General features: G+C 62.5%; 78 protein-coding genes, 1 tRNA gene and 2 pseudogenes (1 of these 81 cut by a window edge). 77 read left to right on the top strand and 4 right to left on the bottom strand.

Annotated features, from left to right (window positions below):
- The 26 genes and pseudogenes from ACIP21_RS19640 to bfr form a co-directional block, all read left to right on the top strand.
- Window positions 1-233: pseudogene (locus ACIP21_RS19640) on the top strand (50S ribosomal protein L2); the annotation flags it as partial.
- Window positions 234-249: 16 nt separating this feature from the next.
- Window positions 250-525, top strand: a complete 276-nt coding sequence (gene rpsS, locus ACIP21_RS19635; protein ID WP_003255482.1) for a 30S ribosomal protein S19 — start codon at window positions 250-252, stop codon at window positions 523-525.
- 11 nt (window positions 526-536) lie between these two features.
- Window positions 537-869 carry a 50S ribosomal protein L22 gene (rplV, locus tag ACIP21_RS19630; protein WP_003103908.1) on the top strand — a complete coding sequence of 111 codons (333 nt, stop codon included), beginning with the start codon at window positions 537-539 and terminating at the stop codon, window positions 867-869.
- 13 nt (window positions 870-882) lie between these two features.
- On the top strand, window positions 883-1,569 hold the full coding sequence (gene rpsC / locus ACIP21_RS19625; protein WP_003255481.1) for a 30S ribosomal protein S3: 687 nt from the start codon (window positions 883-885) through the stop codon (window positions 1,567-1,569).
- Between the two features lie 12 nt (window positions 1,570-1,581).
- Window positions 1,582-1,995, top strand: a complete 414-nt coding sequence (gene rplP, locus ACIP21_RS19620; RefSeq protein ID WP_003255479.1) for a 50S ribosomal protein L16 — start codon at window positions 1,582-1,584, stop codon at window positions 1,993-1,995.
- Window positions 1,995-2,186 (top strand): 50S ribosomal protein L29, encoded by a 192-nt coding sequence (gene rpmC, locus ACIP21_RS19615; protein WP_002555481.1) that lies wholly within the window; start codon window positions 1,995-1,997, stop codon window positions 2,184-2,186. Before rplP ends, rpmC begins: the two co-directional genes overlap by 1 nt.
- A 2-nt stretch (window positions 2,187-2,188) precedes the next feature.
- A complete protein-coding gene (gene rpsQ / locus ACIP21_RS19610; protein WP_008089812.1) occupies window positions 2,189-2,455 on the top strand; it encodes a 30S ribosomal protein S17 in 267 nt (88 codons plus the stop codon).
- Between the two features lie 23 nt (window positions 2,456-2,478).
- Window positions 2,479-2,847: a 50S ribosomal protein L14 gene (gene rplN, locus ACIP21_RS19605; protein WP_008089810.1), complete on the top strand. Its 369-nt coding sequence runs from the start codon at window positions 2,479-2,481 to the stop codon at window positions 2,845-2,847.
- An 11-nt stretch (window positions 2,848-2,858) separates the two neighbouring features.
- Entirely contained in the window at window positions 2,859-3,173 is a 315-nt protein-coding gene (gene rplX / locus ACIP21_RS19600) for a 50S ribosomal protein L24 (protein ID WP_003255476.1), read from the top strand.
- A gap of 20 nt (window positions 3,174-3,193) precedes the next feature.
- Window positions 3,194-3,733: a 50S ribosomal protein L5 gene (gene rplE / locus ACIP21_RS19595; protein WP_003255474.1), complete on the top strand. Its 540-nt coding sequence runs from the start codon at window positions 3,194-3,196 to the stop codon at window positions 3,731-3,733.
- A 13-nt stretch (window positions 3,734-3,746) separates the two neighbouring features.
- Entirely contained in the window at window positions 3,747-4,052 is a 306-nt protein-coding gene (gene rpsN, locus ACIP21_RS19590) for a 30S ribosomal protein S14 (RefSeq protein ID WP_012316516.1), read from the top strand.
- A gap of 209 nt (window positions 4,053-4,261) precedes the next feature.
- A complete protein-coding gene (rpsH, locus tag ACIP21_RS19585; protein ID WP_003255471.1) occupies window positions 4,262-4,654 on the top strand; it encodes a 30S ribosomal protein S8 in 393 nt (130 codons plus the stop codon).
- Between the two features lie 12 nt (window positions 4,655-4,666).
- Complete coding sequence (rplF, locus tag ACIP21_RS19580; RefSeq protein ID WP_400690882.1) at window positions 4,667-5,200, top strand: 50S ribosomal protein L6; 534 nt, start codon at window positions 4,667-4,669, stop codon at window positions 5,198-5,200.
- A gap of 10 nt (window positions 5,201-5,210) precedes the next feature.
- Window positions 5,211-5,561, top strand: a complete 351-nt coding sequence (gene rplR, locus ACIP21_RS19575) for a 50S ribosomal protein L18 (protein ID WP_003255467.1) — start codon at window positions 5,211-5,213, stop codon at window positions 5,559-5,561.
- Between the two features lie 3 nt (window positions 5,562-5,564).
- Window positions 5,565-6,065, top strand: coding sequence for a 30S ribosomal protein S5 (gene rpsE, locus ACIP21_RS19570; protein ID WP_003255465.1), 501 nt, complete (start codon window positions 5,565-5,567; stop codon window positions 6,063-6,065).
- A gap of 2 nt (window positions 6,066-6,067) precedes the next feature.
- Window positions 6,068-6,244, top strand: coding sequence for a 50S ribosomal protein L30 (gene rpmD / locus ACIP21_RS19565; RefSeq protein ID WP_003255463.1), 177 nt, complete (start codon window positions 6,068-6,070; stop codon window positions 6,242-6,244).
- 3 nt (window positions 6,245-6,247) lie between these two features.
- Window positions 6,248-6,682 carry a 50S ribosomal protein L15 gene (gene rplO, locus ACIP21_RS19560; protein ID WP_003255461.1) on the top strand — a complete coding sequence of 145 codons (435 nt, stop codon included), beginning with the start codon at window positions 6,248-6,250 and terminating at the stop codon, window positions 6,680-6,682.
- Window positions 6,683-8,014 (top strand): preprotein translocase subunit SecY, encoded by a 1,332-nt coding sequence (gene secY, locus ACIP21_RS19555; protein ID WP_003257108.1) that lies wholly within the window; start codon window positions 6,683-6,685, stop codon window positions 8,012-8,014.
- Window positions 8,015-8,042: 28 nt separating this feature from the next.
- On the top strand, window positions 8,043-8,159 hold the full coding sequence (rpmJ, locus tag ACIP21_RS19550) for a 50S ribosomal protein L36 (protein WP_002555468.1): 117 nt from the start codon (window positions 8,043-8,045) through the stop codon (window positions 8,157-8,159).
- A gap of 131 nt (window positions 8,160-8,290) precedes the next feature.
- Window positions 8,291-8,647 carry a 30S ribosomal protein S13 gene (gene rpsM / locus ACIP21_RS19545; RefSeq protein WP_003255457.1) on the top strand — a complete coding sequence of 119 codons (357 nt, stop codon included), beginning with the start codon at window positions 8,291-8,293 and terminating at the stop codon, window positions 8,645-8,647.
- An 18-nt stretch (window positions 8,648-8,665) separates the two neighbouring features.
- Window positions 8,666-9,055 carry a 30S ribosomal protein S11 gene (gene rpsK / locus ACIP21_RS19540; RefSeq protein ID WP_003255454.1) on the top strand — a complete coding sequence of 130 codons (390 nt, stop codon included), beginning with the start codon at window positions 8,666-8,668 and terminating at the stop codon, window positions 9,053-9,055.
- A 15-nt stretch (window positions 9,056-9,070) separates the two neighbouring features.
- The gene (gene rpsD, locus ACIP21_RS19535; RefSeq protein ID WP_027917844.1) at window positions 9,071-9,691 is read left to right on the top strand and encodes a 30S ribosomal protein S4; all 621 of its coding nucleotides are present in this window, start codon (window positions 9,071-9,073) and stop codon (window positions 9,689-9,691) included.
- A gap of 22 nt (window positions 9,692-9,713) precedes the next feature.
- Window positions 9,714-10,715 carry a DNA-directed RNA polymerase subunit alpha gene (locus ACIP21_RS19530; protein WP_003255452.1) on the top strand — a complete coding sequence of 334 codons (1,002 nt, stop codon included), beginning with the start codon at window positions 9,714-9,716 and terminating at the stop codon, window positions 10,713-10,715.
- 42 nt (window positions 10,716-10,757) lie between these two features.
- Entirely contained in the window at window positions 10,758-11,144 is a 387-nt protein-coding gene (gene rplQ / locus ACIP21_RS19525; protein WP_003255451.1) for a 50S ribosomal protein L17, read from the top strand.
- Window positions 11,145-11,316: 172 nt separating this feature from the next.
- On the top strand, window positions 11,317-12,756 hold the full coding sequence (locus ACIP21_RS19520; protein WP_400690879.1) for a catalase: 1,440 nt from the start codon (window positions 11,317-11,319) through the stop codon (window positions 12,754-12,756).
- 165 nt (window positions 12,757-12,921) lie between these two features.
- Window positions 12,922-13,386, top strand: a complete 465-nt coding sequence (gene bfr, locus ACIP21_RS19515) for a bacterioferritin (protein ID WP_003257116.1) — start codon at window positions 12,922-12,924, stop codon at window positions 13,384-13,386.
- A 133-nt stretch (window positions 13,387-13,519) separates the two neighbouring features.
- Here bfr and uvrA read toward each other — a convergent pair whose 3' ends face one another.
- Entirely contained in the window at window positions 13,520-16,354 is a 2,835-nt protein-coding gene (gene uvrA, locus ACIP21_RS19510) for an excinuclease ABC subunit UvrA (RefSeq protein ID WP_400690876.1), read from the bottom strand.
- 129 nt (window positions 16,355-16,483) lie between these two features.
- Between uvrA and ACIP21_RS19505 the strand changes: the two genes are divergently transcribed.
- From ACIP21_RS19505 to ACIP21_RS19395, 23 genes are all read left to right on the top strand, one after another.
- A complete protein-coding gene (locus tag ACIP21_RS19505; protein ID WP_400690873.1) occupies window positions 16,484-17,878 on the top strand; it encodes an MFS transporter in 1,395 nt (464 codons plus the stop codon).
- A gap of 9 nt (window positions 17,879-17,887) precedes the next feature.
- Window positions 17,888-18,436 (top strand): single-stranded DNA-binding protein, encoded by a 549-nt coding sequence (locus ACIP21_RS19500; protein WP_400690870.1) that lies wholly within the window; start codon window positions 17,888-17,890, stop codon window positions 18,434-18,436.
- Between the two features lie 221 nt (window positions 18,437-18,657).
- Window positions 18,658-19,116, top strand: a complete 459-nt coding sequence (locus ACIP21_RS19495; protein ID WP_400690867.1) for a hypothetical protein — start codon at window positions 18,658-18,660, stop codon at window positions 19,114-19,116.
- On the top strand, window positions 19,113-19,568 hold the full coding sequence (locus ACIP21_RS19490) for a hypothetical protein (protein ID WP_400690864.1): 456 nt from the start codon (window positions 19,113-19,115) through the stop codon (window positions 19,566-19,568). Before ACIP21_RS19495 ends, ACIP21_RS19490 begins: the two co-directional genes overlap by 4 nt.
- Before the next feature lie 303 nt (window positions 19,569-19,871).
- Window positions 19,872-22,199 carry a hypothetical protein gene (locus ACIP21_RS19485; RefSeq protein ID WP_400690862.1) on the top strand — a complete coding sequence of 776 codons (2,328 nt, stop codon included), beginning with the start codon at window positions 19,872-19,874 and terminating at the stop codon, window positions 22,197-22,199.
- The gene (locus tag ACIP21_RS19480; protein ID WP_400690859.1) at window positions 22,190-23,407 is read left to right on the top strand and encodes a hypothetical protein; all 1,218 of its coding nucleotides are present in this window, start codon (window positions 22,190-22,192) and stop codon (window positions 23,405-23,407) included. Before ACIP21_RS19485 ends, ACIP21_RS19480 begins: the two co-directional genes overlap by 10 nt.
- Window positions 23,404-24,063, top strand: a complete 660-nt coding sequence (locus tag ACIP21_RS19475; RefSeq protein WP_400690856.1) for a DUF1266 domain-containing protein — start codon at window positions 23,404-23,406, stop codon at window positions 24,061-24,063. The genes ACIP21_RS19480 and ACIP21_RS19475 overlap by 4 nt, the downstream gene beginning before the upstream one ends.
- 353 nt (window positions 24,064-24,416) lie before the next feature.
- Window positions 24,417-25,973 carry a type VI secretion system protein TssA gene (gene tssA / locus ACIP21_RS19470; protein ID WP_400690854.1) on the top strand — a complete coding sequence of 519 codons (1,557 nt, stop codon included), beginning with the start codon at window positions 24,417-24,419 and terminating at the stop codon, window positions 25,971-25,973.
- Window positions 25,974-26,006: 33 nt separating this feature from the next.
- The gene (gene tssB, locus ACIP21_RS19465; protein ID WP_400690851.1) at window positions 26,007-26,507 is read left to right on the top strand and encodes a type VI secretion system contractile sheath small subunit; all 501 of its coding nucleotides are present in this window, start codon (window positions 26,007-26,009) and stop codon (window positions 26,505-26,507) included.
- A gap of 27 nt (window positions 26,508-26,534) precedes the next feature.
- Window positions 26,535-28,007 (top strand): type VI secretion system contractile sheath large subunit, encoded by a 1,473-nt coding sequence (gene tssC, locus ACIP21_RS19460; RefSeq protein ID WP_400690848.1) that lies wholly within the window; start codon window positions 26,535-26,537, stop codon window positions 28,005-28,007.
- 8 nt (window positions 28,008-28,015) lie between these two features.
- Window positions 28,016-28,435, top strand: coding sequence for a type VI secretion system baseplate subunit TssE (gene tssE, locus ACIP21_RS19455; RefSeq protein ID WP_400690845.1), 420 nt, complete (start codon window positions 28,016-28,018; stop codon window positions 28,433-28,435).
- Between the two features lie 101 nt (window positions 28,436-28,536).
- Window positions 28,537-30,324, top strand: a complete 1,788-nt coding sequence (tssF, locus tag ACIP21_RS19450) for a type VI secretion system baseplate subunit TssF (RefSeq protein WP_400690843.1) — start codon at window positions 28,537-28,539, stop codon at window positions 30,322-30,324.
- Entirely contained in the window at window positions 30,288-31,295 is a 1,008-nt protein-coding gene (tssG, locus tag ACIP21_RS19445; protein ID WP_400690840.1) for a type VI secretion system baseplate subunit TssG, read from the top strand. Before tssF ends, tssG begins: the two co-directional genes overlap by 37 nt.
- Before the next feature lie 6 nt (window positions 31,296-31,301).
- The gene (gene tssH / locus ACIP21_RS19440; protein WP_400690837.1) at window positions 31,302-33,923 is read left to right on the top strand and encodes a type VI secretion system ATPase TssH; all 2,622 of its coding nucleotides are present in this window, start codon (window positions 31,302-31,304) and stop codon (window positions 33,921-33,923) included.
- 10 nt (window positions 33,924-33,933) lie between these two features.
- Window positions 33,934-35,463 carry a sigma 54-interacting transcriptional regulator gene (locus ACIP21_RS19435; protein ID WP_400690834.1) on the top strand — a complete coding sequence of 510 codons (1,530 nt, stop codon included), beginning with the start codon at window positions 33,934-33,936 and terminating at the stop codon, window positions 35,461-35,463.
- 68 nt (window positions 35,464-35,531) lie between these two features.
- Window positions 35,532-35,672 carry a type VI secretion protein gene (locus ACIP21_RS19430; RefSeq protein WP_400690832.1) on the top strand — a complete coding sequence of 47 codons (141 nt, stop codon included), beginning with the start codon at window positions 35,532-35,534 and terminating at the stop codon, window positions 35,670-35,672.
- An 18-nt stretch (window positions 35,673-35,690) separates the two neighbouring features.
- Window positions 35,691-36,872 carry a type VI secretion system-associated FHA domain protein TagH gene (gene tagH, locus ACIP21_RS19425; RefSeq protein WP_400690829.1) on the top strand — a complete coding sequence of 394 codons (1,182 nt, stop codon included), beginning with the start codon at window positions 35,691-35,693 and terminating at the stop codon, window positions 36,870-36,872.
- 5 nt (window positions 36,873-36,877) lie between these two features.
- A complete protein-coding gene (gene tssJ, locus ACIP21_RS19420; protein WP_400690826.1) occupies window positions 36,878-37,384 on the top strand; it encodes a type VI secretion system lipoprotein TssJ in 507 nt (168 codons plus the stop codon).
- Window positions 37,381-38,712 carry a type VI secretion system baseplate subunit TssK gene (gene tssK / locus ACIP21_RS19415; RefSeq protein WP_400690823.1) on the top strand — a complete coding sequence of 444 codons (1,332 nt, stop codon included), beginning with the start codon at window positions 37,381-37,383 and terminating at the stop codon, window positions 38,710-38,712. Before tssJ ends, tssK begins: the two co-directional genes overlap by 4 nt.
- Window positions 38,713-38,717: 5 nt before the next feature.
- Window positions 38,718-39,584: a type IVB secretion system protein IcmH/DotU gene (gene icmH / locus ACIP21_RS19410; RefSeq protein ID WP_400690820.1), complete on the top strand. Its 867-nt coding sequence runs from the start codon at window positions 38,718-38,720 to the stop codon at window positions 39,582-39,584.
- 14 nt (window positions 39,585-39,598) lie between these two features.
- Window positions 39,599-43,126, top strand: coding sequence for a type VI secretion system membrane subunit TssM (gene tssM / locus ACIP21_RS19405; protein WP_400690817.1), 3,528 nt, complete (start codon window positions 39,599-39,601; stop codon window positions 43,124-43,126).
- Window positions 43,126-43,854, top strand: coding sequence for a PP2C family protein-serine/threonine phosphatase (locus tag ACIP21_RS19400; protein WP_400690814.1), 729 nt, complete (start codon window positions 43,126-43,128; stop codon window positions 43,852-43,854). The genes tssM and ACIP21_RS19400 overlap by 1 nt, the downstream gene beginning before the upstream one ends.
- Window positions 43,851-44,927 (top strand): serine/threonine-protein kinase, encoded by a 1,077-nt coding sequence (locus ACIP21_RS19395; RefSeq protein WP_400690811.1) that lies wholly within the window; start codon window positions 43,851-43,853, stop codon window positions 44,925-44,927. The genes ACIP21_RS19400 and ACIP21_RS19395 overlap by 4 nt, the downstream gene beginning before the upstream one ends.
- Here the strand turns inward: ACIP21_RS19395 and ACIP21_RS19390 are convergent.
- Window positions 44,915-46,543 (bottom strand): hypothetical protein, encoded by a 1,629-nt coding sequence (locus tag ACIP21_RS19390; protein WP_400690809.1) that lies wholly within the window; start codon window positions 46,541-46,543, stop codon window positions 44,915-44,917. The genes ACIP21_RS19395 and ACIP21_RS19390 overlap by 13 nt on opposite strands.
- A gap of 855 nt (window positions 46,544-47,398) precedes the next feature.
- Between ACIP21_RS19390 and ACIP21_RS19385 the strand changes: the two genes are divergently transcribed.
- The 28 genes and pseudogenes from ACIP21_RS19385 to ACIP21_RS19250 all read left to right on the top strand — a co-directional run bounded on the left by ACIP21_RS19385 (window position 47,399) and on the right by ACIP21_RS19250 (window position 84,749).
- Window positions 47,399-47,641 (top strand): hypothetical protein, encoded by a 243-nt coding sequence (locus ACIP21_RS19385; protein WP_400690806.1) that lies wholly within the window; start codon window positions 47,399-47,401, stop codon window positions 47,639-47,641.
- A 173-nt stretch (window positions 47,642-47,814) separates the two neighbouring features.
- Complete coding sequence (locus ACIP21_RS19380) at window positions 47,815-48,093, top strand: DUF3077 domain-containing protein (protein ID WP_400690803.1); 279 nt, start codon at window positions 47,815-47,817, stop codon at window positions 48,091-48,093.
- Window positions 48,094-48,762: 669 nt separating this feature from the next.
- Entirely contained in the window at window positions 48,763-49,281 is a 519-nt protein-coding gene (locus tag ACIP21_RS19375; protein WP_400690800.1) for an Hcp family type VI secretion system effector, read from the top strand.
- Between the two features lie 81 nt (window positions 49,282-49,362).
- A complete protein-coding gene (locus tag ACIP21_RS19370) occupies window positions 49,363-52,386 on the top strand; it encodes a type VI secretion system tip protein VgrG (protein WP_400690797.1) in 3,024 nt (1,007 codons plus the stop codon).
- Window positions 52,383-57,146 carry an RHS repeat-associated core domain-containing protein gene (locus ACIP21_RS19365; RefSeq protein ID WP_400690794.1) on the top strand — a complete coding sequence of 1,588 codons (4,764 nt, stop codon included), beginning with the start codon at window positions 52,383-52,385 and terminating at the stop codon, window positions 57,144-57,146. The genes ACIP21_RS19370 and ACIP21_RS19365 overlap by 4 nt, the downstream gene beginning before the upstream one ends.
- Window positions 57,147-57,156: 10 nt before the next feature.
- Window positions 57,157-57,585 carry an NTF2 fold immunity protein gene (locus tag ACIP21_RS19360; protein WP_400690793.1) on the top strand — a complete coding sequence of 143 codons (429 nt, stop codon included), beginning with the start codon at window positions 57,157-57,159 and terminating at the stop codon, window positions 57,583-57,585.
- Window positions 57,586-57,691: 106 nt separating this feature from the next.
- Complete coding sequence (locus tag ACIP21_RS19355; RefSeq protein ID WP_400690791.1) at window positions 57,692-58,795, top strand: DUF2345 domain-containing protein; 1,104 nt, start codon at window positions 57,692-57,694, stop codon at window positions 58,793-58,795.
- Window positions 58,792-63,522 (top strand): RHS repeat-associated core domain-containing protein, encoded by a 4,731-nt coding sequence (locus ACIP21_RS19350; RefSeq protein ID WP_400690788.1) that lies wholly within the window; start codon window positions 58,792-58,794, stop codon window positions 63,520-63,522. The genes ACIP21_RS19355 and ACIP21_RS19350 overlap by 4 nt, the downstream gene beginning before the upstream one ends.
- Window positions 63,519-63,971, top strand: a complete 453-nt coding sequence (locus ACIP21_RS19345) for a hypothetical protein (RefSeq protein ID WP_400690786.1) — start codon at window positions 63,519-63,521, stop codon at window positions 63,969-63,971. Before ACIP21_RS19350 ends, ACIP21_RS19345 begins: the two co-directional genes overlap by 4 nt.
- Before the next feature lie 64 nt (window positions 63,972-64,035).
- Window positions 64,036-64,893, top strand: coding sequence for a hypothetical protein (locus ACIP21_RS19340; RefSeq protein WP_400690783.1), 858 nt, complete (start codon window positions 64,036-64,038; stop codon window positions 64,891-64,893).
- A complete protein-coding gene (locus ACIP21_RS19335; protein WP_400690780.1) occupies window positions 64,890-69,560 on the top strand; it encodes an RHS repeat-associated core domain-containing protein in 4,671 nt (1,556 codons plus the stop codon). The genes ACIP21_RS19340 and ACIP21_RS19335 overlap by 4 nt, the downstream gene beginning before the upstream one ends.
- A gap of 9 nt (window positions 69,561-69,569) precedes the next feature.
- Window positions 69,570-69,980, top strand: coding sequence for a hypothetical protein (locus ACIP21_RS19330; protein ID WP_400690777.1), 411 nt, complete (start codon window positions 69,570-69,572; stop codon window positions 69,978-69,980).
- A 146-nt stretch (window positions 69,981-70,126) separates the two neighbouring features.
- Window positions 70,127-70,285: pseudogene (locus tag ACIP21_RS19325) on the top strand (RHS repeat-associated core domain-containing protein); the annotation flags it as partial.
- A gap of 29 nt (window positions 70,286-70,314) precedes the next feature.
- Window positions 70,315-70,713 (top strand): hypothetical protein, encoded by a 399-nt coding sequence (locus ACIP21_RS19320; protein ID WP_400690774.1) that lies wholly within the window; start codon window positions 70,315-70,317, stop codon window positions 70,711-70,713.
- A gap of 299 nt (window positions 70,714-71,012) precedes the next feature.
- The gene (locus tag ACIP21_RS19315) at window positions 71,013-71,444 is read left to right on the top strand and encodes a DUF4265 domain-containing protein (RefSeq protein ID WP_400690924.1); all 432 of its coding nucleotides are present in this window, start codon (window positions 71,013-71,015) and stop codon (window positions 71,442-71,444) included.
- 199 nt (window positions 71,445-71,643) lie between these two features.
- Window positions 71,644-72,288, top strand: coding sequence for an SMI1/KNR4 family protein (locus ACIP21_RS19310; RefSeq protein WP_400690771.1), 645 nt, complete (start codon window positions 71,644-71,646; stop codon window positions 72,286-72,288).
- 129 nt (window positions 72,289-72,417) lie between these two features.
- Window positions 72,418-72,654, top strand: coding sequence for a hypothetical protein (locus tag ACIP21_RS19305; protein ID WP_400690769.1), 237 nt, complete (start codon window positions 72,418-72,420; stop codon window positions 72,652-72,654).
- 424 nt (window positions 72,655-73,078) lie between these two features.
- Window positions 73,079-73,501: a DUF2750 domain-containing protein gene (locus tag ACIP21_RS19300; RefSeq protein ID WP_400690766.1), complete on the top strand. Its 423-nt coding sequence runs from the start codon at window positions 73,079-73,081 to the stop codon at window positions 73,499-73,501.
- Between the two features lie 89 nt (window positions 73,502-73,590).
- Entirely contained in the window at window positions 73,591-74,325 is a 735-nt protein-coding gene (locus ACIP21_RS19295) for a hypothetical protein (RefSeq protein WP_400690764.1), read from the top strand.
- Between the two features lie 102 nt (window positions 74,326-74,427).
- A complete protein-coding gene (locus ACIP21_RS19290) occupies window positions 74,428-74,805 on the top strand; it encodes an Imm10 family immunity protein (protein WP_400690762.1) in 378 nt (125 codons plus the stop codon).
- Between the two features lie 353 nt (window positions 74,806-75,158).
- Window positions 75,159-75,422 (top strand): PAAR domain-containing protein, encoded by a 264-nt coding sequence (locus ACIP21_RS19285; RefSeq protein ID WP_400690759.1) that lies wholly within the window; start codon window positions 75,159-75,161, stop codon window positions 75,420-75,422.
- 131 nt (window positions 75,423-75,553) lie between these two features.
- Window positions 75,554-78,622: a formate dehydrogenase-N subunit alpha gene (gene fdnG, locus ACIP21_RS19280; RefSeq protein WP_400690756.1), complete on the top strand. Its 3,069-nt coding sequence runs from the start codon at window positions 75,554-75,556 to the stop codon at window positions 78,620-78,622.
- Window positions 78,622-79,572, top strand: a complete 951-nt coding sequence (gene fdxH, locus ACIP21_RS19275; RefSeq protein ID WP_400690753.1) for a formate dehydrogenase subunit beta — start codon at window positions 78,622-78,624, stop codon at window positions 79,570-79,572. Before fdnG ends, fdxH begins: the two co-directional genes overlap by 1 nt.
- Window positions 79,569-80,225 (top strand): formate dehydrogenase subunit gamma, encoded by a 657-nt coding sequence (locus tag ACIP21_RS19270; RefSeq protein ID WP_400690750.1) that lies wholly within the window; start codon window positions 79,569-79,571, stop codon window positions 80,223-80,225. Before fdxH ends, ACIP21_RS19270 begins: the two co-directional genes overlap by 4 nt.
- 4 nt (window positions 80,226-80,229) lie before the next feature.
- On the top strand, window positions 80,230-81,150 hold the full coding sequence (fdhE, locus tag ACIP21_RS19265; protein WP_400690747.1) for a formate dehydrogenase accessory protein FdhE: 921 nt from the start codon (window positions 80,230-80,232) through the stop codon (window positions 81,148-81,150).
- 150 nt (window positions 81,151-81,300) lie between these two features.
- A complete protein-coding gene (selA, locus tag ACIP21_RS19260; protein WP_400690745.1) occupies window positions 81,301-82,728 on the top strand; it encodes an L-seryl-tRNA(Sec) selenium transferase in 1,428 nt (475 codons plus the stop codon).
- Complete coding sequence (gene selB, locus ACIP21_RS19255) at window positions 82,725-84,647, top strand: selenocysteine-specific translation elongation factor (RefSeq protein ID WP_400690921.1); 1,923 nt, start codon at window positions 82,725-82,727, stop codon at window positions 84,645-84,647. Before selA ends, selB begins: the two co-directional genes overlap by 4 nt.
- Window positions 84,648-84,653: 6 nt before the next feature.
- Window positions 84,654-84,749: transfer RNA gene (locus ACIP21_RS19250), tRNA-Sec, on the top strand.
- 141 nt (window positions 84,750-84,890) lie between these two features.
- Here ACIP21_RS19250 and ACIP21_RS19245 read toward each other — a convergent pair.
- Entirely contained in the window at window positions 84,891-85,877 is a 987-nt protein-coding gene (locus ACIP21_RS19245) for an asparaginase (RefSeq protein WP_400690742.1), read from the bottom strand.
- Window positions 85,878-85,949: 72 nt separating this feature from the next.
- Window positions 85,950-86,285 carry the 3' portion of an alanine/glycine:cation symporter family protein gene (locus ACIP21_RS19240; RefSeq protein WP_400690740.1) on the bottom strand. It continues 1,107 nt past the right edge of the window, so 336 of the gene's 1,443 nt are visible here — the last part of the coding sequence; its start codon lies beyond the right edge, outside the window — the gene reads right to left on this strand; its stop codon occupies window positions 85,950-85,952.

Genomic DNA, 86,285 nt, shown 5'->3' with positions numbered 1-86,285 from the left:
ACAGAGCTCAGATCCTGCGATCGCTTCGCACAGAATGTCGCTATCGCTGGCGCGGCGTTCGCCCAACCGTTCGTGGCGTTGCCATGAACCCGGTTGACCACCCACATGGTGGTGGTGAAGGTCGTACCTCCGGTGGTCGTCATCCGGTATCGCCATGGGGCTTCCCAACCAAGGGTGCGAAGACCCGCGGTAATAAGCGTACCGACAACATGATCGTCCGTCGTCGCAAGTAACTAGAGGGATACGACAGTGCCACGTTCTCTGAAAAAAGGTCCTTTTATCGATCTTCACCTGTTGAAGAAGGTCGAAGTGGCGGTGGAGAAGAACGATCGCAAGCCAGTTAAAACCTGGTCGCGCCGTTCGATGATCCTGCCACAAATGGTCGGTCTGACCATCGCGGTTCACAACGGTCGCCAACACGTCCCAGTTCTCGTGAACGAAGACATGGTCGGCCACAAACTGGGCGAGTTCGCCGGTACCCGCACCTATCGCGGGCACGTGGCTGACAAGAAAGCCAAGCGTTAAGGGGTAAGGAAATGGAAGTAGCCGCTAAGTTGTCGGGCGCTCGCATCTCCGCCCAGAAAGCCCGCTTGGTCGCCGACCAGATCCGCGGGAAGAAGGTGGGCGAAGCGCTCAACCTGTTGGCCTTCAGCAGCAAAAAAGCCGCTGAAATCATGAAGAAAGTCCTCGAGTCGGCCGTAGCCAACGCCGAACACAACGAAGGCGCAGACGTTGATGACCTGAAGGTCTCCACCGTCTTCGTCAACGAAGGGCGTTCGCTGAAGCGCATCATGCCACGTGCCAAAGGCCGTGCTGATCGCATCGTCAAGCGGTCTTGCCATATCACTGTCAAGGTTGCGGACAAGTAACGGAGTCGATCAGATGGGTCAGAAAGTACATCCCACTGGCATTCGCCTGGGAATCGTCAAGGAGCACACCTCTGTCTGGTACGCAGACGGTGCTACTTACGCAGATTACCTGTTGAAGGATCTGAAAACGCGTGAGTACCTCCAAGACAAACTAAAAAGCGCGTCCGTAAGCCGTATCGATATTCATCGTCCGGCTCAAACTGCACGCATCACCATCCACACCGCTCGTCCAGGTATCGTTATCGGGAAGAAAGGTGAAGATGTCGAGAAGCTGCGTCAGGACCTGACCAAGCAGATGGGTGTGCCTGTGCACATCAACATCGAAGAGATCCGCAAGCCGGAACTCGACGCCATGCTGGTTGCGCAGAGCGTAGCTCAGCAGCTGGAACGCCGCGTAATGTTCCGTCGCGCCATGAAGCGCGCCGTACAGAACGCCATGCGTATTGGTGCCAAGGGCATCAAGATCCAGGTGAGCGGTCGTCTCGGCGGTGCTGAGATTGCTCGTACCGAGTGGTATCGCGAAGGTCGTGTGCCGCTGCACACCCTGCGTGCCGATATCGACTACAACACCTACGAAGCTCACACCACTTATGGTGTGATCGGTGTGAAGGTTTGGATCTTCAAAGGCGAAGTTATTGGTGGTCGCCAAGAAGAACTGAAACCACAAGCACCAGCGCCTCGTAAAAAAGCTGCTAAGTAAGGGGTACGCCAAATGTTGCAACCAAAGCGTACAAAATTCCGCAAGCAGATGACTGGCCACAACCGTGGTCTGGCACTGCGCGGTAGCAAAGTCAGCTTCGGCGAATTCGCCCTGAAAGCTGTTGCTCGCGGTCGCCTCACCGCCCGCCAGATCGAGTCCGCACGTCGTGCGCTGACCCGTCACGTTAAACGTGGCGGCAAGATCTGGATCCGTGTGTTCCCGGACAAGCCGATCTCCAAGAAACCTCTCGAGGTTCGTATGGGTAAAGGTAAGGGCTCCGTGGAATACTGGGTTGCCCAGATCCAGCCAGGCAAAGTCCTGTACGAGATCGAGGGTGTTTCTGAAGAGCTGGCGCGCGAAGCATTCGCCCTGGCTGCTGCAAAGCTGCCTCTCGCCACCTCCTTTGTTAAGCGGACGGTGATGTGATGAAAGCGAATGAACTTCGTGAAAAATCTGCACAGCAACTGAATGAGCAACTGCTCGGCTTGCTGCGCGACCAGTTCAATCTGCGTATGCAGAAAGCAACTGGCCAGTTGGGGCAGTCGCACCTGCTCTCGCAAGTTAAGCGTGACATCGCTCGCGTGAAAACTGTGCTTAACCAGCAGGCAGGTAAGTGATCATGGCTGAAGCTGAAAAAACCGTCCGTACGCTGACTGGCCGTGTCGTCAGCGACAAAATGGACAAGACCATCACCGTTCTGATCGAGCGTCGCGTAAAGCACCCGATCTACGGTAAATACGTTAAGCGTTCGACTAAGCTGCACGCGCACGACGAATCCAACCAGTGCAAGATCGGCGACAAGGTTTCCATCCGTGAAACCCGTCCGCTGGCCAAGACCAAGTCCTGGGCACTGGTTGAAGTCCTCGAACGCGCTGTTGAAGTCTAAGGGCTAGGGGTCGGAGAAATTTTATGATTCAGACTCAATCCATGCTCGATGTGGCCGATAACAGCGGCGCTCGTCGCGTCATGTGCATCAAGGTGCTCGGCGGTTCCCACCGCCGTTACGCCGGCATCGGTGACATCATCAAAGTAACCGTCAAGGAAGCAATTCCGCGCGGTAAGGTCAAAAAAGGCCAGGTGATGACTGCTGTTGTCGTCCGTACCCGTCACGGTGTACGTCGCGCTGACGGTTCCATCATTCGTTTCGACGGCAACGCTGCTGTTCTGCTGAACACCAAGCAAGAGCCGATCGGCACTCGCATCTTCGGGCCAGTGACCCGTGAACTTCGTACTGAGAAGTTCATGAAGATCGTCTCGCTCGCCCCTGAAGTGCTGTAAGGAGATCCGACATGCAAAAGATTCGTCGTGACGACGAGATCATCGTGATCGCCGGCAAAGACAAAGGTAAGCGCGGTAAGGTGCTGAAGGTTCTGGCTGATGACCGTCTGGTCATCGGTGGCGTGAACCTGGTCAAGCGTCATACCAAGCCTAACCCGATGGCGGGCGTACAGGGCGGTATCGTCGAAAAAGAAGCGCCTCTGCACGCTTCCAACGTTGCCATCTTCAACGGCGAAACCAACAAGGCTGACCGCGTTGGTTTCAAAGTAGAAGACGGTAAGAAAATTCGTGTCTTCAAGTCGACCCAAAAAGCGGTTGATGCTTGAACACTGCTAGGTAGAAGACCATGGCACGACTGAAAGAGATTTACCGGAACGAAATCGCTCCTAAGCTTAAGGAAGAACTTAAGCTGTCGAACGTGATGGAAGTTCCGCGCGTTACCAAGATCACCCTGAACATGGGTCTGGGCGAAGCGATCGGCGACAAGAAAGTCATCGAGCACGCTGTTGCCGACCTGGAAAAGATCACCGGTCAAAAGCCGGTCGTGACTTTCGCTCGCAAGTCCATCGCAGGCTTCAAAGTCCGCGAAGGCTGGCCGATCGGCGTCAAGGTGACCCTGCGTAGCGACAAGATGTACGAGTTCCTGGACCGCCTGCTGGCGATCTCCCTGCCACGAGTTCGCGACTTCCGCGGCCTCAATGCCAAGTCCTTCGATGGCCGCGGCAACTACAGCATGGGCGTGAAAGAGCAGATCATCTTCCCGGAAATCGATTACGACAAGATCGATGCTCTGCGCGGTTTGGACATCACCCTGACCACCACTGCTCGTTCGGATGACGAAGGCCGCGCTCTGCTGCGTGCATTCAAATTCCCGTTCCGCAACTGATTGGAGTAGGAAAATGGCCAAGAAGAGCATGAAAAACCGCGAGCTGAAGCGTCAGCTCACGGTAGCCAAGTTCGCCAAAAAGCGTGCTGAGCTGAAAGCGACCATCGTCAACCTGAACGCCTCTCCAGAAGAGCGTTTCGCTGCCGTTGTCGCTCTGCAGAAGCAGCCACGTGATGCCAGCGCTGCGCGTCTGCGCAACCGTTGCCGCCTGACCGGTCGTCCTCACGGTGTATACCGTAAGTTCGGCCTGGGCCGTAACATGCTGCGTCAAGCGGCAATGCGCGGTGACGTACCAGGTCTGGTCAAGGCCTCCTGGTAATCGCTGCCGGCAGGAACCCGACGGAAGGGGAGCAATCTTCCGACCGTCGGTGACCTCGCCAACGAACAAGCCCCTTCATGGGGCTTGTTTCGTTTCTGCCTTGTGTCTAGAATGACCGGCTCACCCGAGCCTGGGTTTTTTACCCTGCCCGCTTGGGTGGTTGTGATAGCCGCAAGGCTAATATTTCTTGTATCAGGAGCATCTAGCCCATGAGTATGCAGGACCCGTTAGCGGACATGCTAACTCGCATCCGTAATGCCCAGATGGCTGAAAAGTCCGTCGTAAGCATGCCTTCCTCCACCCTGAAGGTCGCGGTTGCCAAAGTTCTGAAAGACGAAGGTTACATCGCCGGCTACCAGGTAACTGGTGAGGCCAAGCCTTCCCTGTCGATCGAACTCAAGTACTTCGAAGGCCGTCCGGTCATCGAGGAACTGAAGCGTTCCAGCCGTCCTGGCCTGCGCCAGTACAAGGCCGTCACCGACCTGCCGAAAGTACGTGGCGGTCTGGGCGTGTCTATCGTCTCCACCAACAAAGGTGTGATGACTGACCGCGCTGCGCGCGCTGCCGGTGTCGGCGGCGAAGTTCTGTGCACAGTGTTCTAAGGGGAGATAGGCATGTCTCGCGTCGCTAAGAACCCCGTTAAGCTGCCATCCGGTGTCGAAGTCAAATTCGCCGGCCAGCAGCTTTCGGTGAAGGGTGCCAAGGGCACTCTCGAACTGAACGTTCACTCGTCTGTTGAAGTTACCGAAGAGTCTGGCGAGCTGCGTTTCGTCGCTCGCAACGGTGACCAGCAAGCTCGCGCCATGGCCGGTACCACCCGCGCTCTGGTGAACAACATGGTCCAGGGCGTAAGCCAAGGCTTCGAGCGCAAGCTCCAGCTGGTCGGTGTTGGTTACAAGGCACAGGCCAAAGGCGAAATCCTGAACCTGGCCCTGGGCTTCTCTCACCCAGTGGACTACGCACTGCCAGCCGGTATCACCGCTGAAACGCCTAGCCAGACCGACATCCTGATCAAGGGTATCGACAAGCAACTGGTAGGTCAGGTGGCCGCTGAAATCCGCGGGTTCCGTCCGCCAGAGCCTTACAAAGGCAAGGGTGTGCGTTACGCGGACGAAGTAGTCCGTCGTAAAGAAGCCAAGAAGAAGTAGGGCCTAGCAAATGACCGACAAAAAAGTTATTCGACTGCGTCGCGCTCGCAAAGCACGTCTCAAGATGCACGAACTCGAAGTCGTGCGCCTGTGCGTGTTCCGCTCCTCGCAGCACATCTACGCCCAGGTCATTTCGGCCGACGGCAGCAAGGTTCTGGCAAGCGCCTCGACCTTGGACAAAGACCTGCGTGATGGCGCCACTGGCAACATCGACGCGGCCACTAAGGTTGGCAAGCTGGTAGCTGAGCGCGCGAAAGCCGCCGGTGTATCTCAAGTTGCCTTTGACCGTTCCGGCTTCAAGTACCATGGCCGCGTCAAAGCGCTGGCTGATGCTGCTCGTGAAGGCGGGCTGGAGTTCTAAGTTATGGCAAATAACGATCAAAAGCGCGACGAAGGCTACATCGAGAAGCTGGTTCAAGTTAACCGCGTTGCCAAAACCGTAAAAGGCGGCCGTATCTTCACCTTCACCGCGCTGACCGTGGTAGGTGATGGTAAGGGTCGTGTCGGCTTCGGCCGTGGCAAATCGCGCGAAGTACCTGCCGCGATCCAGAAAGCCATGGAAGCTGCTCGTCGCAACATGATCCAGGTTGACCTGAAGGGCACCACCCTGCAGTACGCCACCAAGGCTGCCCACGGCGCCTCGAAGGTTTACATGCAGCCTGCCTCGGAAGGTACCGGTATCATCGCCGGCGGCGCCATGCGTGCTGTCCTGGAAGTTGCTGGTGTTCAGAACGTCCTGGCCAAGTGCTACGGTTCGACCAACCCAGTGAACGTGGTTTACGCCACCTTCAAGGGTCTGAAAGCCATGCAATCTCCTGAGTCCATTGCTGCCAAGCGCGGCAAGAGCGTTGAGGAGATCTTCTGATCATGGCAACCGTAAAAGTAACGCTGATCAAGAGCGTCTCGGGCCGCCTGCCTAACCACAAACTGTGCGTTAAAGGTCTGGGTCTGCGTCGCATCGGTCACACTGTAGAAGTCCAGGATACTCCCGAGAACCGCGGGATGATCAACAAGGCTTACTACATGCTGAAGGTCGAGGGTTAATCGATGAAACTCAATGATCTGAGTCCAGCGCCGGGTTCCCGTCGCGAGAAGCATCGTCCAGGTCGTGGTATCGGTAGCGGTCTGGGTAAGACCGGCGGCCGTGGCCACAAAGGTCAGACTTCCCGTTCGGGTGGTTCGATCGCTCCTGGCTTCGAAGGCGGTCAACAGCCGCTGCACCGTCGTCTGCCGAAGTTCGGCTTCGTTTCCCTGAAAGCCATGGACCGCGCCGAAGTGCGTCTGTCCGAGCTGGCCAAAGTGGAAGGCGACGTGATCTCCGTGCAGTCCCTGAAGGATGCCAACGTGATCAACCAGCACATTCAGCGTGTGAAAATCATGCTGTCTGGCGAAGTTACTCGCGCAGTCACCATCAAGGGCATCGCAGCCACCAAGGGTGCGCGTGCGGCTATCGAAGCAGCTGGCGGCAAATTCGAGGAATAAATGGCTAAGCAAGGTGCTCTCTCTTCGCTCGGTAAGGGCGGGATGTCGGAACTCTGGGCTCGTCTGCGCTTTCTGTTCATGGCGATCATCGTCTATCGGATAGGTGCGCATATCCCGGTTCCCGGCATCAATCCGGACCGTCTGGCGGATCTGTTTCGGCAGAATGAGGGGACCATTCTTAGCTTGTTCAACATGTTTTCCGGTGGCGCGCTCGAGCGTATGAGCATCTTTGCACTGGGGATCATGCCGTACATTTCGGCATCGATCATCATGCAGCTGATGACCGCGGTCAGCCCGCAACTGGAGCAGTTGAAGAAGGAAGGTGAAGCTGGCCGTCGCAAGATCAGCCAGTACACCCGCTACGGCACCGTTATCCTGGCACTGGTTCAAGCCATTGGCATGTCCATTGGCCTGGCCAACCAGGGCGTGGCGTTTTCTGTGGGCCTGGGCTTCCATGTCGTCGCCGTCTCCACCTTCGTGGCGGGCGCGATGTTCATGATGTGGCTGGGCGAGCAGATCACCGAGCGCGGTGTGGGCAACGGTATCTCGATGTTGATCTTCGCAGGTATCGTTGCCGGTCTTCCGAGAGCAATCGGGCAGTCTTTCGAGTCTGCGCGCACAGGCGATATCAACATCTTCGCCCTGGTCGCTATCGGTTTGCTGGCAGTAGCGATTATCGGTTTCGTGGTGTTCATTGAGCGTGGTCAGCGTCGTATCGCCGTTCACTACGCCAAGCGTCAGCAGGGCCGCAAGGTCTTCGCTGCGCAGACCAGCCACCTGCCGTTGAAAGTGAACATGGCGGGCGTAATCCCGGCCATTTTCGCGAGCAGCATTCTGCTGTTCCCGGCTTCGCTGGGTGCCTGGTTCGGTCAGTCCGAAGGTATGGGCTGGCTGCAGGACATCTCGCAGTCGATCGCTCCTGGTCAGCCGTTGAACATTCTGCTGTTTAGTGCAGGGATCATTTTCTTCTGCTTCTTCTACACAGCGTTGATGTTCAACCCGAAAGACGTAGCGGAAAACCTGAAGAAGTCCGGTGCCTTTATTCCGGGTATCCGTCCTGGTGAGCAGTCGGCGCGCTACATTGATGGCGTTCTGACCCGTTTGACCATGTTCGGTGCTCTTTACATGATGGCCGTCTGCCTTCTGCCCCAGTTCCTGGTGGTGGCAGCAAATGTGCCGTTCTACCTTGGCGGGACCTCGTTGCTGATTGTGGTAGTGGTTGTGATGGACTTCATGTCCCAAGTACAATCGCACCTCGTTTCGCACCAGTACGAATCCCTGATGAAGAAAGCCAACCTGAAAGGCTACGGCGGCAGCGGTCTGCTGCGCTGATACGCCCCTAAGGTTCGAGGAGTCGGTAATGAAAGTTCGTGCATCGGTGAAAAAGCTGTGCCGTAACTGCAAGATCATCCGTCGCGAAGGCGTCGTACGAGTGATCTGCAGCGCGGAACCGCGTCACAAACAGCGCCAAGGCTGAGTGTGATCTGCGCTTCAAACCCAGCAGCTAGTGTGCTGCTGGGTTGATTATTCGTTTCTACAGCGATATTATCTCGCGCCCTATTTCTTGGCTTCCGGGGCGTAGGTAGCTGTCAATTGGAGTCCCACTGAATGGCCCGTATTGCAGGCGTCAACATTCCAGATAACAAGCATACTGTTATCTCGCTGACCTACATCTATGGTGTCGGTCGCACAACTGCACAGAAGATCTGTGCAGACGCTGGTGTCAACCCAGCCGCAAAGATCAAGGATCTGAGCGACGAGCAAATCGAAACCCTGCGTGGCGAAGTCGCGAAGTTCACCACCGAAGGTGACCTGCGCCGTGACATCAACATGAAGATCAAACGCTTGATGGACCTGGGTTGCTACCGCGGCCTGCGTCATCGTAAAGGTCTGCCGGTTCGCGGTCAGCGCACCAAGACCAACGCACGCACCCGTAAGGGCCCGCGTAAGCCGATCCGCAAGTAATCGCCCAGGAATATAGACATGGCAAAACCTGCTGCTCGTCCTCGTAAGAAAGTCAAAAAGACAGTGGTTGATGGCATCGCCCACATCCATGCGTCTTTCAACAACACCATCGTGACCATCACCGACCGTCAGGGCAATGCTTTGTCCTGGGCTACTTCCGGTGGTTCGGGTTTCCGTGGTTCGCGCAAATCCACCCCGTTCGCAGCCCAGATCGCTGCTGAGCGTGCTGGTCAAGCTGCGCTGGAATATGGTCTGAAGAACCTCGACGTCAACGTCAAGGGTCCAGGTCCAGGTCGTGAATCCGCCGTTCGTGCACTGAACAGCTGCGGCTACAAGATCGCCAGCATCACCGACGTGACGCCAATCCCGCATAACGGGTGCCGTCCGCCGAAGAAGCGTCGCGTGTAATCAGGAGACAGAAGAATGGCACGTTACATTGGTCCAAAATGCAAACTGTCTCGTCGTGAAGGCACCGACCTGTTCCTGAAGAGCGGCGTTCGCGCTCTGGAATCGAAGTGCAACATCGAAGCAGCCCCAGGTATCCACGGCCAGCGCCGTGGCCGTCAGTCCGACTACGGTACCCAGCTGCGCGAGAAACAAAAAGTCCGTCGTATCTACGGTGTTCTGGAGCGTCAGTTCCGCGGTTACTACCAAGCTGCTGCCTCGAAAAAAGGCGCAACCGGTGAGAACCTGCTGCAACTGCTCGAGTGCCGTCTGGATAACGTCGTTTACCGTATGGGCTTCGGCTCGACTCGTTCCGAGTCGCGTCAGCTGGTTTCGCACAAAGCGATCAGCGTCAACGGTAAGACTGTAAACATTCCATCCTACCAAGTTCGTCCGGGTGACGTGGTCGCGGTTCGCGAGAAGTCGCTGAACCAGCTGCGCATTGTTCAAGCCCTTGAACTGTGCGCCCAGCGTGGCCGCGTTGAGTGGGTAGACGTAGATTCCGCTAAGAAGTCGGGCGTTTTCAAGAACGTTCCTGCTCGCGGCGACCTGTCTGCCGACATCAACGAAAACCTGATTGTCGAGCTCTACTCCAAGTAAGGGCTAGAAAATAGGTGCATCCATGCAGATTTCGGTAAATGAGTTCCTGACTCCCCGCCACATTGATGTGCAGGTAGTCAGTCCGACCCGCGCCAAGATCACGCTCGAGCCTCTCGAGCGTGGTTTCGGCCATACCCTGGGCAACGCGCTGCGCCGCATCCTGTTGTCCTCCATGCCTGGCTGTGCAGTAGTCGAGGCCGAGATCGATGGCGTACTCCATGAGTACTCCGCGATCGAAGGTGTTCAGGAAGACGTCATTGAAATCCTGTTGAACCTGAAAGGCCTGGCTATCAAACTGCACGGTCGTGACGAAGTTACGCTGACCTTGTCGAAAAAGGGTTCGGGGGTGGTTACCGCTGCCGATATTCAGCTGGATCACGATGTCGAGATCGTCAACCCCGATCACGTAATCGCGAACCTGGCGTCCAACGGCGCCCTGAACATGAAGCTCACCGTAGCTCGTGGTCGCGGTTACGAGCCGGCCGACTCCCGTCAGACCGACGAAGACGAAAGCCGTAGCATTGGCCGTCTGCAGCTGGACGCCTCGTTCAGCCCGGTGCGTCGTATCGCCTATGTGGTCGAGAACGCCCGTGTTGAACAGCGTACCAACCTGGACAAGCTGGTCATCGATCTGGAAACCAACGGCACCCTGGATCCTGAAGAGGCTATCCGTCGCGCTGCGACCATCCTGCAACAGCAGCTGGCCGCGTTCGTCGACCTCAAAGGTGACAGCGAGCCTGTCGTAGTCGAGCAGGAAGACGAGATCGATCCGATCCTGCTGCGCCCGGTTGACGACCTGGAACTGACTGTACGTTCGGCCAACTGCCTCAAGGCGGAGAACATCTACTACATCGGCGACCTGATTCAGCGTACCGAAGTAGAGCTGTTGAAGACTCCTAACCTGGGCAAGAAGTCCCTGACTGAAATCAAGGACGTCCTGGCCTCTCGTGGTCTGTCTCTCGGCATGCGCCTCGACAACTGGCCGCCTGCAAGTCTTAAGAAAGACGACAAGGCGACCGCCTGATCGTCGTAATCACCGAACGTAGTGTTTGGTAAGGAATGAATCATGCGTCATCGTAAAAGTGGACGTCACCTGAGCCGTACCAGCTCTCACCGCAAGGCTATGTTCCAGAACATGGCAGTGTCGCTGATCGAGCACGAGCTGATCAAAACCACCCTGCCGAAAGCCAAGGAACTGCGCCGCGTTGCCGAGCCGCTGATCACCCTGGCCAAGGAAGACAGCGTTGCTAACCGTCGTCTGGCCTTCGACCGTACCCGTTCGAAGTCCGCTGTTGGCAAACTGTTCAACGACCTGGGCAAGCGTTACGCCACCCGTCAGGGCGGCTACCTGCGCATCCTGAAGTGCGGTTTCCGCGCTGGCGACAACGCGCCTATGGCGTACGTCGAGCTGGTTGATCGTCCGGTCGGCGGTGCTGTAGAAGCTGCCGAGTAAGACATTCTGTCTGCTACAAAGAACCGGGCCTAGTGCCCGGTTTTTTGTGTCTGCAACTATTGTTAATTTCTATTGATGTAAGTCATGTAATGAATTTGTTCTGAAACAACCGCTCGTCGATACTCCTTCTCAAGCCGATTAGCCGGCACTCAGAGACCGATAAGGAGAGCCCATGAGCAAGATTCTCACCACCGCCAGCGGTGCACCTGTAGCTGACAACCAGAATTCCCGTTCCGCCGGCCCACGCGGCCCGCTGCTGCTCGACGACTTCCACCTGATCGAGAAACTCGCCCACTTCAATCGCGAGAACATCCCTGAGCGCCGCGTGCACGCCAAGGGCTCGGGTGCTTACGGCACCTTCACCGTGACCCGCGACATCACCCGGTACACCAGCGCCAAGCTGTTCGAGCAGATCGGCAAGCAGACCGAAACCTTCCTGCGCTTTTCCACCGTCGGCGGCGAGCGCGGCTCGGCGGACACCGAACGCGACCCGCGTGGTTTCGCCGTGAAGTTCTACACCGAGGAAGGCAACTGGGACATCGTCGGCAACAACACCCCGGTGTTCTTCATCCGCGACCCGCTCAAGTTCCCGGACTTTATCCACACCCAGAAGCGCCACCCGCAAAGCAACCTGAAGAACGCCCAGATGATGTGGGACTTCTGGTCTCATTCGCCCGAGGCGCTGCACCAGGTCACCATCCTGTTCTCCGATCGTGGCATCCCGGACGGCTACCGTCACATGCACGGTTTTGGCAGCCACACCTACAGCCTGATCAATGCCGATGGCCAGCGCACCTGGGTGAAATGGCACTTCAAGACCCAGCAAGGCATCAAGAACCTGGCCCCGGCCGACGCCGCCCGCCTGGCCGGCAGCGACCCGGACTATGCCCAGCGCGACCTGTTCGAGGCCATCGAGCGTGGCGACTTCCCACGCTGGACCGTGTGCATTCAGGTGATGAGCGAAAGCGAGGCGGCCAACCGTGACGAGAACCCGTTCGATGTGACCAAGACCTGGTCTCAGAAAGACTACCCGCTGATCGAAGTCGGCGTACTGGAACTGAACCGCAACCCGCTCAACTATTTCGCCGAAGTCGAGCAGGCCGCGTTCGGGCCGAGCAACATGGTCCCGGGTGTCGGCCTGTCGCCTGACCGCATGCTGCAGGGCCGGGTCTTTGCCTACGCCGATGCACACCGCTACCGCGTGGGCACCAACCACCAGCACCTGCCGGTGAATGCCTCGCGAAGCCCGGTGAACAGCTACCAGCGTGACGGTTCGATGGCCATGGGCAGCTACGGCAGTGCACCGAACTACGAGCCCAACAGCTACGCCGACGCGCCGAAGCAGTCGCCACGCCACGCGGAACCGGCGCTGCCCCTCAGTGGCGCGGCGGATCGTCATGATCACCGCGAGGACAACGACTACTACAGTCACGCCGGCGCACTGTTCCGGCTGATGAGCGACGAGCAGAAGGCCCTGCTGATCAGCAACATCGCCGGGACCATGGCCGGTGTCAGCGAGGACGTGATCCAGCGCCAGTTGCAGTATTTCTTCAAGGCCGACCCGGCCTACGGGGAAGGCATCGCCAAGGCCTTGGGGGTTAATTTCGCCTAAGTCGAAGTGATAAGGAGAACCGCCCTCATTTGGGCGGTTTTTCAATGAATATCACTACTGTTTAACCGATTTTTTGCATCTAATTGCGCGTTTTTCAGTGACCGCGAGCAAAAGCTGGTTCACACTATGTGCATCTAGCCGTTTTTCACAGGGAGAAGCAGGGCGATGCAAGGTCACCCGGACGTAATCAACTACCTCGTCACGTTGCTGAAGGGCGAACTGGCCGCACGCGACCAGTACTTCATCCACTCGCGCATGTACGAAGACTGGGGCCTCTCCAAGCTCTATGAGCGCATCAACCACGAGATGGAAGAAGAGACCCAGCACGCCGACGCCCTGATGCGCCGCATCCTGATGCTCGAAGGCACGCCGGACATGCGTGCCGACGACCTGGAAGTGGGTAGCACCGTGCCTGAAATGATCGAGGCCGACCTCAAGCTCGAGTACAAGGTGCGTGGCGCCCTGTGCAAGGGCATCGAGCTGTGCGAACTTCACAAGGACTACATCAGCCGCGACATCCTGCGCGCGCAACTGGCCGACACCGAAGAAGATCACACCTACTGGCTTGAGAAGCAGCAGGGCCTGATCAAGGCCATCGGCCTGGAAAACTACCTGCAGTCGCAGATGTAAACAGTTGGGGGCTGCTTTGCAGCCCTTTCGCGACACAAGGCCGCTCCTACAGGACAGCGCGAACCGAAAGAACGGCGCTGTCCTGTAGGAGCGGCCTTTTGTCGCGAAAGGGGCGCAGAGCGCCCCCATTGCTTCATGCCCGATCCCGCTCCAGCAGCGGCTTGAGGTAATGCCCGGTATACGACTGCTTCATCTTGCTCAGTTCTTCCGGGGTACCGCAGGCAATGATCTGCCCACCCTTGGAACCGCCCTCCGGCCCCAGGTCCACCAGCCAGTCGGCGGTCTTGATCACGTCCAGGTTGTGCTCGATCACCACCACCGTGTTGCCGTGATCGCGCAGTCGGTGCAGCACGTCCAGCAGTTGCTGGATATCGGCGAAGTGCAGGCCGGTAGTCGGCTCGTCGAGGATGTACAGGGTCTTGCCGGTGTCGCGCTTGGACAGTTCCCGCGACAGCTTCACCCGCTGCGCCTCGCCACCCGACAGGGTGGTCGCCGATTGCCCCAGCTTGATGTACGACAGGCCCACGTCCATCAGCGTCTGCAGCTTGCGCGCCAGCGCCGGTACCGCATCGAAGAACGCGCGGGCATCCTCGATGGTCATTTCCAGCACCTCGTGGATGTTCTTGCCCTTGTACTTGATCTCCAGGGTTTCGCGGTTGTAGCGCTTGCTCTTGCACACGTCGCACGGCACGTAGATGTCCGGCAGGAAGTGCATCTCCACCTTGATCAGGCCATCGCCCTGGCAGGCCTCGCAGCGCCCACCCTTGACGTTGAACGAGAAGCGCCCCGGGCCGTAGCCGCGCGAGCGCGATTCCGGCACGCCGGAGAACAGCTCGCGGATCGGCGTGAAGATGCCGGTGTAGGTCGCCGGGTTGGAGCGTGGCGTGCGGCCGATCGGGCTCTGGTCGATGTCGACCACCTTGTCCAGGTGCTGCAGGCCGTCCATGCTGCTGTGCGGCGCCGCCTCCAGGGTGCTCGCGCCGTTGAGGGCGGTGGCGGCCAGCGGGAACAGGGTGTTGTTGATCAGCGTCGACTTGCCCGAGCCGGACACGCCGGTCACGCAGGTCAGCAGGCCGATCGGGATTTCCAGGTCGACGTTCAGCAGGTTGTTGCCGCGCGCGCCCTTGAGCTTGAGCTGCAGCTTCTTGTTGCGCGGGGTGCGCTGGGCCGGCACGACGATCTTCTTGCGCCCGGACAGGTACTTGCCGGTCAGCGAGTCAGGGTGGTCCATGACCTCCTGCGGCGTGCCCTCGGCGACGATCTGGCCGCCATGCACACCGGCGCCCGGGCCGATGTCGACCACGTAGTCGGCCAGGCGGATGGCGTCCTCGTCGTGCTCCACCACGATCACCGTGTTGCCCAGGTCGCGCAGGTGATTGAGGGTGGCCAGCAGGCGGTCGTTGTCCCGTTGATGAAGACCGATGGACGGTTCGTCGAGGATGTACATCACCCCGACCAGGCCGGCGCCGATCTGGCTGGCCAGGCGGATACGCTGGGCCTCGCCGCCAGACAGCGTGTCGGCGCTGCGGTCCAGGGTCAGGTAGTCGAGGCCGACGTTGACCAGAAACTGCAGGCGCTCGCAGATTTCCTTGAGGATCTTCGCCGCGATCTCGCCACGGCGGCCGGTCAGGGTCAGATCGCCGAAGTAGTTGCTGGCCTCGCCGATCGGCAGGTTGGTCACCGCCGGCAGGGTCTTCTCGCCCACCCACACATGGCGCGCTTCGCGGCGCAGGCGGGTGCCGCGGCAGTCCGGGCAGGGCTGGGTACCGAGGAACTTGGCCAGCTCTTCACGCACGGTGGCCGATTCGGTCTCGCGGTAGCGGCGCTCCAGGTTCGGCACGATGCCTTCGAACGGGTGCGAACGCTTGACGATGTCGCCACGATCGTTGAGGTACTTGAAGTCGACGCTCTGCTTGCCGCTGCCCTGCAGGATCACCTTCTGGTGCTCGGCCGACAGCTCGCCGAACGGTTCCTCCAGGCTGAAGCCATAGTGCGCGGCCAGTGAACCGAGCATCTGGAAGTAGTACACGTTGCGCCGGTCCCAGCCGCGGATCGCGCCCTCGGCCAGGGTCAGCTCGCTGTTGACCAGGCGCTTGGTGTCGAAGAACTGCTTCACGCCCAGGCCGTCGCAGGTCGGGCAGGCGCCGGCCGGGTTGTTGAAGGAGAACAGCTTCGGCTCCAGCTCGCTGATCGCGTGGCCGCACACCGGGCAGGCGAAGCGCGCGGAGAAGATCATTTCTTCGCCGGGTTCGTCGTCCATCGGCGCCACCAGGGCGATGCCGTCGGCCAGTTTCAGCGCGGTTTCGAACGACTCGGCCAGGCGCTGCTGCAGGTCGGCGCGGACCTTGAAGCGGTCCACCACCACGTCGATGCTGTGCTTCTTCTGCTTGTCCAGCTTGGGCAGTTCGTCCAGCTCGTAGAGCTTGCCGTTGACCCGTGCGCGAACGAAGCCCTGGGCGCGCAGTTCGTCGAACACCGCCAGGTGCTCGCCCTTGCGCTCGCGGATCACCGGCGCCAGCAGCATCAGCTTGCTGCCCTCCGGGCGCTCCAGCACCAGGTCGACCATCTGGCTGATGGTTTGTGCCTCCAGCGGGATGTCGTGGTCCGGGCAGCGCGGCGTGCCGACGCGGGCATACAGCAGGCGCAGGTAGTCGTAGATCTCGGTGATGGTGCCGACCGTCGAGCGCGGGTTGTGCGAGGTCGACTTCTGTTCGATGGAAATCGCCGGTGACAGGCCTTCGATGGTGTCGACGTCAGGCTTTTCCATCATCGACAGGAACTGCCGGGCATAGGCCGACAGCGATTCCACGTAGCGGCGCTGGCCTTCGGCATAGAGCGTGTCGAACGCCAGGGACGACTTGCCGGAACCGGACAGGCCGGTGATCACGATCAGCTTGTCCCGCGGCAGGGTCAGGTCGATGTTCTTCAGGTTGTGGGTACGTGCCCCACGAATCAGGATCTTGTCCACTGCGGCCTCGCTCGGCGGGCATAAACAAGGAAGTATACGGCGCGCCAGCATGACGCGGCAAAGCGTCGCGTAGATGCCGTCAAGCTGTCGGACTGATAGAATCGCCGCCGGTTCACACGAGGTTAATCCATGCACGACACCCACAACGAGCGCATGAGCAGCGGCGAAACCCGCGCTGCTGGCGGCCTGGCCCTGGTCTTTGCCTTTCGTATGCTGGGCATGTTCATGGTCCTGCCGGTGCTGGCCACCTACGGCATGGACCTGGCCGGTGCCACCCCTGCGCTGATCGGCCTGGCCATTGGCGCCTATGGCCTGACCCAGGCGGTATTGCAGATCCCGTTCGGGATGATTTCCGACCGCATCGGCCGCCGGCCGGTGATTTACCTGGGGTTGGTGGTCTTCGCCCTGGGCAGCGTCCTGGCGGCCCAGGCCGACTCCATCTGGGGCGTGATCGCCGGGCGTATCCTGCAGGGCGCCGGGGCGATTTCCGCGGCGGTCATGGCGCTGTTGTCCGACCTGACCCGCGAGCAGCACCGGACCAAGGCGATGGCCATGATCGGCATGAGCATCGGCCTGTCGTTCGCCGTGGCCATGGTCGTCGGCCCATTGCTCACCAGTCACTTCGGTTTGTCAGGATTGTTCCTGGCCACGGCAGGACTTGCCCTGGTCGGTATTCTGCTGATCGCCTTCGTGGTACCCAACACCCACAGCACCTTGCAGCACCGCGAGTCGGGTGTGGCGCGCCAGGCCATCGGCCCGACCCTGCGCCACCCGGACCTCCTGCGCCTGGACGTGGGCATCTTCATCCTCCACGCCATCCTCATGGCCAGCTTCGTCGCGCTGCCCCTGGCGTTCGTCGAGCGCGGCGGCCTGCCCAAGGAGCAGCACTGGTGGGTGTACCTGACCGCGCTGTTCATCTCATTTTTTGCAATGGTCCCGTTCATCATCTACGGCGAAAAAAAGCGCAAGATGAAACGTGTGTTGGCCGGCGCGGTCAGTGTCCTGCTGCTGACGGAGATATACTTCTGGGAGTGGGCTGACGGTTTGCGCGGACTGGTGATTGGCACCGTGGTATTCTTTACCGCATTCAACCTGTTGGAGGCCTCGTTGCCTTCGCTGGTGAGCAAGGTGTCGCCTGCCGGTGGCAAGGGGACGGCGATGGGGGTGTATTCCACCAGCCAGTTCCTCGGTGCGGCACTGGGCGGGATCCTCGGCGGCTGGTTGTTCCAGCACGGTGGCCTGGACACGGTGTTCCTCGGTTGCGCGGTGCTGTGTGCCATCTGGCTGATCGTCGCCTTGCGCATGAACGAGCCGCCGTATGTGACCAGCCTGCGCATGCCGCTGTCGCCCGAAGCAGTCCGTGAAGCCGGCCTGACCGAGCGCCTGTTGGCCGTGCCGGGTGTGACCGACGCTGTGGTGGTGGCAGAAGAAGCCGCCATCTATATCAAACTGGATACGAAAATTTTGGACCGTGCGACCCTCGAGCGACTGGTGAATCCAGCCTCTTCGGCGTGCGAAGCCTAGGAGAACGTTATGGCCCGTGGGGTTAACAAAGTCATTCTGGTCGGCACCTGTGGCCAGGATCCCGAAGTCCGCTACCTGCCCAACGGTAACGCCGTGACCAACCTGAGCCTGGCCACCAGCGAGCAGTGGACCGACAAGCAGTCGGGCCAGAAGGTCGAGCGTACCGAGTGGCACCGTGTGTCGCTGTTCGGCAAGGTTGCCGAAATTGCCGGCGAGTACCTGCGCAAAGGCTCGCAGTGCTACATCGAAGGCAAGCTGCAGACCCGTGAGTGGGAAAAGGACGGCATCAAGCGCTACACCACCGAGATCATCGTCGACATCAACGGCACCATGCAGCTGCTCGGCGGTCGTCCGCAGGGTCAGCAGCAGGGCGGCGACCCGTACAACCAGGGTGGCGGCAACTACAACCAGGGTGGTGGCCAGCAGCAACAGTACAACCAGGCGCCACGCCAGCAGGCCCAGCGCCCGCAGCAGCAGCCACAGCGCCCGGCGCCACAGCAGCCAGCCCCGCAGCCGGCGGCTGACTTCGACAGCTTTGATGACGACATCCCGTTCTGATAAGCAGTAGAAACTTAGTATAAGTTTCTTCAAAGAGCCCCCGCATAGCGGGGGCTCTTTCGTTATGCCGTTGTAGAGTTGAGTTCTTTGCATTCTTGAAGAGCAGGTTCTGAAGGGCGAGGAAATTTTTCCCTTGTTTGTAGGCGGCTTCTGAATTTTATCTGGTGTGGGGTTTTTTAATCCTCGATTGCGTAGTCTCCATATTTTCAAAGGAGATGAATATGCAAGCGTCGGATAAAGAACTCGTTGAGGAGGTAAGGCTCCTACCGGAGAAACAGGATTATAGGGTCACTGGCTTTTTCAAGGCTTATGAGACCTATTCGGAGGCGTGCGCTGACAAACGTCATGGTGCCGGTGTGCTTACTGTAATAGGCATTGCGATTGCTGCACTGGGCCTTGGTGTCTGGATATTCGGCCCCTCGACCATCTACTACGACCGCCTTTCTGGTCCAAGCTTTGTTCAGCACATGCAGATTGCTCCTCACCTTGTCGTGTCGGTTGGTGTCTTGTTCCTGGCGCTGGCGAAAAAGGTGCGCGGAGAGGCGGCGCTGACTCCCGAGTTGTTTCTGCTTTGCCGTTACAAGGTAATTGGCATTGATGGCAGTGAAGCCAAAGAGCAGGTCGATATACGCTATCTAGGAGAAGACGACTTCACTATTTCATTGAGGCAGTCCTCATGACTTCAGGTATTGAGAACGCTACTCAGGAAATAGACGAACTTGAATTTAATATTTGCGTCTGGCAAATCTCTGGTTTCGGCGAAAAATATGCTGCCCACCGGGCGCGGTGCATCAAGGGCGCAGCGTACTCCGGTGGACTGATACTGTTCATAGGACTCGCGGCAGCACTGTATGGTGCAGCGATGCTGATTTTCGGACCCGATGAGATTATCTACCCTGTCTTGGCAGGCCCCACCCGATACCAGTACACCCAGATCTATGCACAGCACATCGCGCTTATTGGCGGAATCATGTTCATCCTGGGTTGCTTGCTCTATTCGAGAAGGCCAATGAGCGAGGTGGAGTTCTTGCTGAGCAAGTACAGTTTAATTGCGCTAGGTGGGCAGAATATCAACGCTGTGGCCGAGATTCGTTATCTGGGCGGTGACATTTTTGATGTAGCAACCGATTGACGATTGCCATGCTCCGCTCTTCTAGGCGGTGCGGTGTCTTGTAGGAGCGGCCTTGTGTCGCGAAAGGGCTGCGTAGCGGCCCATCGATCTCAGCGTCAATCAAGGATCGCCGGGGCTGCTACGCAGCCCTTTCGCGACACAAGGCCGCTCCTACAGGCCGGTGCAATGTCTCAGGATGTGTAATCCCGTGATAGTACTGATGGCATATTGACGCCAAAAAATCTTGGTTTTCCATCCACTTGCTGGTAGCGTGCGCGCCACGACGCACTGGGATGTGCGCAGTCGAATATCAAGGAGCAGTACATGACAGCGGCCAACTCCGTCACCACCGGCATTGCACTGGAGCAATTGCTGGACCGTCTCGACGGTGTCCTGCAGGACCACGGCGCCGAGGCGCTGCTGGCGCAACTGCAGGCCGAACCCCTGCTCGCCGACTCCATCGATGCCATCTCGCGCCTGCACGTGCTGTGGGTCAACGCCGGTGACCCACAGGCCGCCGCCCAGGTGCTCGAACTCGACGGCCAGCGCCTGCTCGAACACTGCAACCCCGAGCACCGCGCCGAACTGGCCATGAGCCTGGCGCTCAAGCGCCTGCGCCTGGCGGATTACTGCGACGACGAAGTGGTCATCGACCGGGTGCTCGACCAGGTCCAGGCGATGGCCGACGTGGCGCCGGACTACGATGTCGAACACTACCGCCGCAACGACATCTTCGGGATGCTCGAGCGACGCCCGCTGGCGCTGGCACTCAAGGCCATCGATGTCAGCCATGCCCTGACCCTGCTCAACGACGACCGCGCCGCCTACCGCGCCTGGGACCTGTCCGACCGCGCCCGCCGCCGTGCCTGGGCCCTGCATGCCAATGGCGAGCAGGCCCAGGCCCGCGATGTCGCCCTCGAAGCGGTCGCCGCACTGCGCCAGGCCGGGCCTGACCAGGATGTCGATGCAAACGATTGGCTACGCCTGGGCTACAGCGTGATCGAGATCATCCCGCTGCGCCTGGCGATGTTCGAGCAGCCGGTGATGGCGCTGGTCGCCGACGAGTCGCTGCCCCAGCGCCGCGAGTGGGAAGTGCGCCTGGCGCGCCTCGCCGCGCGCGCGCTGCATGCCCAGGGCGACCTGCCGGGCGCGTTGCGCATCCTGCCATCGGCGGCGATTACCCTGGAAAGCTACGGCGAAGACACCTTCATCGAGTACGAACTGCCTTGGCTGGTTGCCGGCGGCGAGATCGAGCAGGCAGGGCGCAGGGCGCTGTACGACATCTACGAGATGCGCCAGAGCATGGAGCCGGTTACCGTCCGGGTGGTGGTCGAGCGCCTGCTCGCCCAGGACCCCAGCGTCTGGTGGCCGCTGTGCATCATGCGCGCCTGCGATGACGGGGAAGTGCTGGCGCGTTTCCTGGCGTGCCTGCCGGCCCTCGAACAAGCGCCGCAAGGCAAGGGCGCACTGATCGAGGCGCTGTATGCCGACGACGAAGAGCCCGGGCGCCACGAGCGCTTGTATGCCCTGGCGCTGGCCGAAGCCGAGCTGCGCTCGCCGCGCCACCCCTGGATCCTGCGCCTGCAGGCCATACGCGAGCACAATGCCGGGCGCATTGATTCGCCCACCAAGCTGGCCATGCTGCAGGAAGCCATTGCCTCCGGGCTGATGGACGATCACCGCAGCAGCTTCAGCCTGGTGGAAGCCTGGGCCGAAGTCCACGGCCTGCTCGATATGCTGCGCCAGCCCACGATGCGCCTGGCCAGTGGCTACGACTACTACAACCACAGCGGCAAGCTCGAAGGCCTGGTCGAGCGTATGCTCGAAGCATTGGCCCCCGAGCAGCAGGCCGAGGCCCGGCAATTGCTGCAACTGGCCCAGCGCCAGTCCTACGAATTTGGCCAGGCGGCCCTGGAGCGCTTTTTCGCCACCGGCCACGGCCACCGTGGTGACGGCTGCGCGCACCTGTATTCGATGCTGTGCAACAACCTGGCAATCAACTACCGCTACCTGAAAGGGCACGAGCGCCTCGACCTTGCGCTTGAGTTGCACCATCGCGGTATCGACGCCAGCAGTTTTGCCGAGCACTTCCAAGGCCTGCTGCGCGTCCATACCCTGCTCGACGACCATGGGGCGATCTGCCAGGCAGCGGAAAAGCTGTGGAACTACGCCGGAACCTATGGCTACGGCCGTCACGATCCTGACGGCTACTTCGGTACCGTTGCCCGCTCGCTGTACATGCTCGACCGCGAACCGGAAATCGTCATCTGGCTTCAGCGCCTGCTCGATTGGCAAACAGGGCAGGGCATCAGCGACCAGGACGTGGACTACGACGGCCTGCGCTGCCGGATGAAAATCGCCCTCCACCTGGCCAATACCCAGCCGGAAGCCGCGCTGGCGCTGTGGCAACGCTACGAGCCGATCATCATCGCGCGCAAGGATACCTTGCTGACCTGGGACGCCGGCGACGTCTTCAACACCCTGGGCCGCAAAGACGAAGCCGTCGGCTACTTCCAGAAGGCCCTGGCCCTCTGCGCTGGCAGCGACCAACCCCATGACGTCAGCAACGCCGCGACCCTGCGCGGCATCATCGCTGAAATGCAGCAGGCGGATGCCCCCGCCACCAAACGCTGGTGGCAAGTGTGGAAGTGACCACCACCCCGCGCACCGGCGCCTACGCCCCGCGCAACCTGCTCAACGCCGATGCGCTCAAGCGCCAGCTGGAACAACGCAGCCTGGCCCGCGGCGACGCACCTGCCGTGCGTGCCTGGCTGCTCAACCACTTCTATCGTCACCTGGTCGGCAACTTCGAACCCGCGCGCAAGGTACACACCCTCGACCAGGCCGCAACCTTGCTGGCCGGCCAGGCCTTGCCAGCCTGGGTCGCCCGCCACCTGGAACAGGCGGCCAAGGCAGGCGAGGGCGCAGCCGCACCACTGGCCTGGGTCGACCCCGAGCACCCCGCCGTGCTGGAACAGGAAGCGCTGCTGGTGGAGTTCCTCGGCTCGCGCCAAGGCACGGCCCTGGAAGGCAAGCTTGAGCGCATCAATTGCCCACAAGCCCTGGCCCTGTGGCACCAGGAGCATGCGCGCATGGCGGCGCGCCAGGCCGAGGGCTGGCGGCAAAGCCGGCCGGAGGCGCTGCGCCGCGTGGTCGAATGCGATGACCATGTGCTGGTCGAATTGCTTCCAGGCAGCCCGCACCTGCGTGAGGAAATGGCCTTCGAAAGCTACGTCATGCGTCATTGCCTGGGCCAGTTCGCCGACCGTCGCGCCCTGCGCGGCGGCTACGGCGAAAGCTATGCCGAAGCCCTCGAGCAAGGTCGCATGCGCATCTTCAGCCTGCGTGACAAGCAAGGCCAGCCGCACATCACCCTCAGCCTGTACGTACAGCCCGATGGCAGCCTGCGCGTCGACCAGCTCAAGGGCAAACAGAACCGCCCACCCGTGGCCCGCTACCTGGAAGACGTGCTGGCCTGCCTCGATGCGCTGGGCACCGACCGCCAGACGCCGGCCGACTGCCTGGCCATCGGCGTCGTGCGCAGCGCCTCGGGCTGGTGCCGGCTCGAAGCGGTGAACGACCCGGCGACCCAGGCCCAGCTGATCGTCCAGCATCCGCAGTTGTTCGATCGCTTCGATGCCCCCTCGGCGCTGGTGGAGTGGCTGGTCGCCGCCCGTCAGCCAGAGTGCTTGCGCCGTGCCGAGCCACGTACCGCGACCGTGCGCTATGCCTTGCGTCACCTGTTCGGCGCGCCTGATGTGCACGGCCCGGTGTACGCCACCGAGGGCATCACCTGGCCGGGCATGACCGCCGCCCTGGCCGCGACCATCGGCACCTGGCTGCGTAGGGCTGCGTCATGATGATCTTCCTGCTCATGCTGTTCGCCACCTGGCTGCTGTGGCGCTGCATGCAACCGCGCAAGGCCTCGTTCGAACCCTTCAGCGGGCGCCGCTTCCATGCCCTGTCGCTGGGCCGGCCCATGGCCCAGGTGATGGGCGTGGACGGCTTCTTCAACGGCCATTGCTCGCAGATCACGGTGGAGGGCCAGGCCTTGCTGCGCGTGCCGTTGCTGCACATCGCCGGGCTGCAGGGCGATGCCGGCGACGAAGCCGTCCGGCAGTATTTCGCCAATGGTTTCGAGCGCCAGTGGTTGCGTATCGACCTGCACAGCCTGCAGGCCACCGACGACCCTCGCGCAGCCCTCGCATTCGCCTGTGTACGCTGTGCCTTCCTGATGCGCTGCGCCGTGCTGTTCGGCTGGCTGGCGCCGGACGTCGGCTGGCGTGTGCTGCTGCTCAACGCCCAGCGAGCGCAGGACTGCTTCGACAGCTGGGCCGATTTCGGCCATGCCTATCTGACCGGTCGTCGGCAATGGGTGCGCGCATTTCGCGCCGACGCGCTGGGTGAGCCATTCGACGAACAGCGCCTGGAGCAACTGCTGGCGCCGGGAGGGCACTGGGACGGCCTGCCATGGCGCGATTGCCCGCCCTTGAGCCCCGAGTTGCAGACTTCATGAGTTAGCCAGGCATGCAGTACGGCGGAGTTTTTTTACGCCGAATTAATTCAAGATTTATATATTTGTAAGAATATTTTCTGGTTCTCGTAGGAGTTTTCATTAATGTTTTTAAATTTTCTTTAATTTCCTAGGGGTATATATTAGGTCGCATCAGGGAAACCCCTAGACGAGGGTTTCGCGAACTATTATCTATCTATTTGGGTGGTTGCAATGCGCCATTACTGGCATTAGGCTACGCAACTGATTACCCACGGCTCACCGGAGTGTGAGCTTGAACCGCAGAACTTTGTCATTTCCCCATAATGACTACGCCCATATATCGGGCCTATGCAAGTTCGCATTGTGAGAAATGGATGTCCTACTCTTCCAAACTGGCGACGCGTTTCGCCGAACTCGCCACTAACGCCATCGCACCGGGTGCCTTTGCCGGTGAAGACGTGCGTTTCTCCACCGAGTTCGAAGCCCTCGAAGCCGAGCTGGGCAAAGCCCAGTCGATGCACGCCAGTGGCCAGGTCGACTGGCTGAAGATCCTCGAAGACAGTGAAGCGCTGCTGCGTGAGCAGTCCAAGGACCTGCGCGTCGGCGCCTGGCTGACCTGGGCGCTGTACCAGCGTGAATCCTATGCCGGGTTGCTGGCCGGGCTGGGCATGCTGCGTCAGCTGTGCGAGCAGCATTGGGACAGCGTTCACCCGCTCAAGGCGCGTACCCGTTCGGCGGCGATCGGCTGGCTGGTGCCACGCCTGGAGCAGGCGCTGAACACCGACATCCCGATCAAGGAGCAGCTGCCGCTGTTCCAGCAGATGGTCGAGCACCTCGCCGGCCTCGAAGCCGCGCTCTCGGAAAAACTCGGTGACGGCGCACCGATGCTGCTGCCGATCAGCCGTGCCCTGAAGAACCAGGTACAGCGCTCGGCCAGCAACGAGCCGCCGGCCGGCAGCGTCGGCGCCATCGTCAACCAGGTCAAGCAGGCCGCCACCCAGCTGTTCACCCCCGGCGAGCCGGTGGAAAGCGAGAAGGACGCCAACAAGGCCCTGCGTGCCCAGCAGGAGCAGGGCCGCCAGCTGTGCGTGTGGTGGCAGCGGCAGAAGGCCACCGACCTGCGCGCCCTGCGCCTGAACCGCACCTTGCTGTGGCTGCCGATCGAGGCCATGCCCGAGCGCAACGCCGAGAACGTCACCGCCCTGCGCGGCCTGCCCGCCGACAAGCTCAAGAGCTACCGCGAGCGCTTCGAGCAGGGCGCCTACGCGGACCTGCTGGTGGAACTGGAAAACAGCGTGGCCAAGGCGCCGTTCTGGTTCGACGGCCAGCGCATGGTCTGGGAATGCTGCCAGGCGCTGAACGTCGAGGCCGGCATGCGCGAGGTGGAGATGAACTTCGCCTCGCTGCTGCAGCGCCTGCCCAGCGTCATCGAGCTCAAGTTCCACGACGGCACGCCGTTCGCCGACCCCGAGACCCGCGCCTGGATCGCCGCCCAGGTCACCCCGCACCTGCAGGCCGTGGTCGAGCAGCCGGTCAGCGAACCCGGCGAGCGTCAGGCGCCCTGGGAACAAGCCCTGGAAGCGGTGCTGCCGGTGTTGCGCAAGGACGGCCTGAAAAAGGCCGTGCAGCAGCTCAAGCAGCAGATGCAGGGCGCCCACGGCGGGCGCGAACGTTTCTTCTGGCAACTGAGCCAGGCCCGGCTGTGCTTCACCGCCAAGAAATACGAGCTGGCCAAGACCCAACTGGAAGCCCTCGATCTGCAGCTGGCCCAATCCGGCCTGGATGCCTGGGAGCCAGACCTGTCGCTGCAGGTGCTGCATCTGTTGCACACCTGCTGTGAATTGCTGCCGCAGAACCACGTGGTTCGCGAGCGCAAGGACGAGATCTATCGCCGTCTGTGCCATCTCGATCTCGAAGTCGTACTCGAATAGGCCCAAGGGCCATAACCCTCAAGGAGAACACCAATGGCCAAAGAAGGCTCGGTAGCCCCCAAGGAACGCATCAACGTCACGTTCAAACCCGCCACCGGCGGCGCTCAGGAAGAGATCGAACTGCCGTTGAAACTGTTGGCGATCGGTGACTACACCCTGCGCGCCGACGATCGCAAGATTGAAGACCGCAAGCCGATCAGCATCGACAAGATGAACTTCGACGAAGTGCTGGCCAAGCAGGAACTGAGCATGACCCTGGCCGTGCCGAACCGCCTGCAGGAAGGCGCCGAAGGTGATGAGCTGGCGGTGAGCCTGCGCATCAACTCGATGAAGGACTTCAACCCGGCCAGCCTGGTCGAGCAGGTACCGGAGCTGCAGAAGCTGATGGAACTGCGCGAAGCCCTGGTCGCCCTGAAAGGCCCGCTGGGCAACGCCCCGGCCTTCCGCAAGGCCATCGAAGGCGTGCTGGCCGACAACGAGTCGCGCGAGCGCGTGCTCGGCGAGCTGGGCATGAACGCCCAGCCGGACGCCTGATCCCCCTAGCCAAGGAAGCTATTTGCCATGAGCACCGCCGCACAGCAACAGAGCGCCGAGAACAGCGAACTGAGCATTCTCGACAGCATCATCGCCGAAACCCGCCTGACCCCGGACGACGAAGCCTACGACATCGCCAAGCGCGGCGTGTCGGCCTTCATCGAAGAACTGCTCAAGCCGCAGAACGACGGTGAGCCGGTCAAGAAGGCCCTGGTCGACCGCATGATCGCCGAGATCGATGCCAAGCTCAGCCGCCAGATGGACGAGATCCTCCACCACACCGACTTCCAGGCCATGGAATCGGCCTGGCGCGGCCTGCAGCTGCTGGTCGACCGGACCAACTTCCGCGAAAACATCAAGATCGAGATCCTCAACGTTTCCAAGCAGGACCTGCTGGACGACTTCGAAGACTCGCCGGAAGTGATGCAGGCTGGCCTGTACAAGCACATCTACACCGCCGAATACGGCCAGTTCGGTGGCCAGCCGGTTGGCGCGGTGATCGCCAACTACTTCATGTCGCCGAGCTCGCCCGACGTCAAGCTGATGCAGTACGTGTCCAGCGTGTCGTGCATGTCCCACGCGCCGTTCATCGCTGCCGCCGGCCCGAAATTCTTCGGCCTGGAAAGCTTCACCGGCCTGCCGGACCTGAAGGACCTGAAAGATCACTTCGAAGGCCCGCAGTTCACCAAATGGCAGAGCTTCCGCGAGTCCGAGGACGCGCGCTACATCGGCCTGACCGTACCGCGCTTCCTGCTGCGCAACCCGTACGACCCGGAAGAGAACCCGGTCAAGTCGTTCGTCTACCGCGAAACCGTGGCCAACAGCCACGAGCACTACCTGTGGGGCAACACCTCGTTCGCCTTCGGCACCAAGCTGACCGACAGCTTCGCCAAGTTCCGCTGGTGCCCGAACATCATCGGCCCGCAGAGCGGTGGCGCGGTGGAAGACCTGCCGCTGCACCACTTCGAGAGCATGGGCGAGATCGAGACCAAGATCCCGACCGAAGTGCTGGTCTCCGACCGTCGTGAATACGAGCTGGCCGAAGAGGGCTTCATCGCCCTGACCATGCGCAAGGGCAGCGACAACGCCGCGTTCTTCTCGGCCAACTCGGCGCAGAAGCCGAAGTTCTTCGGCATCAGCGCCGAAGGCAAGACCGCCGAGTTGAACTACAAGCTCGGCACCCAGCTGCCGTACATGATGATCGTCAACCGCCTGGCCCACTACATCAAGGTCCTGCAGCGCGAGCAGCTGGGCTCCTGGAAGGAGCGCACCGACCTCGAGCTGGAACTGAACAAGTGGATCCGCCAGTACGTGGCCGACCAGGAAAACCCGAGCGCCGAAGTGCGTGGCCGTCGTCCGCTGCGTGCGGCGCAGGTCATCGTCAGCGACGTGGAAGGTGAGCCGGGCTGGTACCGCGTGAGCCTGAACGTGCGCCCGCACTTCAAGTACATGGGTGCCGACTTCACCCTGTCGCTGGTCGGCAAGCTGGACAAGGAGTAAGCACGCCGATGACGAGTGGATACGGAAGCCTGTTCGAACGCTTGAGCGGCGAAGCCGACAAGCGCGCCAACTGGCGGCGTGAAGATGCCGCCATGGCTTCCGTGGCCGCTCATCTGGCGAAGATGCTCAGCACCCGGGCCGGCAGCGTGCAGACGCTCGCCGACTACGGGTTGCCCGACCTCAATGACATGCGCCTGAGCCTGCACGACGCGCTCAGCCAGGCCCGCCGGGCCATCGAGCATTTCATCGAGGCCTACGAGCCGCGCCTGTCCGACGTGAAAGTGATTTCCCGACCGCGTGATCACGATCAGCTCAAGCTGGCTTTCAGTATCGAAGGCCAGCTTGAAGTGAACGGCATCAAGCGTCAGGTCAGTTTTGCCGCGCGCCTGGATGGCAGCGGGCAAGTCAGCGTAGGTCAAGGAGACTGATGATGGAGCCCCCCGCATAGCCCGGTCAGCCCCGCGTCACCCGCGACCACGCGCAACCCCGCCACTTGTGGCACCACGAGCGAACCCAGGCGAGACCAAGGATGTCCTTCAACCATTACTACCAGAGCGAGCTGACGGCACTGCGCCAGCTGGGCCGCCGCTTCGCCGAGCGCAGCCCGGCGCTGGCGCCGTACCTCGGCCAGGCCGGGCGCGACCCGGATGTCGAGCGCCTGCTCGAAGGCTTCGCCTTCCTCACCGGCCGCCTGCGGCAGAAGCTCGACGACGAGCTGCCCGAGCTCACCCACTCGCTGATGCTGCTGCTGTGGCCCAACTACATGCGCCCGCTGCCAGCCTTCAGCATCTTGCAGTTCGACCCCCTGCGCCAGGCCGGCCCGGCCCTGCGGGTGGAGCGCGACACGCCGGTGGAAGGCCGGCCGATCGACGGCGTCAGCTGCCGCTTCCGCACCTGCTACCCGACCGACGTGCTGCCGCTCAAGCTCAGCGCGCTGAACTACTCGCTCAACGGCCAGGGCGCGCTGCTCAGCCTGCGCCTGGAGATGAACTGCGACGGCAACGTCGGCGACGTCAAGCTCAGCCGCCTGCGCCTGCACCTGGCCGGTGAGCGCTACATCAGCCAGATGCTCTACCTCAGCCTGCTGCGCGGCCTGGCCGGCATCGAGCTGCTGCCGCTGGGCGCCAACGGCAAGCCGATGCTCAACGCCGCCGGCGAGCCGCTGCTGCTCAAGGCGAAGAATGCCACGGTCAACCCGGTGGGCTTTGCCGAGGAAGAGGCGCTGATCCCGTACCCGCTGAACACCTTCCGCGGCTACCGCTTCCTGCAGGAGTACTTCGCCTTCCAGGACAAGTTCCTGTTCGTCGACGTCAATGGCCTCGACGTGCTGCAGAGCCTGCCCGAAGAAACCCTCAAGCAGGTGCACGGCGTCGAAGTGCGCTTCGACATCCGCAAGGCCGAGGCCCAGCGCCTGCGCCCGACCCTGGACAACGTGAAGCTGTACTGCACGCCGATCGTCAACCTGTTCAAGCACGACGCCCTGCCGATCCGCCTGGATGGCAAGCAGGACGAATACCTGCTGCTGCCCGCCGAGCTCGACCCGGAGCACTGCGGGGTGTTCTCGGTCGACAGCGTCACCGGCTGGAGCCCGGGCGGCCTGGGCTACCAGGAATACGTGCCGTTCGAATCGTTCGAGCACGACCCCAGCTTCGACGTGCCGGTCAGCCGCTCGCACTACAGCCTGCGCCAGCGCTCCTCGCTGCTGCACGACGGCCTCGACACCTACCTGAGCTTCGGCGTGCACAGTGGCGAGTCCCACGAGACCCTGTCGATCGAGCTCACCTGCACCAACCAGAACCTGCCGCGCCAGCTGAAGCTCGGCGACATCTGCATGCTCAGCGAGCAGACCCCCGAGTTCCTCACCTTCCGCAACATCACCGCGGTCACCGCCAGCTATGCGCCGCCGCTGAACCGCGACTTCCTGTGGAAGCTGATCAGCAACATGTCGCTGAACTACCTGTCGCTGGCCGATGTGGATGCGCTGAAGGTGATCCTCGAAACCTACGACCTGCCGCGCTACTACGACCAGCACGCGGAAAAGGTCAGCCGGCGCCTGCTCGGCGGCCTCAAGGCGATCCGCCACCAGCACGTCGACCGCCTGCACCGGGGCCTGCCGCTGCGCGGCCTGCGCACGGAACTGACGATCGACCCCGAGGGCTACATCGGCGAGGGCGACCTGTTCGTCTTCGCCTCGGTGCTCAACGAATTCTTCGCGCTCTACGCGAGCCTCAACTCGTACCACGAGCTGCGGGTCAAAAGCACACAAGGAGAGGTGTACCAGTGGACACCACGCATGGGCTTGCAGCCCCTGCTCTGAGCAGGCTCAGCCGCGGCATCCGCGAGTACTCGCTGTTCCAGGCCGTGCTGCTGGTCACCGACCAGCTGCGCGAGCATTACCCGTACCTGGACGACGAGGAACTCTACGACCTGCTCGAATTCGAGGCCAACCCGAGCCTGGGCTTTCCGCGCAGCGACGTCGATCGCGTGGAGTTCTTCCACGAGCACGGCCAGCTGCGCGCACGCATGCGCTTCAACCTGATCGGCCTGATCGGCTCCAGCTCGCCGCTGCCGGCGTTCTATGGCGAGCAGGCGCTGGGCGACAGCGAGGACGGCAACCCGACGCGGCAGTTCCTCGACCTGTTCCACCACCGCCTGCAACGCCTGCTGCTGCCGATCTGGCGCAAGTACCGCTACCGCGCCAGCTTCAAGAGCGGCGCGCTGGACGGCTTCTCGTCGCACCTGTTCGCCCTGATCGGCCTCGGCGGCGAAGAAATCCGCAAGGCCAAGGAGCTGAACTGGAAGCGCCTGCTGCCGTACCTCGGCGTGCTCAGCCTGCGCGCCCACTCGGCGGCGCTGATCGAGGCGGTGCTGCGTTACTACTTCAAGCACGCCGACCTGGTCATCGAGCAATGCCTGGAGCGCCGCGTGGAAATCCTCGAAGAGCAGTGCAACCGCCTGGGCTTGGCCAACAGCCTGCTGGGCGAGGACGCGGTGCTGGGCGAGCACGTGCGCGACCGCAGCGGCAAGTTCCGCATCCACATCACCCAGCTCGACTGGCAGCGCTTTCACGAATTCCTGCCGATCGGCTTCGGCTACCAGCCGCTGTGCGCGCTGGTGCGTTTCACCCTGCGCGACCCCCTCGACTACGACATCCGCCTGGAACTGCGCCGCGAAGAAATCCGCGAGCTGCGCATCGGCGAACAGAACGTCTGCCACCTGGGCTGGACCAGCTGGCTGGGTCGCGAGCGCGCCGATGGCGTGGTGACCCTGGGAAGCAAAATTCATTAAGGACCAATGAGCATGATCAACGTAGACCTGCAACAACTCGTCCAGGCCCTGGACGCCGACAGCCGCCGCGACCTGGAACGCTGCGCCGAGCGCTGCGTGGCCCGTGGCGGCAGCAAGATCCTCGTCGAAGACCTGCTGCTCGGCCTGTTCGAGCGCGAGGGCAGCCTGCTGCAGCGCGCGCTGCAGGACGCCCAGGTGGATGCCGGCGAGTTCCAGGCCGCGCTGCACCCGGGGGTAGAGCACAGCGCCACGCGCAACCCGGTGTTCTCCCCGGAGCTGGTGCAGTGGCTGCAGGACGCGTTGCTGGTGTCCAACCTCGAACTGGGCCAGGCCCAGGTCGACCAGGCCGCGTTGATCCTGGCGCTGCTGCGCAACCCGCTGCGCTACGCCGGCAGCCGTTACCAGAAGCTGCTCGGGCGCCTCGACATCGAACGCCTCAAGGGCTACGCGCTGGCCCAGCAACCGGCCGCGCCGAAGGCCGCCGGCCAGCCCCAGGGCGAGTCGATGCTGCAGCGCTTCACCCACAACCTCACCGAGCAGGCCCGCGCCGGCAAGCTCGACCCGGTGCTGTGCCGTGACAGCTCGATCCGCCAGATGATCGACATCCTCGCCCGCCGCCGCAAGAACAACCCGATCGTGGTCGGCGAGGCCGGCGTGGGCAAGACCGCCGTCGTCGAAGGCCTGGCCGCGCGCATCGTCGCCGGCGAAGTGCCGCCGGCCCTGCAAGGTGTCGACCTGCTGGCGCTGGACATGGGCCTGCTGCAGGCCGGAGCCAGCGTCAAGGGCGAGTTCGAGCGGCGCCTGAAGGGCGTGATCGACGAGGTCAAGGCCGCGCCCCGGCCGATCATCCTGTTCATCGACGAAGCCCACACCCTGATCGGTGCCGGTGGCAACGCCGGCGGCTCGGACGCCGCCAACCTGCTCAAGCCGGCGCTGGCCCGTGGCGAGCTGCGCACCATCGCCGCCACCACCTGGGCCGAGTACAAGAAGTACTTCGAGAAGGACCCGGCGCTGGCGCGGCGCTTCCAGCCGGTGCAGCTGCACGAGCCGACCGTGGGCGAGGCGGTGACCATCCTGCGTGGCCTGGCCCAGCTCTACGAGAAGAGCCACGGCATCTACCTGCGTGACGACGCCGTGGTCGCCGCCGCCGAGCTGTCGGCGCGCTACCTCACCGGCCGCCAGCTGCCCGACAAGGCGGTCGACGTGCTCGACACCGCCTGCGCCCGCGTGCGCATCAGCCTGGCCGCCGCGCCCGACAGCCTGGAGCGCCTGCGTGCCGAGCTGGCCGAAGGCGAGCGCCAGCGCAATGCCCTGAGCCGTGATGCCGAAGCGGGCCTGGAGATCGACCAGGAAGCCTTCGAGCGCCTGGTCCAGCGCCTGGCCGAAGCGGCCGAACAGGAGCAGCAGTTGAATGTGCGCTGGGCCCGTCAGCGCGAGCTGGCCGAGCAGGTGCTGGAACTGCGCCAGCAAGTGGCCAACGCGCCGGTCGAGGCCACCGTTGAAGAAGGCGAGGAGGGCGAGGAGCACGCCGCGGTCGAAACCCGCGAGCAACTGCAACAGCGCCTGGCCGAAACCCACCACGCGCTGCTCGACGCCCAGGCCGAAGAGCGCCTGGTCAGCGCCGAAGTCTGCCCGCGCCTGGTCGCCGAAGTGATCAGCGCCTGGACCGGCGTGCCGCTGACCCAGCTGGCCCGTGAGCACAACGCCAAGGTGATCAGCTTCGCCGACGACCTGCGCACCCGCATCCGTGGCCAGGAGCAGGCCGTGCACGCCCTGAACCGCGCCATGCGCGCCACCGCCGCCGGCCTGAACAAGCCCGATGCGCCGGTGGGCGTGTTCCTGCTGGTCGGCCCCAGCGGCGTCGGCAAGACCGAAACCGCCCTGGCTCTGGCCGACCTGCTGTACGGCGGTGACCGCTTCATCACCACCATCAACATGTCCGAGTTCCAGGAGAAGCACACCGTGTCGCGCCTGATCGGCGCGCCACCGGGCTACGTCGGCTACGGCGAAGGCGGCATGCTCACCGAAGCCGTGCGCCAGAAGCCGTACTCGGTGATCCTCCTGGACGAGGTGGAGAAGGCCGACCCGGACGTGCTCAACCTGTTCTACCAGATCTTCGACAAGGGCGTGGCCAACGATGGCGAAGGGCGGCAGATCGACTTCCGCAACACCCTGATCCTGATGACCTCGAACCTGGCCAGCGAGCAGATCAGCGCCCTCTGCGAAAACGGCGAGCGTCCGGACGCCGAGCTGCTGGAGCAGCAGATCCGCCCGGTGCTCAGCCGCCACTTCAAGCCGGCCCTGCTGGCGCGCATGCGCGTGGTGCCGTACTACCCGGTCGGCGGCCCGGTGCTGCGCGAGCTCATCGAGATCAAGCTGGGCCGCCTCGGCGAGCGCTTGCAACGCCGCCAGCTGGCGTTCAGCTACTGCCAGGCGCTGGTCGACCACCTCGCCGAGCGCTGCAGCCAGAGCGAGAGCGGCGCGCGCCTGATCGACCACCTGCTGGACTCGCACGTGCTGCCGAAAGTCGCCGACCGCCTGCTCGATGCCATGGCCAGCGGCGAGGACATCAGCCGTGTGCACGCCACCCTCGATGCGCACGCAGGCGTGATCTGCGAGTTCGCCTGAGGTGGGCGTGATGTTCACCCACGTGCCGCAGCCGCTGGCCTACGCCGAGTCCCTGCTGGGGACTTTTACCGAACTGGCCGCCGCCGGTGACGACCAGCGCCTGCTGCAGGCGCTGGTGCAGGCGGTGGCCGGGCTCAGCGGCTGCGCGCTGGTGCAGGCCTACCTGCTCGACTCCACCCACACCCGGCTGGGGCTGGAAGTGGCGTGGCTCGACGGGCGCCTGCTGGCGCGCGATTGCTCCAGCCTGCCGGCCGACTACAACGGCGAGCAGCTGTTGCAGTTCGCCCTGTGCCAGAACCGTGTGGTGAGCATCGCCGAGCTGGCCAACAGCGTGTTCGATACCAGCTTCCTGCCGCCCCAGGCCGCGCCGTGGCAGAGCCTGCTGGCGGTGCCGCTGGTGAACGCCCGGCAACAGGTGGTCGGCGTGCTGCTGTGCGTCGCTCGGGAGCGCGGCGAGCTGGCCGTGTTCGCCGATTCGCTGGGGCGCCTGGGCACCTTCGCCATGGCCCAGCTGCAGCTGCTGCGGCGCCTGCGCCAGCCACTGCCACAGGCCCAGGCCAGCGTCGCCGCGCCAGCGGTGGTCGGCAGCTACGGCCTGATCGGCGACAGCCCGGCCATGCGCCAGACCTGCCAGATGATCAGCAAGGTGCTGCACAGCCCCTACACCGTGCTGGTGCTGGGCGAGACCGGTACCGGCAAGGAGCTGGTGGCCCGCGCCATCCACGACTACGGCCCGCGCCGTTCCGGCCCGTTCGTGGTGCAGAACTGCGCGGCATTCCCCGAGAACCTGCTGGAAAGCGAGCTGTTCGGCTACCGCAAGGGCGCCTTCACCGGCGCCGACCGCGACCGCCCCGGGCTGTTCGACGCCGCCCACGGCGGCACCTTGCTGCTCGACGAGATCGGTGACATGCCGCTGGCGCTGCAGGCCAAGCTGCTGCGCGTGCTGCAGGAAGGCGAGATCCGCCCGCTGGGCGCCAACGGCACGCACAAGATCGACGTGCGCATCGTCGCCGCCACCCACCGCGACCTGGCGCAGATGGTCAGCGAAGGGCTGTTCCGCGAAGACCTCTACTACCGCCTCAAGCAATTCCCCATCGAGCTGCCGCCGCTGCGCCAGCGCGACGGCGATGTCCTGGCCCTGGCCCGGCACTTCGCCGACAAGGCCTGCGCCTTCCTGCAGCGCAGCCCGGTGGCCTGGTCCGGCGGCGCCCTCGACCACCTCGAAGGCTATGCCTTCCCCGGCAACGTGCGCGAGCTCAAGGGCCTGGTCGAACGCGCCGTGGTGCTGTGCGAAGGCAGCGAGCTGGAGGCCGCGCATTTCGCCCTCAACAGCAGCGAGCCACCGCCTTGCGATGGCGAGCTGAACCTGCGCGAACGCCTCGAACAGGTCGAGCGCAACCTGCTGCTCGACTGCCTGCGCAAGCACGACGGCAACCAGACCCTGGCCGCCCGCGAGCTGGGCCTGCCGCGGCGCACCCTGCTGTACCGCCTCGGCCGCCTGAACATCCAGATCGGCGACAGCACGGGCCGCCTGGCATGAACCTTTTTCCCCTTACCCAAGGCGCCCCCCGACGGGCGCGCGCCTGTTCCGCACATGGAGTCGTTCCGATGTTTCAGCGTCACTGGCGGGCCGCGTTGCTGGCCCTGGTAACCGCACTCGCCCTGGCGGGTTGCACCGGCAACTACAAGTTCGACGACGACAGCTACCGGCCAGTGGGCGACCCCCAGGCCCTCAACCGCGGCAACTGAGCCCAAGGAGCCCTGACCATGGAACTGGTTTTCGAACTGGTGGACAAGCGCCAGCACGGCCGCACCGACTCGCCGAGCAAGTCGTTCGGCCGCGGCGGTGGCCTTATCGGCCGCGCCAAGGACTGCCACTGGAGCATCGAGGATGACAAGCGTCACCTCTCCAGCCACCACGCCGAAGTCACCTGCCGCGACGGTGTCTTCTACCTCATCGACCAGAGCAGCAACGGTATCCGCCTGGCCAGCAACGGCGCGCAACTGCGCAAGGGCGAGGCCTACCGCATCGAGCAGGGCGCGGTGTACCAGATGGGCGACGTGGAAGTGCGCGCGCGGCTGATCGAAAGCAGCCAGGGCATGGACGTCGGCCTGGGCCAGATGGGCTCGAACATCATCCCTGACGACGCCTTCCTCGGGCTCGACCCCATGGTCGCGCTGGACGAGGAAGAGTCGCGCCTGCGGCCGATGGACGAACTGGCCGCCATGACGTTGCCGGAAACGCCGGCCAAGCTGCGTGCCGACTACGCCCAGATCGACCGCGAGAACATCATCGTGCCGACCCTGGTGGCGCCTCCGGTCGATGAACCGGCGCCGCAGCCGGCCCCGCGCGAGCGCCTGGGCGAGTCGTTCTGGGCACGCTTCGGCGCGGCCCTGGGCGTCGACGTCGCCGGCCTCGACGACCAGGCCCGCGAAGACCTCGCCGTGCAGGCCGCCGGCCTCTTGCGCCACAGCGTCGGCGCCCTGCAGCAGAGCCTGCGCACCCGCAGCGAGCTGAAGAACGAACTGCGCCTGTCGCTGACCACGCCCCAGGGCGCCAGCCGCAACCCGATCAAGGCGCCGCTGGACCCCGACCAGGCCCTGGGCGAGCTGCTCAAGCCACGCCGCCCCGGCCAGCTGTCGGCCGAGCAGGCCGTGGCCCAGGCCTTCCGCGACCTGCAGGCGCACCAGGTGGCGCTGCTCGGCGCCAGCCGCAATGCACTGCGCAGCACCCTCGAACATTTCGCCCCGAGCCAGCTGACCCTGCAGTTCGAGCGCCAGGGCCGCAAGCCGTTGTTCGGCAGCCGCTGGAAGCAGTACGTGCGCCACCACGAGGCACTGGCCGCCGACGCCGACTGGAGCGAGCGCCTGCTGGCCAAGGACTTCGCCCGTACCTACGAAGAGCAGGTGCGCCTGATCGCTTCCCTTCACCACGACCCGCAAGGATGACCTGCATGACACACTTCACTCGCACACTGTTCAGGGCGGCGTGGGCCCTGGCGGCCTTGACCTGGCTGGCCGGCTGCAGCGCGCTGTCGCCGTACTCGGACATGACCAAGCTCGACCTGACCCTGAACGCCACCGACCAGCTCAACCTCGACATCAACGGCCGGCCATCGCCGGTGGTGGTGCGGGTGTACGAGCTCAAGCACCCGGTGGCCTTCGAAAGCACCGACTTCTTCACCCTCTACCTGCGGCCGAAGGAGGCCCTCGACCTGGACCTGGTGGCCAGCGAGGAGCACGAGCTGCGCCCGGGCGAAACCCTGACCCTGAAACTGAGCATCGACCCGGGCAGCCGCTTCGTCGGCGTACTGGCCGCCTACCGCGACCTGGAGCAGGCCGAATGGCGCCGGGTGCAGCCGATCCGTATCGGCGAGCGGGTGGTCGCCAACCTCTACCTGGACAAGACCGGTATCCACAACGGCGTGCCAGCCGTGGCACAAGCGGGTGATCAGCGATGAACGTGCACAAGGTAGTCTGGCAAGAGGGCATGCTGCTGCGCCCTCAACATTTCCAGCACAACGACCGTTACTACGACAGCCAGATGAAAACCCGCACGCAGCTGCTGGGCAACTGCACCTGGGGCTTCATCGACCTGGAAATCGACCTGCAGTTTCTCACCATGGGCAAGCTGGTGATCAGCCGCGCCGCCGGCATCCTGCCCGACGGCAGCTTGTTCGAGCTCGGCGGCAGCAGCGAGCCACTGGCCCTGGACGTACCGCCGAACACCGGCGCCACGCCGATCTTCATGGCCCTGCCGCTGGTCACCGGCAACCACGTCGAGGCACGCCGGCCCGAGCAGGCCGAAGTGCTGACCCGCTATACCACCTACGAGCTGGAAGTCAGCGACTCCAACGCCGGTGACGACAACGCCACCCAGATCAACTGCGCGCGCCCCGACTTCCGCCTGCTGCTGGGCGAACAGCAGGGCGACCAAGCCTACGTCAAGCTCAAGGTCTGCGAGATCCTCGACACCTCGCCGGACGGGGTGATCAGCCTCGACCCGGACTTCGTGCCGACCTACATCCGCACCCAGTCCTCGGTGTACCTGCAGTCGTGCCTGAAGGAAGTGATCAGCATGCTGGCGCTGCGCGGCGACACCCTGGCCGAGCGCATCCGTTCCAACGGCAAGGTCGGCGGCGCCGAAGTCGGCGACTTCATGATGCTGCAACTGATAAACCGCACCGAGCTGCTGCTGCGCCATTACCTGAACCTGGAGCAGGTGCACCCCGAAGAGCTGTACCGCACCTTCCTGGTGATGCTCGGCGACCTGTCGACCTTCTCCAGCGACACCAAGCGCCCACGGGTGGATGCCCGCTACCAGCACAGCGACCAGGGCGCGAGCTTCCGCAAGCTGATGGAGTCGATCCGCCAGGTGCTGTCGATGGTGCTCGAACAGCACGCCATCGAGCTGGAACTGCAACAGCGCCAGTACGGCATCCTGGTCTCGCCGCTGCACGACCAGGGCCTGCTCACCACCGCCTCGTTCGTGCTCGCCGCCAGTGCCAACTGCGAATCCGAAGAGCTGCGCCAGCGCCTGCCGTCGCACCTCAAGGTCGGCCCGGTGGAGCGCATCCGCCAGCTGGTCAACCTGCACCTGCCCGGGCTCAAGGTCAAACCCTTGCCGGTGGCGCCGCGGCAGATCCCGTTCCACGCCAACAAGACCTACTTCATCGTCGAACTCGATGCCGCAGATCGCGCCAAGATGGATGGCTCCGGTGGCTTCGCCTTCCACGTCACCAGTGAGTTCTCCGATCTCGAACTGAAATTCTGGGCCATCAGGAACTGAGCGCAATGAGCAAGGACATGGAACACCCGCAGGACGACAAGACCGTCCTGTACAACCAGGATGGCTCGGCTCCTTCCGGCGAATCGCTGACCAGCATGGGCGGCGCGGCCAAGGTCGAGCAGCTGGAACAGCGCATGGTCTACTCGGCGCGCCTGCCGGCCAGCGGCAGCTTCAACGTCGGCCTCAACCCGCTGGTGGCCGCCGCCAGCGAGGTGCTGTCGGAGGTGGTGCGGCTCAAGCATAGCGAAGCTGCGGAAAACCTCAACCAGTTGAAGGAGCACCTCAGCGCCTGCATCCGCACCTTCGATGCGCGCATCCAGTACGAAGGCGTCGACCCCAGCCAGATCACCGTGGCGCGCTACGTGCTGTGCACCGTGGTCGACGAGGCGGTGGTCACCACGCCCTGGGGCAACGAGAGCCAGTGGTCGCAGATGAGCCTGCTCAGCGCCTTCCAGAACGAGACCTTCGGTGGCGAGAAGTTCTTCTCGCTGCTCGACCGCATGTCGAAGAACCCGGTCAAGCACCTGGCCATGCTCGAGCTGATGTACCTGTGCCTGTCGCTGGGCTTCGAGGGCAAGTACCGGGTCATCGACCGCGGCATGTCCGAGCTCGAAGGCATCCGCGACGCGCTGTTCCGGCAGATCCGCCAACTGCGCGGCGACGTGCCGCGCGAGCTGGCGCCGCGCTGGGAAGGCCTCGACCAGCGGCAGAGCCCGGTGCGCATCGTGCCGTGGTGGAGCGTCGCGCTGTTCACCGTGGTGTGCCTGGTGGTGCTGTATTCGGGCTTTGCCTGGGTGCTGGGCGAGCAGCGCGCCACCGTCCTGCAACCTTTCCAGACGCTTGAGCAGAGTGCGGCCCAACTGCGGCCGTGACACAAGGACCTGTGATGAAGAATTTTTTCAAGAAAGTAGGCGCCTTCCTCGCCCGTACCTGGGTCTGGAGCCTGCTGCTGGTGCTGGCCCTGGCCCTGCTGGTGTGGTTCGCCGGGCCGCTGCTGGCGATTGCCGACGACAAGTTCTGGGAAGACGCCGCCGCGCGGCTGCTGACCATCAGCGTGCTGTTCCTGGTCTGGGGCCTGTGGATGGTGTTCGCCAGCTGGCGCGCCAACAACCGCAAGCAGAAGGCACTGGAAGAAGAGGGCGGCCAGGAACGCCTGGAGCGCGAAGAGCGCAAGCACGAGGAAGCCAAGGAGCTCAAGGCGCGCTTCAAGCACGCCTTGACCACGCTCAACACTTCCAGCCTGTACGGCGGGCGCCACGACCGCTGGCGCCGTGAGCTGCCCTGGTACCTGGTACTGGGCGCCAGCGGCTCGGGCAAGACCAGCCTGCTGGAACACTCGGGCCTGGAATTCCCGATCAATGCCCTGGAGCGCAGGTTGTCCCGGGCGCCGGGTGATGGCGATTACTGCGACTTCTACTTCGCCGAGCAGGGCGTGCTGGTCGACACCTCCAGCCGCTTCCTCGACCAGAGCGACAGCGAGCTCGACGGCAGCGCCTGGCGCACCTTGCTCGACCTGCTGCGCCAGCGTCGGCGCAATCGCCCGCTCAACGGCGTGATCATCACGGTGCCGATCGACACCCTGGTGGGCGGCCCGGGCGCGGTGGAAGAGCTGGCCAAGAACGTCCGTGCACGCCTGCAGGAGCTGCGCCAGCGCCTGCACCAGGACCTGCCGGTGTACCTGGTGCTGAGCAAGGCCGACCGCCTGGCCGGCTTCGACGAGTTCTTCGACCAGCAATCGCGCGAAGAGAACGAGCAGGTGTTCGGCATCACCTTCGGCAAGGGCAAGAACGGCGCCGATACCGAGCTGCTGGCCAACGAACTCCAGGGCCTGCTGCAACGCCTGGGCGACCAGGTCACCCAGCGCATGCACCACGAGCGCAACACCATGCGCCGGGCGCGCATCCTCGACTTCCCGCACCAGCTCGGGCGCGTCGGCGACATGCTGTGCCTGCTGGTGGACAACGCCTTCACCGGCAACCGCTACCAGCGCGCCAGCCACCTGCGCGGCTTCTACCTGACCAGCGCGCCGCACCAGGCGCCTCAGGTCGACAGCGACAACGGCTTCAACCCGGGCCTGCCAGGGCGCGGCCCGCAGCAGGGGCGTTCGCGCTTCATGCTGCAGCTGTTCACCCGCGTGGTGTTCCCCGAGTACGACCTGGCCGGCCTCGACCAGCGCGAACGCCGCCGCATCCACTGGGGCCAGCGCGCCGTGTACCTGACCGCGCTGGGGGCGCTGGCGCTGTTCGGCCTGCTCTGGGCCAACAGCTTCTCCGGCAACCACGAGCGCCTGGAACAGCTGCGCGAGCTGGCGCGCCAGTGGCAGCACCAGCACAAGGCCCTCGACGCTCGCGATGACGCCCTGGCCGCGCTCAAGCCGCTGGACACCGCCTACCAGGCGTCCTTGGTGTTCCCGGCCAGTGGCGAAGTGACGCTGCTGCACCGGGGCGGCCTGTACCAGGGCGTGCCGGCCAACGAGGTGCTGCAGCCGACCTACCAGCGCGAGCTGGAGCAAGTGCTGCTGCCGCGCGTGGCGCAGATGGTCGAAGGGCAGATCCGCAGCAACCTGAAAAACCGCGAGCGCCTGCTCAACAGCCTGCGCGCCTACCTGATGCTGGGCAACCCGGATCGTCGCGACCAGGCCTGGCTGCAGGACTGGGTGGCGGCGGGCTGGTCGCAGCGCTACAACGGCAACACCGCGGCCCAGGAAGCGCTCAACGCGCACTTCGCCCGCCTGCAGCAGCAGCCTTTCGCCTTGCCGTTGAACGATGCGCTGGTGGCCCAGGCACGCCAGGTGCTGCGCGCCGAATCCCTGGCCAGCGTGGTCTACCGGGTGCTGCGCGAACAGGCCCGCAGCCTGCCGGAATACCGCCTCAGCCAACAGCTCGGCCCGCAGGCCAGCCAGTTCGTCGGCGTCGACTACGCCATCCCTGGCTTCTACACCTCCCAGGGCTACCAGCAGTACTTCTCGGTGCAGGGCGCCAACCTGGTCACCGACATCCTGCGTGACAACTGGGTGCTGGGCGAAGGCCCGGGCATCAGCGACATGGACATGCGCCGGCTGATGGTCGAGCTGGAGCAGTTGTACTTCCGCGACTATGCCAACTATTGGGGCGAGGCGGTCAACCAGGTCGGCCTGATCCCGTTCAACGATGCCGGCGAAGGTGCCGACCAGCTCTCGGCACTCACCGCCGCCAACTCGCCGTTGCTGCTGTTGCTCACCGAAGTGCGCGAGAACACCCGCTTCCCGACCCTGCCTGACGAGCCCGACGAAGGCGAGCAGGCTGCCGAAGCCGCCGCTGGCAAGGCGGCCGCGAAGAAGCTCGGCAAGGGCGGCGCGGCCGTGGCCGGCGCGGTGGCCGGCAAGGCCCGCGATGCACTGGCCAAGAAGCCGCTGCCGGACACCGCGCGCAAGGCCCTGCAACGGCGCTTCGAGCCGCTGCACCGGCTGCTCGACGACAACAACGGCCCCGGCCCGGACCTGGCACCGACCCTGCAGGCGCTCAACGACCTGCAACAGCAGCTGGCGGGCCTGGCCCGGTCCAACCAGGTCGAGGAAGCCTCGTACCAGATGGCCAAGGCGCGCATGTCGGGGCAGCGTGATGCCCTGAGCAGCCTGCGCAACGGCACCGCGCGCCTGCCGCGGCCGGTCGCGGGGTGGTTCAACCTGCTCTCCGACGACATCTGGCGCATGGTCCTGAACGACAGCTACAACTACCTCAACCAGCGTTACCAGAGCGAGTTGTACAGCTTCTATGGCAAGGCCATCGAGTCGCGCTACCCGTTCAACGCCGCCGGCACCGGCGACGTGGCGATCAGCGATTTCCGCGACTTCTTCAAGGCGCAGGGGGTTGCCGACCAGTTCTTCGACAGCTACATGAAGCCGTTCGTCAGCGGTGAGCCGGGCGCCTACCGCCTGCGCAGCCTGGACGGCCAGAGCCTGCCGATGACCAAGGCGTTCCTCGACCAGATGGGCGTGATCCAGGCCGTGCGCCAGAGCTTCTTCGCGCAGAACCCGCAGGAACCGCAGGTGCAGTTCAAGATCGAGCCGTACACCCTCGACCCGTCGGTGAGCCGCGCCGAGCTGCGCTTCGGCGACCAGGTGATCGACTACCGCCACGGCCCGATCGTCGCCACCACGCTGAAGTGGCCGACCGACGCCCAGGACGGCAACAGCAGCCTGACCCTGGAGCAGATCAACGGCCGGCCGATGACCCTGGAGAAGAACGGTGGCCCGTGGGCGCTGTTCCGCCTGCTCGACCTGATGCAGACCGAGTACCTCAAGGGCCGCGAGACCCTGGTGCTGAAGGCCAATGTCGGCGGCATGCGCGCCAACTACCTGGTGACCAGCCAGCGCACGCCGAACCCGTTCGACCTCAGCGTGCTGCGTGGCCTGCGCCTGCCGGGTGAACTGTGATGGCCCAGGCCAGCCCCTGGCGCAGCGCCGCGCGCACCGACGCCGGCAAGGTGCGTGCGCGCAACGAGGATGCCTTCCTCGATTGCCCGCAGCACGGCCTGTGGGCGGTGGCCGACGGCATGGGCGGGCATGAGGATGGCGATGTCGCCAGCCAGATGATCGTCGAGAGCCTGGCCGAGCTGGCGCCGGGCGCCAGCTTCGACGAGCGCGTGGTTGCGGTGCGCCAGTGCCTGCACTGGATCAACCGCCGCCTCGGCCAGGAGCTGACGGTGAGCGTGGCCGGCCAGGCGCGGGTGGTCGGCAGCACCGTGGTCACCTTGCTCCTCGAAGGCCGCCGCGGCACTTGCGTGTGGGCCGGCGACAGCCGCTGCTACCTGTGGCGCGGGCAGCGGCTGTACCAGCTGACCCGCGACCACTCGCTGCAGCAGCAACTGATCGACCAGCAGCAGATGAGCGCCGAAAAGGCCCGTGAGCACCCTTCGGCGCGGGCACTGACCCGCGCCGTCGGCGCCAGGGCCGAGCTCAAGTTGGAAGTGCTGGAGTTCGAAGCGCTGCCGGGCGATGTGTTCCTGCTGTGCAGCGACGGCCTCTACGACAGCCTGGAAAGCGACGGCCTCGGCCACGCCCTGGGCCTGGCGTCGCCGGCCGACGCCTTGCAGCGGCTGTTCGACACCGCCCTCGGTGGTGCGGCGCGGGACAACCTGACCGCCGTGGTGGTGCACCGATGAGCAGCGAGCCGATCGACGTGCTCGACGTCCTCGACCAGGGCGCCGATGCCACCTATTTCGCCTTCACCCAGGCCGCCGCCGAGCCCGCCCGTGGCAACGGCGGCAAGGGCCGGCGCAAACGCCGGGGCAAGGCCAAGGCCGCGCCCGCGGCACCCACACCGGTCGCCCCGGCCGCCGTCGAGGTGCTGCCGGTGCCCGACGTGCTGCTCGGCCGCTACCGCCTCGAACGCCTGCTCGGTGCCGGTGGCATGGGCCTGGTGTACCGCGCCCGCGACCTGCTGCAGGAAAGCTACGGTGACCCGCATCCGTTGCTGGCGATCAAGCTGATGAGCGACCAGCTGTCGGCCTCGGCCGATGCCAACGCCTTGCTGTTCAACGAGTACGCCCTGACCAGTCACCTGCGCCATCCCAACCTGGTGCGCTTGCACGGCTTTGCGGTCGACCCGCAGTGCCGGCGCGGCTTCTTTTGCATGGAGCTGATGCAGGGCAGCGCGCTTGACCGGGTGCTCTGCGACCAGCCCCTGGGCCTGGCCTGGCCGGAGTTGCGCGAGGTCGCCGTGCCGCTGCTCGACGCCCTGGCCTGCGTGCATGGCCAGGGCGTGGTGCATGGCGATATCAAGCCGAGCAACGTGATGCTCGGCGACGACGGCGTGCGCCTGTTCGATTTCGGCCTGGGCATGGCCTTGGATGGACCGTTGGCCCAGCTGCCACATCTGAGTTATGGCCGCTTCGAAGCCTGGACCCCGGCTTACGCCGCGCCGGAGCTGTTCGAAGGCGGCAAGCCGAGCCTGGCCAGCGACCTGTATGCGGTGGCCTGCGTGCTGTACGAGCTGGCCTGCGGGCGCCACCCGTTCAACCGCGTGCCAGCGCTCAAAGCGCGTGAGCAGGGCCTGCAGCGTGAGCTCAAGGCGCCGCCAGGGCTGCCGGCCAAGGCCTGGTCGGCCTTGCGCGTGGCCCTGTCGTTCGACCCCGAGCAACGCCGCATCAGCGCCGCGCAACTGCGTGACGCCTTCGCCGCCCAGGGCTTCTGGGCGCGCCTCAAAGGTGCCTGGAGCCCCGCTCAGTCGTCCTGACTGGCGGGGGTGCCAAAGCCGTAACCACCCAGCAGACCCCGGCGAATATCGTCGCCCCAGGCATATAACTGCGGCTGCTGGGGCGCGAGGCGCTGCAAGGCGCCATGGGCCATCTTCACCACCAGGTTTTCGCTGTCGCCCTGTGCCAGGGGGATGGCAGGCACCCGCGCCTTGCCGGTGAACGCCAGCAGGCTGCCCAGCACCACCACGTACAGCGCCAGCAACTTGAGGTACAGGCCCAGCGGCTGCGGCTGCACCAGGCGCAGCAGGTAGCTGAGGGTGCGGAACAAGTGCACCGCCAGCCCGCAGAGGAGCAACAGCACGCTGATGCCTGGGGTGACCAGGTCGCGGTAGCTGTCGCGGCCCAGGGTCGACAGGTCGTCGCTGTCGGCCACCCGCAGCTTGATCATCTCGCGGGCGTCGTGTTGCAGCGCCGGCTGGTACACCGTGCGGTCGAAGGCTTCTTCGGTGAGGTAGGCATACAGGGTGATGCCGGCGGGCAGGTCGAGGTCCTGGCGCCACTGCGCCTGGATGCCGTTCACCGCGAGGAAGCCGGTGCGGGTCAGGCCGGGCTCGATCCAGCCGGCGTTGATGCGCGCCTGCAGCGCCTCGGCGAAGGCGTTGCGCGCTTCACGCCGCACCTGGGTGGCCACCGCCTGGTTGAAGCCACGGCGGTCTTCCGGGCGCCACAGGTCGTTGACCGGCACGTTCATCTGCTCGCGCAGCACGAAGCGCACCGGCTGCCATTCGGCCAGCGGCAGGTTCCACGGGTTGAGCGTGCGCCCACGCTGGGTGAGCAGGCGCAGGTAATCGTTCCAGGCCTGGCCCTGGCGCTGGATGATCGCCAGGCGGCTGGTGGCGCCGGCGTAGTACAGGCCGGCACGGCGGTACTGGCGGTAGTGGTCTTCCTGGCGGCCGGTGGCTTGCAGGTAGCGCTGGTAGTTGTGTTCCAGGCCGCCGCGCTGCTGGTCGGCGAGCTGCTCGAAGAACGCCTGCGCGGTCAGCCCCTCGGTCACCGGCAGGTGGCTGGCGCTGGGCAGTTGCAGAGCCAGTTCGGCCATCCGCCATTTGCCCTGCGGGTTGTGCAGTTGCTTGGCCGTGGCGGCCTGGCCGTCCAGGCGCAGGTCATGTTCGAGCATGCGGTTGAGCAGCGGGATGCCGAACGCCGCCTGGGCCTGCTGGCTGGGGCTGGCGCGCTCGACCAGGCCATCGACCAGCAGGCGCTGGGCGTGGTAGCCGAGGTACAGGCTGCTGGCGCAGGTGATCAGCGCCCACAGCAGCGTGTGGCCAAAGCCCCACTTCAGGCGCATGGCCTTGCGCAGCAGGCAGCTGAGCACTGGCAATGCCAGCGCCACCGCGACCAGCCACTGGCCATGGCGGGCGAAGCGCTGCAGCGTGGCATGTGGAGTGAGGGTGCCGATCAGGTCGCTGAGCTGCGCCAGGTAGGCCAGGGCGAGCAGCAGGAAGGCCACGCTTGGCAGCAGCATCAGCTTCGCCAGCAGGTTGCCCTGGGCCTGGGTCAACGGCAGGTTGCCGCCCCACAGGGCGCGGGCGGTGCGTTGCCAGGGCGTCTGTTCGGTGCCGAGGCGGGAGCGTTGCAGCAGGGTGTCGAGCATCAGGCACGGCCCCGCAGTCGCAGGGAATGGGGAGGGCAGGGCGAAGCTGGGGCAGGGGTGGTCACGCGTGGCGGTCCTTGTCGAAACGGTGGAGCATCCTTTGGGGCGGGATGGTAGCACGTTGATGTTATCGGCAGGTTTTGCGGGTTCGCCATTGATTTTTGCTGGGGGAGGGTTTGCCGTGACAGGGGCGGTGGCAGGGGGTGTTCGCCTTTAGATTTTCATCGCCTGTGAGATCGAGCGCCGCCCGCGCGGCGCTTCGCGGGTGAACCCGCTCCCACATTTGTTGCAACGTGGCCATGTCTGTGAGGGCATGGTTGTCAGCCTTGTTGGCATGACTGGATATCGCGGTGGGCATTGATGCCGCCCCACCTGCCTCAAGGCATGCACCAAGGCAGGCGACCATGGCCTGACAGGTTCGGCACGTTGCAACAAATGTGGGAGCGGGTTCACCCGCGAAGCGCCGCGCGGGCGGCGCTCGATCTCACAGGCGCTGAAAATCCCAAGACGATCCTTTCCAAGCCACAACTTCAGATTTTTCCCGTTGTTTGTAGTCCATTTCTGAATTAGCTTCCTACCGCCCTTGACCTATTGCGGTGGTGTTTCTGGCGACCTAGTGTGGCCCTGTCGTTGTTGAACCAGCGACCGGGCCTGCAAGCCCGACCAGAGCAAAAGCACCAATCACCCATAGCCAATGGTTTGCCATTGCGCGCGCTTGATGGTGGCTGCGTACGGGAGGTTTTCGAACCTGCCGGATTTTGCTCTCTGCCGGTCTTGCAGACCCGTACGTGGCCGCCACCCATCACACTGCGAGTCATGAGTGGCGGCTCTAGCTAATCAATAGAGAGTGCCACCATGTTAAAGATCGTCCCCGATCCACCCCACGATTTCCATTCCCTTGAAGAAACCCTGATCCAGGCCACCGACTACGCGCTGTGCGCAGCGACCGTGGTGCATCAGGCCTTGCTGCTGCAGCCCAAGTCACCGGCATCGATCCTGATGATGACCTCGATGCATGAGATGGAGGCGCTGCGGGCGTTGCTCGAGCAGGCTTTGATTCAGGTGCAGATACCCACTGAGCCTCGGACTTTGCATTGAGGCTTGAGTGATGGGTTGCCTGTGCCGGCCTCTTCGCGGCGGTTCGACGCCTCGATAAACCCGCTCCCACAGGTACGGCGCCAGCCTTCAGGCCTGTGGTGACCCCTGTGGGAGCGGGTTTACCCGCGAAAGGGCCGGCCCAGGCAGCCGAGAAATTTCAGGGAGATCGAACAATGACCACAGACACCACCCCCTGCACCGTCGGCAAGACCACCTTCTACCAAGGTGAAAACAAGACCCACCCCCTGTTCCGCATCGAACCTGGCATCCCCTGCCAGCTCGCCCGCGAGCAGGCCTCGGAATTGATGGGTTATGTGAACGAGCTGACCATCACCGGTTTGATGGAAGAAAAACCGCTGCTGCTGTGGGCCTCGCATTACCTGGGGGCGATGGCCAAGGCGCTGATGGATGATGCCGAGCGAGGCATGAAGGCTGCCCACATCCACGATTGAACAGCCGGACCTCAGGACCTGCACAAACCCCAAAGCAACCTGCTTACCTCTGTGGGAGCGGGTTCACCCGCGAACACCGGCGAAGCCGGTGCCATCCACCGAGTCGCCTGCTTCGCGGGCAAGCCCGCTCCCACAGTTGAACTTGGTTGCCTTCACGAAGGCGGTATTCCGGCACCGATCCTGAAGCCCTGCACAAATCCCAAAGCAACCCGCTTACCCCTGTGGGAGCGGGCTTGCCCGCGAACACCGGCAACGCCGGTGCCATCCTCAGATGACCGTTCGTCGGAAAAATCATCTCCCAATAAGCGGCCCGCTCCGCGCCTCCCGAAATCACCACTTTTCCGGCTATTTTCACCCACTGACCTCTGAGTCAACTGCGCAAGAAGTTGCGCACTCAAATGTGGATAACCCTGTGCATACATCGCCACAAACCAATTAATCCGCCATGTACAGCCAACTGCGCAACTTTTTGCCACCACTGCGCAAGAAGTTGCGCAACTTTTGAATGGATTTGAAAAGTTGGCACACCCGTTTGAATAGGCGATTTTCCTAACCTATTGAAACTAAACAATAAATTATTTCTGGCACGCCTTTTGTAACCCTCCTTGCCCGCCAAATGGCACTTTTCAGCCGATTTTCGGCACCCAAAACCAGCAAGGAGAGCCCTCCATGGCAACACCAGCGTACATGGCCGTCACCGGCGAAAAACAAGGCCTGATCACCGCCGGCGCCTTCACCGCCGACTCCGTGGGCAACACCTACCAGGAAGGCCACGAAGACCAGGTCATGGTCCAGGGCTTCGAACACGAAGTGATCATCCCGCGTGACCCGCAGTCCGGCCAACCAACCGGCCAACGCGTGCACAAGCCGGTGAAAATCACCAAGGTCTTCGACAAGGCCTCGCCCCTGCTGCTGGCGGCCCTGACCTCCGGCGAGCGCATGACCAAGGTCGAGATCAAGTGGTACCGCACCTCGGCGGCCGGTACTCAAGAGCACTACTACACCACCGTCCTGGAAGACGCGATCATCGTCGACATCAAGGACTACATGCACAACTGCCAGGACCCGAAGAACGCCCACTTCACCCACCTGGAAGACGTGTACTTCACCTACCGCAAGATCACCTGGACCCACGAAGTGTCCGGTACTTCCGGTTCCGACGACTGGCGCGTGCCGGTCGCAGGCTAAGCCTGACCACACCGTCGCCTGCCGCGTTCGCGCGGTGGGCTTCGGCCTTCTTGTGACTTTTTTCCAAAGAGGAGGACAAGGATGTTTGCCGCCGCCGACCAGACTCACTTCAGCTTGCACATCGATGGCCTGGAACACGATTTCCAGGTCCTCGCCTTCGACGGCACGGAAGCCATCAGCCAACCCTATGCCATCGACCTCGAGCTGGTCAGCGAGCACCCCTCGCTGGACCTGGACGGCCTGCTGCACAAGCCCGCCTTCCTCCAGCTGGGTGACGACGGCCGTGGCCTGCATGGCCTGATCTACCGCGCCGCCCAAGGCGAATCAGGCAAGCGCCTGACCCGCTACCAGGTGACCCTGCGCCCGCAGCTGGCGTACCTGGGCCACCGCGTCAACCAACGCATCTTCCAGCACAAGACCGTGCCGGACATCGTTGCCCAGGTGCTCGAAGAGCACGGCATCCTCGGCAACGCCTACCAGTTCCAGTTGGGCGCGACCTACCCGCAGCGCGAATACTGCGTGCAGTACGACGAGTCCAACCTGCAGTTCATCCAGCGCCTGTGCGAGGAAGAAGGTATCCACTACCACTTCCAGCACAGCGCCAGCGGCCACCTGCTGGTGTTCGGCGACGACCAGACGGTGTTCCGCAAGCTGGCCCCCGTGGCCTACCAGCAGGACGCCGGCCTGGTGGCCGACACGCCGATGATCAAGCGCTTCGGCCTGCGCGTGGAAACCCGCACCAGCAGCGTCACCCGCCGCGACTATGACTTCAAGAAGCCGCTGATCCAGCTCGAAGGCGAGGCCGTCAGCCACGTCGAGCCAGACCTCGAAGACTACGACTACCCCGGCCGCTTCCTCGACCGCGCCCGTGGCAAGCACCTGGCCACCCGCGCCCTCGAACGCCACCGCAGCGACTTCCGCCTGGCCGAGGGCCGCAGCGACCAGCCGCTGCTCGCCAGTGGCCACTTCCTGACCCTGAGCGCGCACCCCAACGCCGCCTGGAACGACCTCTGGCTGCTGCTTGAAGTGCACCACCAGGGCCGCCAGCCGCAAGTCCTGGAAGAAGCCATCACCAGCGACGTCGACGCCCGCTACGACGGCTTCCAGCAGGGCTACCGCAACACCTTCAGCGCCACCCCGTGGGACGCCCCGTTCCGCCCGCCGCTGCAGCACCCCAAGCCGCGCATCCTCGGCACCCAGAGCGCCGTGGTCAGCGGCCCGGCCGGTGAAGAAATCTACTGCGACGAATTCGGCCGGGTGAAGGTGCAGTTCTTCTGGGACCGCGAAGGCCAGGCCGACGACAAGTCGAGCATCTGGATGCGCGTCGCCTCCGGCTGGGCCGGGCAGGGCATCGCCGGCCTGCAGCTGCCGCGCGTCGGCATGGAAGTGCTGATCAGCTTCCTCGAAGGCGACCCCGACCAGCCGCTGATCACCGGTTGCCTGTACCACGGCGTGAACATGCCGCACTACAAGCTGCCCGACCTGAAGACCCTCGCCACCATCAAGAGCAAGGAGTACAAGGGCAGCCGCGGCAACGAACTGCGCATCGACGACACCACCAGCGAAATCAGCATCGCCCTGCGCAGCGACCACGGCGCCAGTGCCTTGAACCTCGGCTACCTCACGCACCCAAGGCCTTCGGGTGGCGCCCCCCGTGGTGAAGGCTTCGAGCTGCGCACCGACCGCCACGGCGCCATCCGCGCCGCCGGCGGCCTGCTGATCACCACCGAGCCGCGCGCCAACGAAGCCAAGCACCACAAGGACCTGCCGGAAACTGCCGAGCGTCTGGCCACCGCCAGCGACCAGCAGGACAGCCTGGCGGAACTGGCCAAGCAGATGCAGGCCCAGGAACCCGGCGACCAGGACGACGTCGCCAAGCGCCTGCACGAGCAGCACCAGGGCATCCTCGGCAGCGGCCCGGCCAACCAGAGCGCCAACGAGTTCCCCGAGTTCACCCAGCCGCACCTGGTGCTGTCGAGCCCGGCCGGCATCGCCCTGACCACCCCGGGCCCGGCGCACCTGTCCACCGGCGAGCACCTGGCCCTGAGCAGCACCGGCCACACCAGCCTGTCGATCGGCAAACGCCTGCTGGCCAGCGCCAGCCAGGGCATGCGCCTGTTCGTCCAGAGCCTGGGCTGGCGCCTGGTGTCGGCGGCCGGCGACATCGACATCCGCGCCCTGAAGGACAATATCAACCTGCTGGCCAAGCTCGACATCACCGCCAACGCCGAGCGCATCATCCTCACCGCCAAGACCGAGCTGGTGATCCAGGGCGGCGGCAGCGCCACCACCTACAACGCCGGCGGCATCACCCACGTCACCAGCGCCAACTACACCGCCCACGCGGCGCAGTTCGCGCACATCGGCGCGGCGAGCAAGGCCGGCACCTTCCCCGAGCCACCCAAGCCGGGTAAGGGCAACCTCGAGCTGTTGTACCAGTACGTCAACAGCAAGGGCGTGAAGACCGGCGACTACGACGTCACCGACGCCCTCGGCGCCTCGCTCAAGGGCAACCTCGACGGCACCGGCTTCAACCAGGCCAGCGGCGCCGCCGCCGGCCCGCTGTGGGTCGACTTCGGCCTGGATCCGGCTGACACCTGGTCCGATGGCAGCTTCTTCGGCGCCAACACCTGGCCGGTGAAGAGCCAGTTCGACGACATCGCCCCCGGCCAGCAGGCCGTGGTCGGTGAAGTGGCGAGCGGCGCCAAGGGCGTGGAAGGGCTGCTGGGCCAGGGCATGGCGCTGGCGCAACAAGGCATGGACAAGGGCAAGGCATTGGTACAGGACGCGATGGCACAAGGAAAATCCATGGCCCAGGGAGTGCTGGGTTCGAGCGGCAGCGGCCTGCTGGAGCAGGGCAAGGCCCTGGCCAGCACCGGCATGCAACTGGCCCAGAGCGGCCAGGCCGCACTGCAACAGGTGCAGCAGGTCAAGGCCGCCGTCGGCGGCGACACCGGCGCCATGGCCCAGCTGGCCAGCAGCGTGGTGCCCGGCGCCGCCCCGGCGCTCAAGGCTGCCGACAGCCTCAAGCAACTGCCCGCCCTGCCGGCGCTGAGCACCCCGATCAACCCGGCGAAAAGCCTGAGCAGTGAGGTGCTGGCATGACCGGCGAAACCAAGCAACGCGAACAGCAGGTCGCCGTCGCCCCCCTCAACACCATCGACGCCAAGGACGTCGGCCGCGGCGCCGCCGCCTTCGACGCCTGGCTGCAATCGGTCAGCGGCGGCTATGTCACCCTCGAACGCATCAAGACCGTCGCCGGCGCCTTGCCCGTGGTGGGCAACATCATGGCCCTGGTCGATGCCCTGGGCGATGTGGTCACCCTGGTCAAGAGCAAGGAACGCCAGGTGCTCGACTGGGTGAGCCTGGGCATCAACCTGATCGGCGTGCTGCCGGCGCCGCCGACCATGGCGGCGGCGCGCATGAGCCTGCGGCCGACGTTGTTCCTGGTGCGTCAGGAGCTGCGCAACAGCGCCAAGATGTTGCTGGGGGATTCGCTGATCACGGTGTTGATCGGGCATCTGAATGCGACGATTGCCGGGACCATCGATGACTTCGTGACCCAGGCGCAGCCGAAGATTGCCGGGATTCTCAAGGATGCCGGGGATCTGGGGACCAAGGTGACCGGGGAGATTGCCACGGGCCTGGAGAAGGTGGTGCTTGGGCAGCTTGATGCCAAGGGTGATCAGGCGGCGGCGAGCAAGCAGATGGCCGCTGCCGGAGACAAGTTGCTCAACGACCCGAAGGCAGCGATCAGCAACTTCTTTGGGGCGGTGCACAGTGCCTACAAGGCAGCGGGTAAAGGGCTGGCCAACAGCGCTACCAGCAAGCTGCTGCCGGATGACATCAAGAGCATGGTGTTGGCTAATACCGGGCAGCTTCGGGCGCTGGGGCCGGAAATGGCCAAGCAATTCACCAAGCTGGCCGATCCTGCGACGCAGATGAGTATTGGCTGGATGCTGACGGTGCTGGGCGGGGCGGTGAAGAGCTTCCGCAAGCGCAACAAGAATGGACAGGCGGGGGTAGCCAAACCGGACAAAGTGACCAAGGTAGAGCGGGAGCAGGGCAAAGGTGAGTTGGGCAAAACTGGCACTCAAGCGCCAGCTGAGCACACGCCAAGTCCTATCGAGCCGAGCTGTCCAATACCGCGGCCTGTACCAAAATCCACCACTGGTCGAAGTATCAGCTTTGCATTGGGGTCGGAGTTCGTGATTCACACGGACTTCACCTTACCAGGGCCCTTCCCTATCGGGTGGCGCCGCATCTATCACTCTCGTTTGGCCGAGTACGATGAAGGATGTTTGGGGGCTCGTTGGATCAGTGAATTCACCACGCGGATTGATAACGTCGGGAAAGGTTTGCTGTTCCACGACTTCGATGGCCGCAGTCACAAGTTCGACCTGCCGAAAGTTGGCAAGGCGCTGTTCAACGCCATCGAGGACTTGTTGCTGGTCCGCAGCACTGAAGAAGAACTGGTGATCTGCCGTGGCTTCGTGCGTAAGGAATACTACCTGCGGGTTGGGGAGCGCTATTACCTACGCAAGATCATGCTGGAGAACGATGCCGGTTGCGCGCTGCATTACGAGCATCGCCATGATGGCCGCCCAGTGCTGTCCGACATCATCACCTTCCAGGGTGATATGAAGAACGTGCTGCGTCACCTCGGCACCCTGATCGACGATCACGGCCATATCACTGGCCTGTGGGAAATGCGCGATGGCCAGCCGCTGCGTCAGCTGTGTGCCTACCACTACGACGACCAAGGCGACCTGATCGCCGCCCAGGATGAGAACGGTGCCGCCTGGCGCTTCCAGTACCAGAATCACCTGGTCACTCGTTACACCGATCGCACCGGTCGCGGCATGAACCTGGAGTGGGACGGTAGCAGCGCCCACGCCAAGGCCATCCGTGAATGGGCTGACGACGGCAGTTTCGATACCCGCCTGGAGTGGGACGAGAACATCCGCCTGACCTACGTCACCGACGCTTACGGCCAGGAGACTTGGTACTACTACGATATCCTCGGCCACCTGTACCGTGTGCGTTACCCGGACGAACGTTCGGAGTGGATCTTCCGCGACGAGCGCAAGAATGTTGTTCGTCATGTACACGCCGACGGCAGCGAAGATCGCTACGACTACGATGACCAAGGCAGCGTGATTCGTCATATCCGCCCGGACCACAGCCAGACGCACTTCGCCTACGATGATCGTCGTCACCTGATCAAAATTCGTGATGCCGAAGGTGGCTTGTGGCTGCGTGATTACGACCTCAAGGGTAATTTGGTCGAGACCACCGACCCGCTGGGTAACAAGACCGAATTCGCCAATACGCCTTCCGGCCTGGTCAAGGCGATCAAGGATGCCAACGGCAACGAGAAGAAACTGGCGTACAACGCGGCGGATCAGTTGGTCGAGTTCACCGACTGCTCGGGCAAGACTAGTCAGTGGGCATACGACGACCTTGGCCGCCTGGTGCTGTTCACCGATGCCGTCGGCAGCAAGACCACCTATGAATACAAGGCGGGTCAACTGGCGAAAATCACTCATCCGGACAATACAGAGGAGCGCTTCGAGCGCGACTCCGAAGGCCGCCTGTTGGCGCACTCCGATGCACTGGACCGTTGCACCACTTGGTCATATAACGCCGTGGGGCTGCCCTCGGAACGTGTGGATGCCAGTGAACATACGCTGCGTTACCGTTGGGACAAGCTCGGTCGCCTGATCGGACTGGAGAATGAAAACGAAAGTAAAGCCACCTTCCTGTACGACCCAGTGGGTCGCCTGTTGGAAGAGAAGGGCTTCGATGGAATGATGTCGCGGTACCGATACGATTCGGACAGCGGTCGCTTGACCAGCACACAGGTTGGCCAACGTCGCATGGACCTCTCCTACGATGCTATAGGTCGCTTGGTATCCCGTGTAGCGAGCCTAGGCGATCAGCATCAGGAGGAGACCTTCGCTTACGATGCGAACGGTAATTTGGTTCAGGCTATCAACGCCCAATGCAAGCTGCAGTGGTTCTTCGATGAGGCGGGCAACCTGACCCGTGAGCATCAGTACTATCTCAACACCGAAGTGCCGATGGTCGCGGTGTGGAAGCATGAATACGACGCGCTGAACCTGCGCACGTCCACCATTCGCCCCGACGGTCACAAAGTCAGCACGCTGACCTACGGCAGCGGTCATGTGCTGGGCATGACTATCGATCAGCATGAACTGCTGGCCTTCGAGCGCGATGACCTGCACCGCGAAGTGGTTCGGCATCAGGGTAATAAGCTGATGCAGACTCAGGCGTGGGACCCGGTGGGTCGCCTACAGGAGCAGGTGCTGGGCAGCCATGACGGTGTATCCACGTTACTCAAGCGTCGATATCAATATGATGCGGTCAGCCAGCTGATTGATATCCACGATACCCGCCGTGGCCAACTGGCCTATCAATACGATCCGGTTGGCCGCCTATTGCAAGCCACTAGCCGCCTGGGTGTCGAAACTTTCGCCTTCGACCCGGCAGGTAATTTGCTGGACGAGAAGACCCAGGAACTCAATCGCCCGCTGGAAAGTGACCCGCGTCGTAACAAACTGATGGACAACCTGCTGCGCGAGTATGCCGGTACCCACTACAAGTACGACGAACGCGGCAACCTGATCCACCGTCTGCATAACGGCGTGCATACCCATTTCACCTGGGATCTCTTCGACCGTCTGGTCAGCTACAACGACGACAAGCTCAAAGTCGATTACAGCTACGATGCCGTGGGCCGTCGTCTGCACAAGCAGTCTGTCGCGCATTTCTGGGACAGGCCCGAGGCAGGTACGGGCTGGAACAAGATGCAGCGGGCTAAGCGTCAGCGTGAACTGGGTTGTGGTTTTACCCTCTACGGCTGGGATGGCGACAACCTCGCGTGGGAAAGCTCACCACCGAAGCATGAGGGCGATACTGGGCGGACTGTTCATTACCTCTATGAGCCTGACAGCTTTGTACCGGTTGCGCAGGCGCTTCGCAAGGCATCTATCCGTCTACTACGGCAACCGGACTGGAGCGCTCGCGAGTACGACATTGATCAGGATCCGTTGTGGCAACACGAGGTTAAGCCAAACCCTATCGACGCTATTGCTTGGTACCAGTGTGATCACTTGGGAACGCCTATGGAGCTTACCGATCATAACGGTGAAGTAGCGTGGACCGGTCAGTACAAGGCCTGGGGTGAGGTGCGCGAGGCGCGTTCTGATTTTGCCAAGCAGGTGGGTATGGCGAACCCGATCCGCTTCCAAGGTCAGTATCACGATCATGAAACTGGGTTACATTACAATCGATTCCGCTATTACGATCCGGCAAGTCGAAGATTTGTAAGCCGCGATCCGGTTGGGTATACGGGCGGTCTGAATATGTACGCCTATGTTATTTCTCCGACGGGGTGGGTTGATCCGCTCGGTTTGTGGGGAGAAAACCCATCGGTCAAGTACAAGCATAACTCCAGTGGCTCGCTTAAGAGCGTGACGGCTAAAATTAGGAAGGAAGATCTCAAAACGGGTAGTGGTACTAACGCAAGCTCTAGGTCATTTGCCAGAGGTTTAGGATGCGACAGCGATGATGCCGGTCATGCTATTGCCAATCGTCTAGGTGGAAGTGGCGGTAAAGGCAATGTATTCCCACAGACACCAGGCATCAACCGTGGTGAGTACCGAGATTTTGAGGCAGATATCGCGAAGGCTGTTGAAGGTGGTAGCAATGTAGTTGTCCGTGTGGTACCACAGTATGCAGAGGGGGCAACCCGTCCGCATGCTGTTCTGTATCAGGCCAGAATTGATGGGTACACTGAAACCCGGCGCTTCGATAATCCAAGCCCATGTCCGTGTAACTAGTGAGGGATTTATGTCACCCGTAGATACTCTAAAAAGCCTTCTTGAGGCAATGTTAGCTTGGGAAGTTTCGCTGAACTCCAAAAAAAGGAGTCAGGAATACAATGAAAAAGCAGAACTTCGTGATCAGATCAATAATGATGCCAGAAAGGAGCTGGCTTTGATTTTTGATAAATTTCTTACTGAACGTGCGGTTGCTGCTTTGGGAAAGGCAAAGATGGATACGCTAGGAACCGGTCGGCCTCCAGAATATGAACAGGAAGTCCTAGCGGATAGTCTGACGCCTGAAGGAAAGGGTGTGAGCGTGGAAGCAATACGCAATAAAGGTTTGAAGCAGAGATTCAAGTATGTATTTATTGATTCTTCAGAGGGCTTCAAGTTGAATGAGCTCTATATATACCGTGGGGAGCAAGAAGGCTGGAAACGTAGGGCTTCAATGTAGCGCGATGGGGTTATGCCGTGTTTATGATTGAGTTTAAGCATGGGGCTTTCGAGCCACAGCCGGGGTCAATGTCGCTAGGTGCCTACTTAAGTCGCACCTGACGCTGTTGAGTCCGGCCGGCATCGCCCTGCCCACCTCGGACTCGGTTGGCCCTGAGCAGCACCGGCATCATCAGCCTGTCGATTGGCAAACGCCGGCCAGCGCCAGCCAGGGCATGCGCCTGTTCGTGCAGAGCCTGGGCTGGCGCCTGGTGTCGGCGGCCGGCGACATCGACATCCGCGCGCTGAAAGACAACATCAACCTGCTGGCCAAGCTCGACATCACCGCCAACGCCGAGCGCATCATCCTCACCGCCAAGACCGAGCTGGTGATCCAGGGCGGCGGCAGCGCCACCACCTACAACGCCGGCGGCATCACCCACGTCACCAGCGCCAACTACACCGCCCACGCGGCGCAGTTCGCGCACATCGGCGCGGCGAGCAAGGCCGGCACCTTCCCCGAGCCACCCAAGCCGGGCAAGGGCAACCTCGAGCTGTTGTACCAGTACGTCAACAGCAAGGGCGTGAAGACCGGCGACTACGACGTCACCGACGCCCTCGGCGCCTCGCTCAAGGGCAACCTCGACGGCACCGGCTTCAACCAGGCCAGCGGCGCCGCCGCCGGCCCACTGTGGGTCGACTTCGGCCTGGACCCGGCCGACACCTGGTCCGATGGCAGCTTCTTCGGCGCCAACACCTGGCCGGTGAAGAGCCAGTTCGACGACATCGCCCCCGGCCAGCAGGCCGTGGTCGGTGAAGTGGCGAGCGGCGCCAAGGGCGTGGAAGGGCTGCTGGGCCAGGGTATGGCACTGGCGCAACAAGGCATGGACAAGGGCAAGGCATTGGTACAGGACGCGATGGCACAAGGAAAATCCATGGCCCAGGGAGTGCTGGGTTCGAGCGGCAGCGGCCTGCTGGAGCAGGGCAAATCCCTGGCCAGCACCGGCATGCAACTGGCCCAGAGCGGCCAGGCCGCGCTGCAACAGGTGCAACAGGTCAAGGCCGCCGTCGGCGGCGACACCGGCGCCATGGCCCAGCTGGCCAGCAGCGTGGTGCCCGGCGCCGCCCCGGCGCTCAAGGCTGCCGACAGCCTCAAGCAACTGCCCGCCCTGCCGGCGCTGAGCACCCCGATCAACCCGGCGAAAAGCCTGAGCAGTGAGGTGCTGGCATGACCGGCGAAACCAAGCAGCGCGAACCGCAAGTCGCCGTCGCCCCCCTCAACACCATCGACGCCAAGGACGTCGGCCGCGGCGCCGCCGCCTTCGACGCCTGGCTGCAATCGGTCAGCGGCGGCTATGTCACCCTCGAACGCATCAAGACCGTCGCCGGCGCCTTGCCCGTGGTGGGCAACATCATGGCCCTGGTCGATGCCCTGGGCGATGTGGTCACCCTGGTCAAGAGCAAGGAACGCCAGGTGCTCGACTGGGTTAGCCTGGGCATCAACTTGATCGGCGTGTTGCCGGCGCCGCCGACCATGGCGGCGGCGCGCATGAGCTTGCGGCCGACGTTGTTCCTGGTGCGTCAGGAGCTGCGCAACAGCGCCAAGATGCTGCTGGGGGATTCGCTGATCACGGTGTTGATCGGGCACCTCAATGCGACGATTGCCGGGACCATCGATGACTTCGTGACTCAGGCGCAGCCGAAGATTGCCGGGATTCTCAAGGATGCCGGGGATCTGGGGACCAAGGTGACCGGCGAGATCGCCACGGGCCTGGAGAAGGTGGTGCTGGGGCAGCTCGATGCCAAGGGCGACAAAGCGGCGGCGAGCAAGCAGATGGCGGCGGCGAGCGACCAGTTGCTCAACGATCCGAAGGCGGCGATCAGCAACTTCTTTGGCGCGGTGCACAGTGCCTACAAGGCAGCGGGGAAGGGGCTGGCCAACAGCGCTACCAGCAAGCTGCTGCCGGATGACATCAAGAGCATGGTGTTGGCCAATACCGGACAGTTGCGGGCGCTTGGGCCAGAGATGGCCAAGCAATTCGCCAAGCTGGCTGATCCTGCGACGCAGATGAGCATTGGCTGGATGTTGACGGTGCTGGGTGGGGCGGTGAAGGGCTTCCGCAAGCGAAACAAGAATGGTCAGCCGGCCGTCGCCAAGCCGGACAAAGTGACCAAAGTGGAGCGGGAGCAGGGCAAGGGAGAGCTAGCAGTAAGCGGATCACAAGCCAAGGCGGAGGGTACGCCCAGTCCAAAATGTAAGTCATGCCCTCCTGAGCCTGTGCCTCGTACGGGTCACAGTATTAGTTTCTCGTTGGGTTCGGAGTTTATCCAGCACACAGACTTCAGCTTACCCGGTGCATTTCCTATCGTTTGGGAGCGTATGTACCACTCGCGCCTTGCCGAATACGACCAAGGCAACCTGGGCGCACGCTGGGTCACCGAATTCACCACCCGCATCGATACTGTGGGCAAGGGCGTGCTGTTTCACGACCACGATGGCCGCAGCCATGCGTTCGAGCTGCCGAAGGTCGGCAAGGCGCAGTTCAATGCCATCGAAGACCTGCTGCTGGTCCGCAGCACCGAACAGGAATTGGTGATCTGCCGTGGCTTCGTGCGCAAGGAGTACTACCTGCGCGTTGGCGAGCGTTACTACTTGCAGAAGATCACGCTCGGCAACGGTGCTGGCTGCATGCTGCATTACGAGCATCGCCACGAAGGCCGGCCGGTACTGTCCGACATCATCACCTTTCAAGGTGATGTAAAGAACGTACTTCGGCATCTCGGCACCCTGATTGATGACCACGGCCATATCAAAGGTCTCTGGGAAATGCGCAATGGCCAGCCGTTACATCAACTCTGTGCCTATCACTACGATCACAAGGGAGATCTGGCTGCTGCCCAAGACGAGAACGGTGCCGCCTGGCATTATCAGTATCAAAACCACTTGGTCATTCGTTACACCGATCGCACCGGCCGTGGCATGAATTTGGAGTGGGACGGCATTAGTGCACAAGCGAAGGCTATCCACGAGTGGGCCGATGATGGCAGCTATGACACTCGTTTGGAGTGGGATGAAAACATTCGTTTGACCTACGTCACCGACGCTCACGGTCAGGAGACTTGGTACTACTACGACATCCAGGGCCATCTTTATCGAATTCGCTACCCCGATGAGCGTTCAGAGTGGCTATTCCGCGATGAGCGCAAGAATCTTCTACGGCGGGTTTACCCTGATGGCAGCGAGGATCGCTATAGCTATGATGATCAGGGAAATTTACTCAGGCATATTCGCGCCGATCACAGTCAGACTCACTATGCATATGATGCCCGTCGTCGTCTGATCAAAATTTGTGATGCAGAAGGTGGCATATGGCTGCGTGATTACGACCTCCAGGGCAACCTGGTCGAAACCACTGATCCATTGGGCAACAAGACCGAATTCGCCTACACGCCTTCCGGCCTGGTCAAGGCAATCAAGGATGCCAACGGCAATGAGAAGAAACTGGCGTACAACGCGGCAGATCAGTTGGTCGAGTACACCGACTGTTCGGGCAAAACCAGCCAATGGGCGTATGACGATATTGGCCGTCTGATTCTATTCATTGATGCCACAGGCAGTAAAACTGCTTATGAGTACAAGGCCGGACAGCTGGCGAAAGTCACCCATCCGGATAATACGGTGGAGCGTTTCGAACGTGATGCTGAGGGGCGTTTGTTGGCATACGCTGATGCGCTGGATCGTTGTACTACGTGGTCTTATAACCGTGCAGGAAGAGTGGTCGAGCGTGTAGATGCTAGCGAGCATACGGTGCGATATCGTTGGGACAAGCTGGGTCGTCTCGTAGGGTTGGAGAACGAGAACGAGAGCAAGGCTACCTTTTTGTACGATCCTGTTGGTCGTTTATTGGAAGAGACAGGCTTCGATGGCGTAATGACTCGCTATGTGTACGATGCAGATAGTGGGCGAGTGTCAAGTGTGGTGGTTGGAAAGCGTCAGGTGCATCTCACATTTGACGCTATTGGCCGACTTAAGCTTCGGGTGGCCACATTAGGCAATGCGCGTCAAGAAGAAACGTATAACTACGATCGTAATGGCAATTTAGTTCAAGCTGTTAATGCTGACTGCAAGTTGCAATGGTTCTTCGATGAGGCGGGCAACCTGACCCGTGAGCATCAGTACTACCTGAAGACCGAAGTGCCGATGGTCGCGGTCTGGCAGCATGAGTACGACGCACTGAACCTGCGCAAGGCGACCATTCGTCCCGACGGCCACAAGGTCAGCACGCTCACTTACGGCAGCGGTCATGTGCTCGGCATGACCATCGACCAGCATGAACTGCTGGCCTTCGAGCGCGATGACCTGCACCGCGAAGTGGTTCGACATCAGGGCAACAAGCTGATGCAGACCCAGGCGTGGGACCCGGCAGGGCGCCTGCAGGAGCAATTGCTGGGCAGCCACGATGGCAAGTCCACGATGCTCAAGCGTCAGTATCAATACGATGCCGTGGGCCAACTGACCGATATTCAGGACAGTCGCCGTGGCCATCTGGCCTATCAGTACGACCCGGTTGGCCGACTGTTGCAAGCCACCAGCCGTCTGGGCGTCGAGACGTTTGCCTTCGACCCCGCAGGTAACCTGCTGGATGAGAAAATTCAGGAACTCAACCGCCCGCTGGAAAGTGACCCGCGTCGTAACAAGTTGATGGACAACCTGCTGCGCGAGTATGCCGGTACCCACTACAAATACGATGAACGCGGAAACCTGATCCACCGTCTGCATAACGGCGCACATGCCCATTTCACCTGGGACCTGTTCGACCGTCTGGTCAGCTACAACGACGACAAGCTCAAAGTCGATTACAGCTACGATGCCTTGGGCCGGCGCTTGCATAAGCAGTCTGTTGCGCACTTCTGGGACAGGCCTGAAGCCGGCACGGGTTGGAATCAAATGCAGCGCGCCAAGCGGCAACGAGAGCTCGGTTGTGGCTTGACCCTTTTCGGTTGGGATGGCGACAACCTCGCCTGGGAAAGCTCGCCGCCGCAGGATGAAGGTGATACCGGGCGCACGGTGCATTACCTGTACGAGCCGGGCAGTTTTGTGCCGGTGGCACAGGCGCTGCGCAAGGAGCCAATTCGACTACTACGACAGCCGGACTGGCGCGGTCGTGAGTACGACATCGATCAGGATCCGCTGTGGCAGCACGAGGTGAAACCGAAGCCGATCGACGCGATTGCCTGGTACCAGTGCGATCACCTCGGTACGCCGATGGAGCTCACTGACCAGAACGGTGAGGCAGCGTGGGTAGGGCTGTACAAGGCCTGGGGTGAAGTGCGTGAGGCACGCTCGGAGTGGGCCAAGCAGGTCGGGATGACCAACCCGATTCGCTTCCAGGGCCAGTACCACGATCATGAGACAGGGCTGCATTACAACCGCTATCGGTACTATGATCCGAGAGCCGGAAGATTCGTCAGTCAGGATCCAATTAGCTACTCAGGAGGCTTGAACTTATTCACTTACGCACCTAATCCCGTGCAATGGATCGATGTATTAGGCTTGGAGCGTTCTCCGTGTGACTGCATGAAGAAGGGTGATCCTGATGGGAAAGGTGATTTCCGGGGAGGGTCTTACGGAGGCACAACTAGCAAGGGTATTGAGTCTCACCACATGCCTGCTGACAGTGTCAGTCCAATTCGACGTAGCCAAGGCCCCGCCATTCAGATGGATCCAAGTGATCATGCTCAAACAAGTAGTCATGGTAGGAAAGGTAATGAGGGTAAAGCTTATCGTGCTGAAGTACAGCAAATGATAGATGCAGGTAACATGAGGGGGGCAATGGCTATGGAGATTCGTGACGTGAGGCGTGTCGCGTCAGAATCAGGTCAGCCCAGAAAGTATAATGTGGCTATGCAAGAAATGCTGGCATACGCTAAATGTAAAGACTATCTGGTGAAAAAATGAATAATGAAGAATTTTTAGACTGGAAACAGAATTTGGGGTCAATTGATCCTTACGAAAATGAGAAGGACTGTGAGATTTTCTTTAGGCTGTTGAGCAAGGTGGAGGGTCAGCTGGATGGTCCAATAATAGATGCCCTCCTGGGTACATTCACTAATGCAGATGACTATGGCGTTCAAGAACGAGTCATGGTTATCTTGGATGGGGCGGATCCATCAGAGTATGCTAGTAGGCTTGCTGCTGGGTTTGAGGGATTGATTCGTCGCTCAAGCGAGAAAGAATGGCCTTTGATTATTTTGGGTCGAATATTCAATTCTGATGACTTATTGTTGATCAATGCAATAGTTGATGCGGCTAGAAACAACCAAGTCTTACGTGAATTTATGAGGTCTGATGAGTTCTTGGAGGAATACCCAGAGGTTGAGGGCATCTTGAATAGCGCCGGCATTTGAATTGGTGTGGGCCGTTACTGGTAAACAAGGTCAGAGTCTTAACTTGAAATGTATGACGTTGTGAGTGGTATGTGCTGCTGAAGCTAGTGGAGGTGGCACCGCCACCTCCCACAACACCGGCGGCATCACCCACGTCACCAGCGCCAACTACACCGCCCACGCGGCGCAGTTCGCGCACATCGGCGTGGCGAGCAAGGCCGGCACCTTCCCCGAGCCACCCAAGCCGGGCAAGGGCAACCTCGAGCTGTTGTACCAGTACGTCAACAGCAAGGGCGTGAAGACCGGCGACTACGACGTCACCGACGCCCTCGGCGCCTCGCTCAAGGGCAACCTCGACGGCACCGGCTTCAACCAGGCCAGCGGCGCCGCCGCCGGCCCGCTGTGGGTCGACTTCGGCCTGGACCCGGCCGACACCTGGTCCGATGGCAGCTTCTTCGGCGCCAACACCTGGCCGGTGAAGAGCCAGTTCGACGACATCGCCCCCGGCCAGCAGGCCGTGGTCGGTGAAGTGGCGAGCGGCGCCAAGGGCGTGGAAGGGCTGCTGGGCCAGGGTATGGCCCTGGCGCAACAAGGCATGGGCAAGGGCAAGGCATTGGTACAGGACGCGATGGCACAAGGAAAATCCATGGCCCAGGGAGTGCTGGGTTCGAGCGGCAGCGGCCTGCTGGAGCAGGGCAAGGCCCTGGCCAGCACCGGCATGCAACTGGCCCAGAGCGGCCAGGCCGCGCTGCAACAGGTGCAACAGGTCAAGGCCGCCGTCGGCGGCGACACCGGCGCCATGGCCCAGCTGGCCAGCAGCGTGGTGCCCGGCGCCGCCCCGGCGCTCAAGGCTGCCGACAGCCTCAAGCAACTGCCCGCCCTGCCGGCGCTGAGCACCCCGATCAACCCGGCGAAAAGCCTGAGCAGTGAGGTGCTGGCATGACCGGCGAAACCAAGCAGCGCGAACCGCAAGTCGCCGTCGCGCCGCTGAACACCATCGACGCCAAGGACGTCGGCCGCGGCGCCGCCGCCTTCGACGCCTGGCTGCAATCGGTCAGTGGCGGCTATGTCACCCTCGAACGCATCAAGACCGTGGCCGGCGCCTTGCCCGTGGTGGGCAACATCATGGCCCTGGTCGATGCCCTGGGCGACGTGGTCACCCTGGTCAAGAGCAAGGAACGCCAGGTGCTCGACTGGGTCAGCCTGGGCATCAACCTGATCGGCGTGCTGCCGGCGCCGCCGACCATGGCGGCGGCGCGCATGAGCCTGCGGCCGACGTTGTTCCTGGTGCGTCAGGAGCTGCGTAACAGCGCCAAGATGCTGCTGGGGGATTCGCTGATCACGGTGTTGATCGGGCATCTGAATGCGACGATTGCCGGGACCATCGATGACTTCGTGACCCAGGCGCAGCCGAAGATTGCCGGGATTCTCAAGGATGCCGGGGATCTGGGGACCAAGGTGACCGGCGAGATCGCCACGGGCCTGGAGAAGGTGGTGCTCGGGCAGCTCGATGCCAAGGGTGATCAGGCGGCGGCGAGCAAGCAGATGGCCGCTGCCGGAGACAAGTTGCTCAACGACCCGAAGGCAGCGATCAGCAACTTCTTTGGGGCGGTGCACAGTGCCTACAAGGCAGCGGGGAAGGGGCTGGCCAACAGCGCTACCAGCAAGTTGTTGCCGGATGACATCAAGAGCATGGTGTTGGCCAATACCGGACAGTTGCGGGCGCTGGGGCCGGAGATGGCAAAGCAATTCGCCAAGCTGGCGGATCCGGCGACGCAGATGAGCATTGGCTGGATGCTGACAGTGCTGGGTGGGGCGGTTGCGGGCTTCCGCAAGCGGAACAAGAATGGGCAGCCGGCCGTCGCCAAGCCAGACAAAGTGACCAAAGTAGAGCGGGAGCAGGGCAAGGGCGAGCTGGCTGTCAGTCAGTCTCAGGCCAAAGCTACAGGAACCACCAGCCCGCTCATCAAGGATTGCCCGAAAGCCAAAACGGACTTCAGTATCGACTTTGCCCTCGGTTCCGAATTCCTTATCCACACCGACTTCAGCCTGCCTGGGGCATTCCCGATTGAGTGGCAGCGTGTCTACCACTCTCGGCTGGCCGAGTACGACCAAGGCAACCTTGGCGCACGCTGGGTCACCGAGTTCACCACTTGCATCGATGTCGTCGGAAAGGGTCTGTTGTTCCACGATTTCGATGGCCGCAGCCATGAATTCGAGCTGCCGAAAGTCGACAAGGCCCAGTTCAATGCCATCGACGATCTGCTGCTGGTCCGCAGCCGTGAAAACGAGCTGGTGATCTGCCGTGGCTTCGACCGCAAGGAGTACTACCTGCGCGTTGGCGAGCGTTACTACTTGCAGAAGATCACGCTCGGCAACGGTGCTGGCTGCATGTTGCATTACGAGCATCGCCACAATGATCGCCCGGTATTGTCGGACATCATCACCTTCCTCGGCGATGTGAAGGATGTGCACCGCCACCTCGGTACCTTGATCGATGACGATGGCCATATCATCGGCCTCTGGGAAATGCGCGACGGCCAGCCGCTGCGCCAGCTGTGCGCCTACCACTACGACGACCAGGGTGACCTGATCGCTGCCCAGGATGAATACGGCCCCGCTCGGCACTACCAGTACCAGAATCACCTGGTCACCCGTTACACCGACCGCAGCGGTCGCGGCATGAACCTGCAGTGGGACGGCAGTAGTGCCCACTCTAGGGCCATCCGCGAGTGGGCCGACGACGGTAGTTTCGACACCCGCCTGGAGTGGGACGAGAACATCCGCCTGACCTACGTCACCGACGCTCATGGTCAGGAAACCTGGTACTACTTCGACATTCTCGGTTACCTGTACCGCGTGCGGCATCCGGACGAGCGCTCGGAGTGGGTCTTCCGCGATGACCGCAAGAACATCGTGCGCCACGTTCACCCGGACGGTAGCGAAGACCGTTTCGACTACGATGATCAAGGCAGTGTCATCCGCCATATCCGTGCGGACCACAGCCAGGTCCACGTTGCCTACGACGACCGTCGTCATCCGATCAAGATTCGTGATGCCGAAGGTGGCCTGTGGCTACGTGATTACGACCTCAAGGGCAACCTGGTCGAGACCACAGACCCGCTCGGCAACAAGACCGAGTACGCCTACACGCCTTCGGGCCTGGTCAAGGCGATCAAGGATGCCAATGGCAACGAGAAGAAACTGGCGTACAACGCAGCAGATCAGTTGGTGGCGTACACCGACTGCTCGGGCAAGACCAGTGAATGGGTCTACGACGACTTGGGTCACTTGCTGTCGTTCATCGACGCCGCTGGCAACAAGACGGCCTATGAACACAAGGCCGGCCAGCTGGCGAAAATCACCCATCCCGACAACACCGAAGAGCGTTTCGAGCGCGACGCCGAGGGCCGCCTGCTGGCCCATGTCGACGCGCTGGACCGCTGCACCACCTGGTCCTACAACGCCGCCGGCATGCTGGTCGAACGCATGGACGCCAGCGAACGGACTTTGCACTACCGCTGGGACAAGCTCGGCCGCCTGATCGGGCTGGAGAACCAGAACGACAGCAAGGTCACCTTCCTGTACGACCCGATGGGGCGCCTGCTGGAAGAAAAAGGCTTCGACGGCCTGGTGACGCGCTACCAGTACGACCCGGATAGCGGTCGCCTGAGCAGCACGCACGTTGGCCAGCGCCGCATCGATATCACCTATGACGCTGTAGGGCGAATCACCTCGCGTACCGCCAGCCAGAGCGGTACGCGTCAGGAAGAAACCTTCGCCTACGACGGCAACGGCAACCTGATCCAGGCCGTCAACGCCGACAGCAAGTTGCAGTGGTACTTCGATGAGGCGGGCAACCTGACCCGTGAGCATCAGTACTACCTGAAGACTGAAGTGCCGATGGTCGCGGTTTGGCAACACGAGTACGACGCGCTGAACCTGCGCACATCCACCATCCGCCCCGACGGCCACAAAGTCAGCACGCTGACTTACGGCAGCGGTCATGTGCTGGGCATGACCATCGACCAGCATGAGCTGCTCGCCTTCGAGCGCGATGATCTGCACCGCGAGGTTGTGCGGCATCAGGGCAACAAGCTGATGCAGACCCAGGCATGGGACCCAATGGGGCGCTTGCAGGAACAACTGCTGGGCAGCCATGACGGCACGTCCACGATGCTCAAGCGCCAGTATCGCTACGATGCGGTTGGCCAGTTGACTGACATCCAAGACAGCCGCCGAGGTCATCTGGCGTATCAGTACGACCCGGTTGGCCGGTTGCTGCAAGCCACCAGCCGTATGGGTGTCGAGACCTTTGCCTTCGACCCGGCAGGTAACCTGCTGGACGAGAAGACCCAAGAGCTCAACCGTCCTCTGGAAAGCGACCCGCGTCGTAACAAGCTGATGGACAACCTGCTGCGCGAGTACGCCGGTACCCACTACAAATATGACGAGCGCGGCAATCTGATTCATCGCCTGCACAACGGCGCACATGCCCATTTCACTTGGGACCTGTTCGACCGTCTGGTCAGCTACAACGACGACAAGCTCAAAGTCGATTACAGCTACGACGCCTTGGGTCGGCGCCTACACAAGGAGTCCGTCGCGCACTTCTGGGACAGGCCAGAAGCCGGCACGGGTTGGAACCAGATGCAGCGGGCGAAGCGGCAGCGTGAGCTCGGTTGTGGCTTCACCCTGTTCGGTTGGGACGGCGATAACCTCGCTTGGGAAAGCTCGCCACCGCAGGATGAAGGCGATACCGGGCGCACGGTGCATTACCTGTACGAGCCGGGCAGTTTTGTGCCGGTTGCCCAAGCACTGCGTAAGGAGCCGATTCGTTTGTTGCGCCAGCCGGACTGGCGTGGTCGTGAATACGACATCGACCAGGACCCGCTGTGGCAACACGAGGTCAAGCCGCTTCCGTTTAATGCGATTGCCTGGTACCAGTGCGATCACCTCGGCACACCGATGGAGCTAACCGACCACAACGGTGAGGCGGCTTGGGTTGGGTTGTACAAGGCCTGGGGTGAAGTGCGTGATGCACGCTCGGAGTGGGCCAAGCAGGTCGGCATGACCAACCCGATTCGCTTCCAGGGTCAGTACCACGATCATGAGACTGGGCTGCATTACAACCGCTATCGGTACTATGATCCGAGGGCCGGGCGGTTCGTGAATCAGGACCCGATCAGCTACACCGGTGGGTTGAACCTGTTTGCCTATGCGCCGAACCCTGTGGAGTGGATTGACCCGTTAGGGTTGTGGAAAGGGCAGCCGCGTAACTCGAATGGGCAGTTTGGGAAGGGGAAAGATCCTTCGATTCCGTGCCCTTGTGAGACCGATGGTACCCATGGGAACAGTCTCAACTCTACTAAGCCTGCAATTGGTTATACGCTTAGAAATGAGGATGACCATAGTGTTTTGAAATATGGTGAGACTACCATGGGTGAACGTAGGTATACCGACAAATACCTAAGTGATAATAATGCATATATGCAGCGTGAGGCGTCGGGTTCGAAGCGAGAAATGCATGCCTGGCAGCATGAGAAAATTCTCGAATATAAAGCGCAGAATGGCGGGCAGAGACCTCCTCTGAACAAAAGCGATTACTAGGGGTGATATATGATATTTCGAACATCCAGTGAGCAGGATGTACTTGTTGGCGAAGCAGCTCAGGCCGCCCGAAAAAAAGTTAAAGATGTGTTGGCAGAGATTTTGTCAGAAGTGAGCCTTGAGTGTGGTGCTGAGACGTGGAGCTTTATATCAATATTGATGCGTGATGAATGGATTGGAGACTATCCTGAGGTTAAGCGTTACCACAAATCTAGAAAGGTCATTGAGGTGCGCGTACAGATTCCGATCTATGAGTTCAAGGAGGCTGGAAGTGCACAGCAGGTAGAGCTAATGCTCGATGCTGTATATCGTTCAGTTGATATGATGGCGCAGATAAAAAGTTTGAAACTTTCGAACGGTGACGCTCAAGTATTAAGAGAGTCAGTAGAGAAAGCACGAGTGCTACTGCGAGCCGCTTGACTCACGGTTCACCGAGTCGTACCTGATGCCGTCGAACGGCGGCATCCTGACAACCTTAGCCCTCGGCGCGGCTGTGTGCCCGGGAGTAATTGGTGCTGAGCAGTCCCAGTCTCGCCTGCAGGTACACCTAGCATCAAGATCATGAGACCGGTCTGCATTATAACCGTCATCGTTACTATGATCCGAGGGCCGGGCGGTTCGTGAATCAGGACCCGACCAGCTATACCGGTGGGTTAAACTTTTTTCAATGCGCCGAAGGCTGTGGAGTGGATGGTTCGGTTGGAGTTGTGAATGGGGCAGTCTAGACTGTTTAGGGTGATTTATGTTGCTAGGGATGACCAGTGAACTGCATTCACTTGTGAGTGATGCGGAGCATGCCGCACGCAACAAGATAAAGCCGGGTATGGTGCAATTGCTGGAAGGTGTTGTTCTTGAGTGTGGCGCTGAAAAACTGACTTTCATTGCAGTCATAATGCCTGATGAACTGGTAGTGCACTACCCTGAAGTTAAGCGTTATCACAAGGCTAGAAAAACTGTAGAGGCGCGTGTGCAAGTTCCTTTTTATGAGTTTGAGGAGGCAGGCAGCGTTCGGCAGATAGACATGTTGTTGAATGCGCTGGACCGTGCGGTGGTTATGATTGGTGAAATAAGGAGCTTGAAGTTCACTACCGCTGATTCTCATGTGCTAAAAGAAACTATTGGAAAGGCAAGAGCGCAATTAAGTTATTCTTGAGCCCGAGTTGCACTCAACTTTACCTGGCCCTGAGCAACACGCATGTCCGCTAACAGCGCCAGCCAGGGCATGCGCCTGTTTGTGCAGGCGCGGGGCTGGCGCCTGGTGTAAGTGGCTGGCGACATCGGCTCATCCTCACCGTCAGGGCCGATCTGGTGATCCGGAGTGGCGGCAACGCCTCTACCTGAGAAATGCACACCTTAAGCAGCTAGTCATAGCGGTGACTGACATGTTCTGATTGCCCAAGGTCAAGCGCAACGGCTTGCATCCTCGGTGGCTCTGGAGTGAACTTAGTGTCAATGGAAAAGGTTTATATCGAGTTAAAGGTTGTCGACGGCTATCCGCCTGTCAGGGTAGAGAGTGTATGGGCAGAGAAAGTAGCGGAGAACGTTTACAAGGTAAGTAACATACCTTTCTATTCGAAGCAGGTGTGCTTGGATGATGAGGTAAGGACTTCAAGGGGTATTGATGGTGAAGCAGTTTTTGTTGGCATTGAAAGTGATGAAGGGAATAGCACTGTCAGGATAATTTTTTTTGGTGATAATGAGAGTCTGTCGTTGCTAATTCTTGCGGATCTTTCTGGTATGGGCTGCTCTTGGGAGGGGTTGAGTAAGAAGTTTTTCTCGGTTAATGTGCCTGAAAACATTGACTTTGAGCAAATTGTTGGCTACTTGGAGAAGAAAAGCGAAGCAGGTGTATTAGACTATGAGTATGGTATGGTGCGCCAGTAGTTGTAGTTGATTTGTTGACTAGGCAAGAGACTGTCGACGAATATTTTCCTGCTCACGCCAGTCACTACGGGCTGATGATCGGAGAGCGGGTTTGCTGCATGATTTGGTCTAAACCTTCTAGTGGCAGTTTACTGTTCTGGCACCCAATGTCGGAAAACCTGCCAAAGGAACGCGAGTACAGTTATAGGGACTTGTTAACATGAAAGAAAGCTTGAGCAAGCTTCTGTCTGTTGGTAGCCAAACGCTGGGTGGCTCTTGTATCGACCAAGTCGATTTTTTTTCCAGTGTAGGGAAGGCTCGAGGGGATGAGTTGAAAGCGATGTTGATGCAGAAAAATGGATTCTATGCATTTGCAGGCGCTTTGCATGTTTTGCCCTCTACTCAGCGCTACTCGGATTCAGGTGTGACATTGGAAACATGGAACTCCCCTGATCTATGGCGATCTGGTTACGGTCTCACTGGCACTGACATCGCATTTTTTGCGGAGGACTTGTTTGGCGTTCAATTCTGTATTCATGGCGACGAGGTATTGAGTTTTGACCCGGAGACAGCAGGATTCTCATACCTTGCCAGCAGCATAGAAGAATGGGCCGATAAAATATTGTCGGATTATGATTATCTGACAGGCTACTCGCTTGCTCATGGCTGGCAAATGAAGAATGGAGCGCTGAAGCAGGGTGACAGGCTATTGCCAAAGCAACCATTCGTTCTCGGGGGTAAATTTAAAATAGAAAACCTTTATGCTTGTGAGTCTGTTTCGGGAATGAAGGTTAGAAGCGAGTTGGCAACTAAAATTAAAGATTTGCCAGATGGCGCGGAATTAAGGTTTGAATTTGGTGAATAATTTTGTGGTGTTTCTGAAGGATTTCAGCTGGCTGTTTGATCGTCACTCATAAGCTGTAGAAAGAGCGTTGTTTTACTCCCTTTGCTCAGCAGGCGTTCTACAGGGCTAGGCGGGTACGGTGGTCTGTTTGTGCTCAAGTTCAGAGAAGATCAGGGCAATAACCCAATTCAGAGCTCGGAGGCCAGCATGATTACCTTGGGCGAGTTGCAACATAGATGGGCTGCAGGCCAGTTGATCGGCCTGGACATCCTCTGCCAGTGCAGTGGTTTCGCGACTGAGATCGACATTGAGGCTGTTGAAAATTCGGCCCTCACGCACGCCTTTGGCTGGGAATACCGTTTTTCGCAGGGGCGCACGAAAGCCTAGGGCGAGTGGCTCGGCGATGATGACGTCTGGTCGCAGGTGCAGGTAAACAACCAGTTAAGACTCGCTTCCGGGCAGATGATCTTGTGCGGTGAAGGTGAGATGGGGAATGAAGGCTTCATCGCTAGGACAGATGCCGACAATCGTCTGGAGTGGTTTCTGTTCTCCACGACGTCCAATCCGTTTGAGGGGCTTTGGCAGGAAGAGGGTCGGGTCTTCGTGCAATCCACGCACAACTTTTGTCTGATTTTGAACCTGCAGACTGAGGACGTCACGGTCCTTAATGAAGACATTGAAGCGAAGGCGAGCCGATGGGGTGAGTTATGAGATTTAGGACGCCCAGTGGAGCAGGATGTACTCGTTGGCGAGGCCGCGCAGGTCGCTCGAAAGAAGGTCAAAGCGTTACTGGCCGAGTCGCTAAGGGATAATGTCCATTGATAGCTCAGGAAGAACAGACAAGTTGGAGCAGGCTGTGCATTCGAAAAAAATCCAGAACGTCTGCGCCCTGGGACCAGAGGCGCGGTTCGATTACTTCATCCGGAAAGTCGTGGACTTTGAGGAAGTCTGGGGTTTGTACGACGAAGGGTGGGCAACCAGCGAATTGCAAGGGAGCGTGGTCATCCCGTTCTGGCCGGAGGAAGCGTTTGCCGCCCAGTGTGCGACGGGTGAATGGGGCGGCTTCACGCCGCGCTCGATTCCCATGCAGGGATTCCTCGAGCAGTGGCTTCCCGGCCTGCACTCGGCCGCCCAGATGTGCCAGGTATTTCCTGTCCCTGACGATGTGGGTGTCGTAATTGCCCCGCCTGAACTTGAACTGCTTGTGAGGGAAGAACTCCAGCAGTACGAGTAGATGTGAAGATAACGAGAGCCGCGCGTGTCTGAAGAATGATCAAGGAAAACTATGATTTTCGTGCAGCTTAAAGCCCGGGAGAGCTGAAGATGGATCTGTTCAATTTCTTGGTCGCCCATCCCGCGCCTGGAGCCGATGTAGATCTATTGAATGTGTTCACTGATGTTCGGCGCTGGATGTCCAGCTTTGGCGAAATCGAGCGCTGCGGCGGTCGCGCGGGCAAGGTGATCAGCTTCAACGAAAAGAAATTTCTCGCCGACCTGAGCCAGGGAAAGCTTGAGGCGATAGAGCTTTACTCCGCACGCAAATGGCCAAAAGACGATGTCAGCGAAATGCTGAACGCTGACTGTAGCGTGATTTTTACCGATGGCGTGGGCCTGATGCTTTGTGCCCATGAAAGCCAAGCCGGGCTCGTTGAAATTGCTGATGCCTTGCTGATGATGGAAAGCATTGCCGGCATTTGCGACTACGCCTATGGCTATACCGAGTCACGGGCTTATGGCACGGGGTACGCGAGGGGCATTTTCATGCCGGATGAGGCGCATCCGTTGATGTGGCCGCGCCGATCCGAGGCGTGCAACTGGGAGAGGAAGCGATGGGCCAGTGAGACCGACGCGTTTTTGCGTGATGTGTTTCCGGTCAATCTGTTCTCAGCCCTGAAGATTGCCGCACTGCCATTGGAGAAGCGACAGGCGCTGGAGTCTGCCATGGGGGCGTTCGGAACCTACCGGCGTCAGGGTGAGCTGACTGTCTGGACACTTGATGGGCAGGCGCTGGCCAGTGCCAGGGTAAAGCTGCTGGGCGTGGGCGCAATTGTTGCCTGACAGCGATAGAACTGCGGAGCGTGACGACGGGGTCAATTGCCAATGAGTTGAGCAGTCTGGGCGATCATGATGAATGCCGAGAGGCCTATGAGGAGCAACACAGTGACACACGATTTCCAGGCAGCCTGCTGGGTTGCCGAGGTCGAGGACGAGGTGATCCTTGCCGGGCTGGCGGATCACTTGGCACAGCCCCAGCTGTATGTGCTGTTGCAGCGGGCGGAGGCGTTCAATGAGCAGGATCGGGCGTTGGGGATGGATACCTATCATGTCGAGGTGAGTGGGCAGGGGGGATCCGGGTATGGCGGGTTGGATGTGGTAGAGGTCGGGCAGGATTCGGTGGTGTTCGTGTTTGCGGGGGAGGGATGGTGCCGGGCGCTCGGCAGGGTGAGGGTCGGGTTGCCGGGTGGGGTATTGGTTGAGGATGTGGTGGCTGGGTTGCAGCGGGTGTTGGTGGGGAAGTGTGAGGTCAGGCTGCTTTAGGGGCTGGCACCGGCTTTGCCGGTGTTCGCGGGTGAACCCGCTCCCACAAGGTCATAGTTGGTCAGATATCTGGTTTTTCCAGGGGCATTGGGGTGTGATGACACCGTGAGCACCGGTTTTACTGGCCCCCTCCTGTGGGAGCGGGTTTACCCGCGAACACCGGCGGAGCCGGTGCCAGGCACCGCGTCGCCTGTTTCGCGGGCAAGCCCGCTCCCACAAAGGGGGGATGTACATACACAACCAAGTTGGGGAATGCGGCCAAATTGATGGCACCAGGCCTTCACCCCGCCTCGCTATGTTAGGCTTTCCCCCATCGGCATCGACGCCACCCCTCTGACACGGAGTTCTCCCCCATGAAAGACATCATCCGCCTCGGCGACTCCACCACCCACGGTGGCAAGGTCCTCGGTTCGTTCGGCAACACCAACGTCAACGGCAAGCCCATCGCCGGTGTCGGCCACATGGTCAGCTGCCCGCTGTGCAAGGGCGTGTTCCCCATCGTCGAAGGCAGCGCCACCTACAACGTCGATGGCATCGCAGTGGCCCTCGACGGGCACAAGACCGCCTGCGGCGCGGCGTTGATCGCCAGTGGGCCGAAGAGCGGCGTCGCCAGTTGAGCTGACCTGCGTCATCGCACTTTCAGGATTCTTCGCTAGTCTTAATGGTTGGCGGCATCAGTTTGCCGCTACCGTGAAGTCTAGAGGCGCCGGCCACGGCCAGGCGCCCGGAACCTGATCAGGAGTGCACGATGGACCTCAACCGTCGGCAGTTCTTCAAGGTCGCCGCAATCGGCCTTGGAGGCTCGAGCCTGGCGGCGTTGGGCATGGCCCCGACACCTGCCTTCGCCGAGCAGGTGCGCCACTTCAAGCTGGCGCACACCAAAGAGACCCGCAACACCTGCCCCTACTGCTCGGTCGGCTGCGGCCTGATCCTGTACAGCCAGGGCGACGCGGGCAAGAACGTCAAACAGAACATCATCCACATCGAAGGCGACGCCGATCACCCGGTCAACCGCGGCACCCTGTGCCCGAAAGGCGCCGGGCTGCTCGACTTCATCCACAGCCCCAGCCGCCTCAAGTACCCCGAGATGCGCAAGGCGGGCAGCAACGAGTGGGTGAGGGTCAGCTGGGACGAGGCGCTCGACCGGGTCGCCGACCTGATGAAAAAGGACCGCGACGCCAACTTCATCGAGAAGAATGCCCAGGGGCAGACGGTCAACCGCTGGCTCACCACCGGTTTTCTCGCTGCCTCCGCCGCCTCCAGCGAGGCCGGCTACCTGACCCACAAGGTCGTCCGCGCAACCGGCATGCTGGGGTTCGATAACCAGGCACGTGTCTGACACGGCCCGACGGTGGCAAGTCTTGCCCCGACGTACGGCCGTGGCGCCATGACCAACCACTGGTCCGATATCGCCAACGCGAATCTGGTCCTGGTGATGGGCGGCAACGCAGCAGAAGCACACCCGTGCGGCTTCAAGTGGGTGACCGAGGCCAAGGCGCACAACAAGGCGCGGCTGATCGTGGTCGACCCGCGGTTTACCCGCACCGCTTCGGTGGCGGACTACTACGCGCCGATCCGTACCGGTACCGACATCGCCTTCATGGGCGGGCTCATCAATTACCTGCTGAGCAATGACAAGATCCAGCACGAGTACGTGCGCAACTACACCGACGTGTCGTTCATCGTCAAAGAAAGCTACGGCTTCGAGGACGGGCTGTTCAGCGGCTACGACGAGGCCAAGCGTGTTTATGCCGACAAGTCTGGCTGGGGTTACGAGCTGGGCGAGGACGGCTATGCCAAGGTCGACCCGACCCTGCAGCACCCGCGCTGCGTGTACCAGCTGATGAAGCAGCACTACAGCCGCTACACCCCCGAGCTCGCCAGCATGACCTGCGGCATGCCCCAGGACGCCATGATGAAAGTCTGGGAAGAGATCGCCACCTGCTCGGCACCGGGCAAGACCATGACGATCCTCTATGCCCTGGGCTGGACCCAGCACTCCATCGGCGCGCAGATCATCCGCAGCGCGGCCATGGTCCAGCTGCTGCTGGGCAACGTCGGCATGCCCGGTGGCGGGGTCAACGCCCTGCGCGGGCACTCCAACATCCAGGGCCTGACCGACCTCGGCCTGCTGTCGAACTCGCTGCCGGGGTACCTGACCCTGGCCGGTGACGCCGAGCAGGACTACGCCACCTACATCGACAAGCGCGCCTCCAAGCCGCTGCGCCCGGGGCAGCTGTCGTACTGGCAGAACTACGGCAAGTTCCACGTCAGCCTGATGAAGGCCTGGTACGGCGCCAACGCCACCGCCGAAAACAACTGGGGCTACGACTGGCTGCCCAAGCTCGACGTGCCGGCCTACGACGTGCTGCGCATGTTCGAGATGATGGGCCAGGGCAAGGTCAACGGCTACGTGTGCCAGGGCTTCAACCCGATTGCCGCGCTGCCGGACAAGAACCGCGTCACCGCGGCACTGGGCAAGCTCAAGTGGCTGGTGATCATGGACCCGCTGGCCACCGAGACGTCCGAGTTCTGGCGCAACGCCGGGCCGTTCAACGATGTCGACACGGCCAATATCCAGACCGAAGTGATCCGCCTGCCCACCACCTGCTTCGCCGAGGAAGACGGCTCGCTGGTCAACAGCAGCCGCTGGCTGCAGTGGCACTGGAAGGGCGCCGACGGCCCGGGCGAGACCCGCACCGACGTGCAGATCATGAGCGAGCTGTTCATCCGCCTGCGCGAGCGCTACAGCAAGGAGGGCGGCGCCTACCCCGACGCCATGATGAACATCAGCTGGCCCTACAAGATCCCCGAAGAGCCATCCCCGGAGGAGTTGGCCAAGGAAATGAACGGCTGGGCGGTCACTGACCTCACCGATGCCACCGGCGCCACGCTCAAGGCCGGCCAGCAGCTGGCGGGCTTCGCCCAGATGAAGGACGACGGCAGCACCGCGTCCGGCTGCTGGATCTTCGCCGGCTCCTGGACCGAGCAGGGCAACCAGATGGCCCGCCGCGACAACAGCGATCCGTACGGGATGCATCAGGTGCAGAACTGGGCCTGGGCCTGGCCGGCCAACCGCCGCATCCTCTACAACCGCGCCTCCAGCGACCCGCAGGGCAAGCCGTGGGACCCGGAACGCAAGCGCCTGGTGTGGTGGAACGGCAAGGCCTGGACCGGCACCGACGTGCCCGACTTCAAGGTCGACTCGCCGCCCGAGGCGGGGATGAACCCGTTCATCATGAACCCCGAAGGCGTGGCGCGTTTCTTCGCCATCGACAAGATGGCCGAAGGCCCGTTCCCCGAGCACTATGAGCCGTTCGAGACGCCCATCGGCATCAACCCGCTGCACCCGCAGAACAAGAAGGTGGTCAGCAACCCGGCCGGGCGCATCTTCGATTCGGTGTGGGACACCCTCGGCACCCACGACGAGTTCCCCTACGCGGCAACCACCTACCGGCTGACCGAGCACTTCCACTTCTGGAGCAAGCACTGCCGCCTCAATGCTATCGCCCAGCCCGAGCAGTTCGTCGAGATCGGCGAGGTGCTGGCCAACGAGAAGGGCATCAAGGCCGGTGACCGGGTGCGGGTGTCGAGCAAGCGCGGGCATATCGATGCGGTGGCGGTGGTGACCAAGCGGATTCGCCCGCTGCAGGTCAACAACCAGACCGTGCACCAGATCGGCATCCCGTTGCACTGGGGCTTCACCGGCGCCACCCGGCATGGCTACCTGACCAACACCCTGGTGCCGTTCCTCGGTGACGGCAACACCCAGACGCCGGAGTCCAAGTCGTTCCTCGTGAAAGTGGAGAAACTCTGATGGCCAGCCAAGACATCATCGCCCGCTCGGCCACCACCACCGTGCCACCTTCTGTACGCCAGGTCGACGAGGTCGCCAAGCTGATCGACACCACCAAGTGCATCGGCTGCAAGGCCTGCCAGGTGGCGTGCTCGGAGTGGAACGAACTGCGTGACGAGGTGGGCCACAACCACGGCACCTACGACAACCCCCAGGACCTCAGCGCCGAGACCTGGACCCTGATGCGCTTCACCGAGCACGAGCGCGACGACGGCAACCTGGAGTGGCTGATCCGCAAGGACGGCTGCATGCACTGCGCCGACCCCGGTTGCCTGAAGGCCTGCCCGAGCCCGGGGGCGATCATCAAGCACGCCAACGGCATCGTCGACTTCAACCAGGACCACTGCATCGGCTGCGGCTACTGCATCACCGGCTGCCCGTTCAATATCCCGCGCATCTCGCAGAAGGACCACAAGGCGTACAAGTGCACCCTGTGTTCCGACCGCGTGACCGTGGGCCTGGAGCCGGCCTGTGTGAAGACCTGCCCGACCGGGGCGATCGTCTTCGGCACCAAGGCGGAGATGAAGGTGCACGCCGACGAACGCATCGTCGACCTCAAGTCGCGCGGCTACGACAACGCCGGGCTGTACGACCCGGACGGCGTCGGTGGCACCCATGTGATGTACGTGCTGCACCACGCCGACACGCCGAAGCTGTACGCCGGCCTGCCGGACCAACCGGTGATCAGCCCGCTGGTGGGGCTGTGGAAGGGCTTCACCAAGCCGCTGGCGCTGCTGGCCATGGGCGCGGCGGTATTGGCCGGGTTCTTCCATTACGTGCGGGTCGGCCCGCAGCGGGTCGAGGAGGACGAACACCCGACGCCGCCGGACCGCAGCGTGCACCCGGTGGACCCGGCGGTGCATGTCTATGACCCGAGCAAGCCCGGTGGGCAAGGGGAGCAGCGGCCATGAACGACGACAAACCGATCCTGCGCTACAACGCCAACGAGCGCACCAACCACTGGATCGTCGCGATCCTGTTCATCACGGCCGCGCTCTCGGGGCTGGCGCTGTTCCACCCGGCGCTGTTCTGGCTGAGCCACCTGTTCGGCGGCGGGCCGTGGACGCGCATCCTGCACCCGTTCCTCGGCGTGGCGATGTTCGTGTTCTTCCTGGGCCTGGTGTTTCGCTTCTGGCGGGCCAACTTCATCACCGCCAACGACCGCCTGTGGCTGCGCCGCGTGGACCGGGTGATGCTCAACCAGGAGGAGGGCGTGCCACCGATCGGCAAGTACAACGCCGGGCAGAAGCTGCTGTTCTGGACCCTGCTGGCGTGCATGCTGGTGCTGCTGCTCAGCGGCGTGGTGATCTGGCGGGCGTACTTCAGCCACCTGTTCGGCATCGAGGTGATTCGCCTGTCGGCGCTGGCCCATGCCCTGGCGGCGTTCGTGCTGATCCTCAGCATCATCGTGCACATCTACGCCGGTATCTGGATCAAGGGCTCGATCGGCGCCATGCTGCATGGCTGGGTCAGCCGCGCCTGGGCCCGCAAGCACCATGAGTTGTGGTACCGCGAAGTGACCGGTGACAAGACCCCGGTGAACCACGGCAAAAAAGAAGGATGAACGCTTGAGCACGATACTCGAACCCGGGCAGATCGAAGCCTCGGCGGTGATGCCACCGTTCCTTCACCTGCCGCCCGCCAACCTGTTCACGCTGCGCGCCGCGCGCCTGGAGCACCTGGCCGAAGGGCATGCTTTTGGCGATTACCTGCGGTTGATTGCGCGGCTGTGCCGGGTGCAGCAGCAGCTTGTGGATAACCCGCCAGGTGGCTTGCCGGTGGCCGAGGAGCGCCAGCGCCTGTGCATAAGTCATGGTTTGCCGCCGCTGGCGGCCGACAGCCTGGTGCGTGAAGGGCCGTGGCTGGTGTGGTTGCAAGCGTTGCTCGGGCAGTTCGCCGACGAACCCGACGGGCCGTTGGGCGAAGCATTGCAGTCGCTACGTGGCAGTGACGATAGCCAGCGCAAGGGCTGGGCCATCGCCCTGCTTGGCGGCCAGTACGATGGGGTGCCGGCGGCGCTGGTGCCGTTCCTGGGCGCGGCGTTGCAGGCGGCCTGGTCGAGCTGGTTGCTGGCGCTGCCGGCGCCGGAGCTCAAGCCCGCCGGCAGCCTGGCCCAGTGCCCGGCCTGCGGCTCGCCGGCGATGGCCGGGGTGGTGCGCAACCGTGGCAGACACAATGGTTTGCGTTACCTGGCCTGTTCGTTGTGTGCCTGCGAGTGGCATGTGGTGCGGGTCAAGTGCGTGTATTGCGAGTCGAGCAAGGATTTGCGCTACAGCAGCCTCGAGGATGACCGCCACGCGCCGGGCAAGGCGCCCTTGTGCGCCGAATGCTGCCCGGGGTGCGAGAGTTACTTGAAGCAGAACTACCTGGAGAACGACGCCGCCGCCGAGCCGCTGGCCGATGACCTGGCCAGCCTGGCACTGGACATGCGTCTGGACGAGGAGGGCTTCCATCGCCTGGCACCCAACCTGATGCTCGCGCCCGGTTAGTGGGCGAGTGTCTACACTGCAATACCGAGTCGCCTGCTTCGCGGGTAAACCCGCTCCCACAGGGTACCGCGCCAGCCCTGTTACCTGTGGGAGCGGGTTTACCCGCGAAGAGGCCATCAAAGACAACGGATCAGTCCAAGGTAGTACCGCATGCCCGCCAGCCTTTCCAGCGACACGCCACGCCTGCCCTCAATAGACACCCTCCTGCGCCACCCAGCCTGCCTCCCGCTGACCGACCGCCACGGCCGCGACGCCGTGCTGGCCACCCTGCGGCAACTGCTCGACGACCTGCGCGCCCCCACCCGCAACGGTGAACTCAGCCGCGTCGAACTGGCCCCGGAAGTCCTCCTCGGCCGCACTGGCGAGCGCCTGGCCATCCAGCAACGCAGCCAGGTGCGCCGGGTCTTCAACCTCACCGGCACCGTGCTGCACACCAACCTCGGCCGTGCCCTGCTGCCCGAGCAAGCCATCGAGGCCATGCAGGCCGCCGCGCGCTACCCGCTGAACCTGGAGTTCGACCTGGCCACCGGCAAGCGCGGCGACCGCGACGACCTGATCGAAGGCCTGATCCGCGAGCTGACCGGCGCCGAGGCCGTCACCGTGGTCAACAACAACGCCGCCGCCGTGCTGCTGGCGCTCAACAGCCTGGGTGCGCGCAAGGAAGGCATCATCAGCCGTGGCGAACTGATCGAGATCGGCGGTGCCTTCCGCATCCCCGACATCATGGCCCGCGCCGGCGTGAAGCTGCACGAAATCGGCACCACCAACCGCACCCATGCCCGCGACTACGAGGCCGCCATCGGCCCGCGTACCGGCCTGCTGATGCGCGTGCATTGCAGCAACTACAGCATCCAGGGCTTCACCACCCAGGTGCCCACCGCCGAGCTGGCGCGCATCGCCCACCAGCATGAGCTGCCGCTGCTCGAAGACCTCGGCAGCGGCAGCCTGCTCGACCTCACCCGCTGGGGCCTGCCCGCCGAACCGACAGTGCGCCAGGCCCTGGCCGAGGGCGCCGACATCGTCACCTTCAGCGGCGACAAGCTGCTCGGCGGCCCCCAGGCCGGGATCATCGTCGGGCGCAAGGCGCTGATCGCCAGGATCAAGAAGAACCCGCTCAAGCGCGCCCTGCGTGTCGACAAGATCACCCTCGCCGCACTCGAAGCGGTGCTGGCGCTGTACCGCAACCCCGACCGCCTCGCCGAACAGCTGCCCAGCTTGCGCCTGCTCACCCGCAGCCAGGCCGAGATCCAGGCCCAGGCCGAGCGCCTGGCGCCGGCGCTTGCGGCCCGGCTCGGCGCGCAATGGGCGGTCGGCGTCGAGCCGGCATTGGGCATGATCGGCAGCGGCAGCCAGCCGGTGGCGCGCCTGCCCAGTGCGGCGCTGTGCCTGCGCCCGCAGGTGTCGAAGAAGCTGCGCGGGCGCAGCCTGCATGTGCTCGAGCGGGCCCTGCGCGGCCTGCCGGTGCCGGTGCTTGGGCGCATCGACGACGATGCCCTGTGGCTCGACCTGCGCCAGCTCGACGACGAGGCCCAGTGGCTGGCGCAGCTGCCGGCCCTGCAACTGGGGGCGGTGCAGTGATCGTCGGCACCGCCGGCCACATCGACCACGGCAAGACCGCGCTGCTCCAGGCCCTCACCGGCCAGGCCGGTGACCAGCGCCAGGAGGAGCGCGAGCGTGGCATGACCATCGACCTCGGCTACCGCTACGCGGCCCTGGCCGAAGGCGCCGCGCTGACCGGCTTCATCGACGTGCCCGGGCATGAGCGGTTTATCCACAACATGCTGGCCGGCGCCCATGGCATCGACCTGGTGCTGCTGGTGGTGGCCGCCGACGACGGGGTGATGCCGCAGACCCGCGAGCACCTGGCGATCATCGAACTGCTGGGCATTCCCCACGCGCTGGTGGCGATCAGCAAATGCGACCGGGTCGAGCCGCAGCGCCTGGCCGAGGTGCAGGCGCAGGTGCGCGAGCTGCTGGCACCCGGGCTCTATGCCGGCGCCCGGCAATTCCCCGTGTCGAGCCTCACCGGGCAGGGCATCGAGGCCTTGCGCCGGGCCTTGCTCGAAGCCGAAGTGCGAGTGCGCCAGCGCAGCCTGCGCGGCGGCTTTCGCCTGGCGGTCGACCGCGCCTTTGCCGTGACCGGTGCCGGCGTGGTGGTCACGGGTACGGCTTTGGCCGGGAGCGTGAGCGCCGGCGACACGCTGTTGCTGGGCAAGGCCGGCAAGCCAGTGCGGGTGCGAGGCCTGCACGCGCAGAACCAGGCCGCGCTGGTGGCCGAGGCCGGCCAGCGGGTGGCGCTGAACATCAGCGCCGAGCGCCTGGCGGTGGAGCAGGTGCACCGCGGCGACTGGCTGGTGACGGATTGGCTGTTCGCCCCCAGCGTGCGGGTGGACATCGAGCTGCACCTGCTGCCCGGCGAAACCCGCCCCTTCGAGCACTTCAGCGCCGTGCACGTGCACCTCGGCACCCAGGACGTGACGGCCCGGGTAGCCCTGCTCGAAGGCGAAAGCCTGGCTGCCGGCCAGCGCATGTTCGCCCAGTTGCTGCTCAACGCTCCGCTGCAAGCCGTACACGGCGACCGCCTGGTGCTGCGCGACCAGCGCGCCCAGCGCACCCTCGGCGGCGGCAAGCTGCTCGACCCGTTCGCCCCCAGCCGCCAGCGCCGCAGCGAAGAGCGCCTGCGCCAGTTGCAGGTGCTGCGCGATGCCGAAAGCCTGGAGCAGGCCCTGCCGGGCTTGCTCGCCAGCGCCCCCGGCGGCCTCGACCCGCAACGCCTGGAGCGCCAGTTCAACCGCCTGCGCGACACCTGGAAACTGCCGAGTGAGGTGCTGGTGGTGGCCACGCGCCAGGGCCAGCTGCTGTTCGCCAAGGCCCAGTGGCAGGCGCTCAAACATCAGGTGCTGGCGCAGTTGGCGCGCTTCCACGCACAGGAACCCGACCAGCTCGGCCCGGACCGCGACCGCCTGCGCCGCTTCGCCGCCTTGCCGCTGGAGCGCCCGGCGTTCGTCAGCCTGCTCGACGAGTTGCTTGGCGAAGGTGCGATGGCCAGCAGCGGGCCCTGGCTGCACCTGCCCGATCACCAGGTGCAGTTGAGCGACGCCGACAGTGCGCTGTGGGTGCGGTTGCAGCCGAAGTTGCTGGCAGGGCAGTACGACCCGCCGTGGGTGAGAACGCTGGCGGCTGAGGAAACATGCCCGGAAGCGGATGTGCGCCTGTTGCTGCGCAAGCTGGCCCGCCTGGGCCTGGTGCACCAGGTGGTGCGCGACCTGTTCTACCCGGAGCCGACGCTACGGCGCATGGCCGCGCTGCTGCTGGCCCAGGCCAGCGAGACACCGGTAGTGCAGGTGGCTGCGTTTCGCGATATGTTGGGCATCGGTCGCAAGCGCAGTGTGCAGATTCTGGAGTATTTCGACCGCATCGGCCTGACCCGCAGGGTGGCCGACCAGCGTCACATCCGCGCCGACAGCGCCCTGGCCCAGCAGCAGGCCGGGCCCTGAGTTCAAGGAAGGCAATCGCGCCCGGTGGCGCGGCCGGGCTTCAAACCCGGTTGGGGACGGCAGCCGTTCCCGGGCAGGTTCGACTCCCGCTGCCTTCCGCCATTTTCTTTCTCCTGTCACGGCCCTTTCGCGGCGGTTCGACGCCTCGATGAACCCGCTCCCACAGGTACAGCACCAGCCTCAAGAATTATGAGTTCCCTGTGGGAGCGGGTTTACCCGCGAAAGGGCCCGAAAGGCGTAAACCTAAACCCGCTCCCCACACAGATCCAGCGCAAACCACTGCTCTGCCGCTTCGACATCCAACCCCGCCCCGAGCAGCGCGAACATCTTGCCCAACGCCGCCTCACGGGTCATGCCTCCACCACTCACCATCCCGGCCCCACGCAGGCGATTGCCCGCCGCATAGGTATCGAACACCACCGACCCTTCCGGGCACTGGCTGATGGCAACCAGCATCACCCCGCGCTGGCGCGCCGCACGCAGCACTTCCAGCAGGGCCAGGTCATCCGACGGCCCGGTACCGCTGCCATAGCATTCCAGCAGCAACCCTTGCACGCCGCTGTCCAGCAGCCCCTTCAGGTGCCCGGCCTGCAACCCCGGGTACACCGGCATCACGGCCAGGTTCACCGCCTGGCGCGGCTGGCGATAACCCAGTTCGGCCGGCACTTGTGCTGCCCGTTCGCCGTCGCGATGGCGCGGTAGCGCGGCAAAGGCGTCGAACGCCTCGCTGCGCAGCTTCGAGGTGCGGCAGCCATGCAGCAACTGGCCATGGAAGTACAGCTGCACGCCAGCCTCCAGGCCCGTCTCGACCTGGCGCAGGGCGCCGCACAGGTTGTCCCAGGCATCGCTGCCCGGCGCGCCGGCCGGCAGCATCGAGCCGGTCAGCAGCACCGGTACCGGCAGGCCCAGCAGCAGGAACGACAGCACCGCGGCGCTGTAGGCCAGGCTGTCGGTGCCGTGCAGTACCAGCACGGCGTCATGCCCGGCATCCACCCCGGCGACGATGGCGTCGCGCATCGCCAGCCAGTTGTGCTGCTGCATGTTGGCGCTGTCGAGCAGCGGGTTCATTTCCTGCAGCGTCCACCGCACCTGGGGCGCATCGGCGAGCTGGGCGAAGTGTTCGCGCATCCGCGCATCGAAACCACCGGCCGGCGCCAGGCCTTCGGCGGTTTCGAGCATGCCGATGGTGCCACCGGTGTAGAGGACGAGGAGATTCTGGACTGCACGCATGGAAAGCATCCGTAGCGGTGAGCGGAGAGGGAGCAGCCGCCCACGGACGGGGCGGCTGGGCAGGGGAGGGTATCAGCGCTGCGGCTGAGCCTGGGCAGCAACTTTGTCAGTGGCTGTTTCCGCCTGTGGATTGGCAGGCCAGGCATTGCGGTCCAGGTCCAGGTCGGCGAATTTCGACGAATCGAACACCGGCTGCTGGACGCCGGCCTTGCGCTGCTCGTCGTAGTCGCGCATCACCCGCAGGCCGACCTTGAACAGCAGGGCCAGGGCCACCAGGTTGACGAACGCCAGGCAGGTCATGGTGATGTCGGCGAAGGCGAACACGGTCGACAGGTCCTGCATCGAACCCCACACCACCAGGGCCAGCACCAGGGCGCGGAAGCCCAGCAGCACGATGCGGTTGCGGCT

Origin of the sequence: Pseudomonas sp. NPDC089401 (assembly GCF_044749485.1) — a bacterium.
Lineage (GTDB): Bacteria > Pseudomonadota > Gammaproteobacteria > Pseudomonadales > Pseudomonadaceae > Aquipseudomonas.
Note: the sequence above shows the minus strand (reverse complement) of the source record. Positions and strands in the feature narration are given on the sequence as shown.

Excerpts from the sequence above, each read along its gene's own strand:
- rplV (WP_003103908.1), top strand. The coding sequence starts at position 537 with ATGGAAGTAGCCGCTAAGTTGTCGGGCGCTCGCATCTCCGCCCAGAAA.
- rpsC (WP_003255481.1), top strand. The coding sequence starts at position 883 with ATGGGTCAGAAAGTACATCCCACTGGCATTCGCCTGGGAATCGTCAAG.
- rplP (WP_003255479.1), top strand. The coding sequence starts at position 1,582 with ATGTTGCAACCAAAGCGTACAAAATTCCGCAAGCAGATGACTGGCCAC.
- rpmC (WP_002555481.1), top strand. The coding sequence starts at position 1,995 with ATGAAAGCGAATGAACTTCGTGAAAAATCTGCACAGCAACTGAATGAG.
- rpsQ (WP_008089812.1), top strand. The coding sequence starts at position 2,189 with ATGGCTGAAGCTGAAAAAACCGTCCGTACGCTGACTGGCCGTGTCGTC.
- rplN (WP_008089810.1), top strand. The coding sequence starts at position 2,479 with ATGATTCAGACTCAATCCATGCTCGATGTGGCCGATAACAGCGGCGCT.
- rplX (WP_003255476.1), top strand. The coding sequence starts at position 2,859 with ATGCAAAAGATTCGTCGTGACGACGAGATCATCGTGATCGCCGGCAAA.
- rplE (WP_003255474.1), top strand. The coding sequence starts at position 3,194 with ATGGCACGACTGAAAGAGATTTACCGGAACGAAATCGCTCCTAAGCTT.
- rpsN (WP_012316516.1), top strand. The coding sequence starts at position 3,747 with ATGGCCAAGAAGAGCATGAAAAACCGCGAGCTGAAGCGTCAGCTCACG.
- rpsH (WP_003255471.1), top strand. The coding sequence starts at position 4,262 with ATGAGTATGCAGGACCCGTTAGCGGACATGCTAACTCGCATCCGTAAT.
- rplF (WP_400690882.1), top strand. The coding sequence starts at position 4,667 with ATGTCTCGCGTCGCTAAGAACCCCGTTAAGCTGCCATCCGGTGTCGAA.
- rplR (WP_003255467.1), top strand. The coding sequence starts at position 5,211 with ATGACCGACAAAAAAGTTATTCGACTGCGTCGCGCTCGCAAAGCACGT.
- rpsE (WP_003255465.1), top strand. The coding sequence starts at position 5,565 with ATGGCAAATAACGATCAAAAGCGCGACGAAGGCTACATCGAGAAGCTG.
- rpmD (WP_003255463.1), top strand. The coding sequence starts at position 6,068 with ATGGCAACCGTAAAAGTAACGCTGATCAAGAGCGTCTCGGGCCGCCTG.
- rplO (WP_003255461.1), top strand. The coding sequence starts at position 6,248 with ATGAAACTCAATGATCTGAGTCCAGCGCCGGGTTCCCGTCGCGAGAAG.
- secY (WP_003257108.1), top strand. The coding sequence starts at position 6,683 with ATGGCTAAGCAAGGTGCTCTCTCTTCGCTCGGTAAGGGCGGGATGTCG.
- rpmJ (WP_002555468.1), top strand. The coding sequence starts at position 8,043 with ATGAAAGTTCGTGCATCGGTGAAAAAGCTGTGCCGTAACTGCAAGATC.
- rpsM (WP_003255457.1), top strand. The coding sequence starts at position 8,291 with ATGGCCCGTATTGCAGGCGTCAACATTCCAGATAACAAGCATACTGTT.
- rpsK (WP_003255454.1), top strand. The coding sequence starts at position 8,666 with ATGGCAAAACCTGCTGCTCGTCCTCGTAAGAAAGTCAAAAAGACAGTG.
- rpsD (WP_027917844.1), top strand. The coding sequence starts at position 9,071 with ATGGCACGTTACATTGGTCCAAAATGCAAACTGTCTCGTCGTGAAGGC.
- ACIP21_RS19530 (WP_003255452.1), top strand. The coding sequence starts at position 9,714 with ATGCAGATTTCGGTAAATGAGTTCCTGACTCCCCGCCACATTGATGTG.
- rplQ (WP_003255451.1), top strand. The coding sequence starts at position 10,758 with ATGCGTCATCGTAAAAGTGGACGTCACCTGAGCCGTACCAGCTCTCAC.
- ACIP21_RS19520 (WP_400690879.1), top strand. The coding sequence starts at position 11,317 with ATGAGCAAGATTCTCACCACCGCCAGCGGTGCACCTGTAGCTGACAAC.
- bfr (WP_003257116.1), top strand. The coding sequence starts at position 12,922 with ATGCAAGGTCACCCGGACGTAATCAACTACCTCGTCACGTTGCTGAAG.
- ACIP21_RS19505 (WP_400690873.1), top strand. The coding sequence starts at position 16,484 with ATGCACGACACCCACAACGAGCGCATGAGCAGCGGCGAAACCCGCGCT.
- ACIP21_RS19500 (WP_400690870.1), top strand. The coding sequence starts at position 17,888 with ATGGCCCGTGGGGTTAACAAAGTCATTCTGGTCGGCACCTGTGGCCAG.
- ACIP21_RS19495 (WP_400690867.1), top strand. The coding sequence starts at position 18,658 with ATGCAAGCGTCGGATAAAGAACTCGTTGAGGAGGTAAGGCTCCTACCG.
- ACIP21_RS19490 (WP_400690864.1), top strand. The coding sequence starts at position 19,113 with ATGACTTCAGGTATTGAGAACGCTACTCAGGAAATAGACGAACTTGAA.
- ACIP21_RS19485 (WP_400690862.1), top strand. The coding sequence starts at position 19,872 with ATGACAGCGGCCAACTCCGTCACCACCGGCATTGCACTGGAGCAATTG.
- ACIP21_RS19475 (WP_400690856.1), top strand. The coding sequence starts at position 23,404 with ATGATGATCTTCCTGCTCATGCTGTTCGCCACCTGGCTGCTGTGGCGC.
- tssA (WP_400690854.1), top strand. The coding sequence starts at position 24,417 with ATGTCCTACTCTTCCAAACTGGCGACGCGTTTCGCCGAACTCGCCACT.
- tssB (WP_400690851.1), top strand. The coding sequence starts at position 26,007 with ATGGCCAAAGAAGGCTCGGTAGCCCCCAAGGAACGCATCAACGTCACG.
- tssC (WP_400690848.1), top strand. The coding sequence starts at position 26,535 with ATGAGCACCGCCGCACAGCAACAGAGCGCCGAGAACAGCGAACTGAGC.
- tssE (WP_400690845.1), top strand. The coding sequence starts at position 28,016 with ATGACGAGTGGATACGGAAGCCTGTTCGAACGCTTGAGCGGCGAAGCC.
- tssF (WP_400690843.1), top strand. The coding sequence starts at position 28,537 with ATGTCCTTCAACCATTACTACCAGAGCGAGCTGACGGCACTGCGCCAG.
- tssH (WP_400690837.1), top strand. The coding sequence starts at position 31,302 with ATGAGCATGATCAACGTAGACCTGCAACAACTCGTCCAGGCCCTGGAC.
- ACIP21_RS19435 (WP_400690834.1), top strand. The coding sequence starts at position 33,934 with ATGTTCACCCACGTGCCGCAGCCGCTGGCCTACGCCGAGTCCCTGCTG.
- ACIP21_RS19430 (WP_400690832.1), top strand. The coding sequence starts at position 35,532 with ATGTTTCAGCGTCACTGGCGGGCCGCGTTGCTGGCCCTGGTAACCGCA.
- tagH (WP_400690829.1), top strand. The coding sequence starts at position 35,691 with ATGGAACTGGTTTTCGAACTGGTGGACAAGCGCCAGCACGGCCGCACC.
- tssJ (WP_400690826.1), top strand. The coding sequence starts at position 36,878 with ATGACACACTTCACTCGCACACTGTTCAGGGCGGCGTGGGCCCTGGCG.
- tssK (WP_400690823.1), top strand. The coding sequence starts at position 37,381 with ATGAACGTGCACAAGGTAGTCTGGCAAGAGGGCATGCTGCTGCGCCCT.
- icmH (WP_400690820.1), top strand. The coding sequence starts at position 38,718 with ATGAGCAAGGACATGGAACACCCGCAGGACGACAAGACCGTCCTGTAC.
- tssM (WP_400690817.1), top strand. The coding sequence starts at position 39,599 with ATGAAGAATTTTTTCAAGAAAGTAGGCGCCTTCCTCGCCCGTACCTGG.
- ACIP21_RS19400 (WP_400690814.1), top strand. The coding sequence starts at position 43,126 with ATGGCCCAGGCCAGCCCCTGGCGCAGCGCCGCGCGCACCGACGCCGGC.
- ACIP21_RS19395 (WP_400690811.1), top strand. The coding sequence starts at position 43,851 with ATGAGCAGCGAGCCGATCGACGTGCTCGACGTCCTCGACCAGGGCGCC.
- ACIP21_RS19390 (WP_400690809.1), bottom strand. The coding sequence starts at position 46,543 with ATGCTCGACACCCTGCTGCAACGCTCCCGCCTCGGCACCGAACAGACG.
- ACIP21_RS19385 (WP_400690806.1), top strand. The coding sequence starts at position 47,399 with ATGTTAAAGATCGTCCCCGATCCACCCCACGATTTCCATTCCCTTGAA.
- ACIP21_RS19380 (WP_400690803.1), top strand. The coding sequence starts at position 47,815 with ATGACCACAGACACCACCCCCTGCACCGTCGGCAAGACCACCTTCTAC.
- ACIP21_RS19375 (WP_400690800.1), top strand. The coding sequence starts at position 48,763 with ATGGCAACACCAGCGTACATGGCCGTCACCGGCGAAAAACAAGGCCTG.
- ACIP21_RS19370 (WP_400690797.1), top strand. The coding sequence starts at position 49,363 with ATGTTTGCCGCCGCCGACCAGACTCACTTCAGCTTGCACATCGATGGC.
- ACIP21_RS19365 (WP_400690794.1), top strand. The coding sequence starts at position 52,383 with ATGACCGGCGAAACCAAGCAACGCGAACAGCAGGTCGCCGTCGCCCCC.
- ACIP21_RS19360 (WP_400690793.1), top strand. The coding sequence starts at position 57,157 with ATGTCACCCGTAGATACTCTAAAAAGCCTTCTTGAGGCAATGTTAGCT.
- ACIP21_RS19350 (WP_400690788.1), top strand. The coding sequence starts at position 58,792 with ATGACCGGCGAAACCAAGCAGCGCGAACCGCAAGTCGCCGTCGCCCCC.
- ACIP21_RS19345 (WP_400690786.1), top strand. The coding sequence starts at position 63,519 with ATGAATAATGAAGAATTTTTAGACTGGAAACAGAATTTGGGGTCAATT.
- ACIP21_RS19335 (WP_400690780.1), top strand. The coding sequence starts at position 64,890 with ATGACCGGCGAAACCAAGCAGCGCGAACCGCAAGTCGCCGTCGCGCCG.
- ACIP21_RS19330 (WP_400690777.1), top strand. The coding sequence starts at position 69,570 with ATGATATTTCGAACATCCAGTGAGCAGGATGTACTTGTTGGCGAAGCA.
- ACIP21_RS19320 (WP_400690774.1), top strand. The coding sequence starts at position 70,315 with ATGACCAGTGAACTGCATTCACTTGTGAGTGATGCGGAGCATGCCGCA.
- ACIP21_RS19315 (WP_400690924.1), top strand. The coding sequence starts at position 71,013 with ATGGAAAAGGTTTATATCGAGTTAAAGGTTGTCGACGGCTATCCGCCT.
- ACIP21_RS19310 (WP_400690771.1), top strand. The coding sequence starts at position 71,644 with ATGAAAGAAAGCTTGAGCAAGCTTCTGTCTGTTGGTAGCCAAACGCTG.
- ACIP21_RS19300 (WP_400690766.1), top strand. The coding sequence starts at position 73,079 with ATGTCCATTGATAGCTCAGGAAGAACAGACAAGTTGGAGCAGGCTGTG.
- ACIP21_RS19295 (WP_400690764.1), top strand. The coding sequence starts at position 73,591 with ATGGATCTGTTCAATTTCTTGGTCGCCCATCCCGCGCCTGGAGCCGAT.
- ACIP21_RS19285 (WP_400690759.1), top strand. The coding sequence starts at position 75,159 with ATGAAAGACATCATCCGCCTCGGCGACTCCACCACCCACGGTGGCAAG.
- fdxH (WP_400690753.1), top strand. The coding sequence starts at position 78,622 with ATGGCCAGCCAAGACATCATCGCCCGCTCGGCCACCACCACCGTGCCA.
- ACIP21_RS19270 (WP_400690750.1), top strand. The coding sequence starts at position 79,569 with ATGAACGACGACAAACCGATCCTGCGCTACAACGCCAACGAGCGCACC.
- selA (WP_400690745.1), top strand. The coding sequence starts at position 81,301 with ATGCCCGCCAGCCTTTCCAGCGACACGCCACGCCTGCCCTCAATAGAC.
- ACIP21_RS19245 (WP_400690742.1), bottom strand. The coding sequence starts at position 85,877 with ATGCGTGCAGTCCAGAATCTCCTCGTCCTCTACACCGGTGGCACCATC.